At 72.5% G+C, this 113,948-nt stretch carries 106 protein-coding genes and 2 riboswitches (2 of these 108 running past the window's edge); of the genes, 36 read left to right on the top strand and 70 right to left on the bottom strand.

The window, feature by feature from the left end:
* The 3 genes from ACH4T9_RS00815 to ACH4T9_RS00805 form a co-directional block, all read left to right on the top strand.
* A protein-coding gene (locus ACH4T9_RS00815; RefSeq protein ID WP_396669137.1) for an FAD-dependent monooxygenase crosses the window boundary here: on the top strand, positions 1-766 show its 3' portion. It extends 440 nt beyond the left edge of the window; 766 of the gene's 1,206 nt are visible here — the last part of the coding sequence; the start codon falls outside the window, past its left edge; its stop codon occupies positions 764-766.
* Positions 767-1,173: 407 nt separating this feature from the next.
* A complete protein-coding gene (locus ACH4T9_RS00810) occupies positions 1,174-1,893 on the top strand; it encodes a TetR/AcrR family transcriptional regulator (protein ID WP_396669136.1) in 720 nt (239 codons plus the stop codon).
* Positions 1,894-1,898: 5 nt separating this feature from the next.
* Positions 1,899-2,873 carry a VOC family protein gene (locus ACH4T9_RS00805; RefSeq protein WP_396669135.1) on the top strand — a complete coding sequence of 325 codons (975 nt, stop codon included), beginning with the start codon at positions 1,899-1,901 and terminating at the stop codon, positions 2,871-2,873.
* A gap of 81 nt (positions 2,874-2,954) precedes the next feature.
* Here the strand turns inward: ACH4T9_RS00805 and ACH4T9_RS00800 are convergent, their stop codons facing one another.
* Both ACH4T9_RS00800 and ACH4T9_RS00795 read right to left on the bottom strand, forming a co-directional pair.
* Positions 2,955-3,950: a ribonucleotide-diphosphate reductase subunit beta gene (locus ACH4T9_RS00800; protein WP_396669864.1), complete on the bottom strand. Its 996-nt coding sequence runs from the start codon at positions 3,948-3,950 to the stop codon at positions 2,955-2,957.
* 44 nt (positions 3,951-3,994) lie between these two features.
* Positions 3,995-6,412 (bottom strand): ribonucleoside-diphosphate reductase subunit alpha, encoded by a 2,418-nt coding sequence (locus tag ACH4T9_RS00795; protein ID WP_396669863.1) that lies wholly within the window; start codon positions 6,410-6,412, stop codon positions 3,995-3,997.
* 170 nt (positions 6,413-6,582) lie between these two features.
* A riboswitch (cobalamin riboswitch) is annotated at positions 6,583-6,799 on the bottom strand.
* Positions 6,800-7,021: 222 nt separating this feature from the next.
* Here ACH4T9_RS00795 and ACH4T9_RS00790 point away from each other — a divergent pair.
* Both ACH4T9_RS00790 and ACH4T9_RS00785 read left to right on the top strand, forming a co-directional pair.
* On the top strand, positions 7,022-10,339 hold the full coding sequence (locus ACH4T9_RS00790; protein WP_396669134.1) for a hypothetical protein: 3,318 nt from the start codon (positions 7,022-7,024) through the stop codon (positions 10,337-10,339).
* A 310-nt stretch (positions 10,340-10,649) separates the two neighbouring features.
* Positions 10,650-11,903: a S8 family serine peptidase gene (locus ACH4T9_RS00785; RefSeq protein ID WP_396669133.1), complete on the top strand. Its 1,254-nt coding sequence runs from the start codon at positions 10,650-10,652 to the stop codon at positions 11,901-11,903.
* Positions 11,904-11,907: 4 nt separating this feature from the next.
* Here the strand turns inward: ACH4T9_RS00785 and ACH4T9_RS00780 are convergent, their stop codons facing one another.
* From ACH4T9_RS00780 to ACH4T9_RS00715, 14 genes are all read right to left on the bottom strand, one after another.
* A complete protein-coding gene (locus ACH4T9_RS00780) occupies positions 11,908-12,675 on the bottom strand; it encodes an ABC transporter ATP-binding protein (protein WP_396669132.1) in 768 nt (255 codons plus the stop codon).
* 129 nt (positions 12,676-12,804) lie between these two features.
* Positions 12,805-13,761, bottom strand: a complete 957-nt coding sequence (locus ACH4T9_RS00775; RefSeq protein WP_396669131.1) for an amidohydrolase family protein — start codon at positions 13,759-13,761, stop codon at positions 12,805-12,807.
* Between the two features lie 38 nt (positions 13,762-13,799).
* Entirely contained in the window at positions 13,800-14,570 is a 771-nt protein-coding gene (locus ACH4T9_RS00770) for a GntR family transcriptional regulator (protein ID WP_396669130.1), read from the bottom strand.
* Between the two features lie 200 nt (positions 14,571-14,770).
* Positions 14,771-15,652 (bottom strand): fumarylacetoacetate hydrolase family protein, encoded by an 882-nt coding sequence (locus tag ACH4T9_RS00765; protein ID WP_396669129.1) that lies wholly within the window; start codon positions 15,650-15,652, stop codon positions 14,771-14,773.
* On the bottom strand, positions 15,652-16,062 hold the full coding sequence (locus ACH4T9_RS00760; protein ID WP_396669128.1) for a RidA family protein: 411 nt from the start codon (positions 16,060-16,062) through the stop codon (positions 15,652-15,654). The genes ACH4T9_RS00765 and ACH4T9_RS00760 overlap by 1 nt, the downstream gene beginning before the upstream one ends.
* 27 nt (positions 16,063-16,089) lie before the next feature.
* Complete coding sequence (locus tag ACH4T9_RS00755) at positions 16,090-16,626, bottom strand: cupin domain-containing protein (protein ID WP_396669127.1); 537 nt, start codon at positions 16,624-16,626, stop codon at positions 16,090-16,092.
* Entirely contained in the window at positions 16,623-16,994 is a 372-nt protein-coding gene (locus tag ACH4T9_RS00750) for a hypothetical protein (RefSeq protein ID WP_161689239.1), read from the bottom strand. The genes ACH4T9_RS00755 and ACH4T9_RS00750 overlap by 4 nt, the downstream gene beginning before the upstream one ends.
* A gap of 29 nt (positions 16,995-17,023) precedes the next feature.
* Positions 17,024-18,628: an FAD-dependent monooxygenase gene (locus ACH4T9_RS00745; RefSeq protein ID WP_396669126.1), complete on the bottom strand. Its 1,605-nt coding sequence runs from the start codon at positions 18,626-18,628 to the stop codon at positions 17,024-17,026.
* Positions 18,625-19,359 carry an SDR family NAD(P)-dependent oxidoreductase gene (locus ACH4T9_RS00740; protein WP_396669125.1) on the bottom strand — a complete coding sequence of 245 codons (735 nt, stop codon included), beginning with the start codon at positions 19,357-19,359 and terminating at the stop codon, positions 18,625-18,627. Before ACH4T9_RS00740 ends, ACH4T9_RS00745 begins: the two co-directional genes overlap by 4 nt.
* 32 nt (positions 19,360-19,391) lie before the next feature.
* On the bottom strand, positions 19,392-20,471 hold the full coding sequence (locus tag ACH4T9_RS00735) for an Ldh family oxidoreductase (protein ID WP_396669124.1): 1,080 nt from the start codon (positions 20,469-20,471) through the stop codon (positions 19,392-19,394).
* Entirely contained in the window at positions 20,468-21,268 is an 801-nt protein-coding gene (locus tag ACH4T9_RS00730; protein ID WP_396669123.1) for an ABC transporter permease, read from the bottom strand. Before ACH4T9_RS00730 ends, ACH4T9_RS00735 begins: the two co-directional genes overlap by 4 nt.
* Complete coding sequence (locus tag ACH4T9_RS00725) at positions 21,265-22,032, bottom strand: ABC transporter ATP-binding protein (protein WP_387021421.1); 768 nt, start codon at positions 22,030-22,032, stop codon at positions 21,265-21,267. The genes ACH4T9_RS00730 and ACH4T9_RS00725 overlap by 4 nt, the downstream gene beginning before the upstream one ends.
* A gap of 61 nt (positions 22,033-22,093) precedes the next feature.
* Positions 22,094-23,092: an ABC transporter substrate-binding protein gene (locus ACH4T9_RS00720; RefSeq protein WP_396669122.1), complete on the bottom strand. Its 999-nt coding sequence runs from the start codon at positions 23,090-23,092 to the stop codon at positions 22,094-22,096.
* A gap of 181 nt (positions 23,093-23,273) precedes the next feature.
* Positions 23,274-23,750, bottom strand: coding sequence for a hypothetical protein (locus ACH4T9_RS00715; protein WP_396669121.1), 477 nt, complete (start codon positions 23,748-23,750; stop codon positions 23,274-23,276).
* A gap of 109 nt (positions 23,751-23,859) precedes the next feature.
* Here ACH4T9_RS00715 and ACH4T9_RS00710 point away from each other — a divergent pair, with 109 nt between their 5' ends.
* Positions 23,860-25,029: a serine hydrolase domain-containing protein gene (locus ACH4T9_RS00710; protein WP_396669120.1), complete on the top strand. Its 1,170-nt coding sequence runs from the start codon at positions 23,860-23,862 to the stop codon at positions 25,027-25,029.
* 78 nt (positions 25,030-25,107) lie between these two features.
* On the opposite strand, the gene ACH4T9_RS00705 is transcribed toward ACH4T9_RS00710, so the two are convergent.
* The 3 genes from ACH4T9_RS00705 to ACH4T9_RS00695 all read right to left on the bottom strand — a co-directional run bounded on the left by ACH4T9_RS00705 (position 25,108) and on the right by ACH4T9_RS00695 (position 27,183).
* Positions 25,108-25,803, bottom strand: coding sequence for a pentapeptide repeat-containing protein (locus tag ACH4T9_RS00705; protein WP_396669119.1), 696 nt, complete (start codon positions 25,801-25,803; stop codon positions 25,108-25,110).
* Positions 25,804-25,812: 9 nt separating this feature from the next.
* Positions 25,813-26,688, bottom strand: a complete 876-nt coding sequence (locus tag ACH4T9_RS00700) for a riboflavin kinase (protein WP_396669118.1) — start codon at positions 26,686-26,688, stop codon at positions 25,813-25,815.
* Between the two features lie 159 nt (positions 26,689-26,847).
* Positions 26,848-27,183 (bottom strand): YnfA family protein, encoded by a 336-nt coding sequence (locus ACH4T9_RS00695; protein WP_396669117.1) that lies wholly within the window; start codon positions 27,181-27,183, stop codon positions 26,848-26,850.
* Positions 27,184-27,332: 149 nt separating this feature from the next.
* Between ACH4T9_RS00695 and ACH4T9_RS00690 the strand changes: the two genes are divergently transcribed.
* Positions 27,333-28,232 (top strand): SDR family oxidoreductase, encoded by a 900-nt coding sequence (locus tag ACH4T9_RS00690; RefSeq protein ID WP_396669116.1) that lies wholly within the window; start codon positions 27,333-27,335, stop codon positions 28,230-28,232.
* 59 nt (positions 28,233-28,291) lie between these two features.
* A complete protein-coding gene (locus tag ACH4T9_RS00685) occupies positions 28,292-28,741 on the top strand; it encodes an ATP-binding protein (RefSeq protein WP_396669115.1) in 450 nt (149 codons plus the stop codon).
* A 20-nt stretch (positions 28,742-28,761) separates the two neighbouring features.
* On the opposite strand, the gene ACH4T9_RS00680 is transcribed toward ACH4T9_RS00685, so the two are convergent.
* The gene (locus ACH4T9_RS00680; protein ID WP_396669114.1) at positions 28,762-29,118 is read right to left on the bottom strand and encodes an STAS domain-containing protein; all 357 of its coding nucleotides are present in this window, start codon (positions 29,116-29,118) and stop codon (positions 28,762-28,764) included.
* A gap of 405 nt (positions 29,119-29,523) precedes the next feature.
* Between ACH4T9_RS00680 and ACH4T9_RS00675 the strand changes: the two genes are divergently transcribed.
* Complete coding sequence (locus ACH4T9_RS00675; RefSeq protein WP_396669113.1) at positions 29,524-30,771, top strand: DUF2786 domain-containing protein; 1,248 nt, start codon at positions 29,524-29,526, stop codon at positions 30,769-30,771.
* A gap of 82 nt (positions 30,772-30,853) precedes the next feature.
* On the opposite strand, the gene ACH4T9_RS00670 is transcribed toward ACH4T9_RS00675, so the two are convergent.
* The 5 genes from ACH4T9_RS00670 to ACH4T9_RS00650 all read right to left on the bottom strand — a co-directional run bounded on the left by ACH4T9_RS00670 (position 30,854) and on the right by ACH4T9_RS00650 (position 35,360).
* Entirely contained in the window at positions 30,854-31,348 is a 495-nt protein-coding gene (locus tag ACH4T9_RS00670; RefSeq protein WP_396669112.1) for a hypothetical protein, read from the bottom strand.
* A 176-nt stretch (positions 31,349-31,524) separates the two neighbouring features.
* Positions 31,525-31,698 carry a CsbD family protein gene (locus tag ACH4T9_RS00665; protein ID WP_387021395.1) on the bottom strand — a complete coding sequence of 58 codons (174 nt, stop codon included), beginning with the start codon at positions 31,696-31,698 and terminating at the stop codon, positions 31,525-31,527.
* Positions 31,699-31,824: 126 nt separating this feature from the next.
* Complete coding sequence (locus ACH4T9_RS00660; RefSeq protein ID WP_396669111.1) at positions 31,825-34,080, bottom strand: heavy metal translocating P-type ATPase; 2,256 nt, start codon at positions 34,078-34,080, stop codon at positions 31,825-31,827.
* Between the two features lie 13 nt (positions 34,081-34,093).
* Positions 34,094-35,122 carry a hypothetical protein gene (locus ACH4T9_RS00655; RefSeq protein ID WP_396669110.1) on the bottom strand — a complete coding sequence of 343 codons (1,029 nt, stop codon included), beginning with the start codon at positions 35,120-35,122 and terminating at the stop codon, positions 34,094-34,096.
* A 28-nt stretch (positions 35,123-35,150) separates the two neighbouring features.
* Positions 35,151-35,360, bottom strand: coding sequence for a heavy-metal-associated domain-containing protein (locus tag ACH4T9_RS00650; RefSeq protein WP_396669109.1), 210 nt, complete (start codon positions 35,358-35,360; stop codon positions 35,151-35,153).
* Positions 35,361-35,508: 148 nt separating this feature from the next.
* Between ACH4T9_RS00650 and ACH4T9_RS00645 the strand changes: the two genes are divergently transcribed.
* Positions 35,509-35,811, top strand: a complete 303-nt coding sequence (locus ACH4T9_RS00645) for a metal-sensitive transcriptional regulator (protein WP_396669108.1) — start codon at positions 35,509-35,511, stop codon at positions 35,809-35,811.
* Positions 35,812-35,947: 136 nt separating this feature from the next.
* On the opposite strand, the gene ACH4T9_RS00640 is transcribed toward ACH4T9_RS00645, so the two are convergent.
* Together ACH4T9_RS00640 and ACH4T9_RS00635 are read right to left on the bottom strand one after the other, a co-directional pair.
* Positions 35,948-36,577 carry a DUF305 domain-containing protein gene (locus tag ACH4T9_RS00640; protein WP_396669107.1) on the bottom strand — a complete coding sequence of 210 codons (630 nt, stop codon included), beginning with the start codon at positions 36,575-36,577 and terminating at the stop codon, positions 35,948-35,950.
* A gap of 91 nt (positions 36,578-36,668) precedes the next feature.
* Positions 36,669-37,376, bottom strand: coding sequence for a hypothetical protein (locus ACH4T9_RS00635; RefSeq protein ID WP_396669106.1), 708 nt, complete (start codon positions 37,374-37,376; stop codon positions 36,669-36,671).
* Positions 37,377-37,831: 455 nt separating this feature from the next.
* Between ACH4T9_RS00635 and ACH4T9_RS00630 the strand changes: the two genes are divergently transcribed.
* Positions 37,832-39,241: a YibE/F family protein gene (locus ACH4T9_RS00630; RefSeq protein ID WP_396669105.1), complete on the top strand. Its 1,410-nt coding sequence runs from the start codon at positions 37,832-37,834 to the stop codon at positions 39,239-39,241.
* Between the two features lie 166 nt (positions 39,242-39,407).
* Positions 39,408-39,539: riboswitch (cyclic di-AMP (ydaO/yuaA leader) on the top strand.
* A gap of 3 nt (positions 39,540-39,542) precedes the next feature.
* Complete coding sequence (locus tag ACH4T9_RS00625; RefSeq protein ID WP_396669104.1) at positions 39,543-40,565, top strand: coiled-coil domain-containing protein; 1,023 nt, start codon at positions 39,543-39,545, stop codon at positions 40,563-40,565.
* 79 nt (positions 40,566-40,644) lie between these two features.
* On the opposite strand, the gene ACH4T9_RS00620 is transcribed toward ACH4T9_RS00625, so the two are convergent.
* The gene (locus tag ACH4T9_RS00620) at positions 40,645-41,454 is read right to left on the bottom strand and encodes a carbonic anhydrase (protein ID WP_396669103.1); all 810 of its coding nucleotides are present in this window, start codon (positions 41,452-41,454) and stop codon (positions 40,645-40,647) included.
* 226 nt (positions 41,455-41,680) lie between these two features.
* Here ACH4T9_RS00620 and ACH4T9_RS00615 point away from each other — a divergent pair, with 226 nt between their 5' ends.
* Both ACH4T9_RS00615 and mycP read left to right on the top strand, forming a co-directional pair.
* Positions 41,681-42,019, top strand: coding sequence for a helix-turn-helix transcriptional regulator (locus ACH4T9_RS00615; RefSeq protein WP_387021371.1), 339 nt, complete (start codon positions 41,681-41,683; stop codon positions 42,017-42,019).
* A 53-nt stretch (positions 42,020-42,072) separates the two neighbouring features.
* Positions 42,073-43,311, top strand: a complete 1,239-nt coding sequence (gene mycP, locus ACH4T9_RS00610) for a type VII secretion-associated serine protease mycosin (RefSeq protein WP_396669102.1) — start codon at positions 42,073-42,075, stop codon at positions 43,309-43,311.
* A gap of 73 nt (positions 43,312-43,384) precedes the next feature.
* On the opposite strand, the gene ACH4T9_RS00605 is transcribed toward mycP, so the two are convergent.
* The 10 genes from ACH4T9_RS00605 to eccCa all read right to left on the bottom strand — a co-directional run bounded on the left by ACH4T9_RS00605 (position 43,385) and on the right by eccCa (position 53,452).
* The gene (locus ACH4T9_RS00605; RefSeq protein WP_396669101.1) at positions 43,385-44,713 is read right to left on the bottom strand and encodes a WXG100 family type VII secretion target; all 1,329 of its coding nucleotides are present in this window, start codon (positions 44,711-44,713) and stop codon (positions 43,385-43,387) included.
* 17 nt (positions 44,714-44,730) lie between these two features.
* Positions 44,731-45,273, bottom strand: coding sequence for a hypothetical protein (locus ACH4T9_RS00600; protein ID WP_396669100.1), 543 nt, complete (start codon positions 45,271-45,273; stop codon positions 44,731-44,733).
* Between the two features lie 37 nt (positions 45,274-45,310).
* Positions 45,311-46,738 carry a S8 family serine peptidase gene (locus ACH4T9_RS00595; RefSeq protein WP_396669099.1) on the bottom strand — a complete coding sequence of 476 codons (1,428 nt, stop codon included), beginning with the start codon at positions 46,736-46,738 and terminating at the stop codon, positions 45,311-45,313.
* A gap of 84 nt (positions 46,739-46,822) precedes the next feature.
* Positions 46,823-47,101 carry a WXG100 family type VII secretion target gene (locus tag ACH4T9_RS00590; protein ID WP_387021357.1) on the bottom strand — a complete coding sequence of 93 codons (279 nt, stop codon included), beginning with the start codon at positions 47,099-47,101 and terminating at the stop codon, positions 46,823-46,825.
* Positions 47,102-47,129: 28 nt separating this feature from the next.
* The gene (locus ACH4T9_RS00585) at positions 47,130-47,438 is read right to left on the bottom strand and encodes a WXG100 family type VII secretion target (protein ID WP_387021354.1); all 309 of its coding nucleotides are present in this window, start codon (positions 47,436-47,438) and stop codon (positions 47,130-47,132) included.
* A gap of 216 nt (positions 47,439-47,654) precedes the next feature.
* Entirely contained in the window at positions 47,655-47,924 is a 270-nt protein-coding gene (locus ACH4T9_RS00580) for a hypothetical protein (protein WP_387021351.1), read from the bottom strand.
* Between the two features lie 15 nt (positions 47,925-47,939).
* Positions 47,940-48,665, bottom strand: coding sequence for a hypothetical protein (locus ACH4T9_RS00575; protein WP_396669098.1), 726 nt, complete (start codon positions 48,663-48,665; stop codon positions 47,940-47,942).
* A 31-nt stretch (positions 48,666-48,696) separates the two neighbouring features.
* The gene (locus ACH4T9_RS00570; RefSeq protein ID WP_350884075.1) at positions 48,697-48,990 is read right to left on the bottom strand and encodes a hypothetical protein; all 294 of its coding nucleotides are present in this window, start codon (positions 48,988-48,990) and stop codon (positions 48,697-48,699) included.
* A gap of 16 nt (positions 48,991-49,006) precedes the next feature.
* Complete coding sequence (locus ACH4T9_RS00565; protein ID WP_396669097.1) at positions 49,007-49,387, bottom strand: YbaB/EbfC family nucleoid-associated protein; 381 nt, start codon at positions 49,385-49,387, stop codon at positions 49,007-49,009.
* Positions 49,388-49,492: 105 nt separating this feature from the next.
* Complete coding sequence (gene eccCa / locus ACH4T9_RS00560; RefSeq protein WP_396669096.1) at positions 49,493-53,452, bottom strand: type VII secretion protein EccCa; 3,960 nt, start codon at positions 53,450-53,452, stop codon at positions 49,493-49,495.
* 202 nt (positions 53,453-53,654) lie between these two features.
* On the opposite strand from eccCa, the gene eccD reads away from it, so the two are divergent.
* Positions 53,655-55,052: a type VII secretion integral membrane protein EccD gene (gene eccD, locus ACH4T9_RS00555; RefSeq protein ID WP_396669095.1), complete on the top strand. Its 1,398-nt coding sequence runs from the start codon at positions 53,655-53,657 to the stop codon at positions 55,050-55,052.
* Positions 55,053-55,057: 5 nt separating this feature from the next.
* On the opposite strand, the gene ACH4T9_RS00550 is transcribed toward eccD, so the two are convergent.
* Positions 55,058-56,254 (bottom strand): type VII secretion protein EccE, encoded by a 1,197-nt coding sequence (locus tag ACH4T9_RS00550; RefSeq protein ID WP_396669094.1) that lies wholly within the window; start codon positions 56,252-56,254, stop codon positions 55,058-55,060.
* A gap of 149 nt (positions 56,255-56,403) precedes the next feature.
* Between ACH4T9_RS00550 and eccB the strand changes: the two genes are divergently transcribed.
* The 11 genes from eccB to ACH4T9_RS00495 all read left to right on the top strand — a co-directional run bounded on the left by eccB (position 56,404) and on the right by ACH4T9_RS00495 (position 66,957).
* Positions 56,404-57,984 carry a type VII secretion protein EccB gene (eccB, locus tag ACH4T9_RS00545; RefSeq protein WP_396669093.1) on the top strand — a complete coding sequence of 527 codons (1,581 nt, stop codon included), beginning with the start codon at positions 56,404-56,406 and terminating at the stop codon, positions 57,982-57,984.
* Positions 57,985-58,155: 171 nt separating this feature from the next.
* A complete protein-coding gene (locus ACH4T9_RS00540) occupies positions 58,156-58,470 on the top strand; it encodes a hypothetical protein (protein WP_396669092.1) in 315 nt (104 codons plus the stop codon).
* Positions 58,463-59,683, top strand: coding sequence for a WXG100 family type VII secretion target (locus tag ACH4T9_RS00535; RefSeq protein ID WP_396669091.1), 1,221 nt, complete (start codon positions 58,463-58,465; stop codon positions 59,681-59,683). Before ACH4T9_RS00540 ends, ACH4T9_RS00535 begins: the two co-directional genes overlap by 8 nt.
* Positions 59,684-59,789: 106 nt before the next feature.
* A complete protein-coding gene (locus ACH4T9_RS00530; RefSeq protein WP_396669090.1) occupies positions 59,790-60,314 on the top strand; it encodes a PadR family transcriptional regulator in 525 nt (174 codons plus the stop codon).
* Entirely contained in the window at positions 60,311-61,039 is a 729-nt protein-coding gene (locus ACH4T9_RS00525) for an ABC transporter ATP-binding protein (RefSeq protein WP_396669089.1), read from the top strand. Before ACH4T9_RS00530 ends, ACH4T9_RS00525 begins: the two co-directional genes overlap by 4 nt.
* Positions 61,036-63,375, top strand: a complete 2,340-nt coding sequence (locus ACH4T9_RS00520) for an ABC transporter permease (RefSeq protein WP_396669088.1) — start codon at positions 61,036-61,038, stop codon at positions 63,373-63,375. Before ACH4T9_RS00525 ends, ACH4T9_RS00520 begins: the two co-directional genes overlap by 4 nt.
* Before the next feature lie 191 nt (positions 63,376-63,566).
* Positions 63,567-63,980: a hypothetical protein gene (locus ACH4T9_RS00515; protein WP_396669087.1), complete on the top strand. Its 414-nt coding sequence runs from the start codon at positions 63,567-63,569 to the stop codon at positions 63,978-63,980.
* Between the two features lie 250 nt (positions 63,981-64,230).
* Complete coding sequence (locus tag ACH4T9_RS00510) at positions 64,231-65,103, top strand: hypothetical protein (protein ID WP_396669086.1); 873 nt, start codon at positions 64,231-64,233, stop codon at positions 65,101-65,103.
* 121 nt (positions 65,104-65,224) lie between these two features.
* The gene (locus ACH4T9_RS00505; RefSeq protein ID WP_396669085.1) at positions 65,225-65,557 is read left to right on the top strand and encodes a YkvA family protein; all 333 of its coding nucleotides are present in this window, start codon (positions 65,225-65,227) and stop codon (positions 65,555-65,557) included.
* 82 nt (positions 65,558-65,639) lie between these two features.
* Positions 65,640-66,047 (top strand): pyridoxamine 5'-phosphate oxidase family protein, encoded by a 408-nt coding sequence (locus tag ACH4T9_RS00500; RefSeq protein ID WP_396669084.1) that lies wholly within the window; start codon positions 65,640-65,642, stop codon positions 66,045-66,047.
* Between the two features lie 226 nt (positions 66,048-66,273).
* On the top strand, positions 66,274-66,957 hold the full coding sequence (locus ACH4T9_RS00495; protein ID WP_396669083.1) for a C39 family peptidase: 684 nt from the start codon (positions 66,274-66,276) through the stop codon (positions 66,955-66,957).
* Positions 66,958-67,115: 158 nt separating this feature from the next.
* Here ACH4T9_RS00495 and ACH4T9_RS00490 read toward each other — a convergent pair whose 3' ends face one another.
* The 3 genes from ACH4T9_RS00490 to ACH4T9_RS00480 all read right to left on the bottom strand — a co-directional run bounded on the left by ACH4T9_RS00490 (position 67,116) and on the right by ACH4T9_RS00480 (position 68,959).
* Positions 67,116-67,364 (bottom strand): ferredoxin, encoded by a 249-nt coding sequence (locus ACH4T9_RS00490; protein ID WP_396669082.1) that lies wholly within the window; start codon positions 67,362-67,364, stop codon positions 67,116-67,118.
* Positions 67,365-67,380: 16 nt separating this feature from the next.
* Entirely contained in the window at positions 67,381-68,583 is a 1,203-nt protein-coding gene (locus ACH4T9_RS00485; RefSeq protein ID WP_396669081.1) for a cytochrome P450, read from the bottom strand.
* A gap of 190 nt (positions 68,584-68,773) precedes the next feature.
* The gene (locus ACH4T9_RS00480) at positions 68,774-68,959 is read right to left on the bottom strand and encodes an antitoxin (protein WP_396669080.1); all 186 of its coding nucleotides are present in this window, start codon (positions 68,957-68,959) and stop codon (positions 68,774-68,776) included.
* A gap of 192 nt (positions 68,960-69,151) precedes the next feature.
* On the opposite strand from ACH4T9_RS00480, the gene ACH4T9_RS00475 reads away from it, so the two are divergent.
* The gene (locus tag ACH4T9_RS00475) at positions 69,152-70,375 is read left to right on the top strand and encodes an AI-2E family transporter (protein ID WP_396669079.1); all 1,224 of its coding nucleotides are present in this window, start codon (positions 69,152-69,154) and stop codon (positions 70,373-70,375) included.
* Position 70,376: 1 nt separating this feature from the next.
* Here the strand turns inward: ACH4T9_RS00475 and ACH4T9_RS00470 are convergent, their stop codons facing one another.
* A complete protein-coding gene (locus tag ACH4T9_RS00470; protein WP_396669078.1) occupies positions 70,377-71,060 on the bottom strand; it encodes a dienelactone hydrolase family protein in 684 nt (227 codons plus the stop codon).
* A 124-nt stretch (positions 71,061-71,184) separates the two neighbouring features.
* On the opposite strand from ACH4T9_RS00470, the gene ACH4T9_RS00465 reads away from it, so the two are divergent.
* The 3 genes from ACH4T9_RS00465 to ACH4T9_RS00455 all read left to right on the top strand — a co-directional run bounded on the left by ACH4T9_RS00465 (position 71,185) and on the right by ACH4T9_RS00455 (position 72,175).
* Positions 71,185-71,577: a MerR family transcriptional regulator gene (locus ACH4T9_RS00465; RefSeq protein WP_396669077.1), complete on the top strand. Its 393-nt coding sequence runs from the start codon at positions 71,185-71,187 to the stop codon at positions 71,575-71,577.
* Positions 71,547-71,894 (top strand): thioredoxin family protein, encoded by a 348-nt coding sequence (locus tag ACH4T9_RS00460; protein ID WP_396669076.1) that lies wholly within the window; start codon positions 71,547-71,549, stop codon positions 71,892-71,894. Before ACH4T9_RS00465 ends, ACH4T9_RS00460 begins: the two co-directional genes overlap by 31 nt.
* A 98-nt stretch (positions 71,895-71,992) precedes the next feature.
* Entirely contained in the window at positions 71,993-72,175 is a 183-nt protein-coding gene (locus tag ACH4T9_RS00455) for a hypothetical protein (RefSeq protein WP_396669075.1), read from the top strand.
* Between the two features lie 113 nt (positions 72,176-72,288).
* Here the strand turns inward: ACH4T9_RS00455 and ACH4T9_RS00450 are convergent, their stop codons facing one another.
* The gene (locus ACH4T9_RS00450) at positions 72,289-73,275 is read right to left on the bottom strand and encodes a LacI family DNA-binding transcriptional regulator (RefSeq protein WP_396669074.1); all 987 of its coding nucleotides are present in this window, start codon (positions 73,273-73,275) and stop codon (positions 72,289-72,291) included.
* 225 nt (positions 73,276-73,500) lie between these two features.
* Entirely contained in the window at positions 73,501-75,282 is a 1,782-nt protein-coding gene (locus ACH4T9_RS00445; protein WP_396669073.1) for a family 43 glycosylhydrolase, read from the bottom strand.
* Between the two features lie 717 nt (positions 75,283-75,999).
* On the opposite strand from ACH4T9_RS00445, the gene ACH4T9_RS00440 reads away from it, so the two are divergent.
* Genes ACH4T9_RS00440 through ACH4T9_RS00430 form a run of 3 tightly spaced genes read left to right on the top strand, consistent with a single transcriptional unit; the run spans position 76,000 to position 81,114 of the window.
* The gene (locus ACH4T9_RS00440) at positions 76,000-77,388 is read left to right on the top strand and encodes an RICIN domain-containing protein (RefSeq protein WP_396669072.1); all 1,389 of its coding nucleotides are present in this window, start codon (positions 76,000-76,002) and stop codon (positions 77,386-77,388) included.
* 51 nt (positions 77,389-77,439) lie between these two features.
* Entirely contained in the window at positions 77,440-78,339 is a 900-nt protein-coding gene (locus ACH4T9_RS00435) for an AbfB domain-containing protein (protein WP_396669862.1), read from the top strand.
* A gap of 39 nt (positions 78,340-78,378) precedes the next feature.
* Positions 78,379-81,114, top strand: a complete 2,736-nt coding sequence (locus tag ACH4T9_RS00430; RefSeq protein WP_396669071.1) for a beta-L-arabinofuranosidase domain-containing protein — start codon at positions 78,379-78,381, stop codon at positions 81,112-81,114.
* Between the two features lie 138 nt (positions 81,115-81,252).
* Here the strand turns inward: ACH4T9_RS00430 and ACH4T9_RS00425 are convergent, their stop codons facing one another.
* The 13 genes from ACH4T9_RS00425 to ACH4T9_RS00365 form a co-directional block, all read right to left on the bottom strand.
* Positions 81,253-83,331, bottom strand: coding sequence for an RICIN domain-containing protein (locus tag ACH4T9_RS00425; protein ID WP_396669861.1), 2,079 nt, complete (start codon positions 83,329-83,331; stop codon positions 81,253-81,255).
* Positions 83,332-83,408: 77 nt separating this feature from the next.
* Positions 83,409-84,911 carry an L-arabinose isomerase gene (araA, locus tag ACH4T9_RS00420; RefSeq protein ID WP_396669070.1) on the bottom strand — a complete coding sequence of 501 codons (1,503 nt, stop codon included), beginning with the start codon at positions 84,909-84,911 and terminating at the stop codon, positions 83,409-83,411.
* A gap of 27 nt (positions 84,912-84,938) precedes the next feature.
* Positions 84,939-85,928: a galactofuranose ABC transporter, permease protein YjfF gene (gene yjfF / locus ACH4T9_RS00415; protein ID WP_396669069.1), complete on the bottom strand. Its 990-nt coding sequence runs from the start codon at positions 85,926-85,928 to the stop codon at positions 84,939-84,941.
* Complete coding sequence (locus ACH4T9_RS00410) at positions 85,925-86,995, bottom strand: ABC transporter permease (RefSeq protein WP_396669068.1); 1,071 nt, start codon at positions 86,993-86,995, stop codon at positions 85,925-85,927. Before ACH4T9_RS00410 ends, yjfF begins: the two co-directional genes overlap by 4 nt.
* On the bottom strand, positions 86,992-88,533 hold the full coding sequence (locus tag ACH4T9_RS00405; RefSeq protein ID WP_396669067.1) for a sugar ABC transporter ATP-binding protein: 1,542 nt from the start codon (positions 88,531-88,533) through the stop codon (positions 86,992-86,994). Before ACH4T9_RS00405 ends, ACH4T9_RS00410 begins: the two co-directional genes overlap by 4 nt.
* A 160-nt stretch (positions 88,534-88,693) precedes the next feature.
* Positions 88,694-89,692 (bottom strand): ABC transporter substrate-binding protein, encoded by a 999-nt coding sequence (locus ACH4T9_RS00400; RefSeq protein WP_396669066.1) that lies wholly within the window; start codon positions 89,690-89,692, stop codon positions 88,694-88,696.
* A 123-nt stretch (positions 89,693-89,815) separates the two neighbouring features.
* On the bottom strand, positions 89,816-90,508 hold the full coding sequence (locus ACH4T9_RS00395; protein WP_396669065.1) for an L-ribulose-5-phosphate 4-epimerase: 693 nt from the start codon (positions 90,506-90,508) through the stop codon (positions 89,816-89,818).
* Positions 90,505-92,187 (bottom strand): ribulokinase, encoded by a 1,683-nt coding sequence (gene araB / locus ACH4T9_RS00390; protein ID WP_396669860.1) that lies wholly within the window; start codon positions 92,185-92,187, stop codon positions 90,505-90,507. The genes ACH4T9_RS00395 and araB overlap by 4 nt, the downstream gene beginning before the upstream one ends.
* A gap of 147 nt (positions 92,188-92,334) precedes the next feature.
* Positions 92,335-94,707 (bottom strand): glycoside hydrolase family 65 protein, encoded by a 2,373-nt coding sequence (locus ACH4T9_RS00385; RefSeq protein ID WP_396669064.1) that lies wholly within the window; start codon positions 94,705-94,707, stop codon positions 92,335-92,337.
* Positions 94,704-95,456 carry a beta-phosphoglucomutase family hydrolase gene (locus ACH4T9_RS00380; RefSeq protein ID WP_396669063.1) on the bottom strand — a complete coding sequence of 251 codons (753 nt, stop codon included), beginning with the start codon at positions 95,454-95,456 and terminating at the stop codon, positions 94,704-94,706. Before ACH4T9_RS00380 ends, ACH4T9_RS00385 begins: the two co-directional genes overlap by 4 nt.
* A gap of 78 nt (positions 95,457-95,534) precedes the next feature.
* A complete protein-coding gene (locus ACH4T9_RS00375; protein WP_396669062.1) occupies positions 95,535-96,002 on the bottom strand; it encodes a DUF4442 domain-containing protein in 468 nt (155 codons plus the stop codon).
* 106 nt (positions 96,003-96,108) lie between these two features.
* Positions 96,109-96,297: a DUF397 domain-containing protein gene (locus ACH4T9_RS00370; protein ID WP_396669061.1), complete on the bottom strand. Its 189-nt coding sequence runs from the start codon at positions 96,295-96,297 to the stop codon at positions 96,109-96,111.
* Positions 96,288-97,088: a Scr1 family TA system antitoxin-like transcriptional regulator gene (locus tag ACH4T9_RS00365; RefSeq protein ID WP_396669060.1), complete on the bottom strand. Its 801-nt coding sequence runs from the start codon at positions 97,086-97,088 to the stop codon at positions 96,288-96,290. The genes ACH4T9_RS00370 and ACH4T9_RS00365 overlap by 10 nt, the downstream gene beginning before the upstream one ends.
* Before the next feature lie 196 nt (positions 97,089-97,284).
* Between ACH4T9_RS00365 and ACH4T9_RS00360 the strand changes: the two genes are divergently transcribed.
* Positions 97,285-97,674 carry a hypothetical protein gene (locus ACH4T9_RS00360; RefSeq protein WP_396669059.1) on the top strand — a complete coding sequence of 130 codons (390 nt, stop codon included), beginning with the start codon at positions 97,285-97,287 and terminating at the stop codon, positions 97,672-97,674.
* A gap of 73 nt (positions 97,675-97,747) precedes the next feature.
* Positions 97,748-99,880, top strand: coding sequence for a protein kinase (locus ACH4T9_RS00355; protein ID WP_396669058.1), 2,133 nt, complete (start codon positions 97,748-97,750; stop codon positions 99,878-99,880).
* 252 nt (positions 99,881-100,132) lie between these two features.
* Here the strand turns inward: ACH4T9_RS00355 and ACH4T9_RS00350 are convergent, their stop codons facing one another.
* From ACH4T9_RS00350 to ACH4T9_RS00320, 7 genes are all read right to left on the bottom strand, one after another.
* Positions 100,133-101,170, bottom strand: a complete 1,038-nt coding sequence (locus ACH4T9_RS00350; protein ID WP_396669057.1) for a hypothetical protein — start codon at positions 101,168-101,170, stop codon at positions 100,133-100,135.
* A gap of 89 nt (positions 101,171-101,259) precedes the next feature.
* A complete protein-coding gene (locus ACH4T9_RS00345; protein WP_396669056.1) occupies positions 101,260-102,567 on the bottom strand; it encodes an ABC transporter ATP-binding protein in 1,308 nt (435 codons plus the stop codon).
* A 120-nt stretch (positions 102,568-102,687) separates the two neighbouring features.
* Positions 102,688-104,877: a CDP-glycerol glycerophosphotransferase family protein gene (locus tag ACH4T9_RS00340; RefSeq protein WP_396669055.1), complete on the bottom strand. Its 2,190-nt coding sequence runs from the start codon at positions 104,875-104,877 to the stop codon at positions 102,688-102,690.
* Positions 104,878-104,893: 16 nt separating this feature from the next.
* Positions 104,894-106,903 (bottom strand): DUF5941 domain-containing protein, encoded by a 2,010-nt coding sequence (locus ACH4T9_RS00335; protein ID WP_396669054.1) that lies wholly within the window; start codon positions 106,901-106,903, stop codon positions 104,894-104,896.
* Complete coding sequence (locus ACH4T9_RS00330; protein WP_396669053.1) at positions 106,900-107,646, bottom strand: ABC transporter ATP-binding protein; 747 nt, start codon at positions 107,644-107,646, stop codon at positions 106,900-106,902. The genes ACH4T9_RS00335 and ACH4T9_RS00330 overlap by 4 nt, the downstream gene beginning before the upstream one ends.
* Positions 107,647-107,703: 57 nt before the next feature.
* Positions 107,704-108,531: an ABC transporter permease gene (locus ACH4T9_RS00325; RefSeq protein WP_396669052.1), complete on the bottom strand. Its 828-nt coding sequence runs from the start codon at positions 108,529-108,531 to the stop codon at positions 107,704-107,706.
* 17 nt (positions 108,532-108,548) lie between these two features.
* Positions 108,549-109,919 carry an L-serine ammonia-lyase gene (locus ACH4T9_RS00320; protein WP_396669051.1) on the bottom strand — a complete coding sequence of 457 codons (1,371 nt, stop codon included), beginning with the start codon at positions 109,917-109,919 and terminating at the stop codon, positions 108,549-108,551.
* A gap of 468 nt (positions 109,920-110,387) precedes the next feature.
* Between ACH4T9_RS00320 and ACH4T9_RS00315 the strand changes: the two genes are divergently transcribed.
* Entirely contained in the window at positions 110,388-110,594 is a 207-nt protein-coding gene (locus ACH4T9_RS00315; protein WP_350884137.1) for a PspC domain-containing protein, read from the top strand.
* Between the two features lie 74 nt (positions 110,595-110,668).
* On the opposite strand, the gene ACH4T9_RS00310 is transcribed toward ACH4T9_RS00315, so the two are convergent.
* The 5 genes from ACH4T9_RS00310 to ACH4T9_RS00290 all read right to left on the bottom strand — a co-directional run.
* The gene (locus ACH4T9_RS00310; protein WP_396669050.1) at positions 110,669-111,367 is read right to left on the bottom strand and encodes a DUF4230 domain-containing protein; all 699 of its coding nucleotides are present in this window, start codon (positions 111,365-111,367) and stop codon (positions 110,669-110,671) included.
* A gap of 255 nt (positions 111,368-111,622) precedes the next feature.
* Positions 111,623-111,928, bottom strand: a complete 306-nt coding sequence (locus ACH4T9_RS00305) for a type II toxin-antitoxin system VapB family antitoxin (protein WP_396669049.1) — start codon at positions 111,926-111,928, stop codon at positions 111,623-111,625.
* Between the two features lie 219 nt (positions 111,929-112,147).
* Positions 112,148-112,750, bottom strand: a complete 603-nt coding sequence (locus tag ACH4T9_RS00300; protein ID WP_396669048.1) for a nitroreductase family protein — start codon at positions 112,748-112,750, stop codon at positions 112,148-112,150.
* A gap of 22 nt (positions 112,751-112,772) precedes the next feature.
* Entirely contained in the window at positions 112,773-113,702 is a 930-nt protein-coding gene (locus ACH4T9_RS00295; RefSeq protein ID WP_396669047.1) for an aldose 1-epimerase family protein, read from the bottom strand.
* Positions 113,703-113,712: 10 nt separating this feature from the next.
* On the bottom strand, positions 113,713-113,948 hold the final stretch of the coding sequence (locus tag ACH4T9_RS00290; RefSeq protein WP_396669046.1) for an MFS transporter. Its footprint extends 1,069 nt past the window's final position; 236 of the gene's 1,305 nt are visible here — the last part of the coding sequence; its start codon lies off the right edge, out of view; it ends in the stop codon at positions 113,713-113,715.

Raw genomic sequence — 113,948 nt, 5'->3', positions numbered from 1 at the left:
TCTGGTGATCGGCGCCGACGGGGTGCACTCGGCCGTACGCCGGCTGACCTTCGGGCCGGAGGAGCGCTTCGTCCGGCACCTCGGCTACTACGTGGCGACCTGGGGGCTGCCGAACGAGTTCGGACTCGACCGGCACTCATTGCTGTACAACGCCCCCGGCCGGATGGCCAGCATCGGTGGCGATCACCGCGATCCGTCCAGGGCGGGTGCCTTCGTGGCGTTCGCCGCGCCCCGGATCGACTACGACCGGCACGACTCCGACCAGCAGCGTGGCATCGTCCGCGAGCGGTTCGCCGGGCTGGGCTGGGAGGTGCCACGGCTCCTCGCCGCGCTGGAGGAGGCGACCGACTTCTACTTCGACTCGATCTGCCGGGTGGACATCTCGCCGTGGTCCAGCGGCCGGATCGCCGTGATCGGTGACGCCGCCTGCGGAGCCACGATCGGCGGGATGGGCACCGGCACCGCGGTGGTCGCGGCGTACGTCCTTGCCGGCGAACTGGCCGCCGCCGGCGGCGACCACACCGTCGCGTTCCCGCGCTACGAACGGCTGCTCGCCGACTTCGCCCGGCGCTGCCAGAAGGGCGGCGACACCACAGGCAGGTTTTTCGCGCCGCGTACCGCCGCTGCGGCGCGGGTACGCAACGGACTCCTCAACCGGCCACTCCTCATGACCATGATGCTCAGGACGGCCGAGGACCGCAGCAACAACATCGAGTTGCCGGACTACCCCGAGCCGGCGATCGGCCTGCCGCCATCGTGGAACTGAGCCGACCGATCCGGCCACCCAGCCACTCACCATGTGACGCGTCGGAGAAATCGAAGATGTAGGGCACGGATGCCGCCTGGTAGGTCGGACCGGTTGAAGGGTTGGCGTGCCACCGGGTCCAGGACCAGGAGATCGCGACGACGCCGTGCGTCTTGTCCATGACCGTGGCGTCGGCGGGGATGAGAGCGTGGTCGCTGCCGGTGGGCCAGTAGCCGAAGGTCGGCTCGGTGTGGCGCCCGTCGCGATCCCGCGCCTGGACCTGTTCGACCATGGCGGCGGCTCGCTGCCCGTCGTACGGCCCCGGCCCTGACGTGCACAGGCACGTACGGCTGAACGCGCACCCCGACCCCCCTCCTTGTGACTGATGACCAAAGCGCTAATCTGGTCATCAGTCACAAGGAGGGGTCATGGTTGACCAGCAGCCCACCGATCAGATCGAGCGTGTTGACCGGATCCTCGACGCGGCGAAGGAGCTGCTGCTGCGATGGGGATACCGTCGGGCGACCATCGACGAGATCGCCCGACGCGCCGGTGTCGGCAAGGGCACCGTCTATCTGCACTGGCGCAGCCGCGAGCAGCTGTTTTTCGCTGTCGGCGCCCGGGAGGCAGTCGCGATGCTCGGCGAGGTGGTGACCGCGATGCGCCACGACCCGCAGGAGATCGCGCTGCACCGGTACATGCGCCGGTTCTTCCTGGAGGCGATGTCACGGCCGGTGCTGCGTGCGATCTTCACCCGGGACGCCGAGGTGCTGGACCGTTTTCTGTCCAGCCCGGCCCGCCGACCGCTGCAGAGCGCCAAGTTGCTGGCCTCCCGCGAATACCTCGGCGTGCTCGCCGACGACGGCCTGCTGCGTGCCGGGCTGCGCCCGGAGGATCTGGACTACACCCTGCCCGCAGTCATGTTCGGCTTCTTCGGCGTCGACCCGCTTCTTTCTCCTGAGGTTGCACTGGCCCTCGCGGACAAGGCCGACCAACTGGCCGACACCCTGCGCCACGCGTTCGAACCGGCGAAGCCGCCACCGCCGGCGCGGTTCGCCACCGCCGCACCAAGGGTCATCGCCGTCTTCGACCGGCACGTCGACGACTACCGCCGCGCCACCTACGGCGCAGCAACCGAAAGAAGGTGACGAGCATGGGTAAGGACATCAGCGGCCTGCACCACGTGGGCCTCGTCGTGCGAGACATGACTGCGGCGATCGAGACCTGCCGGCGGCTTGGCTTCACCCTGCCACCGCCGGCCTATCCAACCTTGCCCACCGCTCCCGGAGCACTCTCCCGTCCGGTCGGCGCGGCGAACACCCACATCTATCTGCGTCGCAACTTCGTCGAGATCGTGGCCGTCGTCGACGATGGGCAGCCGGTCCCCGGCGACGCCCACCTGATCCCGCTCGACGTTCCAGACGACAAACTGCCTGGGCTCCTGGCCGCCGTTCGTGGCACCGCCGCCAACCTCGCCGCCTTCCTGGACCGGTTCCAAGGCATGCACATCCTCGTCGTCGACTCCGCGGACCTCGACTCCGCCGCCGCGCGGCTGGACGCCGCAGACGCCGGCCACGGCGGCGTACACGCGGTGCAGCGCCCGATCGAAACCGCTGACGGCACCCGGATGCTCCCGACCCGCTACCTGGAGATCAACAGCGACGAGACGGACGCGCCACGCGGCCGGCTGCCCGAGGGCAGGGTCGGCATCGCCGAGAACACCGCCGTCGAGGGGCAGCAGCACCCGAAACACGCCAACGGCGCCGTCGACCTGATCGGATGCCTACTGTGCGTACCCGACGACGCCCTACCCGACGTCGAGCGCCGCTACGAGACGTACCTCGGCCGCGCCGCCCACCGCAACGGCTCCACCCGAACCTTCGACCTCGGCGACGCCTCAGTGATCGTCGTCGCCGAGTCCGCGCTGCCCGACGTCCTGCCCGGCGAGCGCCCGCCGGCCCTGCCCGCTTTCGTGGGGTACACGGTCGCGGTACACGACATTTCCCAGACCGAGCATCATCTACGGACCGCAGGGGTGCCATACCGCACGCCCCGACCGGACGAGATCGTCGTACCGGCCAGCGAAGCCCTCGGCGTCGCGATCATCTTCCGTCCCGCCATCGACTGACATCCGAACCCCCGCAGACGAGGCCATGACGCGGAAGCGAGATCGCCGACATCTGCTGGGGATTCGCCTGTCGCGGTCGGCTCAGAAGTCGTCGTCGAAGGCGACGGCGCCGGTCACCCCGACCTGGTACGCCGACACCCGCCGTTCGAAGAAGTTGGACAGCTCCTGCACGTCCTGCAACTCCATGAACGCGAACGGGTTGGTCGACCCGTAGTGGACGGGCATGCCGAGTTGCGCGAGCCGCCGATCGGCGACGTGCTGGAGGTACTGGCGCATGTCGGCCAGGGACATCCCGGACACGCCGTGGCCGAGCAGGTCCTCGGCGAACTGGACCTCGCACTCGACGGCCTCGGTGAGCATCAGGCGTACCTGGTCTGCGAGGTCGTCGTCGAACAGGTCCGGTTCCTCGTGGCGGACGGTGTCGACCACGTCGAAGGCGAAGGCCATGTGCATGGACTCGTCGCGGAACACCCAGTTGGTGCCGGATGCCAGGCCGTGCAGCAGTCCCCGGGAGCGCAGGAAGTAGACGTAGGCGAAGGCCCCGTAGAAGAACAGCCCCTCGATGCAGGCGGCGAAGCAGATCAGGTTGAGCAGGAACACCCGCCGGTCCTGCTTCGAGCGCAGCTCCCGCAGGTCCTGGAGGGAGTCGATCCAGCGGAAGCAGAATTCGGCCTTACGCCGGATCGAGGGGATGTTCTCGATGGCGTCGAACGCGGCGAACCGCTCGGCCTCGTCGGGCACGTACGTGTCGAGGAGGTTCAGGTAGAACTGGACGTGCACGGCCTCCTCGAACAGTTGCCGCGACAGGTAGAGCCGGCCCTCCGGCGAGTTCACGTGCTGGTAGAGGTTCAGCACCAGGTTGTTGGCGACGATGGTGTCGCCGGTGGCGAAGAACGCGACGAGGCGGCTCACCAGGTGCCGCTCCGCCGGGGAGAGCCGGTCGAGGTCGGCGAGGTCGGCGTGCAGGTCGACCTCCTCCACGGTCCAGGTGTTGCGGATGGCGTCGCGGAACCGGTCGAAGAAGTGCGGGTAGCGCATCGGACGGAGGGTGAGGTCCATCCCCGGGTCGAGCAGCATGTGTGTGGTCCTCGGGTCGGTGGCGGTGGCGTCGGTCGGGGCGGTCACTGGCAGGCTTCGCACGACTCGGGGTTCTCCAGGGAGCAGGCCACCGCCTCGTCGACGGTCACCGCCGCCGCGACGACACCGACGGCGCTGACGGCATTGACCGGGCCGGCGGGGCTGACCGGGCCGGCGGGTGCGACCGTGGCCTGCTGGATCCGGGTGGCGGGGCGGGACCGCAGGTAGTAGGTGCTCTTCAACCCGGCCTTCCAGGCGTACAGGTACATCGAGGAGAGCTTGCCGATCGTCGGAGCGGCGAGGAACAGGTTCAGCGACTGTGACTGGTCGATGAACGGGGCGCGGGCGGCGGCCAGGTCGATCAGCGCCCGCTGCGGCAACTCCCAGGCCGTACGGAACAGCTGCCGGACCTCCGCCGGCAGTTCCGTGATGCCCTGCACCGATCCCTCGGCGCGCTTGATCGCCGAGCGGACCTGGTCGGTCCACAGGCCGCGGGCCTTCAGTTCGCGTACGAGAGCGGTGTTGACCTGGAGGAACTCCCCGGACAGGGTCTCGCGCTTGAACAGGTTGGACACCTGCGGCTCGATGCACTCGTAGCAGCCGGCGATGGAGGCGATGGTGGCGGTCGGGGCGATCGCCACCAGCAGCGAGTTGCGCAGGCCGTGCGCGGCGACGCGCTCCCGCAGCGCCCCCCAGCGCTGCGCCTGGCTGCCCGTCACGCCCCACAGGTCCGGCTGGAGCTGGCCGCGTGCCGCCCGGGTCTCGGCGAAGGCCGGGTGGGCGCCGAAGCGTTCCGCCAGGTCGGCCGACGTCTCCAGGGCGGTCAGGTACAGCTCCTCGCTGATCCGGGTGGACAGCTCCCGGGCTTCCGGGGAGTCGAACGGCAGCCGCAGGGCGAAGAACACGTCCTGCAGGCCCATCAGGCCGAGGCCGACCGGCCGCCAGCGGGGGTTGCTCGCCGCGGCCTGCGGGGTCGGGTAGTAGTTGATGTCGATGACCCGGTCGAGGAACGTTACGGCGGTGCGGACGGTGGCGCGCAGCCGTTCCCAGTCGATGCCGCCGTCGGTGAGGTGGGCGGCGAGGTTTACCGAGCCGAGGTTGCACACGGCGGTCTCGGCGTCGCTGGACACCTCGATGATCTCGGTGCACAGGTTGGACAGGTGCACCACGTTGCCCGGCTCGGCGGTCTGGTTGCACAGCCGGTTCGCGGCGTCCTTGAACGTCATCCACCCGTTGCCGGTCTGCGCGAGGGTCCGCATCATCCGCCCGTACAGCTCCCGCGCCGGCACCTGCCGCACGTACCGGCCCTGCGCCTCGGCCGCCCGGTACGCCGCGTCGAACTCGTCCCCCCACAGGTCCGGCAGTTCCGGCACCACGTCCGGGTCGAACAGCGACCACATCCCGTCGGCCTCCACCCGGCGCATGAACTCGTCCGGGACCCAGTTGGCCAGGTTCAGGTTGTGGGTGCGCCGGGCGTCCTCACCGGTGTTGTCCCGCAGTTGCAGGAACTCCTCGATGTCCGGATGCCACGGCTCCAGGTAGACGCAGGCCGCGCCCTTGCGCCGGCCGCCCTGGTTGACCGCCGCCACCGAGGCGTCCAGCGTCCGCAGCCACGGCACGATCCCGTTGGACTGCCCGTTGGTGCCCCGGATCAGCGCACCCCGCGACCGGACCCGGGAGAACGCGATGCCGATGCCGCCGGCGAACTTCGACAGGTTCGCCACCTGCGCGTACCGCTGGTAGATCGAGTCCAGTTCGTCGCGCGGGGAGTCGACCAGGTAGCAGGAGGACATCTGGGTGTGCCGGGTGCCGGAGTTGAACAACGTCGGCGAACTCGGCAGGTACGCCAGGCTCGACATCAACCGGTAGAACTCGATCACCTCGTCCGGGGCGTGGGACAGGCCGCACGCCACCCGCAGCAACCAGTACTGCGGGGTCTCCACCACCAGCCGGCTCGTCGGGTGCCGCAGCAGGTACCGGTCGTGGACCGTGCGCAGCCCGAAGTACTCGAACCGCAGGTCACCGTGGGGGTCGACGGCGTCATCGAGCTGGGTGGCGTTGGCGGCGACGAACGCGGCGGTGCCGTCGCCGATGAGGCCCTCGACGTGTCCCCGTCGGATCGCCTCGCTGAACGACCCGATGCCCTGCCTGCGGACCTCCTTGTCGATGTAGCCGCCCAGCAGGCGGGCGGCCAGCCGCGAGTACTGCGGCTCCTCACCGATCATCTCGGCTGCGGTCTGGATGGACAGCCGGTCCAGCTCGGCGGTCGTCGCGCCGTCGTACAGGCCGCTGATCGTCCGTGTCGCCACCCGCAACGGGTCGACGTCGGCGAGGCCGACCGTCCACCGCTCGACCGCTCCGACGATCCTGTTGACATCGACCGATTCGGTGCCGCCGTCGCGCTTACGCACGCGCATCTGCGTCCGCCGCGGGCCCGGTAGGGCTGCCTCGTCGGCCACCATGCCATCGGCCGGGACAACCTCGGTGACTGCCACCACTCACTCCTCGCGGGCTCGGGACCTGATGGCCTTCGGACGCGTGGAGACAGACACCGGCGGACGTCACGCCGGCGGGGCGCGGGTCAGGTGGCGTCGGCCGTCCCACGCGGCCTCGGACCGCCGCCCACCCCGGTATGGGTGCGCGGCGCGCTGGCAGGTCTTCGGACTCGCGGGCGCGACCGGGCTCGCCGGTCTTCTACTGGCCGTCGCTTCCCAGGCCGCTGGCGGCCCAGTGCTGATGACGGCGGTCGTTCCCACTCACCGCTGCGGGGCAGTCCCGGATTTCCACCGGGTTCCCTCTTGCCTCGACCGCCCCGGATGAGCGGCCGAACCAGCTACGGTCGACACCATATATAGGGACTACGGCGTTGTCACACCCCACATGTCGAGTCCGGGCGTGTCGGCGGCCACGGCGGTGAAGCCTCGTCGATTCCTTCGCCGCACCGATCCGATCCGATTGGCGGAGCGGGTCTGGAGCCAAGGGCGGCGGGCCCGGCCGGTAGGGCCGGAACGGATGTCGATCGGTCGGGTTTCCGACGAGCCTCAGTGCACATTGGACCGTGACCTCCTACGGTGACTTCCGGCACGCCAGGGGATGGACGTCGCCGGGAATCGACCCGGCGACGCGATTCAGGCGTTTTACAGGGGGTTGTCTCGATGCACGTTCGGAGCCGCGCCATCGCGGGTCTGGTCGCCGGGGCTGTGCTGTTGACAGGCCAACCGGCGGCCGCGGGCACTGTGCAGGGCAGTGCCGCCGACGAGGTCGCGAGCGCCAGCGCTCGCGCCGCCACGAGAACGATCGGCGGCGATGCGACGCGCACGGCCGTCCGCACGGCCGCGGCACTGTCGGTGCCGGGACACACCGGGCTGGTTCCCAGCACGCCGCGCAATGACGTACCGCGGATCACCGACGGCGAGATCACCGACATCGAGGTGATCGGCAACCGGGTCTTCATCGCCGGCTCCTTCACCGCGATCGCCAACGTCGGGGGGACGCCGGTGGCGCAGCCGTCGCTGGCTTCCTACAACATCGACACGGGCCTGGTCGACACCGGCTTCCAGCCGACGTTCGACGGATCCGTCGAGGCCGTCGAGGCCTCGCCGGACGGCTCGTCGCTCTATGTCGCCGGCTCGTTCAACACGGTCGGTGGCCTGACGAAGCGCAAGATCGTACGGCTCGACCCGGTCACCGGCGCTCCGATCGCGGCGTTCACCGCGCAGGGGAACGGGCGCGCGACCGCTCTGGCCGTGAGCAGCACCGCGGTGTACGTGGGCGGCCAGTTCACGAAGGTGAACAGCGTGAACCGCACCGGGCTGGTCGCGCTCAACCCGACGACGGGGGCGGTCGACAGCGGATTCAACCTGCCCCTGTCCGGCGGCATCGGCGTCGGCGGCATGCTCACCGTGCAGCAGCTCAAGCTGACGCACAACGGCAGCAGGCTGCTGGTCGTGCACACCGGTCGCCAGATCGCCGGCCAGGACCGCTACGGCGTCGGTCTCGTCGACACCGCCACCAAGGCCCTCCTGCCGTGGCGCACCCGCCTGTGGGAGGACAACCTCTCCTTCGTCGGCGGCATCCAGCGGGTCTTCGCCGGTGACGTCGCGCCGGACGACTCCTACTTCGTCGTCACCAGCGGTTCGGGAGGCGACCGCCCGCCGATCAACGACACGGCGATCGCGTTCCCGGTGACCGGCGCCGACCACGTCGCGCCGATCTGGGTGTCGCGTCACTTCGACAGCATCTACTCGGTCGCCATCACCGAGACGGCCGTGTACGTCGGCGGCCACTTCAGTTGGCAGGAATCGCCGACCTCCAACGTCCCGTGGCCCGGCCTGGACAACGTCGGGTACGGCACGGGCCAGGGCCTGAGCGGCTACGGTCTCGGCGACCAGGTGGTCCGCCGTGACCACCTCGGCGCGCTCGACCCGGCCACGGGCACGGCGATCGAGTGGAACCCGGGTTCCAGCTCGTACGAGGGGGAGAAGGCGATGCTGGCCACCCCGCGCGGCCTCTTCGTCGGTGGCGACGGCAACACCAAGGGCGGCCTGCCGGCGGGGCGGGTCGGGTTCTTCGACCTCACCCAGGCACCCGCGCCCTCGCCGGTCGACACGACGATCGTCACCCCCATCGAGGGGACGGTCAAGCAGGCCAACGCGCCGTTCGCGCTCGGCGGGCAGGCGACCGCTCCGGCCGGCGTCACCAAGGTCGGGATCGAGATCCAGAACCGGGGTTCCAAGAAGTACCTGCAGGACGACCTCACGACGTGGGGCGCCGCCAACAGCATCAACGCGACAGTCGCAGCGGTGAACACCGCCTCGACCTCGTGGTCCCTCACCGTGTCGCTGCCCGTCGGCGAATACCAGGTCCAGGCGAAGACGTTCGGTAACAACGGCCAGAGCGATGCCTCGAAGGCCGTCAAGAAGATCGAGACCTTCAGCTTCGACGACCTGCCGCCGACCACGAAGATCACCTCGCCGCCCGCCGGCCTGGTCGCCGCCCAGAGCTTCGTCGCGACCGGCACCGCCAGCGACGACAAGGGCGTCAGCGCGATGACGTACTCGTTCCGCAGGTCGGACAACCAGTACCTTCAGGACGACGGGACGGCCGCACCGGTCTACAACACCTTCCGGGGCGAGCCGGACGTCATCGGCGCGTTGTCGACCACCTGGCAGGTCGAGGTGGCCCTCCCCACCGAGGGCGAGTGGAAGATGACGGCCACCGCCATCGACAACGCCGGTCAGGGTGACCTGCGCGGCGACACCCGGGACTGGATCATCTCGGCGACCGGCGTCGCGCCGTCGGTGGCCGTCAGCACCCCCACGCCGATGACGCCGCCCACCGCCGCCGCGCCGGTCACCGTCGCGCCGGGCGGCTCGATCACGTTCTCGGGGACCGCCAGCGACGACGGCACCCTGAAGTCGGTCGAGATCTACCTGCGCAACAACACCACGCGCGAGGCGTTGGCGGCCGACGGCACGTGGGGCGCCGACTCGATCGCGGCGTACCACCGGGTCTCACCGATCAACCTGAACGCCCCGTCGTACAACTGGTCCTACACCACCGTGCCGCTCACGCCCGGCGTGTACGACTTCCGGGTGCGGGCCACCGACAACCTGGGCCTGAGCACGGCGACCGCCAACCTGGGCCGGCTCACCGTCACCGCCCAGGTGCCCGGTGACGCCTTCCCGAACGGCCTGTTGAACTTCACCGGCGTCGACCAGAATGTCGACCAGTTGCACCTCAACCTGGCCGGCAGCGCGACCGACAACAACGGCGTGCAGAGCGTGCGGGTGGCGCTGCGCGACCTCGACACCGGCCGGTACGTGCAGCCGAACGGCACCATGGCGGCGAACTTCGCCACGGTGAACGCCACCCTCGCCTCGCCCGGCGCGACGAGCACCACGTTCGCCCTGTCGATCGACCTGCCGACCAAGGGCGAGTACAGCGTCGAGGCGTGGGCCGTCGACACGGCGGGCCAGCAGGACGGTTCGACCTCCGGCGCCACCGCTCGGTACCTCGTGTATCCGGGCGATCTCGACCCACGGCTGGAGCCGAGCCTCACCCCGCAGGACGGCGAGGTCTACACGGACTCGAGGATCGTGGTCACCGGACGTGCCGTGGACGATGTCGGGATGCTTCGGGTGGACGTCCAGATCGTCAACGGCGCCGGCCAGGGGATGAACGCCTCCGGCGTGTTCAGCACGCCGTCCGTCCCGGGCAACTTCCCGTGGATCTCGGTCTTCCTCACCAGCCCGGGATCCCCGGGGTCGAACTTCGCGTACACGTCACCGGTGATCCCGGCGGGTGCCTACACCGTCTCGGTCAGGGGAACCGACAACTACGGTCAGCTGCAACAGCCGCCGAAGACCGTCCCCGTGACCGTCAGCTGAGTCGATCGGCCGCAGACCGATCTGCTTCGGGAAGGGCTCCTGCCCCCACAGCAGATCGGTCTGCGGCCCCGTACCGTCGACGCGCTCCAGGTCGGGCCGCCACGGCCGGGCCGGCTGTCGTCGTCAGATCTTGATACACACGGAAACAATAATTATCAACCCACGACAAAAAGACCTCCATCAATCGATAGATGCATTTCCACCAATCGCCATCAGGTCAACCTCGCAGTACGATCCCGAAAACCGACCAGACCATTCCATCGGCGTCACGAGCGCGATGGAACGGCCGGAGCAGAGGGATGGCGCAAAGATGAGACTCCGCCACAGGACGATCTTCACCCGCACCCGTCGACCCGGGCTGGCCGCCATGGCCGTCCTCACCACCACCACCCTGGCCGCCACCATGCTCGCCGGTCCGGCGTCCTCGGCACCCGCTGCGGAGCCGACGCCAGGTGCGATCGGCGAGATCCTGGGCGTCGGCAGTGCGACGGCGGTTCCCGGCAGCTACATCGTGACGCTCAAGGAGAGCGCGGTCGGCGGCCGGTCCACGGCTTCCAGCGTGGTCAGCGGCCTGGCCGGCCGGTACGGCGTGTACCCGGACCAGGTCTGGGCCGACGCCCTGAACGGCTTCTCCATGCGGGCGTCGGAGGCGGTCGCCCGCCGGCTGGCCGCCGACCCGGCGGTCGCCCACGTGGAGCAGGACCGGTTGACCACGTTGGCCACCACGCAACTGAACGCGCCCTGGAACCTGGACCGGATCGACGCACCGCTGGGGCTCAGCGGCACCTACAGCTACGTCAGCCAGGGCACCGGAGTCAAGGCGTACATCGTCGACTCCGGGATCTACATCGGGCACCAGGACTTCGGCGGTCAGGCGATCTACGGCGTTGACACGGTCGACGGCATGTTGCCGGCGGACGACTGCAGCGGGCATGGCACCCATACCGCCGGCACCGTCGGCGGGACGACGCACGGGGTGGCCAAGAACGTCGTGCTGGTCGCGGTCAAGGTGTTCGACTGCGCCCTGCCCAGCACCCTGTCGATCCTGATCAGCGGCATCAACTGGATGATCGGCGACCACCTGGCAGGGCAGCCCGCCGTCGCGAACGTCGGGGTCCAGTCCACCCCCAGCGCCGCGCTCAACAACGCGGTGGCCGCCGCCGTCGCCGACGGCATCACCGTGACGGTCCCCGCCGGCAACTCGAACGCCAACGCCTGCAACTTCTCACCCGCGTCGGCGCCGACCGTGCTGACCGTGGCCGCGACGCAGTCGAACGACAGCCGGGCCAGCTTCTCCAACTACGGCTCCTGCGTGGACATCTTCGCCCCCGGCGTGGGCATCAAGTCCGCCTGGATCGGCTCGCCCTCGGCGGTACAGACGTTGGCCGGCACCTCACACGCCGCACCGCACGTGGCCGGGGCGGCGGCCCGGGTACTCACCAACTACCCGACGTGGACGCCGGCCCAGGTGGCGAGCTACCTGTTCGGCGTCGCCAACGTAGCGGTGGGCAACCCGGGCGCCGGTTCGCCCAACCGGCTCCTCTACCTGTCTCCGACGTTCTGATCCGTCATCGCGAGCCGAAGTAGGCCTGCTGCATCTGCGGGCTCGCCAGGCATTCCCGGGGATCGCCGTCGAAGGCGACCCGACCCCGGTCGAGCAGCAGCACCCGGTCGACCAGTCGGGCGACCAGGTCCATGTCGTGGTCGACCAGGATCACCGCGTGGCCCCGCCGCTTGGCTTTCCGGATCACCCCGGCGATACCGGCCACGCCCTGTGCGTCGGAGCCGGCGAAGGGCTCGTCGAGCAGCAGCACCACCGGGTCCCGACCCAGTGCCCGACCGACCTCGACGAGCCGTTGCTCGCCCAGGGTCAGGTCGCCCGTCCGGCGATCGAGGCCCTCGATGCCCAGTTCATGCGCCAACTGGCGGACGCCCTCGCGGTCGGCCGCCCGGTCCGGCCGCACCGCACCGGTGAACGCGCCGGCGATCGTCCGCCACGGCGTGCTGTGCCGTTGCGCCTGCCGACCGAGCAGCAGGTTGTCCCGGACGGTCAGGTGCAGCGCCAGTTGCGGGTGCTGGAAGGTGCGGCCGAGCCCGGCCCGGGCCCGGCGGGAGGCCGGTCCGGTGAGCCGCTGCCCACGCAGCAGCAGCTCACCGGCGGTGGCCGCCTGCGCACCGGAGATCAGGTCCACCAGCGTCGTCTTGCCGGCGGAGTTCGGCCCGACCAGCCCGAGGACCTCCCCGGCCCCCAGCTCGAACGACACGTCCGCCAACGCGGTCACCCCGCCGTACCGCTTGGTCAGGCCGCGACCGACCAGCAGCTTCGTCTCATCCACCCGTACACCTGCTCCCTGGCAGCGCCAGCGCGCGCCGCCTCCACCTGTCGGCGTATCCGATCACACCCTTCGGCGCGACCAGCATGATCACCAGGCTGAAGGCAACGAGCAGGACCCGGGGTACCGCGGTCACGGACCAGCGGGCGCCCGTCCCAGGGCCCGCGCCGCGTTGTCGGTGGCCACCTGCTGGGCGTAGTCCCCGCCCCGGTGGGTCACCGTGGCGGCCGGGTCGGCGGTGCCCATCGGGAACGGCCAGTCGCTGCCGAGCACCAGCCGGTCCGCGCCGAAGACCGACACCGCCAGGTCGACCACCGCCGGGTCGTGGGCCAGGTTGTCGACGTAGAGGGTGCGCACCGCCTCGGCCGGGGTGGGTGACAGCACCGGTACGCCCGGCCGGGTGGTGGTGTGCCCGCGCTCCCAGCGCCCGACCACCGTCGGCACGCAACCGCCGCAGTGCACCAGCACGAACCGGATCCCCGGGTGCCCGCCGAGCACCCCACCGAAGACGAGCTGGGCCACCGCCACCGTCGTCTCGACCGGGTTTCCCAGCAGGTTGGCCAGGTAGTAGGGCTCCAGGCGGGGATCCGCCGAGTGCGCGGGGTGCAGTTGCAGGGTGCGCCGGTCCGCGTCGAGACGCTGCCACAGCGGGCGCAGCGCCGGGCCGTCCAGCGGTCCGGCGCCGCCACCGGCGGCGCCGACCACCCCGGCCCAGCGGTCGTCGGCGGCGATCCGGTCGTACTCGGCGAGCGCCACCTCGGGGTGTTCGAACGGCAGGTACGCCAGCGGGGTGAGGCGGGGCCGGTCGGCGACCACGGCGAGCAGGCCGTCGTTGACCGCGCGGACCCACGCCGCCGCCTCCGGCCCCGACAACCGCTGGCGGTAGAAGGGCGGAGGCACGCTGACGATCGCCTCGTCCAGCCCGGCCCGGTCCAGGTGGTCTTCGAGCCGGTCCGGGTGGTACAGGTCGGTCGGGCCGACCCGCTTGCCGTCGAGAAGGGCCGCGCCGTCACCGTCGACCGCGACCCCGGGAAGGTCGGCGGGGCGCAGGTCGGGGGCGAGGTGGGCGTGCATGTCGATGCCGGACACTGGGCTTCCTTAACGGTTGGGTGCGGTGGGGCCGGTGGTCATCTGCCGGTACGCGCGCGCACCGGCTCCCGGGCCGCGGGCACCTCCGCGGCGTCGATGTTCATCTTGCCGATCACCCGGTCGGCCGCGTGCTGGATGTGGACCTGCACGGCGGCCACCGCCGCCGTCACGTCCCCCGCCACACACGCGTCGAGGATGGCCCGGTGCTCCCGGACCCGCTCCTCGTTCTGCCCGGTCGGGGTGACCGTGGCGAACCGGTACCGCTCGCTGTTTTCCCAGACCGGCTCCAGGCCGCGCAGCAGCCAGCGCGAACCGGCAGCCCGGTAGATGGTGAAGTGGAACTCGGTGTGCGCCCGGCGGGCAGCCGTGGCGTCGCCGCGCTCGGACGCGGCGACGTGCTCGTCGAGTGCCGCCTCGGCGCGCCGGGCGTCCGCGGCGGTGAACCGGGTCGCCGCCCGCTCGATCAGCGCCGTCTCCATGGCGATCCGGGCCTCGTGGGTGTCGACCGCGTCCTCGACGGTCAGCGGCATGACCCAGGCGCCCTTGTGCTGGACCACCTCGACCAGGCCGATCGCTGCCAACCGCCGGATCGACTCCCGGACCGGGCTCATGCTCATGCCGAGCAGGTCGGCCATCTCGTTGAGCCGCAGCGGGGTACCGGCCGGCAGCCGACCGGTGAGGATCGCCTCGTGCAGGACCGCGGTCGCCGAGTCGGCGAGGGTGCGGTGCTGCCCGTCGGCTCCACCGGCACCGACCCGACCGTCATCGCCGGCGTCACCCAGGACGGTTCTACGATGCGTTGCTGCCACGGTGTGCCTCCGGGTAAAGCCGCTGGTGGATGCCGTCCGCGTCCCGTCGTCTTCGGGAACATGCGGGACATGATCCTGGTTCATGGGTGTTTCGGGTGCTCCCACAAACGCACCGGCGCGCTTTGGAAATGGTACCAATTTCGCCGCCGTGGAATGGTGCGGGGCGGTGCCACGTTGCCCCGTCCCGCACCCGCCAGGGATCAGTGCAGCTTCGTGAGCCGTACTCGGTTTCGCAGCTCACCGAGCCCTTCCACCCGGGTCACCACCAGGTCGCCGTCGTTCAGGAACACCTGCGGATCGCGGGCGTTCCCGATGCCGCTCGGCGTTCCGGTGAGCACCACGTCGCCGGCCCGCAGGGTCATCCCCCAGCTCAGTTCGGCGATGATCCGGGCGAATGGGAAAGCCATCTGCGCGGTCGACGCGTCCTGGAGCACCACGCCGTTCACCTCGCACCGGATGCGCAGGTCAGCCGGATCCGGCACCTCGTCGACGGTGGTCAGCCACGGCCCGAGCGGCATGGTGGCGTCGATGCTCTTGCCCTTGAGCCACTGACCGCCGTGCGCGCGTTGCAGGTCGCGCTGCGACACGTCGTTGGCGACGCAGAACGCCGCCACGTACGACATCGCGTCCGCCTCGCCCACCGAACGGCAGTCCGCGCCGATGACCAGCGCCACCTCCGCCTCGTAGTCCCACTTGGCGGAGATCCGCGGGTCGTAGGCGATGTCGTCGTACGGGCCGACGACCGTGTCCGGGCCCTTGGTGAAGAAGGTCGGGTGCTTGGGGGGCTCCGCGGGGTCCTGCCCCTCCCGCTTGCCGCGCGACTCCTCGAAGTGGTCCCAGTAGTTCCAGCCGGTGCAGAGGATGTCCCGGTTGAACCGGCGCAGTGGCGCGTCGAGCCGGACCTCGGCCAGCGGCACCGCCGCGACCTGCCGCGCGGCGGCGCGAACCGCGTCCAACGCGTCCGCGCCGCCCCGGATCGCCTCGTCGAGCCCGCCCAGCTCGGCGGGGAGCACGGCGACGGTGTCGCCGTGCACCACCCCGATCCGCCGGCCGCCCTCGGTGAGCACGCTGGCGAGCCTCATCAGGCGTCCTGCCCGTCGTCGATCACGGCGATCGCGTTGATCTCGATGAGGTAGTCCTTGTTCACGAACTTGGAGACCTCCACCATCGTCGAGGCCGGCGGCTCACCGGTGAAGTACTGCCGGCGCACCTCGTGGATGGCGTTGAAGTCCTCCATGTTGCGGACGTAGACGTCCACCCGCACGATGTCCTCCAGCGACCCGCCGGCGGCCGTCATCGCGGCGCGCAGGTTCTGGCAGACCTGGTGCGTCTGGGCGGAGACGTCACCGACGCCGGTGACCCCGCCGGAGCGGTTGCGGGCGGTCATGCCGGACACGAACACCATCCGGCCCCGCGCCCTGATCTGGGTGGCCTGGGCGAAGTGACCGTTCGGGACGGCCAGCTCGGGGGAAACGATCTGCTGCTTGGGCATGGTCATCCTCTCTTTCCGAGGGTGGGGCTAGCGGGCGTCCGCCGGATCGGTGTACCACCGCGGCTGGGTCGGGTAGTGCGGCCCGTCGTAGATCTCCAGCAGGATGCTCTCCTCTTCGGCGAGCGTCGGCCCGTGCAGGCTGCCCTTCGGGTTCCAGTAGAAGGAGCCCGAGGTGAGGGTCAGCCCGGTGGGCACGTAGGTGTACCGGCCGCTGAGGCAGAACATGAACTGGTTGGACGCGTGCGAGTGGCGCAGCGGGATGCCGGACCCCTTGCGGAACCGGATCAGCGAGATGGACGCCTCGGTCTCGTCGTCGCGCCACAGCGCCTTGTGCGAGAGGCCGGCGAGCGTCTTGTCCGCCCAGTCCAGCTCGTCGGTCTGGAGCAGGATCTCGCGGAACCGGGCCAGCACCACGCCGCCCGGGGCGGGCACCAGCTCCTCCCGCGACCGGTCGGCCGCCTCCCCGCCGTAGTTCGACGGCTCGGAGAGGTTGTTGGCCCACTCCTGCGGGTCGACGCCGGCCGGCACCGGCGGGGCCGGCACGAGCGGGGGCAGGTCGCTCACTGGTCGCCCTGACCGGCCACGAGGTTCTCCCCGAGGCACTTCAGCTCGACGAGCCGGCTGTGGTAGCGGGTCGTGCCGTGGTTGGTGAGCATGTGGACCTCGCCCGGCGCGCGGTAGACCACCCCGCCGACGGCCTCGTGCACCAGCCGCGGGTCGCCGCCGGCCAGCGCGTCGATCCGGTTGTCGGCGGCCGCCAGCGCGATCACCAGGTACGGGTTGAGGTGGTGGTGCCAGGGCTGCTGCTCACCGGGCTCCAGGCTGATCTCCCAGACCCGCACCTGGTCGTTCTCGAAGACCACCCGTTGGCCGACGGCGCCCAGCTCGACCTGGCTTCCGTCCGGGGCGGTCGCGTGACCGTAGTTACTCATTGTCATCCCTTTCGCAGACGATGGGGTGGTCAGGCCGGGTCACGGGGCGGTGGGCAGCCGGTGATCCGGGTGTAGAGCTGGGCGGCCGTGTCGACGCCGGTGGCCGGGTCGAATGGGACGATCGCCGCGACGTGCCCGTCCGGGCGGACCAGCACCAGGGTGTCGTCGGCGACCCCGAACCGGCGTCGCACCCGGTCGCCCGGGTCGAACAGCGCCCGGTCCCGTAGCCCGGAGTCGTGCGGCGCGTCCCACCGGCTCACCACGTGGTGCCGCAGCGCGGGCGAGTCCTGCGGCGGCAACGCCGGCCCCCGGCGGGGGTCGGTGAAGTACAGCGCCACGAAGGCATCGGCCGCGAGGTCGTGCAGGTGCACCGTGCCGGACTGGCCGAACAGTGGCAGGTCGGGGCTGCGCGCCCCGGCCAGCACCGGCAACGGCTCGTCGCCGGCGGCGACCATCGACCAGTCGCCCGTGCCGTCCACGTCGAGGCGTACCCCGAGCATCGCCCGGGTGAACGCGTTGCCCCAGTTGCCGGCGGTCATCACCCCCGGGTCGTCCGCCCGCCGGGCCATGTAGGCCCGCGCCGCCGCGGCCATCGACGCGGAGCCCTTGGTGGCGACCGGCTCCTGCTCGACCTGGTAACCGTCGAGCAGGCTCTCCTCGGCCCAGCCACGCAGCACCCAGGCCATCCGCCAGGGCAGGTTGGAGGCGTCCAGGACGCCGGTGTTCAGGCCCAGCGCCCACATCGGCGTGATCAGGTGCGCGGCATCGCCGAGCAGGAAGACCCGCCCGTCCTGCCACCGGTCGGCCACCCGCTGGTGGACGTTGTAGACGTTGGTGCCGACGATCTCCAGGGTCTTGGTGTCCCCGATGAACCGGCGTGCCTTGTCGACCAGTTCCTCCCGGCTCGGCTCGGCCTGCCCGGCCGGCAGCGGGTAGAGGAAGCGCCAGCAGTGCGGCTGGCGGACCAGGATCATCCACTCCTTCGGATCACCGAAGTAGGCCAGGTAGGGGTAGTCGCGGGGGTTCTCCACGTCCAGGTCGACCTTCAGGTCGACCAGCATGTACCGCTCCTGGTACGTCTCGCCCTCGACCGACGCGCCGATCTGCTCCCGGACGACGGACCGGCCGCCGTCGCAGGCCAGCAGGTACCGCACGGGCACGGTCCGCTCCCCCTCGGCGGTACGCAGCCGCAGGTCCACCCGGTCCGGATGCTGGACGAAGTCGAGCAGCCGGTGCCCCATGTGCAGCGCGCCGGGGGCGGTGGCGTCCAGCCGCTGCCGCAGGATCGGCTCCAGCTCGTGCTGCGGGATGTTGATGATGAACGGGAACCGGGTGTCCTCGGTCAGGTCGCCGGTCCGGACGCTGAGCGTCTGGGTGTTGGTGGCCCGGTCCAGCTCGCCGATCTCGTCGATGCGCAGCGACCCGGCCAGCACGTCGTCCAGGGCGCCGTACCGGTGCAGCACCTCCAGGGTGCGGGTGAGGACGGTGCCGGCCTTGGTGTCCAGCGACAGCCGCTCGTCCTCCTCGAAGACGACCACCGGTACGCCGTAGTGGGCCAGGCCCAACGCGGTGACCAGGCCGACCGGCCCGGCACCGACGATGCCCACCGGCAACTGCTCGGTCGTGTCGCTCATTTCGCCTCGCTCCTCGGGTACGCCCGGTCACGGGTAAGGGTGGATCCGGTCATCGTCGCGGCCGGCGAGAGCAGGAACATCAGCGGGCCGGCCACATCGGCCGGCGTGCCGATGCCGGTGGCCCGCTGCCAGTGCTCCCGTTCCCCGCCGGTCGGGTTGGCCTGCTGGAACTGCAAAGTGTCCACCACGCCGGGGAAGACGGTGTTCACCCGGATCCGGTGCTCGGCGACCTCGGCGGCGAGCGACTTGGCGAAGGCGATGAGCGCCCCCTTGCTCGCCGCGTAGGCCGACGCCTGTGCCCGGCCGGCGGTGGCCAGGCCCGAGGCGAAGACCAGGATCGTGCCCGAGCGGCGGGCGATCATGTCCGGCAGGACCGCCTGCGCGCACCAGACCACCCCGTCGAGGTTCACCGCGAGCGTGCGCCGCCACTGCTCGGGGTCCATGTCGACCACGTCGCACCGGGGCTGCACCGCCGCGCCGGCCACCAGGGCGTCGATCCGGCCGTGCTCGGCGAGCACCCGGCCCACGGCGGCGTGCACCGCGTCCCGGTCGGACACGTCCACCCGGTGCTCCTGCACCCGCCCGCCGGGGTGCGGCTGGCCGGGTGCCACGTCGAACACCACGGCCGTGCCGCCCGCGTCGGCGTACGCGTGGGCGAGGGCGGCGCCGATCCCGTTGGCGCCGCCGGTGACCACGAGCACCTCGCCGGTGGCATCGAAACTGGCCTGCATGACTTCCTTCTCCTTCCTCGGACCGGACCGGCTCAGCCGGCGCTGCCCGGCGCGGTGAGCGGCACGCCCAGCCCGGCGGCGACCTCCACCAGCCCGGCGAAGACCGACGGCTGGAGCGCCACGCCCTCGCGCAGCGCCCGGTCGTACCGGCCGGCTTCGATGTCGCCTGGCAGGTGGACCTGTTCCACGCCGGGTGCCAGCGCGGAGCCGAGCACCTGGCCGGCCAGGTCGTCCACCCGGCGGGCGATCTCCTCCGCGTCCTCGGCGAACGCCTCGGCGTCCAGGGCGAGGAAGAAGTGCGCGCAGTCGTTGGGCACCGACACGTCGGCGTAGAGGCCCTGGACCGCCCGGCCGTACGCCCCGCCGGACAGCACCCCGGTGAGCACGTCGACCATGAGGGCGAGGCCGTATCCCTTGTGGGCACCGGACGGCAGCAGGAGCCCCTTGAGCGCGGCGGCAGGGTCGGTGGTGGGCCGCCCCTGCGCGTCGGTCGCCCAGCTCGCGGGGATCTCGCGGCCCTCGCCGGCGGCCAGCCGGACCTTGCCGAGCGCGGCCTCGGACAGCGCCACGTCGAGGATCACCGGCTTGCCGCCGGCGCGGGGTACGCCCACCGCGAGCGGGTTGTTGCCGACCACCGCCGAGGCGCCGCCCGGGGCGGGCATCAGCGGGCGGGTGTTGGCCGCCGCGATGCCGACGCAGCCGTTGCGCGCGGCGAAGTCCACGTAACGGAACGCCCCACCGAAGTGGAACGCCCGGCGGACGGTGACCACGCCGACGCCGTACGCCTGGGCCTTCGCCACCGCCAGCCGCATCGCCTGGTCACCGGTGAGCTGCCCCAACGCGTGGCCGGCGTCGAGCACCGCGATGGCGCCCTTGTCCCGAACCACCTCGGCCCGCTCGGCCCGGCTGACCGAGCCGGCCCTGATCCGGTCGACGTACATCGGCAGCAGCATCACCCCGTGCGAGCCGATCCCGCGCATGTCGGCGTCCACCAGGGACCCGGCGACCAGGCCGGCCGCCTGCTCGGAGAAGCCCAGGGCGCCGAAGACCGAGGCGACCGCGTCGGTGAGCCACCGGACCGGGATCGTCGGCTGGAAGTCCGGCGCGCTCATGGCCGGTCCGCCCACGGCACGAAGAACCGCTCGACTGCGGCGAGCAGGTAGAACAGCACGACACTCATCACCCCGAGCAGAATCATCGCGGCGAAGGCCAACGCGGTGTCGGCGCTCGCGCCGGAGGCGACGATCGCGTAACCCAGCCCTTCGGTGGCACCGACGAACTCGGCGATCACCGCGCCGATGACGGCGAGGGTGATGGCGAGCTTGAGCCCGACGAAGAGCTGCGGAATGGCGGCCGGCATCCGGATCATGCGGAACGTCTGCCACCAGTTGGCCTTCAGCGACCGGCCCAGCTCGACCAGGTCGGCCGGGGTGGAGCTGAGCCCGGCGGCGGTGGAGATGACGATCGGGAAGAAGCAGACCAGGAAGACCAGGAAGACCTTGGGGAACTGGCCGAAGCCCATCCACACCACCAGCAGCGGCGCGACGGCCACCTTCGGTACGGCGTTGAGCATCAGCAGCAGCGGGTAGACGGTCCGCTCCAGCATCCGCGAGGCGGTGACGATCAGCGCCAGCGGCACCCCGACCGCGATTGCCAGTGCGAAGCCCAGCAGCGTCTCGGCGAGGGTGACCAGGGTGTTGTCCCACAGGTAGCCGGCCTGCTCGACCATGGCCTGTCCCACCTGCACCGGGGACGGCAGGATGAAGCTCTCCACCTCGAAGACGACCGTGATCGCCCACCACAGGGCGACGGCGGCCACGACGCCGAGCACGGGCGGAAGGTGCTGGAGCCAGCGGGCGTCCGAGCGTGGCTTGTCGGGGCGGGTACGGCGGGACTCGGTGACCGTCACCGTGCCACCTCCTCGGGGGTCATGAGCAGGTCGTGCAGGCGGGCGCGCAGTTCGCCGAGTTCGGCCGAGTGACCGTCGTGTCCCAGCGAACGGGGACGGGCGATGTCGATGTCCACGATCTGCCGCAGCCGGCCCGGTCGCGGGCTGAGCACGACGACCCGGTCGGCGAGCAGCACCGCCTCGTCGACCGAGTGCGTCACGAACAGCACGGTCGAGGCGTGTTTCATCTGGAGGCGCTGGAGTTCCACCGTGAGGTCGGCGCGGGTGAGCGCGTCGAGCGCGGAGAACGGCTCGTCCATCAGCAGCACCCGGGGCTGCTGGATGAGGGCCCGGCACAGCGAGACCCGCTGCTGCATGCCGCCGGAGAGCTCGTGCGGCAGGCGCTTCTCGAAGCCGTTCAGCCCGACCAGGTCGAGCAGTTCGTGCGCGCGGGTCCGGGCGTCCCGCCGGTCCAGTTTGAACACCTGGGTCGGCAGCAGCACGTTGTCGACGACCGACCGCCACGGCAGCAGCGCCGGGCGCTGGAACATGAAGCCGACGTCCCGCCGGGGCCCGTTGATCGGGGTGCCGGCGACGGTTATCTCGCCCGAGGTGGCCGATTGGAGGCCCGCCACCAGCCGCAGCAGGGTGGACTTGCCGCAGCCGGACCGCCCGACGATCGCCACGAACTCGCCGTCGGCGACCTCCAGCGACACATCGCGCAGGGCCTCCACGTCACCGGCCCTGGTGCGGAAGATCTGCGAAACGTTACGAATTCCGATCATGGTCTCGCCCCTCGCGGTGCGCGCGGCAAACGGACCGCGCGCACCGCCGTCGAAGAGGAAGTTACGGCTTTGCGATGTCGTAGACGCCGAGGTCGTCGGCGCTCGGCGTCGACTTGAGGGTGCCGGTGCCGGAGAGCAGCTTGATCATCGCCTCCACCCGTGCCCGGTCGAGCTTCCCGGCCTGCCCGCCGTCGACCAGGACGTACGGCCGCATCTCGGTGAGTTCGGCGGCGGCGACCTTCTCGTCCGCCGTCCGGTCGTGCTTCTTGAGCAGCTGGGCGGCTTCCTCGGGGTGTTCCACCGCGTAGACCAGACCCTTGACCAGCGCCGCCGTGAACTTCTCGACCTGTGCGCGGTCGCTGTCCAGCTTCGTGGCGGAGACCAGCAGGCCGTTGCCGTACAGGTCGGGCAGCTTGTCCGCGTACGGCAGCATGGTGACGGTCTTGCCGCCGGCCGCCTTCTCCAGCAGCGGCTTACCGGCGGCGAACTGGCCGATCGCGTCCACCGAGCCGGCGGCGAGCAGCTGCGGCAGCGACTGCGGCGAGGACGGGACGAACTTCACCGACTTGGGGTCGATGCCGGCCGCCTTGGCGTACGCCGGGAAAATGATCATGTTGGTGGAGCCGGAGCTGTCCGCGATGCTGGATCCGGGCAGCTTCTCCGGCGAGTCGATCGCCTTGTCCAGCGAGGCGATGCCGGCCATCGACCTCTGGTGGATGGCGGCCACCGCGCGCACCGGCATCTTCTCGTTGGCCATCGTGGTGATGACCCCGGAGAGGTCGCCGGTGCCGTAGTCGGCCTGCCCCGACCCGATCAGCTTCATGACGTCGACGGTGCCGGTGCCGGGCTTGATGGTGACGTTGAGCCCGGCCTCCTTGAAGTAGCCCTTCTCCAGGGCGACGTAGGCGTACGAGTCCCGACCGAACGTCCCGAAGGAGGTCAGGTAGGTGACGGAGGCGGCATCGGGGGAATCGGTCTTCTCCGAACCACCACAGCCGGAGACGGTGAGTGCGAGAGCCGCCGCGGCGACTGCCGCGACGAGACGGTTACGACCTGACATGTGACCTCCTGCGTGGACGGGATTTATCAAATGTCAAACTTCTCGAACCGTCAAGACCCAGTTTCGATAACGCTGCCCAGCCCGCCACCCCGCCCGGCCTGCGGAGGAGCGAGCTACCGGCCCGAGCGGCGGCCCCCGGACGCCCCGCGGCGACCGGCCCGCGGCGTCCCAGGGTGGCCCGTCAGGCGGGTGGCTTGGACGCTGCGGCGTTGCGGAACCGCTCGTGCGCCGACTGCCGGCTGATGCCGAGCGCGTGGCCGATCTCGGCCCAGGAGAGCCCGGCCTCCCGGGCCGCCAGCACGGCACGTTCGATCAGCGGCCGTTGCCAGCGTTCCACCTCGGCGAGGATGCCGAGCGCCTGCAACGGCCAGGCGGTGGCCAGTTCGGCCACGTTGTCCCGCAGGGTGTCGGAGCGGCCCAGCAACCAGCCGGGCGGAGTGGCGGCCAGGATCGGCCTGATGTGTCCGCCCCACTCGGAGGTGGCCATCCAGCGCCCCTCCTCGGCGGCCGGATAGTCGCTGGCGCCGACCCAACCGCAACCGCACCGGGCCCGGTAGCCGACGGTGCCGACCGGCGCTGCGGCGTCGGTGCTCAGCGTCCCGTCCGGCAAGCGGAACCCGATGAGGTTCGCGTGCCCTGGAACCGTTGCCTCCGCCATCCCGCAAGCATATGTGCGTCAGGGTTTCCTGACTGGTGATGTCAGGATATCTTGACGCAGCTGCCCGGGCTGGTCCTCGCCCGGGCCCGACGCTCCGAGAGGAGAACGCATGTCCGTGGTCAGCGGCACGGTGGTCCGGGGTTACGAGCCGGTCCGGGAGGCGTTCCTGGCGAACTTCGAGACGCGGTCCGAGATCGGCGCGGCCCTCAGCGTCTACCGGCACGGCCGGGAGGTGGTCCGACTGTGGGGCGGGGTCGCCGATCCCACCACCGGCCGCGCCTGGCGGGAGGACACCCTCCAGGTGGTCTACTCGACCACCAAGAGTGTGCCCGCCGCCTGTGCCCACCTGCTGGCCCAGCGGGGGCAGCTCGACCTGGCAGCCCCGGTCGCCGAGTACTGGCCGGAGTTCGCGGCGGCCGGCAAGGGCGGCATCCCGGTCCGCTGGCTGCTGTCCCACCAGGCGGGACTGCCCGTACTCGACCGCCCGATCCCCCGGGCGCAGGCACTGACCTGGGAGCCGATGGTCGCGGCGCTGGCCGCCCAGGCACCCGTCTGGGAGCCGGGCACGGCGCACGGCTACCACTCGCTGACCTTCGGCTGGCTGGTCGGCGAGGTGGTACGCCGGGTCTCCGGCCGCAGCCTGGGCACGTACTTCGCGGACGAGATCGGCAAGCCGCTCGGCCTGGACCTCTGGGTCGGCCTGCCCGCATCGGAGGCGTACCGGGTCAGCCGGCTCGTCGAGCAGCCGGTGGAGCAGCCCGGCACTGCGACACCCGAGGCGCTGCGGGAGGTGCTCGCCCGGTACACCGATCCGACCTCGCTGGTGGTCCGGTCGGCCGCGGTAACCGACCCGCCGCTCGACCTCTCCGACCCGGAGACCTGGACGGCCGAGATCCCCTCGGTCAACGGCATCTGCACGGCGTCGTCACTGGCCCGTTTCTACGCCGGCCTGATCGGCGAGGTCGACGGGTTCCGGATCCTCGACGCGGCCACCCTCGCCACCGCCACCGCCGAACAGGCCAGCGGTGTCGACCGGGTGCTGATGGTTCCGACCCGGCCTGCGCTCGGCTTCGGTCTACCCCTGCCGGACCAGCCCTGGTGGTCACCCACCGCCTTCGGCTTCCCCGGCCACGGCGGCTCGCTCGGCTACGCCGATCCGGCCAGCGGCATCGCCTTCGGGTACGTGATGAACGGCCTGCGCGTCACGATGACCCCGGACCCCCGAACGACCGGCCTGATCGAGGCAGTCCGGGCGGTCGTGTCCCGCCAACCTGCCTGACCCCCGCCGTCCACGCCGGACCCTGACCACCGGCCGCCCCGATCCGCGTGGACGCCGAAAGCCCGGCTCCGGCCGGGCTCACTCGCCGTCGGTGTCCTCGATGAGGATGCCCAACGCCCCCGCCAGGGTGTACGACAGGGCGGCGAGGTCCTGCTGGGCCACGATCGCCCCGGCCATGCTCGTCACGCCGCCGATCCCGGCCAGGACGCAGTTGGCGAACCGGGTGCCCTCCAACGTCGCCTGGGAGAACTGCGCACCGCTCAGGTCGCAGTCGGTGAACCGGGCCCCGCGCAGGTCCGCGTTCTGGAAGTCCGCCCGGGTCAGGTTGCACCCCTCGAACGCCACACTGGTGAAAGCCGTGAACCGCCACGACGACAGGTCCAGCCGGCAGTCCGAGACCGTCACATCCCGCACCGCGCCGTTGATCCACTGCACGCCGGTCATCCGCGCCGTCGACAGCCGCACCCGCTGCAGCGACGACTTCTCCGCCCGCAGGTTCGCCAGGTTCGTGCTCTCGAACAGGCAGTCGGTGAACCTCGCTCCCTCCAGCCCGACCCCGCTCAGGTCCGTGCCCCTGAACCGGCACTGCGCGAACTCGGCCCCGTCCGCCGACCGTCCCGACAGGTCGAGATCGAAGAAGCCCAGCCGGCGGAACGTGGCCTCGTCCTCGACGGCGGCGCTCTCCACGGTGGCCAGCTCCAGCGACGCCGGTGGCTTCGGCTTCACCGGCGCCCGCCACCGACCAGCACCACCACGCGACGATCGCACCACCATCCCCGCAGGCTAGCCGAGACGCCGGGATCCCCGCGCAGCACGCAACACCGATCGAACGTTCTCGACGTCCCGTCGCATGGTGGCGATCAACTCCTCGATCGAGTCGAAGCGCTCAGGAACGCGTACCCGCTCGACGAAGTCGGTTGTCACCGCCTGGCCGTAGAGGTTGGCGGCAACGTCGAGCACGTAAGGCTCCACGGTGCGTCGACGGCCCTCGAAGGTGGGGTTCCGGCTGATCGAGATCGCGGCGGGATAGCGGACACCCCCGGCCATGTCCCCGTCGGACCAACTCCTGTCCACCACGGTGAACCAACCCGCGTAGATGCCGTCGCCGGGCACCACCGAATGCTTGGCGAGGGCGAGGTTCGCGGTGGGAAAACCGAGGCCACTCCCCCGGCCCTCGCCGTGCACGACCACCCCCGCCACCCGGTGCGGGCAGCCCAGCGTCTCCGCCGCTGCGGCCACGTCACCCGCCAGCAGGCGTTCCCTGACGTAGGCCACGGACAGCCGGTCCGGCTGCCGTTGCCCGGACGGGTCGACGGCATGCACGGCCACGCCGGCAAGCCGGCCCCGCGCCGCCGGGTCGCCCCCGCCGCCGGCAACGGCCGCCGGGTCGAGCACCAGCGCCACCGCCGGCAGCTTCGCCACGAGGGTGGCGACCGCCGACTCGTCCCAGCCGCCACCCGCCGGCACGACGGCGAGCGGCTGCACACAGATCGCGTCCACGCCCAGGCCCGCGAGCAGTCGTCCGTCGTCCTCGACGGCCACGGCCTCGGCCGGCGAGGCCACCAGGAACAGCAGCACGCAGGCCACCCCGCGTCGACGTGCCTCCGCGACGCCGCTCCACACCAGCCGGTCGCCTCCGGGCTGCGATCCGTCGCTCACGGCAAGGACGCACGGGCCCACATCGGAAGGTACGTCTGAGACGCCTCGCCAGATACGCACCGCGCAACCTTACCGGCCCGTCGGGCGACCCGGCCGTGCTCGGCGAGCGCACGGTCACCCACCGTCACCTGCTCGGCCGGCCGGGTGCGGTGGAGCCGGTCAGGCGCCGCGCGGGGCGTACATGATGACGGCGACGCCGAGCAGGCAGACGGCCGCGCCGGTCAGGTCCCACCGGTCAGGGCGAAACCCGTCGACGAACATGCCCCAGGCGAGGGAGCCGGCCACGAACACCCCACCGTAGGCGGCCAGGATGCGGCCGAAGTTCGGGTCGGGCTGAAAGGTGGCCACGAAGCCGTAGGCGCCGAGGGCGATCACGCCGGCGGCGACCCACCACAGGCCCCGGTGCTCGCGCCAGCCCTGCCACACCAGCCACGCGCCGCCGATCTCGGCGAGCGCGGCGAGGGCGAACAACAGCAGCGAACGGACGACGGTCACCTGCCGGACCGTACCCCAGCCGCCCCCGCCGGCCCCGCACCGTGACTCCCGGTGCCGCCCGGCGCTTCACGGCCCGGATCTGGTTGGGCGGGCCCGGTAGGGGAATCACTGACCGGTACCGCGCACCAGCGGCAAGAAGGGATGGGATCGTGAGCCACGACCAGCACGACCGGCAGGACCCCCAAGAGCAGTTCCGCACCCCGGACGAGCAGACCGGCGGACGGCAGTCCGCCCCCGGGAAGACCTGGAAGATGCCCGACGCCCCCGACCACGGCGAGGAAAGTTACCGGGGCACCGGCCGGCTGACCGGGAGGCGGGCCATCGTCACCGGCGGCGACTCCGGCATCGGCCGGGCCGTCACCCTCGCCTTCGCCCGCGAGGGCGCGGACGTGCTGATCACCTACCTGCCCGAGGAGGAGGCCGACGCCGAGGAGACGGCCCGGCTGGTACGCGACGCCGGTCGCACGGTGGTGACCGTGGCGGGCGACATCCGCGAGGAGGCGCACTGCCAGGAGATCGTCCGGCGGGCCGTCGACGAGTTCGGCGGCCTGGACATCCTGGTGAACAACGCCGCCCACCAGATGTCGCAGGCCGGCGGGATCACCGACATCAGCACCGAGCAGTTCGACCGGGTGCTCAAGACCAACCTGTACGCGATGTTCTGGCTCTGCAAGGCGGCGGTGCCGCACCTGGCACCCGGCGCGACGATCATCAACACGGCGTCGATCCAGGCGTACCAGCCCTCTCCCGACCTGTTGGACTACGCCACCACGAAGGCCGGCATCGTCAACTTCACCAAAGGGCTGGCGCAGAATCTGGCGGACAGGGGCATCCGGGTCAACTGTGTGGCGCCCGGCCCGATCTGGACCCCGCTGATCCCGGCGACCATGCCCCCGGAGAAGGTCGAATCGTTCGGCGCGGATGTGCCGCTGGGTCGGGCCGGCCAGCCGGCCGAGCTGGCCCCGGCGTACGTCTTCTTCGCCTCCCAGGAGTCCAGCTACGTCACGGGCGAGGTGCTCGGGGTGACCGGTGGCAAGCCACTGGCGTGACCGGCTGGTGGACCGCCGGACGCCGTGTGAGCGGCAGGCCCCGCGGGTAAACCGGGATGATGGGATTGCTGCATACGTCGCCGCCACCACCCCGCGCCACGGAACTGCGCTGCTGGACCCTGTCCACCGGAGCGGAGCTTCGTGGCCTCCGCGCGTCCCTGCACGAGGCGTTCACCGGGCACGCCATCGCCGAGGGCGAGGAACTCGACGGCATCCCCGAGCGGGTCGTACTGGTCGCCACGGAGCTGGCCACCAACGCCCTGCTGCACGGGCTGCCGCCGACCACGGTCCGGCTGCTGCGGGACGAGGACGTGTTCATCCTCGACGTCACCGACCACGACCTGACCACCGTGCCCGAGCTGGCCGACACCTGCCCGCTGGGCGCCGGCGGTCGGGGCCTCCAGCTCGCCCGGGCCTTCTCCCTGGACGTCGGCTGGTACGCCACGGAGGACACGAAGCACATCTGGGCGTCCTTCCCGCGCGGGGAGGCTCAGGGCGACGGACGGTGAACGAGCCCGCGGCCTGGCCGTCAGCGGGTCGGGGACGTGGTGTCCAGGCCAAGCGTGGCCAGCACGCCGGTGATCTCCAGGACCCGGCGCACGGCGGGCTGGACGTCGACGACCGTGAGCCGGCAGCCCTGCTCGGCGGCGCGGGCATGGGTGCGCAGCAGGACCAGGATGCCGGACGAATCCAGGAACCGGACCCCGCCGAAGTCGACCTCCAGCGCGGCCAGCGGCGGGCCGTCCAGGACGCCGGTCAGGGCCGCCGCCAGCTCACCGGAGGTGGCCAGGTCGACCTCGCCGGTCACGGCGAGCAGCCCCCGGTTCCCGGTGACCGAGAGCGGGGTGATCGACAGGTGACTGGACGTCGGCCATGGCTCTGGCATCGGCCTGGCGGGGCTCAACGAACCACTCCCCCTGATCGGTGACCGGCAGCGGTCCCTCGTAGCAGAAGGCGGGTACCGGCTTCGTTCGCCCCAGGGTAGCCGTAACCCGGATCAATCGCGTCCTCCGGGGCCACGCCCGAGCCTGCCGGCACGGGCCGCCCTACCGGCCGGCAGGGCGGCGAACATGCCTCCGGCTCGGCCCCGCAGCCTTCGCCGGCACGGGGGCGGCTGGGGACGACGAGCGGCGCGACGACCGACCCCGGGGGTCTCCGGGCCGGACGTGGTGGCGCTCACGCCCGGCCCGGCCCAGCACGGCCCGGCGGTACGGTTTCCGGGCGGACCGGCACCGGCCCGCCCCGCGAGCCGCCGGCCGAACACCGGGGACCAGGACTGACGGAGGACACCGTGCCGGACGCCGACGAGCTGGTCGCCGACGCCCTCGCGGCGGCGCGCGGCACCGACGTACGCGCGGCGGAACGGCAGCTCGACCGGCTGGTGGTCGGCGCGGGCGTCGCGGACGGCCCGGCGGCGGTGGACGCCGCCCTGGTGGCCCGCCTGGTGCGCGGCGTGGGCCGGCTCTGGCCCCGGGGCTGGCAGCCGGCGGACCTGGCCCGGATCGCGGCCCGCCGACTCGGCCCGCCGGCCGGGCGGCTGGTGGTCGACCTGACCGCCGCCCAGCGCCGGGACCTGGCCGGCACGGTTCCCGGCTGGTGGGACGACCAGCTCGCCGGCCTCGACGCGGCCGTGTGGTGGGACGACGACCGCCGCTACCTGACGTCCTGGGCGGCCCGGGAGGGCACCGACCGGATCGCCGCCCTGCGCGACGCGGTGGACGTGCTGGCGTTGGTCGAGGGGCTGCCCCCGATCGCGGTGCTCCGCCCGCCGCCCGGCACCACCGACCGGGCAGCGGCCGTTCCTGCCGGTGGCAGCGGGTCGCGGATGCTCGACCGGGTGCGGGCCCTGCTGGCCAAGGCCGAGTCGACCACCTTCCCGGCGGAGGCGGAGGCGCTGACCGGCAAGGCGCAGGAGCTGATGACCCGGCACAGCCTCGATGTCGCCCTGGTCGCCGCGACCGCCGAGCGAACCGACGTGCCCGGCGGCGTGCGACTCGGCACGGAGCCGCCCTACCCGGGGGCGAAGGCGCTGCTGGTGCAGGAGGTGGCGGCGGCGAACCGGTGCGAGTCGGTCTGGTCCGACGACCTGGAATTCGCCACCGTGCTCGGCTTCCCGGCCGAGCTGGCCGCCGTCGAGCTGATCTACACGTCGCTGCTGGTGCAGGCCACCGCCGCGATGCTGCGCGGCCGGACCGAGCGCCGGTCCGCGGGCGGCAGCCGGCGGACGAAGGCGTACGACGAGTCGTTCCTCAACGCGTTCGCGCTGCGGATCGGCGAACGGCTGCGCTCCGCCACCGACGAGGCGAGCCGGGAGGCGGCCCTGGAGCAGGGGGCGGACCGGTTGCTGCCGGTGCTCGCGGCCCGCACGGAGGCGGTGCGGGAACGGCTGGACGACCTCTTCCCCGGGGTCACCAGCAAACGGCTCACGGTCGCCGACGAGGAGGGCTGGTCCTCCGGCACCTCGGCCGCCGACCGGGCGTCGCTGGACCCGGCCGGCCGGCCGCCCCGGCCGCTGCGCGGCGGCCGACCGGCCCGCTGACGAAGGGCGGCGGCCCGGGGGTCGCCTGTCGGCGGAGGCAGCCGGCTGCGCCCGGCGGTCGGAAGACCCGAGCGAGGGCCCGTCAGGCGCGGCACCTCCGGGCCAGCTTCGGCGGGATGTCGACGAACGTCGTGCTCAGCCACTTCACCGGTGTGGCCGACCGGGCGCCCCCGTCGAGTTGCTTCGCGGTGTCCGAGATCAGCGCCTCGATCTCGCGGTCCTCGGCCCGCGCCGCCTGCCTGCGGACGTCGTCGGCCAGGCCGGCGAGGGTCCGCTTGAGCCGGGCGTTGAGCTCGTCGTTGGTCTCCTCGTCCCGGGTGGCGGTGGCCGAGTCGGACGCGATCCTCTTGCTCCCCGCGACGATCAGTTTGTCGACCGCCCGACACACCTCGTCGGTGTTGGCGGCCGTCACGGCGGTCGGGGACTCCGAGGGCCGCGCGGCGGCGCTGGTGGGCGGCGCGGTCGGAGCGCTGGTGGGCGGCGCGGCAGCCGGCTCCTCGGCGGCATCCCCGCCCGACTGGCAGCCGGCGGCGAAGATGGTCAGGGTCACCAGGGCGGCGGCCCGGAGCGCGGTCACGGCAGGACGAGACATGTTCTCCCCCGTTGGGTTGTGGACCGCCCAAGCATGCCGGAGGACGTCACGTACCGTACCGACCGGCACGCGGCGCGGCCACCCGGCCGCGTGGGGGCGGGCCACCGACACGCGAAGCGCCGGGCCGGCGAGAGCCGACCCGGCACGGTAAGAGCTGGTTCTCAGCTCTTGAAGGCGTCCTTGATCTTCTCGCCGGCCTGCTTGAGCTTGGCCTTGGACTGGTCGTTGCGGCCCTCGGCCTCGAGGCGCTCGTCGTCGGTGGCCCGCCCGGCGCCTTCCTTCAGCTTGCCGGCGGCGTCCTCGGACTTGTTGGCGATCTTGTCGTCCATGCCCATGATCTACCTCCAGTGGTGCCGTTTTGTCGGTACTGCGACGTCATGGAGGTACCCCGCCACCCGGCTGCCCAATCCTCGCCCGACGGAGACGACGGTCACCCGCCGTGATCGCTGGGACGGGCGAGGTCAGGCCGCCGGCCGGAAGCGGCGCAGGCGGAGGCTGTTGGCCACCACGAAGACCGAGGAGAAGGCCATCGCGGCCCCGGCGATCATGGGATTGAGCAGGCCGGCGGCGGCCAGCGGCAGGGCGGCCACGTTGTAGGCGAAGGCCCAGAACAGGTTGCCCTTGATGATCGCCAGGGTGCGGCGGGACAGCCGGATCGCGTCCACGGCGGCGGTCAGGTCGCCCCGGACCAGCGTCAGGTCGCTCGCCTCGATCGCCACGTCGGTGCCGGTACCCATGGCCAGGCCCAGGTCTGCCTGGGCAAGGGCGGCGGCGTCGTTGATCCCGTCGCCGATCATGGCCACGGTCCGGCCCTCGGCCTGGAACCGCCTCACCACGTCCACCTTGTCGGCGGGCAGCACCTCGGCGGTCACCTCGGTGATGCCGACCTCGGCGGCCACCGCCTTCGCCACCGTGGCGTTGTCGCCGGTGAGCAGCACCGGGGTCAGGCCGAGGGCGCGCAGCCCGGCGACCGCCGCCGCGCTGGTGGGCTTGACCGCGTCGGCCACCGCGAGCACGCCCCGGGCTTGCCCGTCCCAGCCGGCCAGCACGGCCGTCCGGCCGGCGGCCTCCGCGCCGGTCACCGCCCGTTCGACCTCCTCCGGTACGTCGAGTCCGCGCTCCCGCAGCAGCCGCAGCCGGCCGACGGTCACCTCGCGTCCCTCGACGGTCCCGGTGACGCCGAGCCCTTCGACGTTGGCGAAACCGGTGACCGGGGCGAGCGGCCCCGCGTCGGCGGCCCCGGCGGCGACGGCCCGGGCGATCGGGTGCTCGCTGGCCGCCTCCAGCGCCCCGGCCAGCCGCAACAGCTCGGCGGCGTCCCCGCCCTCGGCGGGGAGCACGTCGACCAGGGACATCCGCCCGGTGGTGACGGTGCCGGTCTTGTCCAGCACCACCGTGTCCACCTGCCGGGTGGACTCCAGCACCTCCGGGCCCTTGATCAGGATGCCGAGTTGGGCACCCCGCCCGGTGCCGACCAGCAGCGCCGTCGGCGTGGCCAGGCCGAGGGCGCACGGGCAGGCGATGATCAGCACCGCCACGGCGGCGGTGAACGCGGCGGTGGGGCCGGCACCGGAGCCGAGCCACCAGCCCAGTGTGCCGGCGGCCAGCGCGATCACGATCGGGACGAACACCCCGGAGATCCGGTCGGCCAGCCGCTGCACGGCCGCCTTGCCGGTCTGGGCCTGCTCGACCAGCCTCGCCATCTGGGCGAGCTGGGTGTCGCCGCCGATCCGGGTCGCGGTGACCACCAGCCGGCCGCCGGCGTTCACGGTCGCCCCGACCACGGTGTCACCGGGGCCGACCTCGACCGGGACGGACTCGCCGGTGAGCATGCTCGCGTCGACGGCCGAGGTGCCGTCCTCGACCACCCCGTCGGTGGCGATCTTCTCGCCGGGGCGGACCACGAACCGGTCCCCCACCGCGAGCTGGTCCACCGGTACACGGGTCTCCACCCCGCCGCGCAGCACGGCGACGTCCTTGACGCCCAGCTCGAGCAGGGCGCGCAGCGCCGCCCCGGCGGTCCGCTTGGACCGGGCCTCGAAGTACCGGCCGGCGAGGAGGAACGCGGTGACCCCGGCGGCGGCCTCCAGGTAGATGTTGCCGGCGCCGTCGGTGCGGGTGATGTCGAGCCGGAACGGGTGGGTCATGCCGGGCATCCCGGCGTCGCCGAGGAACAGCGCCCACAGCGACCAGCCGAACGCGGCCAGGGTGCCCAGCGAGACCAGGGTGTCCATGGTCGCCGCGCCGTGCCGCAGGTTGACGAGCGCGGCCCGGTGGAAGGGCAGGCCGCCGTAGACCACGACCGGGGCGGCCAGGGTCAGCGACAGCCACTGCCAGTAGTCGAACTGCCAGGCCGGAACCATGGCGAGCACGATCACCGGCACGGCCAGCGCGACCGACACCCACAGCCGGGTACGCAGCCCGCGCAGCTCGTCGACCGGCTCGACGGCGGGCTCTGCGCCGGCCCGGGCGGGCGGGGGCGGCACGACGGCGGTGTAGCCGGTCTTCTGCACCGTGGCGATCAGGTCGTCCGGGCTGATGTCGTCGGCGTACGAGACGGTGGCCTTCTCCGTGGCGTAGTTGACCGTGGCGGTCACGCCGTCCATCCGGTTGAGCTTCTTCTCGATCCGGGCGGCGCAGGAAGCGCAGGTCATCCCGCCGATCGCCAGCTCGATCCGGTTCTCTGCGACCTGCAACGGCCGCGTGGGCGAGGTCATCTCAGCCCTCCTGTCAGTCATGCCCGTGCCCGGGGACCCCGTGCCCGGCACCGGCGCTCGGGGCGCCGGTGGCGGTCGGGTCGGTGGTGGCGGTCGGGGCGGTGGTGGCGGCCGGCGTGCTCGTCGCCGCGCCGCCGGGCACGGCGGAGGCGCCCACGACGACCGTGAACTCGGCCGTGTGCACCGCCTCGCCGTGCCTGAAGTCGAGGTAGAGCCGGTACGCACCGGCCGAGGGGAACTCCGCGGAGAACGTCACCGCCGGCCCGGCCGGGGTCCGCCCGTCCCCGGGCGCACCCTCGGGATGCACGTGCAGGTACGCCAGGTCCCCCTGGCGCAGCGCCACCAGGTGCCCGTACGCGCCGAGATAGGGCTGCAGGTCGGTGACCGGCGTGCCGTCCCGGCTCACGGTCAGGGTCAGCTCGGTGGGCCGGCCCGGCTGCGGCGAGCCGGCCAGGGTGACGGTGTAGCCGTCGGCCGTGGCGCTGCTCGCCGGCGCGGGCAGCGGCCGGGTGTCGACCGGGCCGGGCACCGTGACGTCGACGCCGAGGGTCAGCGCCGGGCCACCGGTGGGGGTGAAGTCCGCGAACGCGCGCCAGACGCCCGGGCCGCCGAGCGGGGAAGCAACACGCCAGGTGCCGTCCGGAGCCAACTCCGGGTGGACGTGCCGGAAGCCGGAGAGGTCCCGCCGCGCGACGATCAGGTGCATCCGCTTGTCGTGCGCGACGTCGTAACGGGTGACGGGTGCACCGTCGGCGCCGGTGATCCGGAAGGCGAACTCGCCGGCCGGCGCGGCCACCGGGGCCAGGGTCCAGCCCCGGTCGGAGACGAGCAGCCCGCCGGGCAGGTGGGCTGCGGCGTCGTCGGTGGAGGAGCGCGCGTCGCCGGAGGGCTGCGCGGCGCTGCCGTGGGCGGGGTCACCGGCGTCGTGGCGGGTCTCGGCGGCCGGGGCGACGGGGCCGGCCACCCGGCCGACCCCGTACGCCGCGCCGAACACCGCCGCGAGGCCGAGGGCGAAACCGCTCAGCTTCGTCGCCGTGTTCATCGGGTACCTCGGTTCTGTGTGGGCGGCGTCACGCGCCGACGAGGTCGTAACCGGCCTCGTCGACGGCGGCGCGCACGGTGTCGGTGTCCAGCGGGCCCTCGCTGGTGACGGTGACCCGGCCGGCGGCCAGTTCCACCTGGACGTCACTGACGCCCTCGATCGCGCCGATCTCGGTGCTGACCGAGGTGGCGCAGTGCCCGCAGGTCATCCCCTGCACCTGGTATGCCGTGGTGATCATCGCAATTCCCCTCTCCTGGCCCACCATACCCCCGGGGGGTAATCGTGAGGCGGACCACAGCCATCTCAAGCATCCCGATACCCGTGGGGGGTATCGCTGCCGCAAAGAACCGTAGCATACCCCCTGGGGGTAGGTTATCCTCGATGCCATGACCGCACCGACGCCCACCCCGACCCGGGGGTACACCGCCAGCAAGGACCAGTTGCTCGCGCGGCTCCGCCGCGTGGAGGGCCAGGTCCGCGGCATCGAGAAGATGGTCGACGAGGACCGCTACTGCATCGACGTGCTCACCCAGATCTCCGCGATCCAGGCCGCCCTCGACAAGGTCGCCCTCGGCCTGCTCGACGGACACGCCCGGCACTGCATGCACGAGGGTGCGGCCGGGGGCCGGGCCGACGAGATGGCCACCGAGATGATGGCCGCCGTCGGCCGCCTCATGAAGCGCGGCTGACCGCGCCCACCGCCGCCCGATCCCGTTTTCCACCGCCGGGCCCAATCCAGTCCCGTGACCGGGACCGGCCTCCGGCTCGCCGCCTGGGACCGGGGACGGGCCGGAAAGACCCGCCCCCACCACAAGGCCGCCGGCGTCAGAGCCGGGCGAGGATCTTGTTCATGGCGTCGATCTCGCCCTGCTGGGCGGTGACGATCCCCTGGGCCATCGCCTTGGCGTCGGCGTGCGTGCCCTTCGCCAGTTCCTCCTTCGCCATGGTGATCGCACCCTCATGGTGGGCGATCATCATGGTCAGGAACTGCCGGTCGAACTCCGAGCCGGTCGCGCCCGCCAGTCTGGTCATGTCCGCGTCGGACATCATCCCGGGCATGCCGTGGTCCATCCCCGGCATCCCGTGCCCGGGCCCGTCCGACGGGACGGGGCGACCCCACCCGGTGAGCCAGCCGGCCATGGTCGCGATCTCCGGCCCCTGGGCGCCCTTGATCTGAACGGCGAGGCGCTTGACCTCGGCGTCGGCGGCCCGGGAGTCGGCCAACTCGGCCATCTCCACCGCCTGCCGGTGGTGCGGGATCATCATCTGGGCGAACATCACGTCGGCGTCGCCGAACGTGGCCGACCCGCTCGCCGGTGCACCGCTGGTCGCGGCGGGCGGCGTGTCGTGGCCGGAGGAGGTGTGGTCGGCGGAGCCGCAGGCGGTCAGGGCCAGGGCTGCGATGAGCGCCCCGCCGGCCAGGGCGGCGCGGCGCGCGATCGTACGAGTGGTCACGGTCTGGATCCTTCGATGTCGAGTGCGTACGCGGGCAGGACGGGGACACGGGTCGCCGGCAGCAGGGGCCGGGCGCCCGCGTCGGGGCGTCCTACGTACGCGACACCGAGATCTCGGCCAGCCACAGGCCGATCGGCCGGGGCGGTGGGGCACGCGGACCGGCGGGCGGCCCGGCGGGCCGACGGGCGGAGGGACCGACCGACCGCACCCCGCTGAGCAGGAGTACGGCCACGAACAGCGCCACGGCGAGCGCGCCGAGCACCGCCAGGCAGATGCTCCAGCCGGGCGGGCCGGCACCGGGATCGCCGGCGGGCAGCAGCCGCGCGGAGGGGCACCCCGCCACCGGACAGCCCTCGGGCAACATCCGCATCGCACCCACCCGCGTCACGCCGACGCGGAGTACGGCACCCGCCCCACCGTCGGCCACCGGAAGGGCAGCCCCGGCCGCGTCGGCCGCTTGGAAGGTGACGTCGGTCGCATGGAAGGCCGCGCCGGCCGTGTGGAGGGCTGCGTCGGCCGTGTGGAGGGCCGCGCCGGCCGCGTGGAAGGCAGCGCCGATGGCCACGGGAAGGGCAGCGCCCGTCATGGCGGTCACGGCGGGAGCGCCGCCCATCGTGGTGGCGCGGTAGGAGGCGGCCGGGTGCGCATCGGGAGACCCTGCCCGGTCGTGACCGCCGTGGCCCTCGCCGCCGTGCGCGCCGTGGCCGAGAGTGTGCATCGCGGCCAGCCCGACCAGGGTGCAGATCAGCAGCGCGAGCCGGGCCCACCGCCCGGCAGTCAGCACCGTCGCCGTCCGCACCCGGTCCACGCTAGCCGGTCCGGCCGGATGCCCGGGCCGAACACGCCACGAGCGGTCGCACCGCCGCCCACCGGTCCCGGCCGATGCGGCGACCGGCCCCCGCACCCGGGGCGGGCCGATCGACCCGGAGGTCAGTCGGGGCATGTCCGGCGGGCCGACCGGGCGCGCGATCTGCGTTCCCAGGTGGGGATGGCTACCATTTCGGGCGATGGTCGTCCGGATTCCGCACCGCCCGCCCCCGCATCCCGCCGGGTGGCGCCGACCCGGCGGCCGGCGCCGGTCCGCCGCACCGTCCCGCCCCATGTTCGCCGTGGGTACCGGCACGGACACCGGGGGAGCCTTCCCGCCGCCGAGTCCGACCCGACGGGTCGGGCCGGACGACGGGAACGCTGAACCGCCCGGTCCACCGGGCCGTACCCCACCCCGCGCTGACACACCGTTTGGAGAGACCGTCGATGGGCGCCGACCACACCCGACCGGCCCCGCCCGCCCCGCCCGGGGTGCGGCGGGTCCTCGTCGCGACCGTGGTGCCGCTCTTCGTGATCACCGTGATCGTGGCAGTCGTCCTCTGGCCCCGCGACGGGGGCCCGCAGGGCGACGGCAGCGCGGCGGTGCCCCGGTACCACGGCACAGTGACCCGGGTGGTCACCGAGGCGTGCCCGCCGCAGCCGGAGACGCCGGAGGACAGCTCGGGCGGGCCGGGCGCGCAGGACGGCCGGTGCGGCACGGTCACCGTCCGGGTGGAGCAGGGGCCGGACGCGGGACAGCAGATCGAGACGCCGGTCCCGACCGGTCCCGGCGCGCCCACCGTCGCCGTCGACGACCGGATCGTCCTGGTCGAGCTGACCGACCCGGTCGACCCGTCGACGAGCGCCTACAACATCGCCGAGCACCAGCGCGGCACCCCGCTGGTGTGGCTGGCGGTGGTGTTCGCGCTGGCGATCGTCGCCTTCGGCCGTTGGCGAGGGCTGGCTGCCCTGGCCGGCCTGGCCGCCAGCTTCGCCATCCTGCTGACGTTCGTGCTGCCCGGGATCGGCGCCGGCGGGTCACCGCTGCTGATCGCCATCGTCGGCTCGGCGTTGATCATGTTCGTGGTGTTGTACCTCACCCACGGGGTGAGCGCGCAGACCTCCGTCGCCGTCCTCGGCACCCTGGGCAGCCTGGTGCTCACCGGCGTCCTCGGCACCCTGGCCGCCGCCGCCACCCACCTCACCGGCCATGGCAGCGAGGACGCCACCACCCTGTCGATGTTCCGGGGCGACGTGGACCTGCACGGGCTGCTGCTGGCCGGCATCATCATCGGCTCGCTCGGGGTGCTCGACGACGTCACGGTCACCCAGGCGGCCACGGTGACCGAGCTGGCGAACGCCAACCCGGGGCTGTCCCGGTTACAGCTCTACCGGGCGGCCACCCGGGTCGGCCGGGCACACGTCGCGTCCACGGTGAACACCATCGTGCTGGCGTACGCGGGCGCGTCGTTGCCGCTGCTGCTCCTGCTCACCGCCGACTCCCGCCCGGTGACCGAGATCCTGACCACCGAGTTCATGGCGCAGGAGATCGTCCGCAGCGCCGTCGCCACACTGGGCCTGATCGCCGCCGTACCGCTGACGACCGGGCTGGCCGCGGTGGTCACCGCAGCGGGTCGGGCCGCAGCGGCCGGGCCCGGCCGGCCGGGCGGCGACGGGGACGTGCCGGCCTCGCGTACCCCCGGCGCAGCCCCGCACCCGGCGGAGCGGGACCTCGCGCTGGAGGCGCTCAGCGGTGGGCGGCCCGACGACCGGTTTCCCGGCGGTCCGGCGGCCCGCCCCACCGATTTGCCGGCCCGCTGGGCCGGCCGAGAAGGGAGCACGGACAGCGCATGGTGACACTTCCCAGCGTGACCGAGAGTGGTGCCACGTATGAGAATCGCGTCACTGACTACCGAAAGCAATTACAAAATTACGCTTTTAGTCGGCATCCGGACGTAGATCCCCACGAGGACTGTCGGGTAACCTCGCTGCCGGTCACCGCCGAAGGCGCGCAGCGGCGCCTGCGGTGCCGCCGCCCAATCGCCGCGAGGCGAGCCGGGGATCCAGGTACCTGGGGTGAATCCGCGAGAGCGGTAGGGGCCACTTCCGCCCCGAACCCGTCAGCTAACCCGGTCGGCGGTCGATGGAAGGGAATACTGTGACGGCACCCCTGCGCCGCTGGCTGGCACCCGTGGCGGCCGTGTTCGCCGCGCTGGCGATGCTCGCCGGGCCGGCCGCCCCGGCGTTCGCCGCGCCCTCCACCCCCAAACCCTCGGGGCACGAGGAGGACGACGAGCCCAAGCTGATCACCGACGTCATCGAGGCCGCCAACCGGGACTACACCCAGGCCCAGTCGAAGCTCGACAAGTCCAAGAAGCGCCAGCTCCAGCTCGCCCTGGAGGTGAAGCGGGCCGAACAGGAGCTGGACGCGCTCGCCCCGCAGATCAGCGAGATGGCCGCCCAGTCGTACCGGACCGGGCGGATCGGCGCGATGGCGATGCTGCTGGAGAGCGGTACCCCGGACTCGTTCGTCGAACGCGCCACCGCCCTCGACCAGCTCAATATGATCAATGCTCGGAAGCTCGGCGAGGTCAACGACGCCAAGAAGGACGCGGAGCAGGCCAAGCTCGCGGTCGACGCCGAGATCCGCGAGCAGCAGAAGCAGACCGCGATCATGGCGAAGAAGAAGCACGACGCCGAGAAGTCCCTCGCGCTGGTCGGCGGCAAGGACTTCACCGCTGGCCTGGTCGACGCCACCTCCCCGGTCGCAAGGATCGCGCCGGGCCGGACCTCCGACGGTGAGTGGCGGCCCGAGTCGCGCACCGAGAACGACCCGACCACTTCCGGCACGATCACCCCCCGGACGCTGCACGCGTACAAGGAGACCAAGAAGGCCGGTTTCCACCGTTTTGTCGGCTGCTACCGCCCGGGCGGGCCGTGGGAGCACCCCAAGGGCCGGGCCTGCGACTGGTCGCTGCAGAACAGCGGATTCGCCCCCTGGCACAACAACGACACCCGGATGTACGGCAACAACCTCGCCGCTTTCCTCATCCGCAACGCCGACCGGCTCGGCATCTACTACGTCATCTGGAACCGGCAGATCTGGTTCCCGGCGACCGGTTGGAAGTCCTACAGCGGGCCCTCCGACCACACCGACCACGTGCACATGTCGCTGCTCTGACGCCGCCGCCACGCGATCGAGGGCCGTCCCGCACACCCCGCGGGGGCGGCCCTCGCCGTGTCGTGGGCCCACGAGCGTCTCAGGCGGCGGCCGGGGCCGCCGGAGTGGCCGGCGTGACTCCCGGGGGCGGGGTGGGCGCGTCCTGGGCGGCCGGGGCCGCGGCGGAGGGGACGGCCGGGGCCGCGGCGACGGCCGGGGCGAAGCCGGCGGGCACCGCGGCCACCGTCCGCACCTCGCCCGCGCTGAGCCGGTACGACATCCCGACCACCGCGCACCGCCCGGCGGTGACCTCGGCGGCCAGCACGAACGAGTCGGCGAGCATCGCCTCGACGGTCTGCGCGATGTGGATGTCGACGATCCCGTTGATGTCCTCGACCCCACGCTCGGCGGCCCGGCGAAGACTGGGCACCACGGCGTCCACCACGGCCCGCAGGTGGCCGACGGGCGCGGTTCCGGTGCTGGCCGCCGCCCGGGCCGCCTGCACGGCGCCGCAGGAGTCGTGGCCGAGCACCACCACCAGCGGGGTGCCCAGCACGGTCACCGCGTACTCCACGCTGCCCAGCACCTCGGGGCCGATGGTGTGCCCGGCGGTGCGGACCACGAAGAGGTCGCCCAGCCCTCGGTCGAAGATGATCTCGGCGGCCAGCCGGGAGTCGGAGCAGCCGACGATCACCGCGAACGGGTGCTGGCCGTCGGCGACGGCCGCCCGGTGGCCGGCGTCCTGGTTCGGATGGCGCGGCACCCCGGTGACGAACCGGTGGTTTCCGGCGTGCAACTCCGCGAGGGCCTGGCCCGGAGCGAGCGGGTCGAGATCGCCGGGGCGAGCGGCCGGTGACGGGTCAACCCGCCCCAACCCCACCTGATTCATCGACATGCTCAGATGATTCATGCCCCACCACCTTGCCCTTCGGCCGCACGACCAGTTCCTCCACCGTCACACGCAGCTAAAGGTACGTCAAGCGTTACGTGATACGCATTTCATACGTCGGGAAGGTCTTGCACGCGCGCCCGAGGGGGCAGTAGCCCACGAAGGCCGGCCCTGCGCCCCGATCCGGCCGGGACCGCAGGGGCAGCCGGCCGCCCAGGGGGAGTACGCGGGGCGGCCTCGCCATAGCATGTCGGATATGACGACGACGGCTGGCGCGAACGGGAGCACCCGGAACTGGACGTTCCTCACCAACCACGCGCACGTGCTGCTCGCCATCGCCCGGAACCCGACCGCCCGGCTGCGCGACGTCGCGGACGAAGTGGGCGTCACGGAACGGGCCGCCCAGGCGATCGTGGCGGACCTGGAGGTCGGCGGCTACCTGCGGCGTACCCGGGTGGGCCGGCGCAACGAGTACACGGTCAACCCGAGCGGCCACTTCCGCCACCCGGCCGAGTCGGACCGCCAGGTCGGCGACCTGCTCGCCCTCTTCACCGGGGAGCAGACCGGAGAGGCCGCCGGCTCCTGAGCCGCCAGAGGCCCGTGTCCCCGCCCGGGGCGGCGCGGCGGTACTCTCTGCCGGTGCGCGGGAGCTACCCGGCCAGGGGGATGGCAGTGAACGGGCGTACCGGGCGGGCGCGGTCCGCGCTCCTGTGTGGACTCGCGGCGGCGCTGCTCGGCATCGCTGTCCCGCCTCCCCTGCCAGCCTCGGCCGCCCCGGCGTGCGGGCCGAGCGGGAACCCCGCACCCACCGAGACCCCCTGGGCGCTGTCCCGGTTGGACCCGGCTGCGGCGTGGCGGATCACCCGCGGCGAGCGCGTCACCGTGGCGGTCATCGACTCCGGCGTCTCGGCCACCCACCCGCTGCTGCGCGGGCAGGTGCGCCCCGGGCGGGACTTCAACGACCTGCCCTCGCGCGAGGGCCAGTGCGACGAGGCCGGGCACGGCACCATGGTCGCCGGCATCATCGCCGGCCGGGAGGGCACCGGCTCGCCGTTCACCGGCATCGCCCCCGCCGCCCGCATCCTGCCCGTACGCGTGCTGCCCGACACCAAGCGCACCAACGACGAGAACCTGCCGGCGCAGATCGCCCAGGCCATCCGCTGGGCCGTCGACCAGGGTGCCGACGTGATCAACCTGTCGCTGGTCACGCTGCCCCGTCCGGAGCTGGCCGCCGCCGTCGAGTACGCCCTGGACAACAAGGTCGTCGTGGTGGCCGCCGCCGGCAACCGGCAGGAGCAGCAGCAGAACCTGCCCGCGTACCCGGCGGCCTACCCGGGGGTCATCGCCGTCGCCGGGGTCGACGAGCAGGGCGGCCACGTCGGCAGCTCGGTCACCGGCGACTACGTGGACATCGCCGCGCCGGGGCTGAACATCCTCGGCCCGGCGCCCCGGGGGCAGGGGTACCTCGCCGAGCCGCAGGGCGGCACCAGCTTCGCCGCCGCGTACGTCTCCGGCGCAGCCGCGCTGGTCCGCGCCGCGTACCCCGGTCTCGCCCCGGAACAGGTCGCCGCCCGGCTCACCCGCACGGCGGACAATCCGCCGGACGGGCACAACGCCCAGGTCGGGTACGGGGTGGTGAACCCGTACCGGGCGGTCACCAGCCTGCTCGGCACGCGCACCGACCCGCCGCCGGGGGCGCTGGCCGCGCCGGACCCGCCCCGGGACCCGCTGGGCTGGCAACGGTCCGTGGCGGTCTGGGTGGCCGTGGTGGGCGCGTTGCTGGCCGGCGTCCTGCTCGCCGCCAAGCCGATCCTGGTCCGGGGCCGGCGACGCGGCTGGCGCCCGGGACGCCGGCCCACCCCCGCCTCGTCCCAATGAGCGCGACGGTGCCGGCCGGCGCCGAAGCGTGGGCCGGCACCGTCGTGCTCAACGCCGGACGTGGGCCCGGGGGTCAGCGAAGGATGCCGGGGCCGCCGTCGCCGCCCGTGCCCCAGACGTCCTCGTCCTCCTCCAGCCAGTTGTTGCGCGGCTGCTCCTCCTCGGCGTAGCCGGCGCCGCCGTGGCCCGCCCCGGCCATGCCGCCCCGGCCGGCCATCGCGCCGCCCGGTCGACCGGCCCCGGCTGCGGCCTTGCCGGCCGCGCCCCGGCCACCGGCGCCGCCCCCCATGCCGGGGGACATCATGCCGCCCATGCCGGCCTTGCCGCCGAGCCGGCCACCCGCGCCCTTTCCGCCCGCGCCGGCCGCCCCGCCGCCCATCATCGGCGGCAGCCCCGGGCTGACCGCCTTGCCGAGCGCACCGCCGCCGGGAATGCCGCCGCCCACGCCGCCGCCGGACAGGCCTGCGCTGCTCCCGCCGCCCAGCCCCGCACCACCCAGCCCGCCGCCCGAACCGAGTCCGGTGGTGGTCGGTGCGCCGGCGCCGGCCAGGCCGGTGCCGTAGCCGTCGTCCAGCCCGCCGGAGCCCGGGTAGTCGGTGTCGGGGAGGTTCCCCGTGCCGGTGTCCGGCGTGGACAGGTCGGGGTGGACGGTCGACCCGAGGTCCGGGCCGCTGCCGAGCTCCGGCAGCTTGCCGACGTCGGCCGTGGGACCACCGCCGATCCCACCGGTGCCCGGCATCCCGCCGACCTTCGGCACACCGCCACCGCCACCGCCACCCGGGCCACCCCCCAGGTCGGGTACGTCCGGCTTGAGATCCGTGCGGGTGCCCGGGGTCACCGAGGTCGGGGCCTCCATCGTCCGGTCCCTGAAGTTGTCGTTCACCTCGTTGTAGGCCTTGCGGGCCTCGCCCTCCTGGTCGGAGAACCAGCCGGTCACCCAGTCGCCGAGCTTGCCGAGCTGCTCGACGGGCCAGCTACCCATCAGGTCCGCCTTGACCCGGGTCTCGAAGAGCCCGATCCCAAGGGTGACCTCGCCGTTGCGGGCCGCCATGACGTCACCGACACAGGCCGCCGGAATCGGCATCTTGCCCTGCGCCTGCTCCAACTGGCTGGCTGCCGTCTCCAGGGTGGTCACGATGCTGACCTTGCCCCGGCCGGGGCTGTCGACGTCCTCGACGATGGTCTTCGCGCTCTTCGCCAGCCCCTCGATGTGCGTCTTGAACGACTCGTACGCCGGGCCCTTCCAGACCACGCCGATGTCCTTGACGTTCGTCTCGAGGCTCTCCCGGACCTGGTCGAGGTTCTTGATCAGTTCCTTCCAGCCCAGTGCGGCGCTCTGCACGTCGGCCGGTCGGCCCTCGACGAGCACCTCACGGGCCATGTCCTCCCAGCTCTTCCCCACGTCCCGTTACCCCCGGTTCAGCTGCCGCCGCCGCGGGCGGCATCGTTGAAGGCCTGCTGCATCTGCTGAGCCGTCATGGCGTTCGCGCCCTCGGCGGTCTCGTAGTTCTGCTTGACCGTGCGCAGCGCCTCGGCGGCCGTGTAAAGGTTCTCCGAGAGGGTGCGCAGCCCGCTCTCCGTGCTGGCGTACACCTGCTGGTGCTGCTGCGCCAGTTGCTTGGCGTACTGGAAGCCGCCGAGCGGCCCCTTGCCCGCCATGGCCTGGTCGCCGCCGAGCTTCTCCTTGATGTCGACCATGTCGTAGGAGAGCCGGTGGAGGTAGCCGGCGTGCGTCTCCAGCCAGATGATGGCCGAGTCGATGTTGCCGGCGTCCCACTCCGTCTCGACGCCCTTCTCGCCGCTCCCGGCGACCAGTCCGGACGGCGTCTCGGCCTGGTCCACGCCGATCCGGTCGAAGCTCATCCCACGGATGTCGCCCACCCCGGGGAACATGGGGTTGACCGGAATCGGGACGGCGAAATCGACGTTCACCCGGTCCGGATCGTTGTCCTCGTCGCTCATGATGCCCTCCCCTGGCCCCGTGTCTACGGTGTCGGTGTCAACGCGGCTGCGGGTCCGCCGGGGGAGCCCCGGTCTGCCCGCCGCCCGGCTGCGGGCCCGGCCGGCCCGCCGGCCCGTACGGATGCGGGGCCTGCTGCCCGTACGGATGCGGGGCCGTCGGCTGCCCGAGCGGTCGCGGCTGTTGCGGGTGTTGTGGGTACGGCCAGGGGCCGTGGTGGCCCGGCTGCGTCCGGCCGGGCGGCGGCGGTGGGCCGCCCACCGGGGCCTGCGGTACGCGACGCCGCGCCGCCCGCCGGTTCACCACGATCAGCACCACGACCACCGCGCCCACGAGGAGCACCGCGAGTAGGCAGAGCCCGAGCTGGATCGGTGCGTTGTCGGCCAGTCCGACGGAGATCGCCGGCCCGTCGTCGCCGTCCTCCCCGCCCTCGTCCGAGGCCGTCGGGGGCGTCGGCGAGGCACCGGTCAGCAGCGGGTTCGCGTCGACCTTCGGCACCGGGCGGGTCAACGCGGCCAGCACGTCGACCGAGCCGAAGCCGTACTCCGGGTCGCGACCCCGGGCGCCCTGGTCCCGCGCGGTGCGGACCAGCCGGTTCACCACGTCGGCGGCATCGAGATCGGAATAGCGGGACCGCACCAGCGCGACGATCCCGGAGACCACCGCCGTCGCGTCGCTGGTCCCGTCGGTCACGCCGTAGCCGTTCGGCGAGACCGGTGGCGGCACCGGGCCGATGATCCGCTCACCGGGCGCGGTCAGCCCCACCTCGGGGCCGGTGACCGACCCGCTCCAGAGGGACCCGGTCTTCCCGGTGGCACCGACGGCGAGGACGCCGGGAATGTTGGCCGGCAGCGGCACGGCCCGGTCGGTGCGGCGGTTGCCGGCGGCGGCCACCAGCACCGCCCCCTTGCCGAGCGCGTACCGCACGGCCTCGGTGACCTGCGGGTCGCTGCCGGCGGCGCCCACGGACAGGTTGATCACGTCCGCGCCGTGGTCGGCGGCCCAGCGGATGCCGCCCGCGATGTCCCAGTCGCGCGGCAGGCCGAGGGCGACCGGCAGGATCTTCGCCTCCGGGGCGATGCCCAACTGGTGCATGGACCCGCCGCCCCGCCCGGCGATGATGCCGGCCATCTTGGTGCCGTGGCCGTTCTCGCGGTCCGGGTCGGAACGACCGTCGGCCGGCACGTCCTTCGAGAGGGAGGTGCCCCGCAGGACCTGGCCCTTCAGATCGGGATGTGCGGCGTGCACCCCGCCGTCGACCACGGCGACCGTGACGCCCTTGCCCTTGGTCAGCTTGTGCGCCTCGGGGATGCGCAGCGTGTCGAGGTACCACTGGAGGCCGCGTACCGTGTCGGCGGCGCGGACCGGCGCGGGCCCGGCCAGCAGGCCGGCTCCGGCGGCGGTTACCAGCGCCAGCACGGCGGCGGCGGACCGCAGCAGCGGCCGGCGGCGCTTCCCCGTACGCATCGCTCCCCCAGGACCCTCGTCGACCCGTCACGCAGAACGGCTCCGGTCCGGTCGAGCCGGACCGGAGCCGCGCCGGTAACTATCTCAGCTCCAGACCTTGGAGTTGCTCATCTCGGTGGTGACGTAGTTCGCGCGGGCGATGCCGACGGCGCCGCCGATTTCGTTCAGGATCTTGTTGATGTCCCGGACGGCGGTGTCCCACTGCGCCTGGTGCTGCTGGTAGGCGGCGCGGTCCTCGCCCTCCCACTGGAGCTTGGTCAGCATGGACCGCAGCGTGTCGAGCTTCTCGTCGAGAGTCCGCGCGATGGCCGTCATCTGCTGGTTGCTGCTCTCGAGGACAGCGTAGTCAACCTTGATCGTCACGATTTCCTCCTCTGCGCCTGACTGCCGGTCACGGGTTCAGAGCAGAGTGGAACTTGTCCAGCATCTGCTGCTGCTCTTCGTCGTTGACCTGGTGCGTCGTGCCGGACTTGTCAAGCAGGTCGGCGATGTTGTCCATCGCCGTCAGCAGCAGCCCGGTGTCCTCGTTCCAACGCAGCATGAGCTGCTGGAAGCCTCCGGACGCCTGCCCCTTCCAGGCGATCGCCAGGTCGTCGACCACGCCCAACAGCTTCTTCAGCTCGCCGTCGACCTCGCTGCGCGTGGACCGCACGTCATTCGCCGCGGTATGCAGAGTCGATGCTTCGACCTCGAACGCCATGCTTCACACCCTTCCGTCATCGTTGTGGCGGCGGAACTCTGCCGCGCCTTCCCCCGCGGCAAGGCAACCTACCAACCCCACCGACGGACACTCTGGATGAGACGGTAACCGATTCCGTCCAGCCCGCGCAGCCCTGCCTCCGTACCGTCGCTCCCTGGCAGGTGGGGACCACGACGTGTTCCGGTGCGGACCGAACGATCGGGCCCACAGCCGGCCTCAGGACGGCCGGGTGTACGACTTCACGTGCATCACCACGCCGACCACCAACAGCACCACCAGCAGCACTACGCCCGCCCAGAGCACCGGCTTCTCCAACGCCCGGTCCAGCACCACCGGAATCAGCGCGGCGACGCCCGTGATGAGCACCGCCTCGCTGGCCCGTTTGGCCCAGGTCACCCGGGCAAGTTGGGCGACCAGGGCCAGCCCGAGGAAGACCGGGATGGTCACCAGGCAGTACACGAAGAGCCCCAGGACCACTCTGGCCATGTCGCCGCCTCTCGGTCACTCGTAGAACTTGGAGTCCTGCACCCAGTCGATCTTGATGTCCTTGATGTCGGGATCCGAGCCGGTGGGTGCCCAACCCGGGCGGGAGTCCGACACGAAGGCGAACCGGTTGTTGCTCTGGAACCCGGCCATGACGGCGGTGAACATCGAGCTGATGTCCCCGAAGATCAGCGCGAGGATGGCCACGCTCACCGTCATCCCGGCCACCCCGATCGCCTCGGCGATGGGCGCGGTGGGCGGGAACGCCTGGAGGGCGACCGACGCGATCACCGCGATCAGGATCGGGATGAGCGCCTCGACCAGCGCGTCCACGGCGTCGTTGAAGGCGTCCCGGGCGGAGGTGAGGGTGTCCTTGTTGGCGCTGAACGCCTCGGCCAGCGAGTTGATCTCCGCCCCGAGCTTCCGGAGGAAGAGCTCGAACGCGTCCCGGTCGTCGAAGTCCCACTCGGTGTCGGACGGTGGCACCTGATCCAGCGCCGCGCCGAACTGGTCCCCGCCGAGCAGGCGCGCGGCGTCGCCCCACTCCTTGATGGACTTGTTGACCTCGTCGTTGTCGAACGTCTCAAGATAGGCGATCATCACCCCCAGGACGCCGGCGCCGACCAGCCACACCCAGTTGGCCCGGGCTGCGGGGAGCAGCCCCCGCACCGGCGCCGTCGTGGTGGCGACCGTGTGCGTGCCGGTCACCGCTCCGGACGCGTTGGCGATCAGGAGCTCCGCCATCAGTTGTTCCCCCCGTCATGCGCCCGGCCGGTCACTTGACCACCCACGGCTGGTCCGACTTCTCCCAGTTCTTGGCGGTCTGCTCAAGCTGCTCGGCCGCCTTGTTCAGGTGCGCGATGCCGGTCTTCACGTTGTCGAGGTGACCGTCGACCGAGGCGTTGTGGGCCTGCACGGTCGTGTCACCGAAGAGAGTCAGCGACCCGCCCGGCAGTTTCACGCTCTCCAGCAGTGCCTGCACGTTGCGCAGATACTGGATCGGGCCGTCCGCGGCGGCGAGCTTGGTGCTCGCCTTGCGGATCGCGTCGACGTCGACCTTGTTAGCCACCGTGTCTCCTCCCGGCTCAGCGGCGCATGCCGCGGAACGGATCGGCCAGGTCCACCCCGAACTGGCGGAACCAGTCCTCCGGGGCGAGGGTGCCCTCCTGGGCCTGGCGGACCAGCTCGGAGCCGCCGAGCATATCGGTCAGCAGCTCCTGCTGGCGCTCGCCGAACGCCGCGTACGCCGCGTCGACGGCGGCCTGCAGCGACTCCGCGAGGGAGAAGCTGTCCAGCCGCATCGCCCGGGCGTTGATCTCGATGTCACCGATCTTCATCTCGCCGTTCACCGTGGCCTGGACCAGGCCGTCCGGGCTCTCCCCGGTCACCCGCAGATCGGCGCGCTGCCGCTGGAACTCGGCCAGCCGACGCTGCTGCTCCTGCGCCTGGCGCAACAAGTTCTCCATAGCGCCCCCGGCGCCGCCGTAACCCCGCGAAGTGCTCACCACGGTCCTCTCTTCACAAGCGACGATCGGCCCGACGCTACCGGAACGACAAGCCGACGTCCCACCCTAGGCCGGCTCGGACCAGGCCGTCTGGATCAGCTGCTGACCGTCGCGGCGGCGCACCAGGGTGCCCCGGCCCGGCGGCTGCGGGCTCGGCCGCAACGTGCTGAAGACCGCCCCCTCCTCCCGGTTGCCGGACATCAACAGGCCCGGGGAGTCCAGCTCGCGGAGGCGTTGCAGCACCGGCTCGTACAGCGCCCGCGCCACGCCGCCCACGCGGCGGGTGATGATCAGGTGCAGACCGATGTCGCGGGCCTGCGGCAGCAGCTCCTGCAACGCGCTGAGGGGGTTGCTGCCGCCGGAGGCGACCAGGTCGTAGTCGTCCACCAGGATGTAGAGGTCCGGCCCCTTCCACCAGCTCCGGTCGCGCAGCTGGGCGGTGGTGACGTCCGGCCCGGGCAGCCGGTTCGACAGGGCGCTGCGGATCGACGCGAGCCCCTGGCCGAAGGCCTGGTTGGACGGCGCGTAGTCGAGCAGGTGCTCCCCCTCCACCGCGCCCAGCAGGCCGCGCCGGTAGTCGGCGATGACCAGCCGCGCCTGCGCCGGGGTGTACCGCTCGACGATCCCCTTCGCGATCACCCGCAGCAGGTTGGTCTTGCCGCACTCGGCGTCGCCGAAGACCGTCAGGTGCGGCTCGTTCGCCAGGTCCAGGTACACCGGGGCGAGCGCCGACTCGTTGACACCGATCGGCAGGCCGGGCGCCGACCGGTCGGCGACCCGGACCAGCTCGTGCAGCGGCAGCCGGCGCGGCAGCAACCGGACCTTCGGGGCCGGCGTGCCCGGCCACGCCCGTGCCACGTGTCCGGCCAACGCGACCGACGCCTCGGTCAGGTCGTCGACGTCCCGGCGGCCGTCGATCCGGGACACCGCGGCCATGAAGTGCAGCTTGTCGCGGGTCAGGCCGCGGCCCGGGGTCTTCTCCGGGACGTTCTGCGCGGCCCGGCGGTCGATCTCGGACTCGGCCGCGTCGCCGAGCCGCAGCTCCAGCTTGGTGCCGAGCAGGTCCCGCATGTTCATCCGGATCTCCGCCCAGCGGACCGCCGTGACCACCACGTGTACGCCGAAACCCAGCCCCCGGTTGGCCAGGTTCGTGATGGTCTGCTCCAGCTCCTCGTACTCCTGGCGCAGTGTGTTCCAGCCGTCCACCACGAGGAAGACGTCCCCGAACGGGTCGTCGGCGAACTCGCCGGCCGCCCGACGGCGGCGGTAGCCGGCCACCGAGTCGATGCCGTGCTGGGCGAACCGCTGCTCGCGCTCGTCGATGATCCCGACCACCTCGGCGACCGTCCGGCGGACCGCCTCGGTGTCGCGCCGGCCGGCCACGCCGGCCATGTGCGGCAGCCCCTCCAGGCTGCGCAGCGCGCCGCCGCCGAAGTCGAGGCAGAAGAACTGCGCCTCGCGCGGGGTGTGGGTGAGCGCCAGCGAGGCCAGCATCGACCGCAGCATGGTGCTCTTGCCGCTGAGTGAGGCGCCGACGATGACCACGTTGCCGCCCGAGCCGGCCAGCTCCACCATCATCGGGTCGCGACGCTGCTCGTACGGGCGGTCGACCACGCCGACCGGGACGGTGAGTCGGCCCCGGCCCTGCCAGCCCGAGGTGGTCAGGCCGTACGTCTTGTCGACGGCGAGCGGGCTGAGCAGGTCGAGCAGGCTCGGCGGCTCGGACAGCGGCGGCAGCCAGACCTGGTGGGCCGGGCGGCCCCGGCCGGCGAGCTGAGCGATCAGCACGTCGAGCATCGCCACGGCCTTGCCGTCTGCCGGCTGCTCCGGCTCGTCCACAGGTTCCACCGTCAGTTCCGGGGCGCGCACCGGCACGAAGTCCGTGCCGTACGGCACGATCCGGCGCTGCACCAGCGCCTGCGACGACTTCTGCTCCCCCGGCGCCCGGTACGGCCCGGACACGTACGCGGCCCGGAACCGCAGCATGGTGGTGGTGTCGGTCTTCAGGTACCCGTGGCCCGGTGCGCTGGGCAGCTCGTACGCGTCCGGCACGCCGAGCACGATCCGGCTCTCCACCGCCGAGAAGGTACGCAGGCCGACCCGGTACGACAGGTGGGTGTCCAGGCCGCGCAACTTGCCCTCCTCCAGCCGCTGGCTGGCCAGGAGCAGGTGCACGCCGAGCGACCGGCCCAGCCGGCCGATCATCACGAACAGGTCGATGAAGTCCGGCTTCGCGGCGAGCAGCTCGCTGAACTCGTCGCAGATGATGAGCAGGCTGGGCATCGGGTCCAGCGGCTCACCAGCGGCCCGCGCCTTCTCGTACTCGAACCGGGAGACGTAGTTGCCGGCGGCGCGCAGCACCTCCTGGCGGCGGTTCATCTCGCCGGCCAGGGCGTCGCGCATCCGGTCGACCAGGGGCAACTCGTCGGAGAGGTTGGTGATCACCGCGCTGGTGTGCGGCAGCGCGTCGAGCGAGGCGAACGTCGCGCCGCCCTTGAAGTCGACCAGGACGAAGTTCAGCTCCTCCGACGAGTGGGTGACCGCGAGCGCGGCGACCACCGTACGGAGCAGCTCGCTCTTGCCGGAGCCGGTCGCGCCGATGACCAGGCCGTGCGGGCCCATGCCCTCGTGCGCGGACTCCTTGAAGTCCAGCTCGACGACGTTGCCGTCCGGGCCCACGCCGAGCGGGATGCGCAGCCGGTCCCGTTGGCTGCGCGGGCGCCACGTCCGCTGTGTGTCGACCGTGGCGGCGTCGCCGATGCCGAGCAGGTCGGGCAGCTCCGTGCTGCGGGCCAGCGGCTCCTCGGCGCTGGCCTGCTGCTGGGAGAGCCGGTAGGGGGCGATCTGCCGGGCCAGTCCCTCGGCCGCGGCCGAGGTGAGGCGGTCCGGCTGGCCCAGCCGCGACACGGACGCCCCCCGGACCAGATCGAGCGCTGCGCCGTCGCCGACGTCCAGGCAGAGCAGCCAGCGGCCGGCGTCGCGGGGGACGGCGCCGGACAGGTCGATGACGGTGGTGCCGAGCAGGCTCGGGCCGGTCAGGTGGCAGGTTGCGGCGATCTCGCCGCCATCGATCAGCACCACCACGTGCGGTGCGGTGGTCAGCGGCTTCGCCTCCGGGGAGAACCGGGGCCGGCCGGCCAGCTCGTCGGCGAGGGACTCCTCGGCCTCGGAGAGGGTGGCGAAGACGAGCCGACGGGCGCCCGCCGCGTCGGCGCGTCCGGGGTGCTGGGCGTGCGGCAGCCACTTCACCCAGTCCCAGGCCGGCTGCCGCTCCGGGGCGGCCACCACCGCGACGATGATGTCGTCCGGGGCGTGGAAGGTGACGAGTTGGCCCAGCGCCGCCCGGGCCAGGTCGAGTACGGGCTCCCGCTCGCCGCGCAGCACCACCCGGGAGAACGCCCGCACGGACAGCGCGGTGGGCAGGCCCGGCACCGTCGAGTGGGCCCGGACGAACCGGCGCAGCGCGATCGCGCTCATCGGCTCCAGGTCCTCCACCGGCTTGGTCTCCGGCGGCACGATCTCCACCGCCAGCCGCTGCGGGCCGACCGCGATCCGGGCCTCGCCGAAGTCGTCCTCGGTGACCCGCCGCTCCCAGAGCCGGCGGGACGCGGCGATCGACCAGAGCGCGTCGGGCTCCGGGTGCCGCCAGGCCATCGCGGCCCGCTGCTGCTCGGCCGCGCGCCGGGTGCGCTTGCGCATCTGGGCGAGGTAGCGCATGTAGTCGCGGCGCTCGGCGTTCAGCTCGGCCTTGTCGTTGCCGCCGTTGCTCAGCGACCCAAGCGCCATGCCGAGCATCGAGACGCCGAACAGCCCGCCCGCGACGTACGTCATCATGCCGCCGCCCCGGCCGGCGTAGAGGAACGCCATCGCGCCGACGCCGCAGACCATCGGCAGGATCATCAGTAGCTGACCCATCCCCCGAGGGGTCTGTTCGGGCAGCTCGGGCGGGGACTCCAGCAGCACCTCACCACGCGGCAGGGCAGGCCCCGATTGGCGCGGAAGCCGGCGGAACACCACGGTGCTCACGGCTGTCTCCTCCCCCAGAAGCGGCCTGGACACCGACCGGCACGGCGCGAGGTGCGGCCGGGGGCCACGACGACCGACCGCGGGCCGTCGGGTGGGCATCGTACGTGGACGCCATCGTAGGTAATCTCCCGTGGGCGTCGTGGACCCACGGGGCGGTGCCGCCCCGGTGGGGTGGAGCGTAGGCGAGCGCGAGGAGGCCACAGTGGCGACGAAGACGGCGACCGGCGGTCTGAGCCGGATCACCATCGTGGCGCCCCGGACCCGGATGGATCTCGCCCTCCCCGCCGACGTGCCGCTGGCCGACCTGCTGCCGACCCTGCTCCGGCACGCCGGGGAGGACCTCGCCGACGACGGGGTCCGGCACGGCGGCTGGAGCCTCGCCCGGCTCGGCGGGCAGCCGCTCGACGGTGGCCGTACCGCCGCGCAGCTCGGCCTGCGCGACGGCGAGGTGCTCTACTTCACCCCCCGCGCCGCGGCGGCCCCGGAGATCGTCTTCGACGACGTGGTGGACGCGGTCGCCACCGCGACGAACCAGCGCCCGGGCAGCTGGCAGGTGGGCACCACCCGCTCGTTCTCGGTGCTCTTCGCCGCGGCGGCGCTGTCCGCAGGGGCCCTGGCGGCGCTGTTCGCCGGCCCGCCGCAGCTGCCCGGCGCGATCGCCGCCCTGCTGGTCGCGGTCGCCCTGGTGGTCAGCGCCGCGGTGCTGTCCCGGGCTGCCGGTGACAGCCGGACCGGCTCGGTGCTCGCCCTGGTCGGCATCGGGCACGCCGCGACCGGCGGCCTGCTGGTGCTGGCCGGTGACCGGACGCTGACCGGGCTGGCCAGCCCGCACGTGCTGCTCGCGGCGACCGCCGTGGTGGTGTTCGGTGCGGTCGCGGCGCTGGCGGTCGGCGACCGGCTCCCGCTCTTCTTCGGCGCGACCGCCGTCGGCGCGGCGGTGGGCCTCGGCGCGGTGGTGAGCCTGGCGTTCTCCGTCGGCGCTCCGGCCGCCGCCGCGGTGGTCGCCACTGTCGCGTTCGCCTTCCTGCCGGCGCTGCCGATGGCGTCCTACCGGCTGGCCCGGCTGCCCGTCCCGTCCATCCCGACCGGCCCGGACGACCTGAAGACCGACACCGAGACCGTGGACGGTCGCCAGGTGCTGCGGCTCAGCGAGCGGGCCGACGCGTTCCTCACCGGCCTGCTGTGGACGGTGGCGCTGCTGGTGCTGGGCGGGGAGGTCATCCTCGCCCTCGACGGCCGGCTGCCGTCGACGCTGCTCTGCCTGGTGCTGGCCCTCCTGTCGCTGCTGCGCGCCCGGCCGTTCATCGGCCGCGCCCTGCGCACCCCGGTGCTCCTCGCCGGCACCGCCGGGCTCGGCCTGGCGGCGGCGGCCACCTTCGCCGCCGGCTCCACGGCCCTCCGGCTCGGCGTGGTCCTCGGCGGCCTGGTCGTGGCGGCCGTGATCAGCCTGATCTACGGGCTGACCGTGGCGGGCAAGCGGATCTCGCCGGTCTGGGGACGGCTCCTGGACATCGTCGAGATCCTGCTGATCATCTCGCTGGTGCCGCTCGCGGCCTGGGTCTGCGGCCTGTACGGCTGGATCGTCAACCTCCGCCCCTGACGGCCTCACTCGGCGCGGTGGTCGATGACGCGCAGGGCGACCGGAGCGGTGGCGTAGACGCCGGGGCCGTGCTCGCCGTCCAGCGGCCGGGCCCGGACCCCGCCCCGTCGGGCGACGTCCCGGACCGCCTTGACCAGCGCCTCGACGTGGTCGGCGGGAGCCGCGACGCGCAGCAGCGGCGGGCTCGGCCGGTTGCCGGGGCGGACCACGGCGGCGAGCGTGTGGGACGGGGCGGAGGTCGCGGTGACCGCGTCCACCAGGGCCCCCCAGGGAACCCCGGAACGGGCGCGCAGGGCCAGGCAGCGCTGGGTCCAACCGCCGCCGCGCAGCCCGGTCCAGGTCTCCGCCTGCGGCGCGGGCGCCAGGTCCATGCCGGCCGCCGAGACGACCGCGGCGCGCAGCTCGTCCCGGCCGAGGACCCGGTGACTCAGGCCGGCGGCGTGCAGCGCCTTGCCGAGCCGGCCGATACCGGCGGACACGGTCCGGTGCACGCCAACCACCCCGCCGCCCCGCGTCACCGCCTCGTTCCGGGCGTCCCGCACGGACAGCCGTACGGCCACCCACACGGTGCGGTGGGCGGCCGGGGGGGCGCCCGGGGCCGGATACCAGACCAGGGTGTGCGAGACGACCTGGGCGAGGGAGACCGAGGCCGAGAAGTCGGCCAGGACGTCCAGCGCCCGGTCCACCACCGCCGCCTCGACGGAGCCGGCGGGCGCTCCAGGGCGCGGGTCCAGCGCCACGGCGGCGAACCAGCCCTGGCCGTCCTGGCCGATACCGAGCCGGGTGCCCCGCTCGGTCAGCTCGATCACGGTCAGCTCCGGGGCGAGGGCGACCAGCAGGGAGTCGCCGGGGCCACCCCCGGTCACCGCCGTCCGGGCCCGCTCCCGGCGAAGCCGTAGCCGGCGGCGCAGCAGCAGGTCCTCGTACCACCAGCGCCCGCCGCGGCGGGCGAAGGCGGCGACGACCGCCGCCGTCGCGAGGGCGGCGACGACCCCGACCAGCCAGCCGGAGCCGCCGAGGGCGGAGTACACGGTGAGGGCGCCGAGCTCCGCCACGACGAGCTGCCCGACGACGACCGGACCGAGCCGGCCCCGGCTGCGCCGGTCGGCCGGGACGACCGCACGGTCGGGCGGCGCCGGCGGCGCGGGCGGGTCGGCCGAGCCGGGGGCCGTACGACCGGGTGGCGCCTGGACCTGGGGCATCGGTGGCGTCCCTTCTGGACGGGCGGCTTCCTGAGCCGGTACGGGGTGGGCGGTGGTCCCGTTCCCCGACCGGCGGCCCCTTATCGTAGGGAAGCCCGCGGCGGAGCTCGGACCTGATCGCCGCGGACCCATCCCGCCGGAGGTAAGTCATGCGGACCCGCCGCGACCAGGTGCAGGCGTACCGCTTCGTCACCCGCCGGATCGTCTCCGCGCTGCTGTCCGGCGATCCGGAGACCACGAACCTGCCGATGCGGCGGCTCGGCCTCGCGGTGATCGGCAGCGTGGTGGCCGCAGCGGTGGTGCTCGGCGGCATCGGCGCGTACGGCCAGCTCACCGGCAACACCGCACCGCTGGAGGCGAACACGCTGGTGATCGAGCGGGAGACCGGGGCGACGTACGTCTACGTGGACAACCTGCTGCATCCGACCCTGAACTACGCCTCGGCCCGGCTGATCCTCAACGAGGCGGACCCGGCGGTGCGCACCATGTCGCAGGCGTCGATCGCCGACCGGCCGCGCGGGCGTACCGTCGGGATCGTCGGCGCCCCCGACGCGCTGCCCGACCGAAAGTCGCTGATCGGGCTGCCCTGGTCGGTCTGCGACGTGCCCGACCCGGCCGACCCCCGCCGCTCCACCACCCACGTGGTGATCGACCGGCCGCTCTCCGGCGGTGTGCCGCTCGGCGACCGGGCGGTGCTGGTCACCGTCGACGGCGGACGGTACCTGCTCACCGGCGACGCCCGAATGCAGATCGCGGGCGGGGACCAGGCGACGGCGGCGCTGCGGATGGCCGGCGCCCCCACGGTCACCGTCGGCGCGCAGTTGCTCAACGCCGTGCCGGCGGGTCCGGTGCTCCGCGAGCCCGACATCGCGGGCGAGGGGGAGACCAGCCGGCTTACCGTGGGCGACGGTCCGGCCCGGGTCGGCGACGTCTTCCGGGCGGCCGGGCAGCACTACGTGTTGACCCGGGAGGGGCTGGCCGCGATCGGCGAGGTCACCGCCCTGCTGCTGCTGCGCGACGGCGGGCGGGTCACCGACATCACGCCGGACCAGGCCGGCCGGCTGCTGACCCGGGAGCGGGTGGAGCCGGAGGGGACGCCACGGGCGCTGCCGGTGCTGCACCCGGTCCAGGCGGGCCGGACGGTGCTCTGCGCCACCTACCGGAAGGGGGCGGTGGACGCGCCGCCCACCACCACGCTGGAGGTCTTCGACCGGGTGCCGGCTGAGCTGAGCAGCCCAGCCACGCCGGTCCGGCAGGGCGCCCGGGACGCGGTCCGCACCGCCGAGCAGGTCCTGCTGCCGGGCGGGAAGGGTGTGCTGGTCCAGGCCGCCCCGGGTGCCGGGGAGGGCGGCGCGGGCACGCCGGGCTCGACGGTCTATCTGATCGGCGCCCAGGGGGTGCGTTACCCGCTGGGCACCCGGTCGGGCGACGCGCTGACCGCCCTCGGGTACGGCGGCGTGACCCCGCTGGCGGTGCCAGCGTCGCTGCTGTCACTGGTGCCGACGGGCCCCGCCCTCGAGCGGGAGGACGCGCTCGCGTACTTCGCCCCGAGCCCCGCGAGCGGCAGCGCGCCGGGTTCCGCGAGCCGCAGCGCGCCGACCGAAGCCGCACGTCGACCGCCCGCCGGGGGTGCGAGCCGCACGCCGGACCGGGAGGCGAGCGGCGAGCCGAGCCGGCCCGCGGATGACGGGTCTGCCGGGGCGACCGGGTCGCCGACCACCGGTGGGTGACCAGGTTGGTTGGGTCGAAAACACGTCGACCGCACTTTCGCGGGTCGCCCAGGTTGGCCCCCGTCCACTAACCTGGTCTCGCCAACGGTTATCGACGAGGACTACGGGGATGCTGCCATGACCGGGCGCACTACAGTCGACGTACTGTCCCTAGAGGATTTTCATCTGCGGTTGGCCGGTCGGCTCACCGAGGCCGAGGCCGTGCTCAGGAAGCTCAAGACGGAGACTCAGTGCCGGCCTCCGGAGCTGGGCACGTTCACGGACGCGACCAGCAACGCCCGGCGCTACTCCGACCTGCACACGAGCTACGTCCAGCAGGTCGAGCGGCTCCGCGACGCGGTGCGGGCCGCGCAGAGCGCGACCGGCACGATCCTGACCAACTACAAGACCACCGAGGATCGCAACGCGGCCAACTCCGCTGACATCGCCGCCGCCCTCGGCGGGGTCGACGACGCGCTGGACAGGCAGGGGGACCGTCGTGTCTGAGTACACCGCGCGTTACGAGCACGTCAGCCACGAGAAGCTGTACGAGGCCGTGAAGGTTGGCGACCCGGCCCAGATCGACGGGCTGGCCGCCAAGTGGGACTCGATGAAGGGCACCCTCGACGGCCTCGCCCGCGACCTGAAGGGCGACCTCGACAAGCTGGCCAACGGCTGGGAGGGGGACGCCGGGCGGGAGTTCCAGCGCCGGCTGTCGCTGGTCGTCGACCACTCGACCGCCCTCTCCGAGGGGATGGCCGACGTCCGCCAGGGCCTCACGCTGATGGCCACCCACCTGCGCACCGCCAAGAAGGACGCGGAGAGCCCGGACGAGACCGACGACCACGACAAGGCGGTCTCCGGGGCGCTCAAGGGCGGCGCGGTCCTCGGCCCGGCCGGCGCGATCGTCGGCGGCATCATGGGCCACAATCAGGACAAGGCCGAGAAGGAGAAGGCCCACCGGCGGATGGTGCAGGTGGTGGCCGAGCTGGCCGCCGGTTACGACCTGTCCGCGTACGGCCGGCTGGTCACCCCGCCGGAGCCGGACCGGGACCTGCCGTTCGACCCGACCACCTCCACGACGACGCCGTCCGCCGGTCCCGGGGCCAGCACCCCGGGGGCCGCACCGGGCTCCGGCAGCGGCGCACCGACCACCGGCCACAAGACGGTGTCCGCCCCGGGCAGCCCGGGGCACGTGTCGGCCATCGGATCGACGCCGTCGGGCGTGGACCACGGCGGATTGACGCCGGGCGGCATCGGCACGGTCGTCGGCGGTCCGGGCAGCGGGACGTCGCTCGCGGGCGCCGATCCGTCGCTCGGCGGGGTGCAATTGGCCGGCGGCACGGTGGGCACGGTCGGCGGCGGGACCGCGGTTGCGTCGGCCGGCACCGGGGCGGGGCTGCTCTTCGGGGCGTCCACCGGCGCACCGGCCGGCGGCGTGCTCGGCGGCGGCACCGGTTCGCTGGCCGGGTCTGCTCGCGGCGGGGCGGCGGTGACGGCGCGGCCGGCCGGCGGCCTGGGCGCGGTCGAGCACCGCGCCGCCACGGGAGTGGGCCGGGTCGGCGCGAACGGGAGTTCCGGCGCTCGGGCGGGCGTGCTCGGCGGGCACGGACGGTCCGCCGAGGACGAGTCAGACGAGCGGCTGACCTGGCTGACCGAGGACGAGATGGTCTGGGGGAACGGCGACACCGGTGCCCCGCCGGTGCTCGGGGCGAGCTGACCCGTCCTCTTCACCCGTACGGCGCGGGGCCCTCCATCTGGAGGGCCCCGCGCCTTTTGCGACCTGGCTATTCATCACGTGTATACCTGATGTGTATAGTCGCGCCATGTCGATCGGTCAGACCATCCTCGGGCTCCTCGAAGCCAGCCCCCGCCACGGCTACGACCTGAAACGCGCCTACGACGAACGGTTCGGCCACGCCCGTCCGCTGCACTTCGGCCAGGTCTACGCCACCCTGTCCCGGCTGCTCCGCAGCGGCCTCGTCGAGGTCGACTCGGTCGAGGCCGGCGAGGGCCCGGAACGCAAGCGGTATGCGATCACCGAGGCCGGGGTGACCGACGTGCGGCGCTGGCTGTCCCAGCCGGAGAAGCCGGAGCCGTACCTGCACAGCACCCTCTACACCAAGGTGGTGCTGGCGCTGCTGACCGGCCGCTCCGCCGCCGACCTGCTGGACACCCAGCGCGCCGAGCACCTGCGGCTGATGCGCGAGCTGACCCAGCGCAAGACCGGCGGGGACCTCGCCGACCAGCTCATCTGCGACCACGCCCTGTTCCACCTGGAAGCCGACCTGCGCTGGCTGGAGCTGACCGCCGCCCGGCTGGACGAGCTGACCGCGGCGGTGCGGCGGTGAGCGCGGCGACCGCCCCCGGCGGGGCGGTGACCGGGCAGGGCCCGACCGGAGCGGAACTGCTGGCCGCCGAGGACCTGCACCGCGCCTTCGGCCAGACGCCGGCGCTGGTCGGGGCGTCGCTGACCGTACGGGCCGGTGAGGTGGTGGCGGTGATGGGGCCGTCCGGCTCCGGCAAATCGACCCTGCTCCACTGCCTCGCCGGCATCGTCCGGCCCGACTCCGGCCGGGTGGCCTTCCGGGGCGCGGACCTGACCGTCATGTCCGACCGGGAGCGCAGCGCCCTGCGCCGGGGCCAGTTCGGCTTCGTGTTCCAGTTCGGCCAGCTCGTGCCCGAGCTGACCTGCCTGGAGAACGTGGCCCTGCCGCTGCGGCTGACGCGGGTCGCCCGGCGTGAGGCCGAGCGGCGGGCCACCGACTGGCTCGGTCGGCTGGAGGTCGCCGAGGTGGCCGGCAAGCGGCCCGGCGAGGTCTCGGGCGGGCAGGGCCAGCGGGTCGCGGTGGCCCGGGCGCTGGTGACCGTCCCCCGGGTGGTCTTCGCCGACGAGCCGACCGGCGCGCTCGACTCGCTCAACGGGGAGCGGGTGATGCGTTTGCTCACCGGGGCGGCCCGGGAGACCGGCGCGGCCGTGGTGCTGGTGACCCACGAGGCGCGGGTGGCCGCGTACTCGGATCGGGAGGTGGTGGTCCGGGACGGCCGGACCCGGAACCTGGAGCGGGCGGCGTGACCGGCCCGGAGACGCCGGGACGCGCGGCCGGCCGGCTGCGCGGGGTGCTCGCGGACCTGTTGATGGGCGCGCGGATGGCCGTCACCGGCGGCCGGGACGGGTGGACCCGGGCCGTGCTGACCGCGCTCGGGGTCGGGGTCGGGGTGGCCATGCTGCTGCTCGCCGCTGCGGTGCCGGGCGCCCTCGACGCGCGGGCGGCGCGCGGCGACGCCCGGGAGGACGGGGGTAGCCGCGCGGAGTTGGCCGCGGCGGCGAACACGCTGCTGGTGGTATCCGTCTACACCGAGTTCCGGGAGCGGCCGGTGCGCGGCCGGATCCTCCGACCCGAGGGGCCGGCCGCACCGCTGCCGCCGGGGGTGCCCCGACTGCCAGCGGCCGGCGAGGTGGTCGTCTCCCCGGCCCTGCGGGAGCTGCTCGACTCGCCCGACGGCCCGCTGTTCGCGCCCCGGCTCGGCGGCGCCCGGGTCACCGGCACCATCGCGGCGCAGGGCCTCACCGGCCCGCACGAGCTGGCCTTCTACCTCGGCAGCGACACCCTGACCAGGGACCAGGCGCTGCGGCTCGACCGCTTCGGCGGCGGGCCGCCCAGCGAGGAGTTCTCGCCCGTCCTGATGGTCCTCGTCGTGGTCGTCTTCGTGGTGCTGCTGCTGCCGGTCGTGGTCTTCGTCGGCGCGGCGGTCCGCTTCGGCGGCGACCGCCGGGACCGCCGGCTGGCCGCCCTGCGCCTGCTCGGCGCCGACGCCGACGCCGGGATGATCCGGCGGATCGCCGCCGGGGAGGCGGCGGCCGGCGCGGTGCTCGGCCTCGCCGTCGGCGGCACGCTCTTCGTCGCCGGCCGCCAGCTCGCCCCGCTGCTCACCCTCCAGGACATCAGCGTGTACGCGTCGGACCTGCACCCGTCCCTGCCGCTGGTGGCGGCGGTGGCGGTCCTGGTCCCGGTGCTCGCGGTGCTGGTGGCGCTCGTCGCCCAGCGCCGGGTGGTGGTCGAACCCCTCGGGGTGAGCCGCCAGGGCACGACCGTCCGCCGCCGCCTGTGGTGGCGACTGCTGCTGCCGGCCGCCGGCCTGGCGCTGCTGTACCCGCTGACCGGCGTCGGCGAGCGCACCGCCGGCAGCGACGACTACCAGGTGGCGGCCGGCGCGGTGCTGGTGCTGATCGGCACGGTCACCCTGCTGCCCTGGCTGATCGACCTGGTGGTGGGACGGCTGCGCGGCGGCCCGGTCCCGTGGCAGCTCGCGGTGCGCCGGTTGCAACTGGACAGCGCCACCTCCGCCCGCCTGGTCAACGGCGTCGCCGTGGCGGTGGCCGGCAGCATCGGTCTACAGATGCTGGTCGCCGGTGTGGAGGACCGGTTCACGACGCATACCGGCCAGGACACCTCGCGGGCCCAGGCGTACGTCTGGTTCGCCGACCTGCCCGACCCCGGGGCCGCGCTGGCCCGGCTGGCCGCCGCCCCCGGCGTCACCCGCAGCGTGGGAACGCTGGCCACGGCGACGATCGGGAAGCAACAGCCCGGCACGGACGCACCCACGTTCACCGAGGTGCGGATCGGCGACTGCGCCGCGCTGGCCGAGTTCGCCCGGCTCGGCTCCTGCGCGGACGGGGACGTCTTCCTCGCCGAGGGACCGGCCGGCGAGCGGTCCGGCCCCATGCCCGTCCCCGGAACCCGGGTAACCGTGGGCCCGAACGAGATCCCCTGGACGGTGCCGGCCCGGACCCGCGCGGTTCCCACGAGGCCGGACCCGATCGGCCGGGAACGGGGCGGCCTGCTGGTCACCCCCGGCGCGGCCGACGCCTCCCGGTGGGCGGGGCTGCACGCGGAGGTGCTGGTCAGCATCGATCCGGGCGACCCGGACGCGCTGGAGCGGGTACGCAACGCCGCCGCCGAGGTGGACCTGGGCGCCCCGGTCAGCACGCTGGCCGACGTCACCCGGTCGACGCAGTACGTCAACGTCAAGCGCGGCCTGGCCGCCGGCCTCGTGGTAACCCTGCTGCTGCTCGGGACGAGCATGCTGGTCGGCGTGCTGGAGCAACTGCGGGAGCGCCGCCGCCTGCTGGCCATGCTGGTCGCCGTCGGCACCCCGCGCCGCACGCTGAGCTGGTCGGTGCTCTGGCAGGCGGCCGTGCCGGTGCTGGTCGGTCTCGTCCTCGCGGTCGGGTTCGGGCTGGGCCTCGGTGCGGTCCTGCTGCGCATGGTCGGCGCGCCGGTCATGGTGAGCTGGCCGGCGGTCGCGCTGGGGGCCGGCCTCGGTGGCGGGGTGGTGCTGCTGATCACCGGCGCGAGCCTGCCGGTGCTCTGGCGGCTGACCCGCCCCGACGGCCTGCGGGCCGAGTGAGCCGGGCCTACGACACGAGGGGCCTGCGGGCCACTGTCGACGGGACCGTCTCCGTCGATGGAGTCGCGGGCCCCTCGGCCGTCGGGTTCCAGCGGTGCCCGGCTGTCCACAGCGTCGGTTCGTGGCTCGGCTCACCCCTACGGCGTTCCGCAGAGGCTGCGGATGGACCGGAACGGCGATAGGTTGGTGCGGTGCAGTCCCTAGCGTTCGCCCGCCCCTCCCGGCCGGTGACGCTGCGCGGGGCACACCCGTCGTGGCGGGCGACGCTGCGCCGCATCCGGGGACTGGGTCGCCTCGCGCTGACCGCCCTGGTCCTCGCGTTCGGCCTCGGCGGGGTGTCCGCCCTGACTGTCGCCGCCCCCGCCGCCGAGCTGGCCCGCCCCGCCGTGGTGACCAGCCGGGTGGCCGAGCTGCGCCCCGGGTCCGGCCCGGCCGCAGAGCTGCGCACCGAGCCGGCCGCCCCGCACGCCCGGCCGGCCCCCGACAGCCCCCGGCGACCGGCGACCGCCCCGGCGGCGACCGCGACGCGGGTCGTCCCGGTCGACCGTCCGGCCGTGGACCCGAGCGGCGGCACCGTCGTCCGGCGCGGCCCGCCCCGCCACTGACCCGGGCCGATCAGGCGCTGATCCGGGCCGTCCCGGCGCTGCACCGCGCCGCACCGGCACTGCCCCGGCACCGCATCGCTCTCCGCGAGCCCGCCGACGGCCGCGCCCTCCCGCGCCGCTGACGACCACGCCCACCGTCACCCGTAGCGCTGACCGGCGAGGCCCCGTCCGGCACCGGTTCACGCGCGGCCCACCGCCCGCACAGCGGGCCCGACCGTCAGTCCACGTCGTCCCACCCGAGGTGCTCCCCATGCAGACCGCGCTCTCCTCCGTCCTGCTCGACGTGCCCCAGGCCGCCGCGATCTGGCTGGCCCTCCTCGGCGTCGTCGCCGTCGCGGTGACCACCCTGGTCGTCCGGCCGGGCCTGTTCCGCTCCGTGATCGGCGGGCGCTTCCGCGAGGCCGCCATGCCGAGCCTGCTGGAACAGGCGGAGGAGGACCGGGAACGGCGCCGCTACGCCGGGGAGCTGGCGACCGCGGCGGAGCGGGCGGCGGCCACCGCCCAACGGCTGCGGGCCGAGTGGTTGTCCGCCCAGGAGGAGGTGGAAGCCATCTGGCAGGCGGGCGAGGTCGCGGAGGCCGACGTCCGCCGGCTGGCCGCCGCCGGCGGCCTCCCCCAGCCGCACACCGAGCGCACCCCCGCCGAGTACGCCGACCGCGAGCGCTACCTGCACCGGGCCGCGCTGGACGCGTACTGGCGTCGGGATCTGTCGGAGGAGCAGCTCAGCGACGTCTTCGCGCACCGCGGCGGTTGGGATCCCCGGCTGCACCCGGTCGAGCAGGAACTGGTGCTGCGCCGCGCGGTGCGGGACCATCTGCGCAGCCGGCAGCAGGCGGCCCGGGAACGGGAACAGGCCGCCTGGCGGGCCGCTGAGCAGGCCGTCCTCGCCGCGCGGAGCCTCCGGGAGGAGGCGTTCGCCGCAACCGGGCCCGCCGAGCAGGAGCAGCCGTTGCTGCCCGGGGTGACCGACGGGCGGTCGCCGGCCGTCGAGCAGACCCGCGAGATGCCGGTGCTCGTCCGCGAGACGCCGGCCGTCACCCGGGACCTGCCGACTGTGGCCCGGGGACGCGCGGTCGTGACCCGGGGCCGCGCCGCCCGGGGCCGCGCCACCGTCCCCGCCTGACGTACCAGGCAGCGAGATCGCGCTCCATCCGGAAACGGTGGCCTCCCGACCGTGAGGCCGCGCTGATGCCCCTGCTTCCCGGATCGAGCGTGATCTTGGTGATCTCGGCTAGCGTGGCGGCATGAACGAGCACTACTGGCTGCTGGCGCTCGCCGCCCTGGTCGTCGCGGCGACGCTGGTCGGTGCCATCCTGCTCGCCGTGCGGGTGGTACGCACCCGCAAGATGCTCGGCACGCTGGGCGTGGGAGGCAAGGTCGCCTTCTGGGGCGCACTGGCCTACACGGTCTTCCCGATCGACGTCCTGCCCGACCCGATCTACCTGGACGACATCGGGGTGCTCGCCGGTGCCCTGATCTACCTGGGCCGGCTCGTCCAGCAGCGGCGCGCCGCCGAGCGGCGGCTGCCCGGCCAGCCGGAGCCCCGAAACGAGGAGACCCGTCGCCCGGTCCCCTGACCCGGTTGCCGCCCCACATCAGTGCGTGCCGTGCCCCGGGGAGTGCCATGATCGGGGTCGGATCTTCGGACAGGGGCGTGTCATGCCGGGCGGGCATCGGTTGGGCATCCGTGACGAGCGGGTCGCTGCGTTCTGCCGGGAACGGCACCTGGCCACCCTGACCACCCTGCGGGCCGACGGGACGCCGCACGTCGTACCGGTCGGGGTGACCCTCGACCCGGAGGCCGGCCTGGCCCGGGTGATCACGTCGGGTACGTCCGCGAAGGCGCGGCACGTCGCGGCGGCCGGCGCGGCCGGCACCCCGGTGGCGGTCTGTCACGTCGACGGGCGACGGTGGCTGACCGTCGAGGGCCGGGCGGTGGTCCGCTCCGCCCCGGCGGCGGTCGTCGAGGCCGAACGCCGGTACGCCGAGCGCTACCGCACCCCGCGTCCCAATCCGCACCGGGTGGTCATCGAGATCACCGTGACCCGAATCCTGGGCAGTCTGTGACTGGATGACCGGTTCACCCGCCCGCCCGGGGCCGGAATCGGAGCGAACGGCAGCGCGTTGAACCCCTCGTACGACCGAACAGGACCGCCCTCACCGGGTGGACGCCCCCGGAATGTCGGCGGAGGGCCGGGGCGTTGTGGCCCCCGACGGTGAGTCAGCCGAGCGCCCTTCCCGGTGCTTGCGTCTCCGGAACCCGGAGGCGGCAACCCCCGAACGGAGCTTCGACATGAACACGATTCTGCGCAAGAGCATGCTGTCCGTCGCCGGTCTGGTGATGAGCGGTGGTGCCGTCGCCGGCCCCGCGCCGGCGGCGCACGCGGCCCCGGCCGAGACCGGGCCCACCGGCGCGCTCCGCGTCGACAAGACCACCAAGACCAGCAAGACCACCAAGGACGACAAGACCAACAAGAGCGAGCGCCGGGCCGGCTACGAGTACCAGGCCCAGCCGAACTTCTACTACTGCGGCCCGGCGTCGGCCCGGATCGCCCTGTCGGCCGAGGGCAGGGCCGTCAGCCAGGACGAGCTGGCCGCGAAGCTCGGCACGACCGAGAACGGCACCGACTCGGCCATCGACATCACCCGGGTGCTGAACGAGTACACCGACGGCAGGTACAGGACTACCGAGATCAGCTCGGATGTCGCGTCCAAGGAGCAGATCGAGCGGCTGCGGGTGGACGTGAAGGCCGCGGTGGACGCGGGTGAGCCGGTGGTCGCCAACATCCTCGGCGGCGCGGTGGACACCGAGGGCCGGGAGCACAGCTACCCGGGCCACTACCTGACCGTGGTGGAGTACAAGGACGACGGCAACACGATCAAAATCGCCGACCCGGCGGACCCGGCCGTCCAGGAGTACTGGATGGACGTCGCCGAGCTGGCCAACTGGATCGCGGGCCGCGGCTACAGCTCCTGATCTCCGGCACGACCCACGAGGGCCGGTCCCCACCCGGGGGCCGGCCCTTTCGGGTACGCGCGGCAGCCGGCCGCCGGGCCGCCAGCCACCCGGCCGACAGGAATCCGGTCGCCCCAGAAGGCCGCCGGTGCCGGATTGCGGATGCCGTACCCGTCGGATCAGGGCTCGGGGGCGATCTGTCGGCGGCTCTCCAGGTCGGAGACCACGATCGCCTCCATCGGGCAGGAGTCGGCCGCGTCGATCACCTCCTGGGCGGGCGTCACTTGCTCGGCCAACGGACGGGACAGGCCCTCGACCAGCGTGAAGTGCCCGGGAGCCGTCCCGGCGCAGATCCCCGAACCGATGCACCGGGTCGGGTCCACCTGCAACCGCCACCCGGAGCTGGTCGTCTCCTCCTCCTCGTTCACCTGGTCATCCTTCCCGTCACCAGGCCACCGGCATCGCGGTCAGGCCGCGCACCAGCAGGCCGCTCTTCCAGGTCAGCTCCGACTCGGGCACTGCCAGCCGCAACCCCGGGGTCCGGTCGAGCAGGGTGTCCAGCACCACCTGTAGCTCCATCCGGGCGAGCTGGGCGCCCACGCAGTGATGCACCCCGTGCCCGAAGCCGATGTGCGGGTTCACCTCCCGGCCCAGGTCGAGCCGGTCGGCGTCAGGGAAGACGGTCTCGTCGTGGTTGGCCGACGGGATCGAGACGACGACCGGCTCACCGGCACGGACCAGCACCCCACCGATCTCGACGTCCTCCTTGGCGTACCGGGCGAAGGCGGCGGCCGCGCCGAGCGGGACGAACCGCATCAGCTCCTCGACGGCGCGCGGCACCAGGCTCCGGTCCGCCCGCAGCCGGGCCCACTCGTCGGGATGGTGCAGCAGCACATACACGAAGTTGGGGATCTGGGTGACGGTGGTCTCGTGGCCGGCGGCGAGCAGCCCCGCGGCGAGCTGCACCACCTCCTCCTCGCTGAGCCGGTCGTCGGCGTCGCGGGCCCGGACCATCGCGCCGATCAGGTCGTCGGTGGGCTCCTGGCGGCGCTGCGCGATCAGCCCGCCCATGTACGCGAACAGGTTGTCGATGTACCGCTGGGCCTGCTCGGCGCTCAGTGAGGTGGTCGAGACGATCGCCTCCGACCAGGTGTGGAACTTGTCCTGGTCGGTGACCGGCACGCCGAGCAGGTCGCAGATGACCCGGATCGGCAGCGGGGTGGCCAGGTGGTCCACCAGGTCGGCCGGAGGCCCGGAGGCGAGCAGGCCGTCGACCAGCTCGTCGGCGACCTGCCGGGTGCGGGCGCGCAGCTCCTCGACCCGGCGCGCCGTGAAGGCCCGGGCGACAAGCCGACGCAGCCGGGTGTGGTCGGGCGGGTCCATGGCCAGGATGCCGCCCTGGATCTGGCGGGGGGTGTTGCGCGGCTCGTCCCGGCCGACCGCCGCCGCCCGGCTGAAGCGGGCGTCGCCGAGCACCGTACGCACATCGGCATGCCGGGTGGCCAGCCACGCCGGCTCCCCGTAGGGCAGCCGCACCCGGATCAGCGGCTCGTCGCGGCGCAGCCGGGCGTAACGCGGGTCGAGATTGAGCCGGTCGGGATCGCTGAACGGGTAGCGCTCGATCGTCGCCTCGGATGTGTCGGCCACCGGATGACTTCCTCTCTCCCACGGCCCTGCCTTCGGGCCGTCCGACCGCCGGGCGCGACTCCACCGTGAGTCATGCCCTGAATGCGGATGGTAGCGAGAGAGGTCGATCCTCGGCCAGTGGCCGGGGTGGATTCGTACCCCCGGCAGGCCGGGCCCGGCGCTCGGGGCGCGCGGGCCCGGCCTGCGCGGGTCAGCGTGGCGAGGTGTCGCCCTCGCCGGTGCGCTGCTGGGCCATGTCGACGCCCTTGTCGATCTGCTTGTCGTACTTTCCCCCGGTGCGCTGGTCACCCATGTCGCCGGCCTTGTCGAGGCCCTGGTCGACCTGCTTGTCGTGCTTGTCGGCGAAGTCCTTGGCCTTGTCCATGAAGTCGCTCATGCGTTCCTCCTCCGATCGGTCCTCGCAGAGCCTTCCCTGGGCCACCGGTCGCAAACCGGCACCGCCCCGGCGGGCGCCCGGCCGCAGGCCGCCCCCGGCGGAGGCGACGCCATAGGGATCCGAGCGCGGACGGTGGGGTGTCGGAGAGCCGCCGGACGGGTAGGGACGTCGCCGAGACCGAGGAGGACCGACGTGGTCGAGGACGGTGCCGGGCGGACGCCCGAGGGGACGACGGACGACGGGAACCCCACGGCGCGTCCGGGGCCGGCGTTGGCCGGGACGGCCGCGCGGGGGGCCGGGACGGTCGGAACGGGGGCCGGGACGGCCGCGCCGGGGGCCGGGACGGGACCTCGGCAGGCGTGGGCCGGGCTGCCCTGGCTGGTCCGCTCGGCGGTGCTGTGGAGTGCCTGCCTGGTGGTGTTCGTCGCCGGGCTGTACCTGGTCGGGAAGATCGCCGTGCTGCTGGCGCCACTGGCCATCGCGCTGGCCGTGACCTTCTTCCTGACCGCGCTGCTCGATCCGGTGCTGCTCCTGCTGCGCCGGCTCCGGCTGCCGGCGGCGCTGGCCGCCCTGCTCTCCGTGCTGCTCCTGCTGGGCGTCCTGGTCGGCGTCGGGGTGCTGGTGTGGAACCTGACGGCGAGCCAGTTCGGCGAGCTGAGCCAGGAACTCGACCAGGGCCTCCAGCGGAGCCGGGACTTCGTCACCTCCACGCTCCCGGTCACCGACGCCCAGCTCGACAAGCTGATCCAGCAGGCCCGGGACGGGCTGGGCGGCAGCGCCCCCGACCCGGTCGGCGGGGCCCGGACGGCCACCGAGTTCCTCGGCTCGGTCCTGCTCTCCCTGGTGCTGCTGTTCTTCCTGCTCAAGGACGGCCGCTCGATGTGGCACTGGGTGCTGCGCCGGATGACCGGGCCGAACCGGGAGGTCACCGCCGAGGCCGGCCGGGTGGGCTGGCGGACGCTCGGGGCGTACAGCCGGGGGACGATGCTGATCGCGGCGATCGACGCGATCGGGATCGGCCTGGCCCTGGTGCTGCTTCGGGTGCCGCTCGCCCTGCCGCTGGCCCTGATCACCTTCCTCGGCGGGTTCGTGCCGATCATCGGGGCCACCGTGGCCGGGGCGGTCGCGGTGCTGGTGGCGCTCGCCGCCAAGGGGCCCACCGTCGCCCTGCTCGCCCTGGCCGCCGTGATCACCGTGCAGCAGGTCGAGGGGAACCTGTTGGAGCCGCTGGTGATGAAGCGTCAGGTCAAACTTCACCCGGCGGTGATCCTGGTGGCGGTGACGGCCGGCACGCTGATCGCCGGGATCGCCGGGGCGTTCGTCTCGGTGCCGATCACCGCGGTCGCGTACCGGGTGATCGACACCGTGCAGCGGCACCGGCAGGACGCCGCCGGGCGACCAGCGGCCACCGCCTGAGTCAGGCCCCGGGGCGCAGGTGGGCGGCGAACCAGTCCGCCGCCGCGTCGGCAACCTGTTCCAGCGTGCCCGGTTCCTCGAACAGGTGGGTCGCGCCGGGCACCACCCGCAGCTCGGCCACCTCGCCGAGGTCGGCCGCAGCCTCCTCGTTCAACGTGATCACCTGCTCGTCCAGGCCGCCGACCAGGAGCAGCGTCGGGGCGTGCACCCGGGACAGGGCGGGACCGGCCAGGTCGGGCCGGCCGCCCCGGGACACCACCGCCCGGACCCGCTCGGGCCGGGCCGCCGCGGCCACCAGTGCGGCGGCGGCGCCGGTGCTCGCCCCGAACAGGCCGACCGGCAGTCGGCTCAGGGCCGGATCGCCGGCCATCCAGTCCACGATCGCGGCCAGGCGGTCGGCGAGCAGCCCGATGTCGAAGCGCAGTTCGGCCGTCCGGGCGTCGACCCGGTCCTCCTCCGGGGTGAGCAGGTCGACCAGCACCGTGCCGAGCGTCCGCTCGCGCAGCACCCCGGCGACGGCCGTGTTCCGGGGGCTGTGCCGTGAGCTGCCGCTGCCGTGCGCGAAGAGCACCACCCCGGCCGCCCCGCCCGGGACCAGCACGTCGGCCGGCAGCCCTGCGTCCCCCACCGGGATCGTGACCTCGCCGCCCCGGGTCGTCGTATCAGCCTTTCCTCGCGCCGCCATCCGCCCACCCCTTCCCGTTTCTCGTCCCGCCCGGTTACCCACCCCGGCGGCCGGAATTCGTCGTTGCCTTGACACCGGCGACAAGGTCTAGCGTGGCGGACAGGGGCGGGCGAAGGAGGGTCGGATGCGGATCGGCGAACTGGCGGAACGCGCCGGTACGAGCACCCGGACGCTGCGGTACTACGAGACGCAGGGGCTGGTCCGGCCCGAACGCTCGGCCAACGGCTACCGCGTCTACGACGAGGCGGAACTGCGGGTGGTGCACGAGATCCGCGCCCTGCTGGCCGTGGGGTTCGGCCTGGACGACATCCGGCCGTTCGTGGCCTGCCTGCGGGCCGGCCACTCGTCCGGCGACGTCTGCCCGGACTCCGTGGCCGTGCTGCGTCGCAAGCTCGCCGAGGTGGACGCCTACCTCGACCGGCTGGGCACGGTACGGCGGCAGTTGCACGACCAGCTCACCCAGGCCATCGCGTACCGGGAGGAAACATGCTTCAGGAAACGGGGACTTCCCCGCTGACCGCCGTCACCGACGCCACGTTCGCCGAGACGGTGCTGGCCGCCGACCGGCCGGTGGTGGTCGACTTCTGGGCCGAGTGGTGCCCGCCCTGCCTGGCGGTCTCGCGGAGCCTCGCCGAGCTGGCCGGGGAGTTCGGGGACCGGCTGCGCGTGGTCACCGTCAACACGGATGAGAACCCGGCGGCCACCAGGGCGTACGGGGTGATGTCAATGCCGACCCTGCTGGTGTTCCGGGGCGGCGAGGTGGTCGGCTCGATCGTCGGGGCCCGGCCGAAGAACCACCTGCGGCTGAGCTTCGCCCGCCACCTGGAGCAGTGACCGCCGCGCCGCCGTCGTTTGCGCCTCGGCCGACCGGGAAGGCCCGGGACGACCGCAGCACCGGCGCAGCCGCGCCCCGACGGATCGCGAGGATCGTCATGGGTCGACAGCAGGACAGGTCCAGACAGCAGACCGCCGAGCGGGACGAACGACAGGAACGGGACGCCGAACGCGGCCGGGACTGGGCGGACGAGGCGGCGCAGGCCCGCACCTCCGACGACCCGCGAACGGTCCCCCCGCGCGATGCGGCCGGCCGCCCCTCCAACGGGCGACAGTTCTGAGCCCTCCGGTCGGGTGGGCACGCGCCGCCCGCCCGACCGGGAGCCCACCGCCGGCGGCGACGTCGCACCGGCGTACGCCCGGTCGGGGTGCCTACCGGTTGGGCCCGGCCCGGTCAGCGGGGCGGTGGGGAGACGCTGTCACGGGCGACCAGGGTCGGCGCGATGGTCCGTCGCAACGCCCCACCATTGCCCGATTCGATCTGGGTCAGCAGCATCTGCAGGCTCGCCCGCGCCACCGCGTCGAAGTCCGGCCGGACGGTGGTCAGCGGCGGAATGAAGTACGCCGCCTCCGGCACGTCGTCGAAGCCGACCACGCTGATCTCGTCCGGCACCCGCCGGCCGAACTCGTGCAACGCCCGCAGCACGCCCAGCGCGAGATGGTCGTTGGCGGTGAAGACGGCGGTGACCTCCGGCATCCGGGCCAGCAGTTGCCCGCACCGGTAGCCTGACGCCGCGGACCAGTCCCCCGGCATCAACGGGGGCGGATCGACCCCCACCGCCAGCAGCGCCTCCCGCCAGCCCTCTATACGACCGGCGCTGTCGAACCAGTCGGACGGCCCCGACACGTGCCAGACGGTGCGGTGCCCGGCGTCGAGCAGGTGCTGAGTCGCCGCCCGTGCGCCGGCCACCTGGTCGACCGTCACCAACGGCACCGGCCGATTGGGGTCACCGTCGACGGTGACCAGCGGAACGTCCTTGGGCAGTCGTTCCAACGCCTCGCCGGCCGACTCGACCGGGGCGATGACGACGATGCCGGCTACCCGGTGCGCCAGGTGCCGCTCGACCGCGGCCGAGATGGAGTGGTGGTCCAGATCCCGCACGCTGCCCATGCTGACCGCGAACCCCTCCGCTGCGGCGGTCTGCTCCAACGCGGCCAGCAACGACGCCGGGCCGTACAGGGTCGTGTTCTGCGCTACCACGCCGATGACCTGCGACCGGCCGGTCACCAACGCGCGTGCCGCTCCGTTCGGGCGGTAGTCGAGCTCGGCGATTGCCGCCCGCACCCGCAACCGGGTCTGCTCGCGGACATTGGGATGCCCGTTGAGCACCCGCGACACCGTCTGATGGGAGACACCGGCCAGACGAGCGACGTCCGTCATCGCGGGACCGCGCACGGCCATATCACTCCCCCGCCCACATCTCCGACCGGTGGCCGTCAACGGGAGCGGCCCGGCCCGATCCCCTCGCCCAGCCACCACGCCGGCGCTGAATCCCAGATGACCAGCGCTGGATCGCTGACAGTCTACGCCAGCCGCCCCCGGACATGGCACGCCGAGCAGAGGGGATCGGAGGCCCGGCTCCAGCGCCGGTGATCGGCCGGCGGGCTACCGGAACGAGACGTCGTCGATGAGGAAACCGTCCGTTCCGGAGGTCGTCTCGACGTAGAACGTCGCGTTGGACAGGGTGCCGCTCCAGGACACATCGGCGGTGCCGGTGAGCAGCGTCCAGCCGGTGGCGTTCGCCGTCACCGCCGGGGTGAGCGAGACGTAGCTCGTCGTCCCGTTGGCGGTCAGCGACAGGGTCGCCCGCACCGACGGCGTTCCGCTCTGCGCCCGCACCCAGACCTCGGTGGTGTAGCTCCGGCCGTTGGCCAGTTGCGAGGTCACGTTCTGGCTCGGGCCGTTCCACGACGCGGTGCGCCCGGCGATCCCCAGCGACCGGGTGCCGCCGTGCACGACGTTCGTGTGGGACGACAGCGCCCCGCTGCCGAGCACACCCCAGCCCGTGGTGCCGTTCTCCGCGTTGCCGTTGGTCAGCAGATCACCGGCCCCGGCGGCGCCGCCGAACCGCCAGTAGTTGATATTGAATAGGTTGCCGTCGCCGCCGGCGAAGCGCAGGTACAGATCGCGCGTCCCGGTCGCGCCGCTCACCCCGCACGTGGTGGTCGTCCAGTTCTGCCAGCCACCGGTGCCACCGACGTCGCAGGTGCCGACGACCGGGCCGGTCGCGCTGTCCAGCCGGACCTCTATCCGGCCGCCGCTGCCGGCCGAGGACACCCGCGCGGAGAAGGACGTCGCGCCGGTGCCGAACGCCACGCCCCTGACCTTGATGTAGTCGCCGTTCTCGATCCAGCCGACGTTCACCCCGCCCTCGCTGGCCGGCTCGGTCTCGATGCCGGAGCCCCAGGCGATCGTCTCGGCCTCCTGCCGGACGTACGGGTTCAGCGTGCCCACCTGGGGTGCGCCCGTGCTGGTCATGGTGATCGTCGGGAACGTGCCGTTGGCGTTGTAGGCAAATTTCTCCACCGCGACCGAGCGGGTGAATCCGCCGCCGCCCGGCGACGCGCCGTTGTGGTAAAAGAAGTACGACCCGCCGTTGAAGTCGATGACGCCGGCGTGATTGGTGAAGCTGGAGCCCTGCCGGGGCATGATCGCTCCCCGGTAGGTCCACGGTCCGGTGGGGCCGGGGGCGGTCGAGTAGGCGATGAACTCGGAGCAGCACTCTGCCGCGAACACGTTGTAGTACAGGCCGTTGCGCTTGAAGACCCACGGCCCCTCCTCGTACAGCGTCGGGCGGGCCGCGTTGCCGACCCGGGTGCCGAAGCCGGCGGTGGTGAGGGGAACGCGGGTCGCGCTGCCCGAGAACGAGATCATGTCCGGGTTCAGCCGTACGTACCACAGGCCCGGGTTTCCCCAGTAGAGGTAGGCCTGCCCGTCGTCGTCGACCATGACGGTCGGGTCGATCTCGCCGTTGCCGACGAGCGGGCGCCCGAGGGCGTCGCGGAACGGGCCGGTGGGACTGTCCGCCACCGCGACCCCGATGACCATCTGCCCGTTCGACCGCTGCCGCACGGGGACGTACCAGTAGAACTTGCCGTTGCGGGGCGTGACGTGGCCGGCCCAGGCGTTGGCGTCCGCCCAGGCGAAGGTGGCCAGGTTCATCGGGACCCCGTGATCGGTCCAGTTCACCATGTCGGCGGACGAGAACACCCGCCACTCGCGCATGGTGAAGTTCGTGGAGCCGTCCTCGTCGTGTCCGGTGTAGAGGTACACCCGGCCGTTGTGCACCATCGGGGCCGGGTCGGCGGTGTAGATGTGCTGCACGATCGGGTTGTCGGCCCTGGCGGCCGTGCCCGGTGGCAGGAAGGCGGCGCAGACCAGGCTCACGACTACGGCGACGGCGCGCCGGATGCTCCCCCTGGGTCGGCGTGGAAGTGCGGGATTCACGAGTTACCTCCTGGCTCTGCCTCCGTCGGCGTCCGGGCGTGACGCTCCGCCGGGGGGGCTGCGGTCCCGCCCGGGCACGAACCGGCAGCCGGCCAGGCCCTGTCGTTAGCGCTAACAATCTTGGCCTGAGATACGCCACTGCCTGATCCGAACCTGGGTGGGCCGAGCATGTGCCCGGCGCGGCGACCCGCCGCGTCAACCGTTTCGCAGCATGGACGCATCGACTTCGACATCGAATATTTACGATGCACCGTACTGAGCATCCCGGCGTGCGTCAACGGAAACGCGCCAGGTGGCCGCCGCTACGGCCGCCGGAGCAGGGCAGACCCCGACCACCGGAGGGGCGACCGGCGATCCGGGGCAGGAGCGATGCCACGGGGATGCCACGGACGGCCGAACCGGTGCGGCGCACCTCGCCGCTCGTCGCGAACCAATTGACGCCTGCCGCTGTTAGCGCTAACGTGCCGAGTCACGGTCCGGATTGTCACCCGGCCCAGACCCACCTCCACGCCACCCGCAGCCGGCCCGGCGCAGGCGCACACGCCCCGGCGGCAGCACCGCGCTTCCCGGGCCACCTCGTGCTGACGCCACCACCGGACGCCGGCACCCGACGCGACGCGCGTCCTGATTACGCGCGGTCCAGACAAGGAGCGAACCATGAAGCCCACCGGTGAGGCCCGTCCCGCCCCTCCACCGAGACGCCGCTGGCGCCGGCCCGTCATCGCCTCGGTGCTCAGCGCCGTCATGCTCGGCGCCCTCGGCGTCGTTGGTGGTGCGCCGGCGTCTGCGGCGTCGGTGGATACGGGTGCCTGGTACGTGTTGGTGAATCGGAACAGTGGTAAGGCGTTGGATGTGTACAACCTGGCGACGGGTGACGGTGCGCGGATCACCCAGTGGGCGCGGGGTGACGGCAACTGGCAGCAATGGCAGTTCGTCGATTCCGGTGGTGGGTTCTATCGGGTGCGGTCGCGGCATTCGGGCAAGGTGTTGGCCGTGGCGGGTTCGTCGACGGCCAACGGTGCGGGGATTGTGCAGTGGGCCGACGGCAATGGTGTGGATCAGCAGTTCCGGTTGGCGGACTCCGACAGCGGTTTTGTGCGGTTGGTGAATCGCAACAGCGGTCGGGCGGTGGAGGTGCAGAACGCGTCGACCGCTGACGGGGCCAACGTGGTGCAGTACGACGACTGGGGCGGGGCCAACCAGCAGTGGCAGCTCGTCCGCGTCGGCGACACCGGCAACCCAGGCACCGGCACCGCCGGCTGCGGCAGAGCCCCGACGATCACCAGCGGCACACACACGATCACGAGCAACGGCAAGTCGCGCACGTTCATCCTGCGCGTGCCGGACGGCTACACCAACACCCGCCCGTACCGGCTGGTGTTCGGGTTGCACTGGCGCGGCGGCACTGCCACCGACGTGGCCACGGGGCAGACGGTGCAGCGGGACGTGTGGGCGTACTACGGGCTGCTGCGGCTGTCGAACAACAGCACGATCTTCGTGGCCCCGCAGGGCCTGGGCAACGGCTGGGGCAACGCCGGCGGCGAGGACGTCACGTTCGTCGACGACATGCTGCGGCGGATCGAGGACGGCCTCTGCGTGAACCCACGGCAGCGGTTCGCCACCGGGTTCAGCTTCGGCGGAGGCATGAGCTACGCCCTGGCCTGCGCGCGGCCGAACGTCTTCCGCGCGGTCGCGGTCCTCTCCGGCGCACAGCTCAGCGGGTGCAGCGGCGGGACCAACCGGGTCGCGTACCTCGGGGTGCACGGCATCCGCGACGGCGTGCTCAACATCGCGAGCGGTCGGACGCTGCGCGACCGGTTCGTGCAGAACAACGGCTGTGCCGCGCAGAGCCCTCGGGAGCCCGCCTCGGGCAGCCTGACCCACGTCGGCACCGCGTACTCCGGCTGCGCCGCCGGCTACCCGGTGGAGTGGATCGCGTTCGACGAGGGGCACATCGCCGCGCCGCAGGACGGCGCACCGGGCGACAGCGGCTCCCGCACCTGGGCGCCCGGGGAGACCTGGCGGTTCTTCACCCAGTTCCAGTGACGGTGGCCGGAGGCCGGCTCGTCCCCCAGCGGGCAGCCGGCCTCCGGGCACCTGGATCCACCCGAGCGCACCGACGACCTCCGCGCCCGCCCCCGGTCCCCGGGGGCGGCGCGGTCCACCAGCACCGAGAGAGGTCATCCCCATGGCCCTTACCCGACGAGCCTTCACCCTGGGCGCGGTCGCCACCGGCGCGGCCACCGCCGCCGGCCTGACCATCGCCCCTCAGACGGCCTCGGCCGCCACCTACACCGCGTACGTGATGACCTACTTCACCGAGTCGCCGAACTTCGTCGGCGCGGACTACGGCCTGCACGTCGCCGTCAGCCGCGACGGACTGAACTGGACGCCGCTCAACCAGAACAACCCGGTGGTCACCCCCACCGCCGGGCAGCTCGGACTGCGCGACCCGTTCGTGTTCCGCAAGCAGGACGGCACGTTCGTCGTGATCGCCACCGACCTGCGCGGCACCGACTTCGGCACCTACAGCCAGTACCTGCACGTCTGGGACTCGACGAACCTCACCAGCTTCACCGGATATCGGCGGCTGCGGATGCACACCTACAACGCCCACACCTGGGCGCCCACGGTCTTCTGGGACGCCGGCCGGGGGCAGTACGGCATCGTCTACTCCTGCAACACCAGCAGCGGGGACATGTTCCTGGTCAACTACACGTCCGACTTCCAGTCGGTCGGCTCCCCGCAGGCAACCTCCTGCGCCACAGCGGATACGCCATCCGGCTCGAACCGAACACCAGCACGGCGGCGTTCCGGGCCGACGCGACGTTCTACCGCACCCCCGGCCTCGGCGACTCCGCCTGGACGTCGTTCCGCTCCTACAACTTCCCCGACCGGTACCTGCGGCACTCCGGATACCTGCTGCGCATCGACCCGCTGAGCGCGTCCTCCAGCGCCGCCGACCGGCAGGACGCCACCTTCCAGATCACGTCGTAACCTCCCCGGCCGCACTCATTCCCGCATACGGAGGCTGTGATGTCCTCTCCCCTGGTCAACCGTCGACTTCTCCTGCAATCCGCCGGCGCGGCGGCCGTCGCCACCACCGTCGGGCCCGCAGTGGGCTCCGGGGCCGCCGGCGCCGCCCTTCCTCCCGTCCGGCCCGACATCGGCGTCTCCGCGTACGGGTTCGAGCCGGGTCAGGTCCGCCTCACCGCCAGCCGGTGGCTGGACAACCAGACCCGCACCCTGAACTACCTGCGATTCGTCGACGTCAACCGGCTGCTCTACAACTTCCGCGCCAACCACCGCCTCTCCACCGGCGGTGCCGCGGCGACCGGCGGTTGGGACGCCCCGACATTCCCGTTCCGCACGCACGTCCAGGGACACTTCCTGACCGCCTGGGCCCAGGCGTGGGCGGTGCTCGGCGACACCACCAGCCGCGACAAGGCCAACCAGATGGTCGCCGAGCTGGCCCGGTGCCAGGCCAACAACGCCGCCGCCGGCTTCACCGCCGGGTACCTCTCCGGCTTCCCCGAGTCCGATTTCACCGCCCTCGAAGCGCGCACCCTGAGCAACGGCAACGTGCCGTACTACTGCGTCCACAAGACGATGGCCGGCCTGCTCGACGTGTGGCGGCACATCGGCAGTGCGCAGGCCCGCGACGTGCTCCTGGCGCTCGCCGGCTGGGTCGACCGGCGCACCGGGCGGCTGACCGGCGCGCAGATGCAGGCCATGCTGGGTACCGAGTTCGGTGGCATGAACGCGGTCCTGACCGACCTGTACCAGCAGACCGGCGAGGCCCGCTGGCTGACCGTGGCCCAGCGGTTCGACCACGCCGCCGTGTTCAACCCCCTGGCCGCCAACTCCGACCAGCTCAACGGGCTGCACGCCAACACGCAGGTGCCGAAGTGGATCGGCTCGGCCCGGGAGTTCAAGGCCACTGGTGTCACCCGCTACCGGGACATCGCCACCAACGCGTGGAACATCACCGTGACCGCGCACACCTACGTGATCGGCGGCAACAGCCAGGCGGAGCACTTCCGGGCCCCCCACGCCATCGCCGGCTACCTGCGCGCCGACGCCTGCGAGGCGTGCAACACGTACAACATGCTCAGCCTGACCCGGGAGCTCTGGCTACTCGACCCGAACCGGGCCGCCTACTTCGACTTCTACGAGCGGGCGCTCCTCAACCACCTGATCGGCCAGCAGAACCCGGCCGACAGCCACGGGCACGTCACCTACTTCACGCCGCTCAACCCGGGCGGCCGGCGCGGCGTCGGGCCGGCGTGGGGCGGCGGCACGTGGAGCACCGACTACGACTCCTTCTGGTGCTGCCAGGGCACCGGCCTGGAGACCAACACCCGGCTGATGGACTCCATCTACTTCCATAACGGCACCACCCTGACCGTCAACCTGTTCCTGCCGTCGGTGCTCACCTGGTCGCAGCGCGGGATCACCGTCACCCAGAGCACCTCGTACCCGGCCAGCGACGTCACGACCCTCACCGTCGCCGGCTCCGGCGGGTCGTGGACGATGCGGATCCGGATCCCGGCGTGGACCAGCGGCGCGACCGTCAGCGTCAACGGCGTCCCGCAGAGCATCGCCACGACGCCGGGCAGCTACTCCAGCCTCACCCGCTCCTGGGCTTCCGGGGACGTCGTCACGGTTCGCCTGCCGATGCGGGTCGTCATGGCCGCCGCCGACGACGACGCGGCCGTCCAGGCGATCACGTACGGGCCGGTGGTGCTGTCCGGCGACTACGGCAACACCGCCCTGAGCGCGCTGCCCTCGCTGAACACCGCCTCGATCACGCGGACCAGCCCCGGCGCGCTCGCGTTCACCGCCACCGCGAACGGCGTCAGCGTCCCCCTCCGGCCGTTCTACGACGCGCACGGGCACAACTACACCGTCTACTGGCGGGTGGGCGGCGCGAGCGGCACCGAGGCGAGCTTCCGACTGGCCAACGCGGCCAGCGGCCTCGTGCTGGGCATCGAGAACATGTCCACCGCCGACGGCGGTTCCGCCCTCCAGTGGGGCGACACCGGCACCGCCGACCACGACTGGCAGCTCCTCGTCGACGGGGCGGCGGTCAGGCTGCGTAACGCCCACAGCGGCAAGGTCCTCGGCGTGGAGAACATGTCGACCGCCGACAACGCCCGGATCGTCCAGTGGGCGGACAACGGCACCGCGGACCACCTCTGGACGGTCGTCGACGTGGGCGACGGCACGCACAAGCTGCGCAACGTCCACAGCGGCAAGCTGCTCGCCATCTCCGGCGGCGCCACCGGCCAGGGCGCCCGGGCCGTGCAGGACCAGGACGACGGCAGCCCGGACAACCAGTGGCGGTTCCTGCCGAACGGGGCCCGCCGGATCCAGAACCTGGCCAGCGGACTCGTGCTCGGCGTCCGGGACATGTCCACCGCCGACGGCGGTCTCGTCGTCCAGTGGGGCGACAGCGGCACCGCCGACCATCTCTGGACCGCGATCGTGGACGCCGACGGCTACCTGCGGCTGCGCAACGCGAACAGCGGCAGGGTGCTCGGCGTCGAGGGCGGCGTCAGCACCGCCGGGGCCCGGATCGTGCAGTGGGCCGACAACGGCGCGGACGACCACCGGTGGCGGCTGCGCTTCGGCGGGGCCGGTTACTTCCGCCTCCAGTGCGCCCACGGCGGCCGGATCCTCGGCGCCAGCGGCGGCGCCAGCAGCCAGGGCGCGCAGGTCGTTCTCTCGAACGACAGCGGAGCGGCCGACCAGCGCTGGCGCTTCATCTGACCGGACGTCACCCGCACCGTGGGCTGATTCCCCGTCAGGTCCGGCCCGGGTCACGCCCGGGGCGGACCTGACGCCTCGCACCCGTACCGACGGCTCGCCGCACGACCCCAGGGCCGTGCGGCGGGCCGCAGAAAAACGTCACGGGGTGGTCAGGGCGAACTGCCGCACCGTCACCGCCCCGCCCAGCGACTGGGTGGCGTAGTTGAAGATGCCGAACCGGTATCCCATGAAGAACTGCCAGGCGTTGTTGAGGGTCAGGGCGTTGCCCAACGGCACGAAGTTGACCCCGTCGGTGCTGTACGAGAACCTCGCCTGCCGGCCGGCTCCGGGCCGGATGTCGGCATTGGCCCGCAACCAGATCCGCCCCCCGGACACGGGGGCGCCGGCGATCTCGGTCCCGGTGCCGGTGGTGTTCCAGTTGTCGGAACCCATGGTCAGGCCGTTGGTCATCACCACCCGGGTCGCGCCGTTGTCCCGCTTGACGCCGATCCACGCCGACGTGTCCCGCAGCATCGCGAGCCCCGCGCGATCGCCGTCGCGCATCGTGGAGTAGTCCAGCTCGATGGTTCCGGTGGAGGTCGGCCCCTGGATCCGGTGGGTCAGCGTGTTGCGGGCCCGGTACAGGTCGTTGGTCACCGACGCGGCCTGTAGTCGCAGCCCGTTGTTCACCGTCCACCTGTTGTTGTCGGGGTTGTGGTTCCACTCGTACTGGACGCCGAGGGTGGTGCCCGGGAAGGTGTCGGTGCCGGTGAGCGGCTTGACCGGTCGCAGCGGCAGCGGGTTGGGGTAGCTGGCTCCCCAGGCCCCGTTGACCGTCTGCACCTGCGGCCAGCCGTCACCGGTCCAGGTGATCGGCGCCAACGTCGGCATCCGCCCACCGGGGTACGCGTCGGTGAACGCCATGTAGTACCAGGCCCCGTTCTGGGTCTGCACCAGCCCGCCCTGGTGCGGCACGCCGCCGCCGGAGATCGGGCCCGGCAGGTTGAGCAGCACCTGCCGCTGCTCGTACGGGCCGAACGGACCGTTGGTCGACTTCAGCACGTACTGGCCGTTGGCCGGGCGGGTGAGCCAGATGTAGTAGGCGCCGTTGCGCTTGTAGAACCGGGCCCCCTCCAGGGTGCCGATGTTCGACGGCGTCTGGTACACCTGCTGGGCGCGCACCTGGCTGCGCCCGTCGGCGGAGAGCTGGGCCACGCTGATCGTGCCGTTGCCGTACGTGACGTACATGGTGTCGTTGTCGTCGATGAGCATCCCGGCGTCGTAGTAGCAGTTGGGGATGGTGGCGTGCCGGCTCCAGGTGCCCCCGACGGCGGACGCGGTGTAGATGTGGGTCTGGGCGAAGTCGACGCAGCCGGCCCAGTAGAACGTCCGGTTGCTCGGCCGGTAGTTCAGCGTGGACGCCCAGATGCCGTCGACGTACCCGTGGCCGCCGTTGGTCAGGTCGTACTTGGCGCCGAAGTCCAGCCGGGGCACCGAGTGACCGGCGAACTCCCAGTTCACCAGGTCGTACGAGCGCAGCACCGGAGCGCCCGGCGAGTAGTGCATCGTGGAGGCCGACAGGTAGTAGACGTCGCCGACCCGGATGATGTCGACGTCGGCGAAGTCCTGCCAGAGCACCGGGTTGGTGAAGGTGCCGCCCGGCGTGCCGGTGTCACCGACGCGGACGAGCTGCCACTGCTGGTGGCTGCCGTTGAAGTCGTCGTACTGCACGATGTTGCCGCCGTCAGCGGTGGCGGCGTTCTGCACCTCGACCGCCTTGTTCGAGTTCCGGTTGATCAACCGCACGTACCCGTCGGCGGAGTCCGCCAGCCGGAACTGCTGGTTCGTCCCGTTGCCGTCACTCCACTGCACGATGCTGGCGCCGTTGGCCGTGGAGAGGTTGTAGACGTCGAGCACCTTGCCCGAGTGCCGGGACTTCAGCCGGTAGTACCCGCCGCCGGAGTCGACGAACTGCCACTGCTGGGCGTTCCCGTTGTTGCGCGACCACTGGGTGATCCGCGCCCCGTCGTTCGTGGCGCTGTTGTACAGGTCCAGCGCCTTGCCACTGTTGCGGTTCACCAACACGTACCACGCGGCCGTGTCGACCGACGCCGCCGACGCCGGCGCGCCGTTCACGACGCCGAGGGCGCTGCCCACCAGCACCACGGCCGCGGCGAGGCGCGACAACCACCCCCGACGCCGGGGCACGGCCCCGGAGCGCTTACCAACGGCAAGCATCATCTTCCTCCTTCGAGAGGTCATGGGATCGAGTTGACCGACGGGGCCCTCAGCCGGGCACCGGGCGCACCCGCCGGTCAGAACCCCCGGGCGAGCCGGTAGTACGCCTGATTCCACCGGATCTCGTTCGCGAAGCGACGCGGCTCGGTGTCGGCGTCGATGACGACCAGCTCGGTGCGGGTCATCTCGGCCAGGTCGTGCAGCTCCTCCACACCGACCGCCTGCGACAGCACGGTGTGGTGCGGCGCGCCGGCGGTGATCCACGCCTCCGCCGAACCGGCCAGGTGCGGGCGGGGCCGCCACACGGCCCGGGCCACCGGCAGCTTCCGCAGCGGGTGCGGGGGCGACACCACGTCGACCTCGTTGGCCACCAGCCGGAAGCGGTCGCCCATGTCGGCCATGCCGAGGACCACCGCCGGGCCGGGCGCGGCGTCGAACACCAGCCGTACGGGATCCTCACGGCCGCCGATGGCCAACGGGTGGATCTCGACGTTCGGCCGGTCGCCGGCGATCGTCGGGCAGACCTCGAGCATGTGTGCGCCGAGGACCAGCTCGTCGCCGGGGGTGAGGTCGTAGGTGTAGTCCTCCATGAAGGAGGTCCCGCCCTCGACGCCCACCGCCATCGCCTTGAGCGTGTGGACCAGCACCGAGGTCTTCCAGTCTCCCTCGCCGCCGAAGCCGTAGCCGTCGGCCATCAACCGTTGCACGGCGATGCCGGGTAGCTGGCGCAGGCCGCCGAGATCCTCGAAGTTCGTGGTGAACGCCCGGAACCCGCCGTCGTCCAGGAAGGCGCGCATGCCGATTTCCAGGCGGGCGGCGTACCGCAGCGACTCGTGCCGCTCGCCCCCGGCGAGCAGCTCGGGAACGACCCGGTAGGTGTCGTCGTATTCCTTGACCAGCTCGTCGACCTGCGCGTCGGCGACCTCACCGACCACCGTGACCAGGTCGTTCACGCCGTAGGTGTTGACCGACACCCCGAATCGCAGCTCCGCCTCGACCTTGTCGCCCTCGGTCACCGCGACGTCGCGCATGTTGTCACCGAAGCGGGCCAGTCGCAGTGACCGCATCGCCGACCAGCCGAGCGCGGCCCGGGCCCAGGCGCCGACCCGGGCGATCACGCGCGGGTTCTCCACATGCCCGGCGACGGTTTTGCGGGCCACCCCGAGGCGGGTCTGGATGAACCCGAACTCGCGGTCGCCGTGCGCGGCCTGGTTCAGGTTCATGAAGTCCATGTCGATCTCGTCCCACGGCAGCAGGACGTTGGCCTGGGTGTGCAGATGCAGCAGCGGAGTCTGCAGCGCGTCCAGGCCGGAGATCCACATCTTCGCCGGGGAGAAGGTGTGCATCCACGCGACGACCCCGATCGCGCCCTGCGTGGCGGCGTCGCGGCAGACCCGCAGAATCTCACCGCTGTTCGTGAGGATCGGCTTCCAGACCACCCGGGCGGGGATCTGCGGCGACTCGTCGAGCACGGCCGCGATCAGCCGGGACTGCTCGGTCACCTGCCGGAGCGTCTCCTCGCCGTACATGCCCTGGCTGCCCGTGAGAAACCAGATCTCGGGTGCGGTGTGTGGTGCCATGAGAGTTGCCTTCCGCGAGAGGGGCCGTCACTTGTAACGGATGCCGATGAGGCGCTGGAGGAGGATGAAGGCAAGGAGCAGGCCGCCGATCACGATCTTGGTCCACCAGGAGTTGAGGCTTCCGTCGAAGGTGATGAGGGTCTGGATCACGCCCAGGACCAACACGCCGAGCACCGTGCCGAAGACGTAGCCCGAGCCGCCGGTGAGCACGGTGCCCCCGATCACGACGGCGGCGATGACGTCCAACTCCATGCCGACGGCGATCAGCGGCGCGCCGGAGAGGGTGTAGAACGACAACAGGATCCCGCCGATCGCGGAGCACAGGCCGCTGATCGTGTAGACGGCGATCCGGGTACGCCCCACCGGCAGTCCCATCAGCAGCGCCGACTGCGGGTTACCGCCGATGGCGTACACGTTGCGACCCAGCCGGGTGTAGGCCAGCGTCCACGCGGCGACGGCGACCACGGCGAAGGCCACGAGCACGCTGATCGAGACGAAGTTGCCCCGGGGATCGCCGACCCGTTCCTGCGACATCCTGGTCCAGAACCCGTCGGTGATCGGGATGGACGAGCCGGAGATGAACGTGCACATCCCCCGGGCGAAGAACATCCCGGCGAGCGTGACGATGAACGGCTGGATGTCGAAGAAGTGGATGGCGCAGCCCATCAGCAGGCCGAGCGTCGGGCCGATCAGCAGCGCGATGACGAGCACGAGCGCCGCCGGCAGGCCCTGCTGTAGCAGCGCGGCCGACACCATCGCCGTCATGGCGACGACCGACCCGACCGACAGGTCGATGCCACCGGTGAGGATCACGAAGGTCATCCCCACCGCGACGACGAGCAGGAAGCTGTTGTCGATGAAGACGTTGAAGATGACCTGCACGTTGGAGAACGCCTGGTACTGGGACACGCCGATGCCGTACATGACCAGGAGCAGGACGAGCGTGGCCAGAACCGGTACCTGCCGCCGGGGCAACCGGATCCGGCTCCGGCGGGCGGTGAGCGATCCAGCGGTCATGCCGGCACCTGCTCCTTCGGCTTGTCGGCGACGGCGCGGGGCGGCGGGGCGCTGCTCCGGCGGCGGGTGAACCGGGCCCGGAAGGCCGGCGCCTGGACGAGGCAGACGGCGATGACGACGACCGCCTTGAACAGCAGTGAGGTCTGCGGCGAGATGTTCATGGCGTACACCGTGGTGGTCAGGGTCTGGATGATCAGCGCGCCGAGGATGGTGCCGCTGAGGAAGAACCGGCCGCCCGCGAGCGAGGTGCCGCCGATGACGACCGCGAGGATGGCGTCGAGCTCCACCCAGAGGCCGGCGGAGTTGCCGTCGGCGCTGGAGACGTTGGCCGTCATCATGAAGCCGGCGACCGCGGCGCAGCCGGCGCTGAGCACGTACGCCAGGAAGATGACCCGGCCGGAGCGGATGCCGGCCAGCCTGCTGGCCCTGGCGTTGCCGCCCACCGACTCGATGATCATGCCGAGCGCGGTGCGGCGGGTGAACGCGCCGACGACGAGGGCCGCCGCCAGCGCGACGAGAATGGCCAGCGGGAGGGTCAGCACGTGGCCCAGCCCGATCGCCCGGTACGGGCCGGAGTTGATGGTGATGATCTGACCCTCGGTGATGAGCTGCGCGAGCCCGCGGCCCGCCACCATCAGGATCAGGGTGGCGATGATCGGTTGGATGCCGATCACGGCGACCAGCACCCCGTTCCAGGCGCCGAGCACGAGCGCGACCCCGAGCGCCGCCGCGAGGGCGGTCAGCACCACGGGAAGGCTGTTCTGGTCGGGCTGCTGGCTGATGTACACGCAGGCAACCGCGCCGCTGATCGCGCACACCGAGCCGACCGACAGGTCGATGCCGCCGGTCGAGATGACCACGGTCATGCCCAACGCGACGAGGATCAGCGGCGCGCTCAGCCGCAGGATGTCGATCGGGGTGCCGTACAGGTGCCCGTCGGTGACCGCGACGGACAGGAACCCGGGTCGGTAGATCGTGTTCGCGGCGAGCATGACGACGAGCACGGCGGCGGGCCAGAACAGGCGGTGACCGACCAGCGTCCGGTAGCGGCTCCTGGTGTCGCTCATCGGACTGCCTTCTCCCGGTGCGATCCACTGGCGATGGTCTGCATGATGCGGTCGGCGTCGAGCCGGTCGTCGTTGGCGAGCTGCGCGACCATCTGCCGGTCCCGCATCACGGCCACCTTGTGGCTCAGGCGCAGCACCTCCTCCAGCTCGGCGGAGATGAACAGCACGGCCATGCCGCCGTCGGACAACTGCGTCACGAGCCGCTGGATCTCGGCCTTGGCACCGATGTCGATGCCCCGGGTGGGTTCGTCGAGGATCAACAGCCGCGGCTCGGTGATCAGCCACCGGGCCAGGAGCACCTTCTGCTGGTTGCCGCCGGAGAGGTTGCGCACCGGCACCTCCGGGTCGGACGGCCGGATCTGGAGCGCCCGGACGTACTTCTCGACCAGCTCGTCCTGGCGACGGCGCGGCAGGGGCCGCAGCCAGCCGCGGGCGGCCTGCATGGCGAGGATCATGTTCTCGCGGACCGACAGGTCGGCGACGAGGCCCTCCTCGCGGCGGTTCTCCGAGCAGAAGCCGATGCGCTGGTCGATGGCCTGCGCGGGGGTGCGTAGGCTGGCCGGCTCGCCGTCCACCGTGACCTGTCCGCCGTCCGCCCGGTCGGCGCCGAACAACAGCCGGGCCACCTCGGTACGCCCGGAGCCCAGCAGGCCGGCCAGGCCGACCACCTCCCCGGCGTGGATGGTGAGGCTGAACGGCGCGACCGCCCCCGACCGGCCGAAATTGGACGCCGCGAGGAGCGCGGTTCCCTTCTCCAGCGCCGACACGTCCCGCCGGGAGTGCTCCTCGATCCCCTCGAGCACGTCGAGTTCCTTGCCGATCATCTTCTCGACCAGGGCGAGCTGGGGCAGCTCCGCGGTCAGGTACTCGCCGACGAGCCCTCCGTTGCGCAGCACGGTGATGCGGTCGGCGATGCCGTAGACCTGGTCGAGGAAGTGGGTCACGAACAGGATCGCGATGCCCTCGTCGCGCAACTGCCGCATGATGCGGAAGAGCTGTGCGACCTCACCGGCGTCGAGGCTGGAGGTCGGCTCGTCCAGGATCAGCACCCGGGCCCGGACGTCGATCGCGCGGGCGATCGCGACCATCTGCTGGATGGCGAGGGAGTACGTCCCGAGCGGCGCGCTGACGTCGAGATCGAGGTCGAGGCGGTTCAGGAGCGCACGGCTGCGGCGACGGACCTCACCCCAGCGGATGGCGCCGAGGAGCCGAGGCTCGCGTCCGATGAAGATGTTCTCCGCCACCGAGAGGTTGGCGCAGAGGTTGACCTCCTGGTAGACGGTGCTCACCCCGGCGGCGGTCGCCTGCATCGGGCCCGGGAAGGACACCGGTCCGCCGGCCAGGGTGATCGTGCCCTCGTCGGTGTCGTAGACGCCGGTCAGCACCTTGATGAGGGTCGACTTGCCGGCGCCGTTCTCGCCCATCAGGGCGTGCACCTCGCCGGGGAAGAGCCGGAAATTGACGTCGTGGAGTGCGCGCACCCCGGGGAAGGACTTGCTGATACCGGTCATCGTCAGGACCGGAGGGCTATCCGTCATCCCATCAGACCTCTTCTGGGTTGTCGACGCGGAGGGGCCGCTGTTCCCACGGCGGTCGTCCCCGCGGGGACTCCGGTGGCCGCGGGCCGGGCCCGGTCCGGCGGGGGTGATCGGGCCGAGCAGCCGGGCCGCCACGCGAACGCGGCGGCCCGGCGTCGGATCAGTACTTGCGGTCGGGCAGCGCCGCCTTGGCCTGCTCCTGGGTGAAGGTGGTCTCCTCGGTCTCGATCCGGGGCGGCACCTCCTCGCCGGCGTGGACCTTCTTCGCCAGGTCCATGAGCTGTGGGCCGAGCAGCGGGCTGCACTCCGCGATGAAGTTGAACTTCCCGTCGGCGAGGGCCTGCATGCCGTCCTTCACGGCGTCGACCGTGATGATGGTGATGTCCTTGCCGGGCACCTTGCCGGCGGCGGCGATGGCCTCGAGCGCGCCCAGGCCCATGTCGTCGTTGTGCGCGAACAACACGTCGATCTTCGGGTTGGCCTTGAGGAACTGCTCCATCACGGCCTTGCCGCCGGCCCGGGTGAACTCGCCGGTCTGCGAGGCGACGATCTTCAGGTTCGGGTTGGTGGCGATCGCCTCGGCGAAGCCCTTCTTGCGGTCGTTGGCCGGCGCGGCGCCGGCGCTGCCCTGCAACTCGACGATGTGCACGGGGCCGGACGCGGTCTTCTTCTGCTCGACCAGCCATTCCCCGGCGAGCCGGCCCTCCTTGACGAAGTCCGAGCCGAGGAAGGTCTTGTACAGGGACTTGTCGGCCGAGTCGACCGAGCGGTCGGTCAGGATGACCGGGATGCCGGCGTCCTTGGCCTCCTTGAGCACGGTGTCCCAGCCGGACTCGACAACCGGCGAGAAGGCGATGACGTCCACCTTCTGCTGGATGTAGTTCCGGATCGCCTTGATCTGGTTCTCCTGCTTCTGCTGCGCGTCGTCGAACTTCAACTCGACCCCCGCGGCGGCTGCGGCCTCCTTGATCGAGGTGGTGTTCGCGGTACGCCACCCGCTCTCCGCGCCGACCTGGGAGAAGCCCAGCGTGATCTTCCCGTCGTCCGAGGACCCGCCGGTGTCGCTGTTGCCGCAGGCCGCCATGCCGCCGACGAGCAGCACGCCGGCGAGGACCGCGGCGGCGCGCCGCGAGGCGGAGTACGTTCGCAACCTTCTCATCGAATCTCCTTGGCTCGGTGTGGTGGTGGTCGCGCCGACCGCCGACGTGCGGAGAGCGGCGTGCGCGGGTGCTGGGGCTGGCGACCCCGGTGGGCGGGACCGGCGGGTGCCGGCGCGGGCCGTTCAGCAGTCCGTCGGTGAGACCGGTTGCTGTCCGTAGACGTTCTGGTAACGGTGGTGGAGGGCGTCGACGTCGGCCTGCGGGATCGGCAGCGGTTGCCCGAGTGCGCGCGCCAGGTGCGCGGTACGGGCCACGTCCTCGCACATGACCGCGGCCTTGACCGCCGCTCGGGCGTCGCGGCCGATGGTGAAGACGCCGTGGTTACGCATCAGCACCGCGGGCGAGCGGTGCCCGGCGAGGGTGGTGACGATGCCCTTGCCGATGTCGTCGCCGCCGATCAGGGCGAACGGGCCCACCGGGATCTCCCCACCGAACTCGTCGGCCTGCGCGGTGAGGTGGCACCGAATGGCCTCACCCCGGGCGGCCCAGGCGGTGGCGTACGCGCTGTGCGTGTGCACGACCCCGCCCACCTCGGGCATGGCCCGGTAGACGTAGGCGTGGGCGGCGGTGTCACTGGACGGGGCCAGGTTCCCCTCGACGACGACGCCGTCGAGGTCACACACCACCATCGTGTCCGCCGAGAGCTCCTCGTAGCCGACACCGCTCGGCTTGATCACCATGAGGTCGCACCCGGGAACCCGCGCGGAGATGTTGCCGGCCGTCCAGGCGACCAGGCGGTACCGGACCAGTTCGGCGTGCAGGTGGGCAACGGTCTCACGCAGCTCGGCGATCTGTCGGGTCACCTCGGCGTTCACGCGGCCACCTCCAGCACGGCCTGGTGCGTGGCGGCGGTGGTGCCGACCGCCGCGTTGCGGATCGCCCGCAGCCGGAGCATGACGTCGTCGCCACCGCGACCGAAGTGATCGTGCAGCGTCCGGTACTCGGCGTAGAGGGCGTCGTAGACACGCGCCCGGCCGGGATCCGGTCGGTAGACGGCCTCGTGCACCCGCCCCATCGCCCGCGACGCCTCGTGGACCGACGGGTACTCACCGGCGGCCACGGCGGCGTGTATCGCCGACCCGAGCGCCGGCCCCTGCGCGGAGGCGATCATGTTCAGCGGCCGGTTGGTCACATCGGCGTAGATCTGCATCAGCAGCTCGTTGGAGGCGAGTCCCCCGGCAATCACCAGGTCCTCAACCGCCACGCCGGCCTCGACGAACGCTTCGATGATCATCCGGGTGCCGTACGCCGTGGACTCCAGCAGCGCGCGGTAGATGTCCTCCGGCCGGGTGGCCAGCGTCATGCCGACGATCATCCCGCTGAGGTCGTGGTTGACGAGCAACGAGCGGTTGCCGTTCCACCAGTCCAGGGCGACCAGGCCGTGCGCGCCGACCGCCTGGCGGGCGGCCAGCTCCGTGAGGCGTTCGTGCGAGGCGACCCCGGCCGGGGCGGCATGCTCGACGAACCAGCCGAAGATGTCACCGACTCCGCTCTGCCCGGCCTCGTAACCCCACGCGCCAGGACTGATGCCGCCGTCGACGACGCCGCACATCCCGGCCACCTCCGCGAGGTGCGTGCCGTTGACCACGTGACAGGTGGAGGTACCCATGATCGCGACGAGCCGTCCGGGCTCCACGGCCCGCGCGGCGGCGGCGGTGACGTGCGCGTCGACGTTGCCGACGGCCACCGCGATCCCCTCCGGCAGGCCGGTCCACGTCGCGGCCCGGGCGGTGAGCACGCCGGCTCGGGCGCCGAGCGGCATCAGCGGACCGTCCAGCTTGGTGACGAAGGTGCCGAAGTCCTGGTTGAGGGCGGTCAGGAAGCCCTCGGACGGGTACCGGCCGTCCTGCCGGACGCCCTTGTAGCCGGCCGTGCAGACGTTGCGGGTCTCGGTGCCGCTGAGCTGCCAGACGATCCAGTCGGCGGCTTCGATGAAACGCTCGGTCCGGTGGTAGACCTCGGGGTCCTCCTCCAGGATCTGCAGGCCCTTGGCGAACTGCCACTCGGCGGAGATCTTGCCGCCGTAGCGGCCGATCCACGGCTCCGCCCGCTCGTGGGCCAGCGCGTTGATCCGGTCGGCGTGCGGCTGCGCGGCGTGGTGCTTCCACAGCTTCACCCAGGAGTGCGGCCGGTCGCGGAGCTCGGGATCCTCGCAGAGCGGAGTGCCGTCGGCGAACGTCGGCAGCACGGTGCACGCGGTGAAGTCGACGCCGATGCCGACGATCGCGGCGGGATCCACCCCCGCGGCGGACACCGCGGCCGGGACGGCGTACCGCAGCACGTCGCGGTAGTCCTCCGGGTTCTGCAGCGCCCAGTCCGGCGGCAGCGGCCGACCGCCGGGAAGCGCCGCGCTGATGACCCCGTCGCGGTACTCGTGCACCGCAGTCCCCAGCTCCGCGCCGTCACCGACCCGCACCACCAGCGCTCGCCCGGAGAGGGTGCCGAAGTCGACGCCGACGACGTAGCGCTCGCCGGCTCCGTCCACAAGGTTCATGTTCGCCTCCACACCTTCGATGGGCATAGTGTTAGCGTTCACATGGATACACGTCAAGACACCTGTGCGCAACGGCTCCGTAACAGACCCTGGTGCCGCCCGGATTCGTCACGGGTACCGCCAAGCTCCGTCGGACCGGCGCAGCCTCTAACTGACTTTCTCGGGCAGGTGCAGCAGAGGTGCCCGGCCGGGCGGCTGCTCCGGCTCGGGGCCGGGCTGGTCGCACGGCGGCACCGGCACGGTGACCGGCTCGGCGCAGGTGACCCGCACCTTCTCGCCGTGGTGCCGCAGCTCCACCACGTCGTCGGTGCAGCCGTGCCGCAGCGCGTACGTGGTCTGGTGCGGCCGGACGTCGACCCGCAGCCGCATGCCCCGCCACTGCAAGGAGAACTCCAGCCGGGTGAGCCCGCTCGGCAGCCGGGGCGCGAACGTCAGCAGCCCATCGTGGTCGCGCAGCCCGCCGAACCCGGCGACCAGGGCGATCCACGCCCCGGCGAGCGACGCCATGTGCACCCCGTCGCGGGTGTTCTCGTTCAGGTCGTGCAGGTCCATCAGCGCGGCCTCGCGCAGGTACCGGTGGGCCAGCTCCAGGTAGCCGACCTCGGCCGACATCACCGCCTGCGTGCACGCCGACAGGGACGAGTCCCGCACGGTCCGCCGCTCGCAGTAGAGGAAGTTGCGCAGCTTCTCCTCGTCGGTGAACGCGTCGCCGCGCCAGTGCATCGCGAGCACCAGGTCGGCCTGCTTGATCACCTGCTTGCGGTACAGGTCGAAGTACGGGTAGTGCAGCAGCAACGGGTACTTCTCGGCGGGGGTGTGCTCGAAGTCCCACTCCTGGAGCAGGGTGAACCCGTCCACCTGCTCGTGCACGTCGACCTCGTCGTCGTACGGGACGCACATCGCGTTCGCCGCGTCCCGCCAGGCCGCCGCCTCCTCCTCGGTCACCCCGAGGTCGGTCGCCTCGTCCCGGAACCGCATCGCGTACTCGGCGGCGGTGAGCAGGTTCCGCTGCGCCATCAGGTTGGTGTAGATGTTGTCGTTCTTCACCGCGGTGTACTCGTCCGGGCCGGTCACCCCGTCGATGTGGAACCGGCCGTTCCGGTCATGGTGCCCGAGCGAACGCCACAGCCGGGCCGTCTCGACCAGCAGCTCCAGGCCGATCTCCCGCGCCAGCCCCTCGTCCCCGGTGACCAGCATGTACCGGCGCAGCGCGTCGGCGACGTCGGCGGCGATGTGGAACGCGGCCGTCCCCGCCGGCCAGTACGCCGACGACTCCGGCCCCTCGATGGTGCGCCACGGGAAGGCCGCGCCGGCGAGGTTCAGCGTCCGGGCCCGGTCCTGCGCCTGTTCCAGGGTGGAGTGCCGCCAGAACAGGGCGTCACGCACCGCGCCCGGCTGGGTGTAGGTGAGCACCGGCAGCACGAACATCTCGGTGTCCCAGAACGCGTGTCCGTCGTACCCGGGGCCGGTCAGGCCCTTCGCGGAGATCGGCCGCCGCTCGGCCCGGGCACCGGCCTGGAGCACGTGGAACAGGCCGAACCGCACCGCCTGCTGCACCTCCGGGTCGCCCTCGACCCGCACGTCGGCGGCGTCCCAGAACTCGTCCAGGTACTCCCGCTGCTCGCGGCGCAGCCCGTCCCAGCCGTCCAGGCGGGCCGCGGCGAGGGCCCCGCCGACCTGGTCGCGCAGCGCCGGCAGCGACCGCTTGCTCGACCAGCCGTACGTCAGGTACTTGACCACCCGCAACGTCTCGCCGGGCTTGAGCACGCACCCGACGGTGGTACGGACCCAGTCCTCGTACCCCTCCGACTGGACAGTGGTGCGCTCCGGGCCCTGCACGTCGTGGTCCATGGCGGCGGCCACCCGCAGGCCGCTGACCTTGGTCCGGTGGATCAGCAGACCGCCGCCGCCTGTGGTCAGCTCCTCCTCGGCCACCAACGGCGACTCCAGCACCGCCGCAACCCGGGGGTCGCGGCTCTGCGCCGGGAGGGTCTCGTTGGCCACCAGCTCGGACTGGAGGATCAGCCGGATGGGCCCGTCGACCGCCTCCACCTCGTAGCTGATGGCGGCGACCGCCCGCTGGGTGAACGACACCAGCCGGGTGCTGCGGACCTTGACCTCCCGGCCCGCCGGGGAACGCCAGTGCAGCTCCCGGTGCAGGGTGCCGGCCCGCAGGTCGAGGATCCGCTCGTGGGCGAGCAGCTCGCCGTACCGGACGTCGAGCGGCTCGTCGTCGACCAGCAGCCGGATCAGCTTGCCGTTGGTGACGTTGACGATGGTCTGGCCGGACTCGGGGAAGCCGAAGCCCGCCTCGGCGTACGGCAACGGGCGCAGCTCGTAGAAGGAGTTCAGGTAGGTGCCGGGCAGGCCGTGGGGCTCGCCCTCGTCCAGGTTGCCGCGCAGGCCGATGTGCCCGTTGGAGAGCGCGAAGACCGACTCGGACTGGGCCAGCACGTCCAGGTCGAGGCGGGTCTCCCGGATGTGCCAGGGCTCCACCGGGTAGGCGCGTTCACGGATCATGCGGGTGTCTCCCTGTCGATCAGGTCGCCGAGGTCCGTCACCACGACGTCCGCCCCGTGCGCGCGCAGCTCTTCGGCCTGCCCCACCCGGTCCACGCCGACCACGTAGCCGAACCCGCCGGCCCGGCCGGCGGCGACGCCGGCCAGCGCGTCCTCGAAAACGGCCGCGCGGGCCGGCTCGACCCCGAGCAGCTTCGCCCCGGCCAGGAAGGTGTCCGGGTGCGGTTTGCCGCGCAGCCCCCGCTCGCGGGCGACCACCCCGTCCACCCGGGCCTCCAGCAGCGGCTCCAGCCCGGCGGCGGCGACCACCTGCCGGCAGTTGGCGCTCGCCGAGACGACCGCGCGGCGCAGGCCGGCGTCGGCCGTCGCCTTCAGGTACGTCACCGAGCCCGGATAGACCTCGACCCCGTCGGTGCGGAGCCGCTCCAGCAGGACGATGTTCTTCCGGTTGCCCACCCCGTTGACGGTGTCCGCCTCCGGCGGGTCGTCGGGCCCGCCCTCGGGCAGGGTGATCCCCCGGGAGGCCAGGAAGGAACGCACCCCGTCGGCCCGGGGCCGGCCGTCGACGTAGCGGTTGTAGTCGGGTCCCGGGTCGAACGGCAGGTACGGCTCACCGCTGGCCGCTGAGTGCCGCCGGAGGAACGCGTCGAACGTCTGCGTCCACGCCACGTTGTGCACCCGGGCGGTCTGGGTCAGCACGCCGTCCAGATCGAAGAGACAGGCGGTCACATGATCAGGCAGGCCCAGCACGGTACGAATCTATCCACCGGCCGGACCCGGCAAACCGGATTCACCCCACGACGCGCGGGAGCCGGGGTGGCGACACGCTCAGCGGTTGGGGCGCAGCGTCCAGACCACGGTCATCGCCGAGGTCGGCGTGCCGTCCTCGGTGGCGATCTCGACCTCGACCGGGAACTCGGGCCGCCGGCCGGCGTCCAGTTCGGCGATCACCTCGGCCGCCGCCCGGCCGAGCCGCGCGGTGGCCCGCACCGGCCCCATCGCCAGCTTCCGGTACGCGATCTCCGCGCGCACGGCCAGCGGCACCGCGCGGTCGAGGAGTTGGCCGAACGCGGCCAGCACCACCGCGCCGGAGGCGGTCTCGCCGAGGGTGAACATCGCCCCGGCGTGCGGACCGCCGACGTGGTTGTGGGTGGCCGGCGAGTCGGGCAGCCGGACCACGGCGCGCACGCCGCCCTCCGCCTCGGGGGCCACCTCGACGAATTCGACCCCTAGGGTCCGGGCGAACGGCACCGCCTCCAGCATGCCTGCGGCGACCTGGCGTGAGTCGATGGTCATGCCCGAATGTTACTCCTCGGTAACTTGACCGGCAAGGGCGCTCAGCCCCTGTGGTTGTCAACGCGAAGGCGGCCGCCCCGACCAGGACCGGGACCGGGACCGGGACTCAGCGATGCTTCGCGTACGCGACGAACGCCGACCAGCTCGCCGGGGCGAACACCAGCGCCGGCCCCCACCGATCCTTGCTGTCCCGCACCCCGACCGCCCCGGGGAGGTTGTCGGCCACCTCGACGCAGTTGCCCTGGTTGCCGCTGCTACGGGTGCTCTTGCGCCAGACCGCGCCAGTCAGGTCCATACCTCCGCCGCCTCCGAGATCGCCGTTAGCGTGGCCCCGTGCGGCAGCGCCTCCGCCCGCACGGACTCCCACACCTGCCGCAGCGAGTGTATGTCCGCCGTGCGCTCCACGATGGTGCCCTGCAACTGGTTGTCCAGGTAGCCGACGTCGTCGCTGTCGGGCGGGGTGGCGAGCACGAACGCGCCGTTGAGCCCCGGGTACGCGCCGACGCCGCGCGGCACCAGGTGCAGGTGCACCCGGGGCCGGCAGCCCACCTCGACCAGGTGCCGCAACTGCTCCCGCATCACGTCGGGGCCGCCGACCGGGCGCTCCAGCACGGTGTAGTCGAGCACCGCCACGAGCTGCGGCGGGGCGGGCCGGTCGAGCACTGCCTGCCGGGCCAGCCGAGCGGCGAGGGGCTGCTCGATCGCGTCGCCGACGAGCTGGGCCGCCCCCTCGTACAGCGCGCGGGCGTACCCCTCGGTCTGGAGCAGGCCCGGCACCACCAGCGGCTCGAAGCTGCGCAGCGCGGTCGCCTCCTGCTCGATGGTCACCCACTCGCGGAACCACGGCATCAGGCTCTCCCGCACCAGCGTCTCCCGGATCCGGAGCAGCAGCCCGTCGGCCCGCAGCGCCTCGTCGCAGCGCTGGGTGAACTCCTCCCGGGGCGGGCGGCGGCACTGCTCGACCGCCGCCACCAGCGACGCCGAGTAGTTCACCCGCTCGCCGAGGGCCTCCTGCGACAGGCCCGCGCCGGACCGCAGGCGGCGCAGCTCCCCGGCGAACAGTTCCAACATGGGCATCCGGTTCATCTGCACACCTCTGCACACGTGCGCCGGCCGATTCGGACGGCCGGGCTGGTGGGGGCGGAACGGCTTCCGACAGTAGCCCCGCTGTCAGCACACTGTCACGCAGCGGAGCCGCTGCCGCTTCCACCCCCGGGAACGCGGCGCGACCGCACGGGCCCGTCCCTCCACTCCCCCTGGCGGGGCGGGCCCCCTCCCGCCGATGAAGGAGACCCACGTGATCAGCCACCAGCTCCCGCAGCCCGGCGACGGGCCGAAGGCGGACCGCCCCCGGGCGTACCCGCCGCACGCCCGACCCCACACGCCGCTGCGCCCCCTGTGGTGCTGCCGCGCCTGCGGGCAGCCCTGGCCGTGTGCGGAGGCCCGGCTGCTGCTCAAGGTGGACTACGCCGACAACCAGATCGGCCTGTCGATCTACCTGAGCGGGTTGTACTACGAGGCGGTCCGGGACCTGTACCGGCTCAACCCGGACGACGGACCCGCCCCGGGCGAGTTGTTCGCCCGGTTCGTGGCCTGGGGGCCGTATCGCCGACCGGCCGTGGGCCCCGCCGACGACGGACGCGGCCCTGGCCGCCCCACCGGGCACGGGTGATGGATCTGACTGTCGCTTTTCGGGCAACTGCCCGGGCGAAAAGTTCGAACGCCGCGCAGGTACGGTCCTGGCTGTGTCCGACACTCCACAGCGTTCGATCGCCGGCCGATACCGGCTTGTCAGGCCCCTCGGGCAGGGCGGCATGGGACGGGTCTGGCTGGCCCGCGACGAGACGCTACGCCGGGATGTGGCGATCAAGGAACTGCTGCCGCCACCGGGCCTGACGGACGACGAGCGGCGGGAGATGCGCGAGCGGTCCATGCGCGAGGCGCGGGCGATCGCGCGGCTGGACCAGAGCAATGTGGTACGGATCTTCGACGTGCTGCATGCCGACGGCGAGCCCTGGATCGTGATGGAGTTCGTCCCTTCCCGGTCGCTGCACGCGGTGCTGGCCGAGAGCGGCCCGCTGACGCCGGCCCAGGTGGCGCGGATCGGCCTGGCCCTGCTCGCCGCGCTGCGCGCCGCCCACCGGGCCGGACTGCTGCACCGGGATGTCAAGCCGGCGAACGTGCTGCTCGCCGATGACGGCCGGGTGGTGCTGACCGACTTCGGGCTGGCCACCGCACCTGACGACCCGAGCATGACCCGAACCGGGATCGTGCTCGGTTCGCCCTCGTACCTTCCGCCGGAGCGGCTCACCGACGGCGTGATCGGCCCTGCGGCCGACCTGTGGTCGCTCGGCGCAACGCTCTACGCCGCCGTGGAGGGGAGACCGCCGTACGCGCGGTCGTCGGCGGTCGCGACGGTGGCCGCCATCGCGACCGATCCGCCGACGCCACCCCAGCGCGCGGGCGCGCTGACCCCGGCTCTCGAAGGGCTGCTGCGCAAGGACCCGAGCCGGCGGATCGACGCCGAGGAAGCCGAACGGCTCCTGCGTCAGGCGGTACCCGAGGGACCGTCCCTGGCACCAGCGCAGGCGGCGGCGAGCCTGACACCGACGGGCACGACACCGGCGGGCACGGCACCGACGAGCACGACACCGACGAGCACGACGGCGAGGACGGCGACGCAGGACGAGTCGACCCCGAAGCCGTCCGTCACCACGGCCCCGCCGGACAGGCCGGCCCAGACACCGACCGCCACCACGACCACCGCCGCCACGAGGCGAAATCGCTGGCTGATCGCCGCCGTCGCGGCCGTGGCCCTGGTCGGCGTCATCGCGGTTCAACCGCTCATCAGCAACGCCCTGGCCGACGACGCCAAGCACGACCCGGTGCTCGGCACGTCGGCTTCACCGACCCACGCGCCGATGGCCGGATGGCACTACTACACCCAGGATCCCGGCTTCTCGGTACCGGTCCCGGACGGCTGGCAGCAGCTCCGCGACGGCACGCGCGTCGAGTTCCACGATCTGAACAGCCGTCGCGTGCTGGCCATCGACGCTCTCGGCGCGCCGAAGGCCGATCTCCTGGCGGACGCCCGGGACGCAGAGGCGGCGGACCGCAAGACCGGAAGGTATCCGGACTACAAACCGGTTCACCTCCACAAGGTGAACTACCGGGCGCGGGCGGTGGACCGCGAATGGACCTACGCCGACGCCGGCGGGATGCGGATGCACGTCCTCAGCCGCACCTTCGTCGCCGAGAACGGCCAGGCGTACACGATCGAATGGACCACACCGGACAATGCGTGGGCGGCCGGTCAGGATGCTCTCGCACTGATCCTGGGGAGCTTCCGCGCGCAGCACGCACAGGCGTCACCGGGCGGAGCATCGACGTCTGCCAGGCCGAGCAGGAGCGTTTCGCCCTCTCCTCGCGTCAGCGTCACCCCGCCCAGGTCACCGAGGCCCGCCAAGAGCAGCACCTCGGCAAAGCCCCGGTTCACCAACCGACCCATCATCAACAACGGCAGCGGCACGTGCATCGACGTACCGGACAGCTCCCCGACCACAACTGCCAAAATCCAGACATGGGAATGCCACGGCGCCGCCGGGGAGCAATTCACCCTCGCCGCAGACCGCACGCTTCGGGTGGTGGGCAAGTGCCTTGAGATCTCGGACACCAGCAACGGCCCACACCTACGGATCGCCACCTGCACGGGCAGCGCGAGGCAGCGTTTCGACCTGAACAGCGCGGGCGACCTGGTCAGCCTCGGCACGGTCCCGGCCAAATGCGTCGACGTGCCCGGCGGCGACCCCGCCAACGGTGTCTGGCTCAACATCTGGGACTGCAACGGCAGCGAGAATCAGAAGTGGCACGTCGGCTAGGTCAGGCCATGTGTCGAAGTCGGCCCGCCCCGGTTCGGCTCGGCGCTGTCGACTCGGTGTGGGGTTCGTTCGTACGGACCCAGACCATGCCAGGGCCCGCCCGCGCAGGGAGTAAGCCCGAACGCCCGGAGCGGGCCTGCCCCGACGTGATCGTCTGCTGATTATGGAGAACTCGCCCCGGCGTGTCGTCTCGAAAGTCAGCAGACGATCACGGTGCGACGCCCACAGCACCCCGAAGGGTGGAAGCTCTCGCTAGAAGAGGTGGCCGATGGTGCGGATGATCTCGGCGTAGAAGTTGCCCTCGATGCTGCGGAACAGGGCGAACCCCTCACCGGGGCTGCCGAAGAACGGACGCAGCGTCCAGGCGAGCTGAGTGCCGACGAAGCCAAAGAGCAGGATCCACACGTACAGCAGGGTCATGCTCGCCGGGCGCTCGGCAGCCGGTCGGCGGACCGGCGGCTCGGGCCAGTGGCGGTACTGCGCCGGCGGATACCCGGCGGGAAGCAGCCCCGGCCCGGGGTGACCGGGCACAACGGCCCCGGGCATGACGGCCCCGGGCACGACAGCCCCGGGCACGACGGCCACCGGGGCGGGGGCCGCGACCGCCAGGGCGGGCGCGGGCTGGACGGCGGCCTCGTCGGCGGTTCCGTTGACGCCGAGCGTGGCCGGTGCGGGAGCCAGGGCCGACGTGGTGCCGACCGCGACCGGGGCGGGAGCCGGGGCCGCAACGGCGGGAGGCGCGACCGGGGCGGGAGCCGGGGCCGCAACGGCGGGAGCCGAGGCCGGAGTGAGCAGGCCGTGGGCGTTGAGCACCTGCATGCCACCGGTCAGGAAGCGCAGCCCGACCACCGCGCTCAGCGTCAGGATGGCGACGTTGAGCAGCTTGAAGAAGCCGTAGTCGGGCGCGGTGATCAGGAAGAAGAGGCTGATCGGCGCGAACGCCACGGCCAGCATAGAGGTGACGGTGACCGCCACCATCACCAGCGCCAGCGACTGTCGCACCGACAGTCGGGCCCCGAAGACCAGGTTGAACAGGTAGAGCGTGGGCAGGCAGATGGCGAGCGTGACCAGGAACAGCAGCGGCAGCTTGACCGCCGAGGTCAGCGCCATCAGCACGCTGTGGAACGCGCCGAGCACCGCGCCGTAGCAGGCGAGGGCGATGCCGGAGCTGGCCAGCATCCGCATGGTGAGGCCGTTGAGATCGCGGTCGGCCACGATCTGCTGCCAGATGCCCTGCCGGTCGCGCAGGATGCGCTCGATGACGAGCGGGCTGGGACGGTCAGCCGACACTGGCGGACCCCTTTCTCACACCGTGCACTGTGGACGAGGTCCGCTGACCGTAGGGCACCGACCTACCCACCCGCCACCCCGCCCGGCGATCAGCGCCAGCCCACGTCGATCCGGTCGCCGCGCTCGTCGAAGAAGTGCAGCGCGTCCAGGCGCACCGAGACGGCCAGCGGATGACCGGCGGAGACCCCCGGGTACGGCGCGAGCCGGACCCCCAGCTCCGCCGGGCGGCGGTGGTGCCGGCCCTGGTCGCTGAGCACGCTGGCCCGGTTGCCCCGGCCGGTCTCGTCGGGAGTCGGTGCCGGCTCAGCACCCCGGCCGGTGAGCCGCTGTATGACCTGCCCGAACCGGCGTCGGCCGCGCTGGCCGCCGTCGGTGTCCTCGGCCCGGCTGCCCATCTCGTCCACCACGATGGCGGTGGCACCGATGTCGAGGAAGGCCAGCGACTCGTGACCGTGGTGCTCCAGGTAGCGGATCCGGCCCCGGAGCACGTCGCCCGGGGCGTCCGGGGCGACCGGGGTGAGCGCCTCGGCCCGCATCCCGACGACGATCCGCTCGCCGTGGTAGTGCGCGACGGCCCGGCTGCGGATGTCGGTCCAGGGCAGGTAGAGCGACTGCTCGCCGATCTTCAGCGCGACGTACCGGTCGAGGTGGACGTAGACGGACGCCTCCAGCAGGTTCATCCGGGGGCTGCCGAGGAACGCGGCCACGTAGAGGGTGGCCGGGCGGCCGTACACCTGGGTGGGGGTGCCTACGTCCTGGAGCACGCCCTTGCGCATAATTGCCACCCGGTCGGCCATGGTCAGGGCCTCGGCCTGGTCGTGGGTGACGTAGATGGTGCTGACGCCCAGCTCGCGGGTCAGGCCGGAGATCTCCGCCCGCAGCTCCGCCCGTAGCCCGCTGTCAAGGTTGGACAGCGGCTCGTCCATCAGGAAGAGCCCTGGCCGGCGGACGATGGCCCGGCCCATCGCGACCCGCTGGCGCTGCCCGCCGGAGAGCTGGCTGGGCTTGCGGCCCAGCACGTCGCCGATGCCCAGCGCGCTGGCCACGTCGGCGACCCGCTCGTCGCGCGGCGAGGCATCGACCCCGGCCAGCCGCAGCGGGAAGGCGATGTTGTCCCCCACCGTCATGTGCGGGTAGAGGGCGAAGTCCTGGAACACCATGGCGATCTTCCGGTCCCGGGGCTGCAGGTCGTTCGCCAGCTCACCGTCGAGCAGGACCGCTCCGGAGCTCGGATCCTCCAGCCCGGCCACCATCCGCAGCACGGTGGACTTCCCGCACCCGGACGGCCCGAGCAGGACCATGAACTCACCGTCGTTCACGTCCAGGTTGATCTTGTCGACGGCGACTGTCCCGTCCGGGAAAACCTTGGTCACATCCTTGAGCGCGACGGTTGTCACCGTCTCCTCCCCCAGCTCGTCGGCCGTACCCGAATGAATGTGACCAGGATCATCGAGTCCGCACATCGGGTAAACGTGCCATGTTCGGCTCGTGACAGGCCTATTACGGTCCAGCAGGGTTCAGCCCGGTTCGCCGAGGAAAGCCCGGCGGACGACCCGCTCGGCGGCGTGGCCGTCGTCCAGGGCGCAGAACCGGGCCCGGAACCGCTTCCGGGCCGCGGTCGCGGCGGGGGCGTCGACCGCGCCGGAGCGGAACAGGTCGAGCAGACCGGGGAAGCTGCTGGTCACGGCACCGGGCGGCTCGGCGAGCAGGTCCAGGTAGACGCCCCGGGCCAGCCGGTACGCCGTCCAGTCCGGCGCGTACACGACGATCGGCCGGTCCAGCACGGCGTAGTCGAACATCGCCGACGAGTAGTCGGTGACCAGCACGTCGGCGGCGAGGTAGAGGTCCTCGACCCGGTCGTGGTCGCTGACGTCCCGGATCCGGGCGCCACCCGGGCCGAGGACCGGACCCGACGGCCGGCGGTCCCGATCGTGGAAGTAGTGGCTGCGGATCAGCAGCCGGCCGGCCGGGCCGAGCGTGTCGAGCAGCACGTCCGGGTCGAAGGGTGGGCGGTACCCGGGCAGGTGCTCGCGGTGGGTCGGGGCGTAGAGCACCACCCGGTCGCCGGGGGCGAGGCCGAGCCGGGAACGTACCTCGCGCACCTCGGCGGGGGTGGCGGTGGCCAGCCGGTCGTTGCGCGGGTACCCGACCTCCAGCGTGGTGTACGCGGCCGGGTACGCCCGCTCCCACATCTGGGTGGAGAAACTGTTCGCGGAAACGCTGTAGTCCCATCGGTCCACCCGGCGAAGCAGCTTCGCGAAGTCCATCCCCACCGCGCCGGCCGGGTAGCGCTGCTGGTCCAGCCCCATCACCTTGACCGGGGTGCCGTGGTGGGTCTGCACGTGCACCGAGCCCGGCCGCTTGCGCACGAAGTCGGGGAAATTCACGTTGTTGACCAGCCAGGTGGCCCGGGCCAGCACCCGGTGGTACTCGCGGCTGCCGGCCACCACGAACTCCACCCCGGCCGGGAGGGAACTGACCCGGTCCCGCCGGATCACCCACACCCCGCGGACCTGCGGTGCCAGCCGGCGGGCCGCCTCGTAGATCGCCGCCGGGTTGCAGGCGTACCCGCGGTACCAGTACGCCGCGTAGACGGCCAGCGTCGGGTCGAGCGGGCGGCGCAGCTCGGCCCGGTAGTACTGGCGCAGCAGCGCGTCGCGGCCCAGTCGGGCGGCCCGCCGGGCCACCGGCCTCGCCCGGCGGACCTGCTGCCGGGCGGCGTCCCGGGTGTGGTTGGCCGCCCGCAGGGCGCTGAACGTCCGCCACCGGCCGGCGGCGGCCAGCCGGTGCTTGAGCCCTTCCACCCCCTCCGGCAACGGATGGCCCCCGGGCGGTCGGAAGCGGGCGTGGTCGGCGGTGATCTGGGCGAAGAAGGCGGGCCGCAGCTCGGGAGCGATCCGCTCGCCGTTGCCGAGCACGGTCAGGTAGTGCCAGATCATCCGCTCGAAGACCGCCGGGCGCAGGTCGTCGACGGCCGGCGCCCACCGGTCCATCAGCCGGAACACCCGGTGCCACTGGACGAACACCTCGAAGTGCCGGTCCCCCCGGGTCCGGGTGATCGCGCCGGCCCGGCGCTGCCGGTAGTTGACGCAGACCCGGTCCAGCACCCCGATCCGCTGGGCGGCCATCAGCACCGGGAAGCTGAACGGCACGTCCTCGTACCAGCCGGGCTCGAAGCGCAGCCCGAGGTCGACCAGGAACTCCCGGCGGACCAGCCGGTTCCACGCGGTGTGCAGCAGCCGCAGCGTCTCCGGCCGCTCACGCAGCCGGAAGGTGGCCGGTCCGAGCGGCTCGGGGAAGACGTCCCGCATCGCGCTGCGGGTCGGCCGCTCGTCCCACCGCACCCGGACATGGTCGACGACGAGCACGTCCGGGCGGGTGGCCCGGAGCCGGGCGGCCACCTCAGCCAGGCAGTCCGGGGCCAGCCAGTCGTCGCCGTCGACGAACCACACGTACTCGCCGCCAGCCAGGTCCAGCCCGGCGTTGCGGGCCGGACCCAGGCCGACGTTCTCGGTCAGCCGGACGGCGCGGACCCGGTGGTCCCGGGCCGCGTAGTCGGCCAGGATGTCGCCGCTGCCGTCCGGCGAGTGGTCGTCGACGCCGATCACCTCGACGTCGTCGAACGGCTGGCCGAGAATCGAGTCGAGGCACTCGCTCAGGTACGCCTGCACCCGGTAGGCCGGTACGACGAAGCTGATCAGCGCCATCGACCGGCCCCCCACGTCAGCCCGGCTGGCGAACGCCTCTACGCGCCGGGGCGCCCGCGGCCCGCCGGGCGCGGGCGGGCAGGACGACCCAGGCCAGGACCACGCTCCCGACGAAAACCATGAACAGGTACGTACCGAGTGTAGCCATCACAACAGCCGCGAATCCGACGATCGCCGCGATGGCCAGCAGCACCGAGCGCCCCTCCCAGCCCAGCGTCCACGGGTGCAGCGGCGGGGCCGCCTGCCGCTTCTCCAACCGGGCCGTGAGGTCGTAGTGGTGCAGGGTCAACACGAAGACGTACCCGAAGACGACCCACGCCGGCACCCCGGCGACCACGCCGACCGCGACGGCGAACAGGTACTCGCCGGCCCGCAGCGCGGCCGGGACCAACCAGTCCAGCGGGCCGTTGTGCGCCGCCCCGGCGCCCAGGCCGGCGACCAGCAGCACCAGCAGGGCCGCCGGCACCGCCCAACGCAGGCCGGCCGGGTCGCCGTCCCCACCCGCCCGCAGCAGGCCCGCGACGAGCAGCGCCGCCGGGCCGAGGGCGCCGATCACCGCCAGCGTCAGCGGGCCCACCGGGCGCAGCGCCGGGAACCGGGCCGCGAGCGGGCCGTCGTCGCGGTGCAGGGTGGCGTCGACCGTGTCCAGCACCGGCACCCGCATCCAGCGGGCCCGCAGGGTACGCAGCGCACCCGTGTACGCGAACGCCAGCACCCCCCAGGTCAGCACCGCGACCAGGCTGACCAGCGGGTCGAACAGCGCGACGGTCAGCGCGATCAGCGCCCACCGCTCCCCGATCGGGAAAACCACCGTCCGCTTCAGCCAGTAGGACAGCGACCCTGTGTCGGCCTGCACCCGCGTCGACGCGGCGTTCAGTTTGTCGCCGATCCCGCCGCCGCCCGCGGCGGCGGTCCTCGGCCGGCGGGCCGCCTCGTCGTGCAGCACCCCGTACCAGGTGTCGGTCATGTGCCGGACGGTCTGCAACGTCATCGCGGCGATGGCCAGCGCCCAGCCGTACCGGTAGCCGGCGGCCGTCGCCCCGTAGCCGAGGCCGGCGTAGACCACGTACTCCTTGGCCCGGTCGGCCATGGTGTCCAGCCAGCCGCCCCACGCGCTGAAGTGCCGGGTGTAGCGGGCGAGCTGCCCGTCCACGCAGTCCAGCATGAAGCCGAGGTAGAGCAGCACCGCGCCGGTGACCAGCGCGGGCCGGCCGCCGACGCCGAACAGCACCGCCGCGGCGACCGCGAACAGCACGGAGATCGCGGTGACCCCGGTCGGGGTCAGCTTGAGCCACGCCGACGCCTTCGTGACGTACGGGGACCAGGTGCTGACGAAGTACGTGGTGAAGAAGTCGTCCTTCTCCTTCACCGACAGCCGCAGCTCGGCCTTGTCCTCGTCGACCGCCCCGAGGGCCGCCTCGGCGGTGGCCAGCCCCGCCGGGTCGGCGACCCGGTGGGCGACGAGCAGGCGTACCCGGTGGGCGAAGGTCAGCGTGCCGAGCGCGGTGAGGCCGGCGAACAACCGGTCCACCTCGGGCCCGGCCGGGTCGGGCCCGAGGGCTGTGCCGGCCGGCGACCCGCCCGCGGCGGCGGCCCGGGCGGCGGCGGCCAGGGCCGGCAGGTCGTCCACCCCCACCCGCAGCGCCCCGCCGAACACCCCGGTCGCACCGCCTTCGAGCTGACCGTCGACGCCGGCGGCGACCACCTGGCCGCGCTCCTCGCGCACCACGGCCCGGCCGGGGGCCGGCGGGTCGGTGAGCACCAGGGCCACCGTCGGCCCGACCGGGCTGGTGGCCAGGTGCCGCAGTACGGCGGTGTGCGCCACCAGGTCCGCCCCGCTGACGATCACCGGCCCGGTCGCGGCGTCGGCGAGGGCGGCCAGCTCGGCCAGGTCGGCGGCGTGCCGCACCTGACTCGCCCCGGCCCGGCGCCACTGGTCGGCCAGCCGGTCGGCGAGCGTCGCCCCGGCGCGTGTCGGCAGGCCCGCGGCCGGCGAACCGGCGGCGAGCACGATCGCGAGCGTCACCGCGGAACCGCGGTGTGGTACGCGTCCAGCGCCTCGGCGATCGTCCCGTCGACGGTCAGCCGCCCGGCGTCGAGGTACAGCCCTCGACGGCAGAACCGGGTCAGATCCTTTTCGTTGTGTGACACCAGCACCAGTGTGCGTCCCTCCCCCAGCAATCGGTCGATCGTCGCATAGCACTTCTCGCGGAACTCCGCGTCCCCGACCGCGGTCACCTCGTCCATGAGCAGGATCGGGTGCGGCAGGTGCGAGATGATGGCGAAACCGAGCCGTACCTTCATCCCCGAGGAGTAGTGCCGCACCGCCGCGTCGATGGCCCGTTCCACCTGCTCACCGGCGAAGGAGACGATTTCGTCGAAGTGTTCGCGCAGGTAGCCCGACGACAGCCCGTGCAGCCCGCCGACGAGGTACAGGTTCTCCCGCCCCGTCAGGTCGTTGGAGAAGCCTGCGGACAGCTCCAGCAGCGGCGCCACGTCGCCACGGACCCGGATCCGTCCCTCGTCGGGGATCAGCACCCCGGCGATCAGCCGCAACAGGGTGCTCTTGCCGGTGCCGTTACGGCCGACCACCCCGACCGTCTCGCCGGCCGCGACGGAGAACGAGACGTCTTGCAGCGGCCAGAACCGGCCGGCGTCGGCCGACCGGTCACCCGGTCGGATGAAGAACTCCCGCAGCCGCAGCTGCCGCCGCCGGTTGCGGACGAACCGGATGCCGAGGCCGTCCGCCTCGATGATCGGTTCCGTCATCACAGCTCCCTGAGCGCCGTCGTCACAGCCGCCACCACAGCTCCCTGAGCGCCGTCATCACAGCTCCTTGAGCACGGCGGGTTCGAGCCGGCGGAACGCCCACCAGCCGGCCACCAGCACCAGCAGGCTCGCCACGATCGTGGTGGTCAGCAGCCGGGCGTCGGGGAACTGGTCCGGGTACCAGACCGCGTGGTGGAGCTGGAAGATGCCGACCAGCGGGTTCAGCTCGTACCCGGTCTTCACCCAGCCGGGCATGGTGGACTCCCGGACCAGGCTGAGCGGGTAGATGATCGGGGTGGCGTAGAACAACAGCCGGATCAGCAGCCGCATGAACCGCTCGATGTCGCGCATCAACACGTTGAGCGCCGACAGCAGCAGCGCCAGCCCGACCAGCAGCACCGCCTGTACGGCGACGGCGAGCGGCAGGGCGAGCACCGACCAGCCGGGGTGCACCTCGCCGCGCGCCACGTAGACGCCGGCGATGGCGACCAGGATCGGCAGGCCGGCGGCGTACTCGGCGAACCGGCCGGTGATCCGGCTGATCGGGAAGACCTGGCGCGGCACGTTCAGCGTGGTGATCAGCCGGGCCTGCCCGGTCAGCGCGTTGGTCGCCTCGCTCAGCGCCGAACTGGTCCACATCCAGGCGAAGATGCCGGTGATCAGGAACAGCGGGTACGACGCGGCGGCCTGCCCGAGGTGCCGGCTGGTGTCGCCGGAGTAGAGCACCCCGAAGACGAACCAGTAGATCGCCCCCATGCCGAGCGGCTCGATCAGCGACCAGAGGTACCCGAGCACCGACTGCTGGTACTTCACCGCCAGGTCGCGTCGGACGAGAATGCGCAGCGAGTTCCGGTGCGCCCACAGCGCCCCGACGCCAGACGTCACCCCGCCTCCTCGCCGGATCAGCACTCGATCACGTTGACGGCCAGGCCGCCCCGCGCCGTCTCCTTGTACTTGACCTTCATGTCGGCGCCGGTCTCACGCATCGTCTTGATCACCTTGTCCAGCGAGACGTGGTGCACCCCGTCGCCGCGCAACGCCAGCCGGGCGGCAGTGATCGCCTTGATGCTAGCCACCGCGTTCCGCTCGATGCAGGGGATCTGCACCAGGCCACCGACCGGGTCGCAGGTGAGCCCGAGATTGTGTTCCATGCCGATCTCGGCCGCGTTCTCCACCTGCTCGGGGGTGCCGCCGAGGGCCTCGGCGAGCCCGGCGGCGGCCATCGAGCAGGCCGAGCCGACCTCGCCCTGGCAGCCCACCTCGGCACCGGAGATCGAGGCGTTCTCCTTGAACAGCACGCCGATCGCCCCGGCCGCCAGCAGGAACCGGACCACGCCCTCGTCGGACGCCCCCGGCACGAACCGGGTGTAGTAGTGCAGCACCGCCGGGATGATCCCCGCAGCGCCGTTGGTCGGGGCGGTGACCACCCGACCGCCGGCCGCGTTCTCCTCGTTGACCGCGAGCGCGAACAGGGTCACCCAGTCCATCACCCGCAGCGGGTCGGTGGTCCCGGTGTCCGCCTCCAGGCTGCGCCGCAGCTCCGCCGCGCGCCGCCGCACCTTCAGCCCACCCGGGAGTACGCCGTCGCGCTCGCAGCCCTGCTCGACGCACTCCCGCATCACCCGCCAGATCTCCAGCAGCCCGTCACGCACCTCGCCCTCGGTGCGCCGGGACAGCTCGTTGGCGAGCATCACCTCGCTGATCGACAGCCCGTTGCCGGCGCTGACCCGCAGCAGCTCGGCCCCGGTCAGGAACGGGTACCGGACCCGGGTGGTGTCGGGGACGATCCGGTCCGCCCCGGCCGCCTCCTCGTCGACCACGAACCCGCCGCCGACCGAGTAGTACGTCCGCTCCCGCAGCTGCGCCCCCGCGGCGTCGTACGCGACGAAGGTCATCCCGTTCGGGTGGTACGGCAGCGACCGACGCCGGTGCAGCACCAGGTCCCGGTCCGGGTCGAAGTCGATCTCCTGGACGCCGAGCAGGCCCAGCCGCCGCTCGGCCCGGATCCGCGCCACCCGGGGCCCGACGGTGTCGGTGTCGACCGCCTCCGGCGCCTCGCCCTCCAGCCCGAGCAGCACCGCCCGGTCGCTGCCGTGGCCGTGGCCGGTGGCGCCGAGCGAGCCGAACAGCTCGGCCCGCACCCGGGCCGTCGCGGAGAGCAGCCCGTCGGCCTTGAGCCCGGCGACGAACGTCCGGGCGGCCCGCATCGGGCCCACGGTGTGCGAGCTGGACGGGCCGATGCCCACGCTGAATAGGTCGAAAACGCTGATCATGTGCACTTCCTCGCCGTCGACCCCGCAGTGCGGGCCCGGCCCGGTCGCGGCCTCCCCCGGTCGGGTCGGCCGTCCCACCGCCGTCCGGGTGTGGACGGCCCAACCTGCCAGCCTACCCGCCCAGGTCACCCCCCTCCAGTCCCCGCACACCGCCCCCACCGCAGGGTCAAGATCCACGCCTAATTCACGGAAAGAGTGGTCTCCGCACCCCCGCGAGGCCACTCTTTCCCTGAATTAGCGCGATCCGGCGCGGCGCGGGGCGGCGCGGGGCAGCGCGGCGCGGGGCAGCGCGGCGCGGCGCGGGGCGGGGGAGGCGCGGGGCGGGGAGGCGTCACGGCGGGGGTGCCCGGGTAAGCACCTACGGGACAGGGGTCGCGGGATCCCCCTCGGGACGGAGGGCGGGGCGGTCGTCCGTTCCTACCGTGGAACACAGGAGCGGCGGGTACGCCGCAGAGTGGGAGTACGACGATGAGTCGCAAACTGGTCCGGCCCCGCGAGGGGCGCATGCTCGCCGGGGTTTGCGTCGGCCTGGCCCGCCGGTTCAACACCTCCGCCAACATGATCCGGCTGCTGTTCCTGCTGTCGCTGCTGCTACCCGGCACCCAGGTGATCGTCTACCTGGTGCTGTGGGTGCTCATGCCGAACGAGGACCGCTACGCCGCCGCCCGCCACTGACCCGCCACCCACCACACGCGCAAGCGCCCGCCCCGGCAGTCCGGGGCGGGCGCTTCGTCGCTGGCGGGAGGACGTCAGGGTGCGGTGTAGGTGACGGTCACCTTCTCGTACCCGAGGGAGCGGAGCAGGCCCTCCAACATCTTGCGGGTGTTCTCCTCGGCGCGGGCGGTCAGCCCGCTGTCCCGGGCGGCGGCGGTAATCCGGTCCTCGGCCAGCTTGTACACCTGCTGCTGGCGGTTCGGGTCGCCCTTGACCAAATCGTTGAGCCGGTTGAGCAGCCCTCGCTGCTGCGCGACGACGTAGCTCTTCTCCATGTCCAGGTTGGTCTGGGCGAGCTGCGGCGCGGGAAGCTTGACCTCGACGGACTTCCCGTCGGCCGACACGACGATCGCCCCCTCGGCGATCTTGCCGAAGTCGACGTACGCCTCGACGCTGCCCGCCCCCACGAAGAGGGTGCGCTCGTTGAGCAGGAACTCCGGGACGTTGTTCCGGTCGTTCTGCAGGTCGACCACGACCTGGAAGTTGCCCTCGGCCGCGACGTAGCGGCTGAGATCCTGGATCGACTTCAGCAGCGGTGGCTGGCTGCGGTCGGTCTGCTCCTTGCTGAACGGGTTGCGGAAGTCCGGAAAGACCCCGGCCACCTGCGTGCCGAGCAGCACCACCACGGCCAGCGCCGCGGCGCCGAGCACCACGAGCAGCCCCCGGGCGGGCCCGGAGGGGCCCCGCGGGGCGGGCCGGTCGACCTGACCGTCGGGCTCACCGTCAGGGGACATCGCGCTCACCATCCTCGATCGGACACATCGTCTTCCGATGACGGTACGGCCCTCGTGCGACACCCGCTCGGCGAGAACCCGGTCTACGCGTGTCGCACTCTGGACGGTCCCCTCCGCGCCGCGCCGGGACTGGGTCGTCGTGCCAGGTCACCAGCGTGACGCCTTCGAGCTGATGTCGTAAACGGAGCTGATGTCGTAAACGGATCAGTGTCGGCTGGCGCCACCGCGGCGGTGACGGAGGCCCGACAGCGATCCTCAGTTGGCCTGGCCGGAGAGCACCAGCACCCGGGCGTGGATCTGGTTGCGCTGCTGGAGGGCGGCGCGCAGCGCGCGGTGCAGCCCGTCCTCCAGGTACAGCCCGCCGTTCCACTGCACGACGTGCGGGAACAGGTCGCCGTAGAAGGTGGAGTCCTCGGCGAGGAGCTTGTCCAGCGCCAGCTCGCGCTTGGTGGTGATCAGCTGGTCCAGCCTCAGCGGGCGCGGTGGGATCTCCGCCCACTGCTTGAGCGTCAGGTTGTGGTCCGGGTAGGGACTCCCGTCCCGGACCGCTCTGAAGATCACGACGGTGCGCTCCCCTCCCCCTGACCGGGCCGACCCGCCGCGTCGGGTCGCATCGCGGTGTGGCGCCGCGCGTCGCGGCACCGATGACCGTGCCAGCGTAGCCGCCCGTGCCACACCGCGTTTTACTCCCTCATGTCGCATTCACTACTGCGGCGCCCCGGACCCGGCCGCCCGGACCGGGTCCCGCGCCGCCGGTCGCGGTCGGTTCCGGCGGACCGGTCAGCTCCAGCGGCCCCGGTGAACCACCTCGTCGACCGGGCGACGCCCTCGGCTCAGCGACGGCGACCGGTGGTCCGGCGCCCGGTAGCCGACGGTCAGCGCGCCGATCGGCTGGTACTGCTCCGGCACCCCGAACGCCTGCCGGTACGCGACTGTGCGCTGGGGCGGGATGCCGAAGAAGCACGCGCCCAGCCCCTCGTCCACCGCGGTGAGCAGCATCAGCAGGGCGGCGAAGCCCGTGTCGACGTGCCAGTACGGCACCGGCCAGCGCTCCGTCGAGCGGTCCGCCCAGCCCTTGTCCGGCTCGGCGTACCGCTCCAGGTACGCCGACCGGTTGGCATGCGGCACGACGATCAGCGGTGCCCGCCGCATCCCGGCCAGCCACCGCTCCCGCCCACCGTCGTTCGGGGTGGTTGCCGCCCAGAACCGCTCCCGGTCCTCCGGCGCCTCCAACACCAGGAATCCCCAGCCCTGGGCGAACCCGGCGGACGGGGCCCGGACCGCGTGGTCGAGCAGCCGCTCGACCACCTCGGGCGGGACCGGGCGGTCCGGGTCGTAGTTGCGCACCATCCGGCGCCGCCGGACGACCTCGGCGAACTCCATGTCGCTCCCTCGCGCCGGCCGGTCAGGCCCCGGGACGGATGCCCCAGGCGCCCCGCCAGGTGTCCCCCGGCTCCAGCGTGATCACGTCCTTGCCCGAGCGGAACGCGTCCGGCGGGCAGGTCATCGGCTCGACGGCCACCGAGCGCCGGTGCCGCTCCCCGCCGAGGGTGTCCCCGGTGAAGACCTGCCACCAGCCGAACTCCCGGTCCGCCCAGATCCGCACCGCGACGGCGTCGTCCGGGGCGGCCAGGGTCACCGAGGAGCCGCCGTCGGCGGCCCGGACCACCTCGCCGAAGGCCGCGTCGAGCACCGCGTCGCCGATCCTGCGCGGGCTGGTGTAGTCGTACTCGGTGCCGGCGACCGGGGTCGCCCCGACCGGCAGCAGCCGCCCGTCCAGCATCACCCGGGTCCGCCCGGGCACCTGGAGCGAGATGTCGTCGACCGCCACCCCGGGCAGCCGCAGGTACGGGTGCGTCGAGAAGCCGAAGGGGCAGGGCCCGTCGCCGACGTTGGTCACCTCGTGCTCGACGAGCAGGCCGTCCGGGCCCACGGCGTACCGGTTGCGCAGCCGCAGGCCCCACGGGTAGCCGGGGTGCGGCGGCAGGTCGTAGCCGACCGTCACCGCGTCATCGGCCTGCTCGACCAGGTGCCACCGCGCCCAGTTGACCAGGCCGTGGATGGCGTTGTTCCGGGTCGGCTCGGTCAGCGTGAGCTGCAACGACCGCCCCCCGAAGGAGTACTGCCCGTCGCGGATCCGGTTGGGCCACGGGGCCAGCACCTGCCCGGCCCCGCCGGGGCAGATCTCGTCGAGGTCGTACCCGTCGAGGTAGTCGGCCCCGTCGTGCCGGTATGTCCGTAGACCGCCGCCCACCTCCACGATGACGGCCTCGTGGCCGGCGGCGGAAATGGTCCACTGCGCACCTGACGGCGGGGGGGTCGCGGCGTTCTGCATGCCGGTGACCTTAGCCGTTGGCTCCATGCGTACGCGGTGTGGCGGCCCGGTAGCGGATCAGGGCCGGGAAGACCGCCACCAGCAGCACCGCCAGCACCGCCGCGACCAGGCCGCCGCCGACCCAGGCGACGCCGGTGCCGAACCCGGCTGCCGTCGCCCCCGCGCGCAGGTCGCCGAGGCGGGGCCCGCCCGCGACGACCACCGTGTTCACGCCCTGGAGCCGGCCGCGCATCCGGTCGGGCGCGT

It is taken from the genome of Micromonospora sp. NPDC020750 (genome assembly GCF_044334565.1).
GTDB lineage: Bacteria > Actinomycetota > Actinomycetes > Mycobacteriales > Micromonosporaceae > Micromonospora.
The sequence above is the reverse complement of the archived record's forward strand: the minus strand, read 5'-3'. Positions and strand labels throughout refer to the sequence as shown.

Bases quoted from the DNA above. Each gene is read 5' to 3' on its own strand.
- ACH4T9_RS00810 (WP_396669136.1), top strand. From the start codon at position 1,174: ATGGTTGACCAGCAGCCCACCGATCAGATCGAGCGTGTTGACCGGATC.
- ACH4T9_RS00805 (WP_396669135.1), top strand. From the start codon at position 1,899: ATGGGTAAGGACATCAGCGGCCTGCACCACGTGGGCCTCGTCGTGCGA.
- ACH4T9_RS00800 (WP_396669864.1), bottom strand. From the start codon at position 3,950: ATGCTGCTCGACCCGGGGATGGACCTCACCCTCCGTCCGATGCGCTAC.
- ACH4T9_RS00795 (WP_396669863.1), bottom strand. From the start codon at position 6,412: ATGGTGGCCGACGAGGCAGCCCTACCGGGCCCGCGGCGGACGCAGATG.
- ACH4T9_RS00785 (WP_396669133.1), top strand. From the start codon at position 10,650: ATGAGACTCCGCCACAGGACGATCTTCACCCGCACCCGTCGACCCGGG.
- ACH4T9_RS00765 (WP_396669129.1), bottom strand. From the start codon at position 15,652: ATGAGGCTCGCCAGCGTGCTCACCGAGGGCGGCCGGCGGATCGGGGTG.
- ACH4T9_RS00760 (WP_396669128.1), bottom strand. From the start codon at position 16,062: ATGCCCAAGCAGCAGATCGTTTCCCCCGAGCTGGCCGTCCCGAACGGT.
- ACH4T9_RS00750 (WP_161689239.1), bottom strand. From the start codon at position 16,994: ATGAGTAACTACGGTCACGCGACCGCCCCGGACGGAAGCCAGGTCGAG.
- ACH4T9_RS00745 (WP_396669126.1), bottom strand. From the start codon at position 18,628: ATGAGCGACACGACCGAGCAGTTGCCGGTGGGCATCGTCGGTGCCGGG.
- ACH4T9_RS00740 (WP_396669125.1), bottom strand. From the start codon at position 19,359: ATGCAGGCCAGTTTCGATGCCACCGGCGAGGTGCTCGTGGTCACCGGC.
- ACH4T9_RS00735 (WP_396669124.1), bottom strand. From the start codon at position 20,471: ATGAGCGCGCCGGACTTCCAGCCGACGATCCCGGTCCGGTGGCTCACC.
- ACH4T9_RS00725 (WP_387021421.1), bottom strand. From the start codon at position 22,032: ATGATCGGAATTCGTAACGTTTCGCAGATCTTCCGCACCAGGGCCGGT.
- ACH4T9_RS00720 (WP_396669122.1), bottom strand. From the start codon at position 23,092: ATGTCAGGTCGTAACCGTCTCGTCGCGGCAGTCGCCGCGGCGGCTCTC.
- ACH4T9_RS00715 (WP_396669121.1), bottom strand. From the start codon at position 23,750: ATGGCGGAGGCAACGGTTCCAGGGCACGCGAACCTCATCGGGTTCCGC.
- ACH4T9_RS00710 (WP_396669120.1), top strand. From the start codon at position 23,860: ATGTCCGTGGTCAGCGGCACGGTGGTCCGGGGTTACGAGCCGGTCCGG.
- ACH4T9_RS00705 (WP_396669119.1), bottom strand. From the start codon at position 25,803: ATGGTGGTGCGATCGTCGCGTGGTGGTGCTGGTCGGTGGCGGGCGCCG.
- ACH4T9_RS00685 (WP_396669115.1), top strand. From the start codon at position 28,292: ATGGGATTGCTGCATACGTCGCCGCCACCACCCCGCGCCACGGAACTG.
- ACH4T9_RS00680 (WP_396669114.1), bottom strand. From the start codon at position 29,118: ATGCCAGAGCCATGGCCGACGTCCAGTCACCTGTCGATCACCCCGCTC.
- ACH4T9_RS00665 (WP_387021395.1), bottom strand. From the start codon at position 31,698: ATGGGCATGGACGACAAGATCGCCAACAAGTCCGAGGACGCCGCCGGC.
- ACH4T9_RS00660 (WP_396669111.1), bottom strand. From the start codon at position 34,080: ATGACCTCGCCCACGCGGCCGTTGCAGGTCGCAGAGAACCGGATCGAG.
- ACH4T9_RS00655 (WP_396669110.1), bottom strand. From the start codon at position 35,122: ATGAACACGGCGACGAAGCTGAGCGGTTTCGCCCTCGGCCTCGCGGCG.
- ACH4T9_RS00650 (WP_396669109.1), bottom strand. From the start codon at position 35,360: ATGATCACCACGGCATACCAGGTGCAGGGGATGACCTGCGGGCACTGC.
- ACH4T9_RS00645 (WP_396669108.1), top strand. From the start codon at position 35,509: ATGACCGCACCGACGCCCACCCCGACCCGGGGGTACACCGCCAGCAAG.
- ACH4T9_RS00630 (WP_396669105.1), top strand. From the start codon at position 37,832: ATGGGCGCCGACCACACCCGACCGGCCCCGCCCGCCCCGCCCGGGGTG.
- ACH4T9_RS00620 (WP_396669103.1), bottom strand. From the start codon at position 41,454: ATGAATCATCTGAGCATGTCGATGAATCAGGTGGGGTTGGGGCGGGTT.
- ACH4T9_RS00615 (WP_387021371.1), top strand. From the start codon at position 41,681: ATGTCGGATATGACGACGACGGCTGGCGCGAACGGGAGCACCCGGAAC.
- ACH4T9_RS00600 (WP_396669100.1), bottom strand. From the start codon at position 45,273: ATGAGCGACGAGGACAACGATCCGGACCGGGTGAACGTCGATTTCGCC.
- ACH4T9_RS00595 (WP_396669099.1), bottom strand. From the start codon at position 46,738: ATGCGTACGGGGAAGCGCCGCCGGCCGCTGCTGCGGTCCGCCGCCGCC.
- ACH4T9_RS00585 (WP_387021354.1), bottom strand. From the start codon at position 47,438: ATGGCGTTCGAGGTCGAAGCATCGACTCTGCATACCGCGGCGAATGAC.
- ACH4T9_RS00580 (WP_387021351.1), bottom strand. From the start codon at position 47,924: ATGGCCAGAGTGGTCCTGGGGCTCTTCGTGTACTGCCTGGTGACCATC.
- ACH4T9_RS00575 (WP_396669098.1), bottom strand. From the start codon at position 48,665: ATGGCGGAGCTCCTGATCGCCAACGCGTCCGGAGCGGTGACCGGCACG.
- ACH4T9_RS00565 (WP_396669097.1), bottom strand. From the start codon at position 49,387: ATGGAGAACTTGTTGCGCCAGGCGCAGGAGCAGCAGCGTCGGCTGGCC.
- ACH4T9_RS00550 (WP_396669094.1), bottom strand. From the start codon at position 56,254: ATGCCCCAGGTCCAGGCGCCACCCGGTCGTACGGCCCCCGGCTCGGCC.
- eccB (WP_396669093.1), top strand. From the start codon at position 56,404: ATGCGGACCCGCCGCGACCAGGTGCAGGCGTACCGCTTCGTCACCCGC.
- ACH4T9_RS00530 (WP_396669090.1), top strand. From the start codon at position 59,790: ATGTCGATCGGTCAGACCATCCTCGGGCTCCTCGAAGCCAGCCCCCGC.
- ACH4T9_RS00510 (WP_396669086.1), top strand. From the start codon at position 64,231: ATGCAGACCGCGCTCTCCTCCGTCCTGCTCGACGTGCCCCAGGCCGCC.
- ACH4T9_RS00505 (WP_396669085.1), top strand. From the start codon at position 65,225: ATGAACGAGCACTACTGGCTGCTGGCGCTCGCCGCCCTGGTCGTCGCG.
- ACH4T9_RS00500 (WP_396669084.1), top strand. From the start codon at position 65,640: ATGCCGGGCGGGCATCGGTTGGGCATCCGTGACGAGCGGGTCGCTGCG.
- ACH4T9_RS00495 (WP_396669083.1), top strand. From the start codon at position 66,274: ATGAACACGATTCTGCGCAAGAGCATGCTGTCCGTCGCCGGTCTGGTG.
- ACH4T9_RS00480 (WP_396669080.1), bottom strand. From the start codon at position 68,959: ATGAGCGACTTCATGGACAAGGCCAAGGACTTCGCCGACAAGCACGAC.
- ACH4T9_RS00470 (WP_396669078.1), bottom strand. From the start codon at position 71,060: ATGGCGGCGCGAGGAAAGGCTGATACGACGACCCGGGGCGGCGAGGTC.
- ACH4T9_RS00465 (WP_396669077.1), top strand. From the start codon at position 71,185: ATGCGGATCGGCGAACTGGCGGAACGCGCCGGTACGAGCACCCGGACG.
- ACH4T9_RS00460 (WP_396669076.1), top strand. From the start codon at position 71,547: ATGCTTCAGGAAACGGGGACTTCCCCGCTGACCGCCGTCACCGACGCC.
- ACH4T9_RS00455 (WP_396669075.1), top strand. From the start codon at position 71,993: ATGGGTCGACAGCAGGACAGGTCCAGACAGCAGACCGCCGAGCGGGAC.
- ACH4T9_RS00450 (WP_396669074.1), bottom strand. From the start codon at position 73,275: ATGACGGACGTCGCTCGTCTGGCCGGTGTCTCCCATCAGACGGTGTCG.
- ACH4T9_RS00440 (WP_396669072.1), top strand. From the start codon at position 76,000: ATGAAGCCCACCGGTGAGGCCCGTCCCGCCCCTCCACCGAGACGCCGC.
- ACH4T9_RS00430 (WP_396669071.1), top strand. From the start codon at position 78,379: ATGTCCTCTCCCCTGGTCAACCGTCGACTTCTCCTGCAATCCGCCGGC.
- ACH4T9_RS00425 (WP_396669861.1), bottom strand. From the start codon at position 83,331: ATGCTTGCCGTTGGTAAGCGCTCCGGGGCCGTGCCCCGGCGTCGGGGG.
- araA (WP_396669070.1), bottom strand. From the start codon at position 84,911: ATGGCACCACACACCGCACCCGAGATCTGGTTTCTCACGGGCAGCCAG.
- yjfF (WP_396669069.1), bottom strand. From the start codon at position 85,928: ATGACCGCTGGATCGCTCACCGCCCGCCGGAGCCGGATCCGGTTGCCC.
- ACH4T9_RS00410 (WP_396669068.1), bottom strand. From the start codon at position 86,995: ATGAGCGACACCAGGAGCCGCTACCGGACGCTGGTCGGTCACCGCCTG.
- ACH4T9_RS00405 (WP_396669067.1), bottom strand. From the start codon at position 88,533: ATGACGGATAGCCCTCCGGTCCTGACGATGACCGGTATCAGCAAGTCC.
- ACH4T9_RS00400 (WP_396669066.1), bottom strand. From the start codon at position 89,692: ATGAGAAGGTTGCGAACGTACTCCGCCTCGCGGCGCGCCGCCGCGGTC.
- araB (WP_396669860.1), bottom strand. From the start codon at position 92,187: ATGAACCTTGTGGACGGAGCCGGCGAGCGCTACGTCGTCGGCGTCGAC.
- ACH4T9_RS00385 (WP_396669064.1), bottom strand. From the start codon at position 94,707: ATGATCCGTGAACGCGCCTACCCGGTGGAGCCCTGGCACATCCGGGAG.
- ACH4T9_RS00375 (WP_396669062.1), bottom strand. From the start codon at position 96,002: ATGACCATCGACTCACGCCAGGTCGCCGCAGGCATGCTGGAGGCGGTG.
- ACH4T9_RS00370 (WP_396669061.1), bottom strand. From the start codon at position 96,297: ATGGACCTGACTGGCGCGGTCTGGCGCAAGAGCACCCGTAGCAGCGGC.
- ACH4T9_RS00365 (WP_396669060.1), bottom strand. From the start codon at position 97,088: ATGAACCGGATGCCCATGTTGGAACTGTTCGCCGGGGAGCTGCGCCGC.
- ACH4T9_RS00360 (WP_396669059.1), top strand. From the start codon at position 97,285: ATGAAGGAGACCCACGTGATCAGCCACCAGCTCCCGCAGCCCGGCGAC.
- ACH4T9_RS00340 (WP_396669055.1), bottom strand. From the start codon at position 104,877: ATGGCGCTGATCAGCTTCGTCGTACCGGCCTACCGGGTGCAGGCGTAC.
- ACH4T9_RS00330 (WP_396669053.1), bottom strand. From the start codon at position 107,646: ATGACGGAACCGATCATCGAGGCGGACGGCCTCGGCATCCGGTTCGTC.
- ACH4T9_RS00320 (WP_396669051.1), bottom strand. From the start codon at position 109,919: ATGATCAGCGTTTTCGACCTATTCAGCGTGGGCATCGGCCCGTCCAGC.
- ACH4T9_RS00315 (WP_350884137.1), top strand. From the start codon at position 110,388: ATGAGTCGCAAACTGGTCCGGCCCCGCGAGGGGCGCATGCTCGCCGGG.
- ACH4T9_RS00310 (WP_396669050.1), bottom strand. From the start codon at position 111,367: ATGTCCCCTGACGGTGAGCCCGACGGTCAGGTCGACCGGCCCGCCCCG.
- ACH4T9_RS00300 (WP_396669048.1), bottom strand. From the start codon at position 112,750: ATGGAGTTCGCCGAGGTCGTCCGGCGGCGCCGGATGGTGCGCAACTAC.
- ACH4T9_RS00295 (WP_396669047.1), bottom strand. From the start codon at position 113,702: ATGCAGAACGCCGCGACCCCCCCGCCGTCAGGTGCGCAGTGGACCATT.